An 83164-nucleotide genomic window follows, 5' to 3' on the forward strand; every position below is an offset into this window, starting at 1 on the left:
AAGCTCAAGGGCGACGACACCGCGGAGATCCGTACGGCCACGGAGAAGGTCGCGGCCGTCTCCCAGAAGCTCGGCCAGGCGATGTACGCCGACGCCCAGGCGGCGCAGTCGGCCCAGGCGACGGGCGGCGAGGCCCCGCACGCCGAGGCCAAGGCCGATGACGATGTCGTCGACGCCGAGATCGTCGACGACGAGAAGCCCAAGGGCGGCGCGGAGTGAGCTGCCCGAGCACGGGAGGACGGAGATGGCACGCCTGCGTGTGGACGTCGACGAGCTGGTCGTTCGCCTGAGCTGGTGGGAGAAGGCCGTGGCGCGGCGGGGGACCATACGGATTCCCCTGTCGGCCGTGGCCGGGGTGACGCTCCAGGAGGACTGGTGGCGTGCCCTGCGCGGCGTACGGGAACGCGGTCTGACCATTCCGGAGGTGGTCTGCGTCGGCGTGTGGCGTCATGCCGAGGGGAGTGACTTCCTCTCCGTCCGCCCCCGGCACGGGCCGGTCGTCCTCGTCGGGCTGAGAGCCGCCGCCCCCTTCGTCCAGGTGGCCGTCACCGCCGAGGACGCCGACCGGGTGGTCTCGTTCGTACGGGCGGCGATCGCACAGGACCCCACGGTCCGGCGTCAGGAAGGCACCCACGCCCTCGGCGCCGGCGCCGTCCGGGCGCGCGAGCTGCCCTGAGGCGGCGGCGTCCTCGCGCCGGCGCCTAGCGAGCGGCGGCCTCGGGGAACGGCGGCGCCTCCCGAGCGGGCCTCAGGGAGCGGCGGCCGGCGAGTCCGACCGGCGGGGACATCGGGCCGCGCCGGTCCGGCGGCTCACATGGTCCAGCGGAGCACCGCGCCCAGCCCCCCGGCCGGCCCGGGCACGCTCTCCGGTACGAGGAGGACCTCGCCGCCCGCCGCGGCGGCGGACCGCAACAGCGCGTCGTCGGCGCGCGCCCGCTCGGGTTTGGCGACCCCCATCGCCAGCGCTTCGCCGCGCTGCACCGCCACGTCGTCGGCGCCGGGCCCGATCCACACCTCGCGCCCGGCGTCGGACGCGTCCGGCGTGAGGAGCAGGGTGGCCACCTGGTGGTTGCGGGCCGCGTCCACGACGGCCGGCATGCCCTCCGCGGCCTCTCCCGGACCGGTGTCGACCGTGGAGGCACGGTGCTCCCCCGGTCGGCCCCGGCCCTTGCGGAAACGCTCGAGGGCGCTCTCCAGCCGCTCGCGGGCGAAGTCCTCCCGTACCCGGGTGATCTCCTGCTCGAGGAGGCTCCGCGACGCGCCAGGCGCCCTGCCGCCCGCGACCTCGACGGTGACGGTCCGCATCCGCTCGGGCAGCCGGTGGTGGACGGCCCTGCGCTCACGGGGGTCGCCGGTCAGCACGACCAGGTCGGCGTCGCCGCGCGTCCACTGCCGGGCGATTTCGGTCGCGATGATGTCGGCGGTCTCGTCCCAGGTGTTCTCGAGCTTGTTCCGGTAGTGCCACTCGTACCGGTCGGCGGGAAGGCCACGATGTCCGCGGTCCTGCCACTCCCTGCCCCGGGCGTGGCCCACGGCCTCACGGTGCTGGGCGTCGCGCAGTTCCAGGTCGGCGCCCGTGCGGTCGATGTACGCGACGAGACAGCTCGGTGCGTCGCCACGCAGGCGCGCCAGCGGCGCGACATGGGGAAGCAGCGACCAGGTCGCCTCGACGCCGCCCGGGGTGATCGCGAGCGGGACGTCGAGCACCACCTCGGCGCCCGCGGCGAACAGCGCCCTGCCGGGTGGCGTGCCGGAGACGGGTTCCCGGGAGAGCCGCTCCATGACGGCGCGGGTGGTGTAGCCGTCCGCACCGGCTTCGATGAGCTGCGAGGCGACCGAGCGCTCACGGAGCTCCTGGATCTTCAGCGCGTCCTCGGTGGCGCGCGTGGTGTCGACGTAGACCGAGGCCCAAGGCCCCAGCCTGGTGAAAAGCGGTCTGAGGAAGCCGAGTTCCATGATGTCCCCCATGCCCTCGCGTCCGTTCACCTCGGCGGTGCCCGGCGGCCCCGGCCGCAAACCGGCCCACCCCACCCGGTCAGACCGCTCCACCGGGCGGGACCGCCTCGCCGCGTGAGACCGCCCCACCGGGTGAGGGGGCCGTATCCGGGTAATCGCCGTGCGCAAGGGACGGACGAGGAAGGAAGGAGGTGCCGACGATGGAGAAGCGAGTGGTCACCGTCTTCGGCGCGACCGGGAGGCAGGGTGGCTCCGCCGCCCGGGCGATCCTCGCCGATGACGACTGCGGCTTCGCGGTACGCGCCGTCACCCGGAATCCGGATGGGGACGCGGCCAAGGAGCTGGAGCGGCTGGGGGCGGAGGTGGTGCGCGGCGACATGGACGACGAGGCCGGACTGGGAGCGGCCTTCGAGGGGGCGTACGGAGCGTTCCTGGTGACCAACTTCTGGGAGCACTCGTCGGCGGAGCGCGAGAAGGCCCAGGCCGCGGCGGTCGCGCGGGCCGCCGCGCACGCCGGGGTCCAGCACGCGGTCTGGTCCACGCTGGAGGACACCCGCGAGTGCATCCCCCTCGACGACGACCGGATGCCCACGCTCCAGGGCTCGTACAAGGTGTCGCACTTCGACGCCAAGGCGGAGGCCGACGCGTACTTCGCCGACGCCGGCGTTCCGACGACCTTCCTGCGGACCACGTTCTTCTGGGAGAACCTGCTCGGCGTCTTCCCGCCGCAGCGGGGCGACGACGGTGTCCGGGTCCTGAACTACCCGATGGGTGAGAGCCGGCTCTCCGGAATCGGGGTCGAGGACGTCGGGCGGATGGCGCTGACCGTCCTGAAGCGCGGCACCGACCTCATCGCCGCCACCGTCAGCATCGCGGGCGAGCACCTCAGGGTCGCCGACATGGCCGCGGTCCTCTCCGACGCGCTCGGCGAACCCGTGCGCTACGAACCGCTGACGCCGGACGCGTACCGCGCGCTCGGCTTCCCCGGCGCGGAGGAGGCGGGGAACATGTTCCAGTACTACGCCGACTGCGAGCACACCTTCACCGCCGCCCGGGACCTCACCGCCGTCCGCTCCCTCGACCCGGGTCTCCAGACCTTCGCGACCTGGGTGGCGGCGCACCGGGAGGAGCTGGCCAAGGCCTGAGCCCGCCGAGCGGGCCGAGAGGTACGGACGCGCGGATAATGGGCCCCAGGAATCCGGCCGCGACGCTGGAGGTACCTCGTGACGAGCACGAGCGGTCCGGCCGATGCCGCCGACGCCCCGCACGGCCGATCCGGCCGGCGCGTCGATCTGGCCGCCGACGCGCTGGACGAGGCCCTCGTGGAGACGGCGCGCCAGACCGGGGCGTCCATCGGGGCCGTCTATCTCCTCGCGCCGGACGAGCGGGTGCTGCGGCTGGAGGCCATGTTCGGGGTTCCGGCGGAGTTCGCCGCCCCCTGGGCGCAGGTTCCGCTGCACGCCCCTGCCCCGGTGGCCGAAGCGGTCCGCGAGGACCGTCTGGTCTGGGTGGGCAGCCAGGAGGAGATGGCCCGCTCCTACCCCCGTACGGCGGTGGCGCTGCCGTACCCCCTGGCGCTCGCCGCCGCACCGATCACGGACGCGCGACGCTGGGGGTCGCTGCTGCTGATGTGGCCGGCGACGCGACCGGCGCGCATGAGCGGTCGGGAACGCGGTCACATCACCTCCCACTGCCGGCGTCTGGCCCGGCTCCTGGAGGAGACCGTCGCGTCCGGCGGGCCGCCGAGCCGGGGCGAGGGGCCCCGCGTCGTCCTCCTGGAAGCGAGTCACCGGCCGGCGAGCCCCGCACAGGCGGCCTCCGACTTCGCCGAGCGCCTGCCCGGCGGCTCGTGCGCCCTGGACCTGGAGGGGCGGATCACGTACGTCAGCTCCGGAGGCTGCGAGCTGCTGGGCCGGCATCCCGACGGGCTGCTGGGAACGCTGCCGTGGCAGTCCCTGCCCTGGCTCGACGACCCCTCCTACGAGGACCGCTACCGCGCCGCGGTGATCAGTCGCGAGCCGGTCTCCTTCACCGCCTGCCGTCCACCCGACCGGTGGCTGGACTTCCATCTGTATCCGGACGCCAGTGGCATCAGCGTCCGTATCGTTCCCACCGGGGCCCAGCCGCCGCCCTCACCGGCGCCCCGGCATGTGCCGAGTACCGCGGGCCCGGCGCGCGCGGGGCGGCTCTATCAGCTCATGCACCTGGCCGCCGCCCTCACCGAGGCCGTCGGCGTCGAGGACGTCATCGACCTCATCGCCGACCAGGTGATGCCCGCCTTCGGCGCACAGGGTCTCGTCGTGTCCGTCGCGGACTCCGGCCGGCTCCGGATCATGGGTCACCGCGGCTATGCCGCCGAGGTGATCGAGCGCCTCGACGGCCTGCCCCTCACCACCACGTTCACCCCCGCCGGGCGCACGCTCGCCACCGGAATCCCCTCGTTCTTCGCCGACCCCGAGGAGATGCGGCGGATCTACCCCGAGGCGCCGATGGTCAGCGGCAAGCAGGCGTGGGCGTTCCTGCCTCTGATCATCTCGGGCCGGCCGGTCGGCTGCTGTGTCCTCTCCTACGAACGGCCGCGTGCGTTCTCGGCAGAGGAGCGCGCCGTGATGTCCTCGCTCGCCGGGCTCATCGCGCAGGCGCTGGACCGCGCCCGTCTCTACGACACCAAGCACCAGCTCGCGCATGGTCTCCAGCAGGCGCTGCTGCCGCACACGCTTCCCCCGGTTCCCGGCCTCGACGTCGCCGCGCGGTATCTGCCCGCGACCCGGGGCATGGACATCGGCGGCGATTTCTACGACGTCATCCGGCTCGGCGACACGGCCGCCGCGGCCGTCATCGGTGACGTCCAGGGCCACAACGTCGCAGCCGCGGCCCTGATGGGACAGGTGCGTACCGGCGTGCACGCGCACGCCACGCTCGGTACGCCTCCCGACATCGTTCTTTCCGGTACGAACCGGCTTCTCACCGACCTCGACCCCGGGCTGTTCACCAGTTGCCTGTACGCCCATCTGGATTTCGAGCGGGGCACCCTGTCCGTCGCCAGTGCCGGCCACCCGCCGCCTCTCCTGCGCCGTCCGGAAGGCAGGACGGCTCCGATGGAGGTCACGCCCGGCCCTCTTCTGGGCATCGACCCCGACGCCGTCTATCCCGTCACCGACATCCCGCTCACCCCGGGGCTGCTGCTGGCTTTCTACACCGACGGTCTCGTCGAGACGCCGGGAACCGACATCGACGAGTCCGTGGCCCGTCTCGCCGCGTACCTGGACCGGGCCGACGACCGCGACCTGGGCCTCTTCATCGATGCGCTGCTGCGGCAGGTGCGGCCCGCCCAGGACCGTACGGACGACATCGCGTTCCTGCTGCTGCGCACGCGCGGTGCCGGGTCATGAGGAGTCCGGCGACTCGTCGAGGGTGAACAGAGCTCCTTCCGGGTCCCGCAGGGTGATCCGTCGTCCTCCGCCCCACTCGGCGTCCGTCGCGACGCCCCCGCCGTGCTCGACGGCCACCGCCGTCGCCGCCTCGAGGTCGCGGACCTTGAAGTGGACCAGCCAGCGGGGCCGTAGGTGGGGCTTCGCCGCGCCCTCCTCGACGGGGCCGCTGTTGAGGCGTGCGACGGGCTCGCCCGCGCGGCGCAGCACGACCTGGTCCTCCTCGTAGGACACGTCGCAGGAGTTCGCGTCGGTGTCGCCCCACCCCAGCACCTCGCCGTAGAAGACCGCGGCGTCGAAGGCGTTGCGGGTGTGCAGTTCCAGCCACGCGGGAGCCGCTCCCTCGCCGACACTCCAGTCGGAGAGCACTCCGCCTTCCCAGATCCCGAAGGTCGCGCCCTCCCGGTCGGCCATGAGAGCGGCCCGGCCACGGGGCGGGTAGGAGACCGGCCCCACCCCGATCGTTCCGCCGCGCTCCCGTACGCGTGCGACCACCACGTCGGCGTCGCCGACCGCGAAGTACGCCGTCCACGCCACGGGGACGGCGAGTTCCCCGGCCACGGCCCCGATGCCGGCGACGGGCACGCCGTCGTGCTCGGCGACGGAGAAGGCCCGGCCGAAGCCGGCCTGCCGGAAGGTCCAGCCGAGCACGGCGCCGTAGAAGTGCTCGGCCGCGCGCAGATCCCGCGCCACCAGACTCAGCCAGCACGGCGCGCCCGACACGTCCGCGGCCATCAGCACCATGTCCGCCGCCTCCCTCCGTACGTCACGTGCGTACTCGTGCCGCTGCCCACGCGTTCGGCTCCCATGCCCGCGGCGGTTCAGGGCCCGTGATCGGGCGGGCCCAGCAGGATCCCGGCCGTCCCCGTCGTGTGGAAGAGGCGCTCGACCAGCGGGGACGTCACGTTGACGACCCGCAGGGCGGCGCCTCGCGCGCGGGCTTGCCGCCCGGCCCACAGAAGCACTGCGAGACCCGAGCAGTCACAGAAGTCCACGCCGGCGAAGTCGACGTCGACCCGGCTCGCGCTCTCCGAGAGCGCGGCCCCCAGGGCGTGGCGAAGCTGGGCCGCGGTGTCGATGTCGATCTCTCCCGCCACGACCACGGTGGCGCGCGGGCCGCTTCGGGTGATCGCGGTCTTCAGCACGGGAGGGGCGTCCATGGCCGTGGCCTCCGTTCCGCACGTCGTGCGCAGAGAGTCGTGCAAAGCGGCGGGCGCGGAAGGGCGGGGCCATCCCCGTCCTTCCGCGCCGCATGGGACGCCTCGCTCCGCCTGCGCCGCCTCGCCAGGCGTCACGCCGGTCGTTCACCCTTGATCTCCTTGCGCGTGGAGCCTGCCCCGATGGGGATCCGGCGTGCCTTGGCGCGCTCGCTGATCGGGATCCGCAGGGTCAGGACGCCGGCGTCGTAGTCGGCGTCGATGCGCTCCACATCGAGGGTGTCGGCCAGCATGACCTGCCGGGAGAACACGCCGAGAGGCCGCTCGGAGAGTTCCATCTCGACATCGTCGGTCTTGCGCGACGGCCGCCTCTCGGCGCTCACCGTGAGCATGTTCCGCTCCACGTCGACGTCGATCGCGTCCGCGGAGACGCCGGGGATGTCCAGTGCGATGACGTACTCGTCGCCTTCGCGGTAGGCGTCCATCGGCATCGCGGTCGGCCTCGACCAGGTGCCGGGCGTTTCGAGGAACTGCCGGGTGAGGCGGTCCAGTTCGCGGAACGGGTCGGTGCGCATCAGCATCGCGATACACCTCCAGCCGGATCAGCGTGCCTGTCCGTGCGCTTCACCTGTCTCCTGTGTAGCACGTCATCCAAAGGATGACAATCGGTACGTCATCGGACAGATGACGCGGACGTCGCGGCACCGAGGGGCGTCCGCCGTGAAGAGATCGCGCGGATTTCCTACCGAGGGGTAGGCCGGGCCACTTCCCCTGTTATACGTTCCGTCTAACAGCTTGCTAGACACCGCGTCTAACAAGCGGGGATGGCGCGATCTCTCTCGAGTCAAGGAGCCGCATCATGGCAAGCAGCACCGTCCGGCCGGATCACCAGGACCGGCTCCAGGAGCAGGACGTCGCCCGGCGACTGCTCGCATCGGCCGCGAAGCTGTCGTACGACCCGGCTGTGGAGGTGGACTGGGACACCCCGCTGGACAAGGACTTCCACGGCGCGAGCCCGGAGTGGAGCACCCTCTACGGCACGGCGTACTGGGACGAGATGACCGACGCGCAGCGCAAGGAGCTGACGCGGCAGGAGGCCGCCTCGGTGGCCAGCACCGGCATCTGGTTCGAGATGATCCTGCAGCAGATGGTGCTGCGGGACATGTACGCCAAGGACCCGACCGACCCGCGGTTCCAATGGGCGCTCACCGAGGTCGCCGACGAGTGCCGGCACTCCATCATGTTCGCGCGCGGCGCCGCGAAGCTGGGCGCCCCCGCCTACCGGCCGCACCGGATCGCCGTCGAACTCGGCCGGGCCTTCAAGACGCTCGCCTTCGGCGAAGCGGCGTACGCCGCGATCCTGGTCGCCGAGGAGGTCCTCGACGTGATGCAGCGCGACTGGATGCGCGACGAGCGGGTCGCACCGTTCGTCCGCACGATCAACAACATCCATGTCGTGGAGGAGTCGCGGCACATGAAGTTCGCCCGCGACGAGACGCGCAAGCGGCTGCGGCACGCCGGCCCGCTGCGCCGACAGCTCCACGCCTTCGTGATCGCGGTCGCCTCCTACGTCATCGTCACCAGCATGGTGAACCGGCACGTCTACGCCAACGCCGGGCTCGACGCCCGACGCGCGATCGCCGAGGCCAAGTCGAACGAACACCACAAGTCCCTGATGCGTTCCAGCTGTTCGGGCCTCATGGAGTTCCTCGCCTCCGCCCGTCTCCTCACCAAGCCGGCGCTGGCCTTCTACAAGCGCGCCCACCTGATCTGACCCGAGCCGACCCGCCGAACCGACCCGAGCTGACGAGATGACCTACGCCATCACCCAGACCTGCTGCAGCGATGCCACCTGTGTCGCCGTATGCCCTGTCAACTGCATCCACCCGACCCCGCAGGAGCGGGAGTTCGGCAGTACGGAGATGCTCTACGTCGACCCCCGGTCGTGCATCGACTGCGGCGCGTGCGCGGACGCCTGCCCGGTCGACGCGATCTTCCCGGTGGACAGCCTCTCGGGTCCGGGGAAGGAGTACGCCGCCATCAACGCGGCCTACTTCGCGGACAAGGAGCCCGAGACCGCCGACGACGGGCCGAACTTCCACCCCTGGGGCGCACCGCTCTTCGAGCGGAGCCTGCCGTCCGACTTCGCGCCGATCCGGGTCGCGGTCGTCGGCACCGGCCCGGCCGGCATGTACGCCGCCGAGGACCTGCTGCTGCACACCAACGCCGAGGTCACGCTGGTCGACCGGCTCCCGGTGGCCGGCGGGCTCGTCCGGTACGGCGTCGCCCCGGACCACCCGGCGACCAAGAAGGTGGGGGACGCCTTCGCCCGCTTCCACGCCCATCCCCGCGTACGGATGGTTCTGGGCGTCGAGGTCGGCGTGGACCTCACCACGGATGAGCTCGCCGCGCACCACGACGCGGTCATCTACGCCGTGGGCGCCTCCACCGACCGCCGGCTCGGCATCCCCGGCGAGGACGCGCCCGGCAGCATCTCGGCGACCACATTCGTCTCCTGGTACAACGCCCACCCGGAGGTGGCGCCCGACGCGATCGACCTGTCCGCCGAGCGGGTCGTCGTGGTCGGCAACGGCAATGTCGCCCTCGACGTCGCCCGCATCCTCGTATCGGACCCGGCGGCGCTGGCCGGGACCGACATCGCCGACCACGCGCTCGCGGCCCTGCGGACGTCGAAGGTGCGCGAAGTGGTCCTCCTGGGGCGGCGCGGTCCCGAGCACGCGGCGTACACCGCGTCGGAGCTGCTCGCGCTCACCCACCTGCCGGGGGTGGCTCTGGTCGTGGACGACGGCGATCCGCGCACCGGCGAGACGATCGACGGGGCGGCGGCCGGCGACAAGGCTGCCCTGCTGCGGGGCGTGGCCCGCGCGACGGTGGACTGGTCCCGGACGGCGCCCCCGGGACGGCGGATCGTCCTGCGCTTCCACTCCGCGCCCGTGGAGGTGCTCGGCGAGGAGACGGTCGCCGGGGTCCGGGTGACGGAGGGTGCGGGCCGGCTCGACATCCCGGCGGGCATGCTCCTGCGCGCCGTCGGCTACCGAGGTGTGCCGGTGTCGGGGCTTCCCTTCGACGAGGCGACCGGCACCGTGCCGCACGAGCGCGGCCGGGTGACGGGGCGACCGGGGACGTACGTCGTCGGCTGGATCAAGCGCGGTCCCTCGGGCGGCATCGGAGCCAACCGCACGTGCGCCGCCGAGACGGTCGGTACGCTCCTGGCCGACGCCGTGGCCGGCGCCCTGCCCGCTCCCTCGCGCACACCGAGGGCGTTCCAGCGCCTCGCCCGCCGCCGTGGCCGCCAGGTCGTCGACGCCCGGGGCCTGGCCGCCATCGACCGCGCCGAGCTGGCCCGCGGTCGCGCGGACGGGCGGCCGCGGGTCAAGCTCGGCACGCTGCCGGAACTGGTCGCGGCGGCGAAGGGCAACCGCTGGATCCGGCCGTGAGGCATGTCCGTACGGTACTGCCCCGGCCGCCTGGCCCCGGCGTCGTCGGCCGAGGTCATCGTCCTCCGTCCGTCCGTACGTGATCCTCCGCACAACGGGGGCGGACCCCGCGCGGGCGCGTGTTAGCGTCCGCCCGTGATCTTCCAGGCCGTGACCGGACCCGCGCCGCACCCCGGAGCGAGCGGCGGCTGCCCGTACGGCCGGACCGCCGCCTCGGGGCCGGACGCGCTGCCCGGCCGGCACGGCGTCCTCGATCTCTTCGACGACGGGTTCGTGCGCGACCCCTACCCGTGGATGGACCTCCTCCGCCGGGAGTCCCCGGTGCACCACGATCCCGCCACCGGTCTGTGGCTGGTCAGCCGCCACCGCGACATCCGCACGGTGCTGCTCGATCAGACCGCGTTCCTCCCGGACAACGCGCAGCACGCGGTCACCCCCCTCGGAGTCCCGGCCCTGCGGGTGCTGGCGCGGGCGGGGTTCCGGGTGCGGCCGGCGCTGGCCAACAACAGCACGGCCAGTCACGCCGGTCTGCGGCGCGTGGTCACACGGTTCTTCAACGCCCACCGGGTCACGGCGGCGGTACCCGTGATCGAGCGGATCGCCGACGAACTCCTCGACGGGGTACAGGACCGCGTCGACGCCACGGGAGGCTGTGACCTGTTCACGTCGTTCGCCCAGGTGCTTCCCTGCCGGGTGATGATGGAACTGCTGGGCGTCGACGGCCTCGACGCGGCCACGCTGGCCCGCTGGAGCGACGCTTCGCTGGAGCTGTTCTGGGGACGGCCCACTCCCGAGCGTCAACTCGAACTGGCCACGCTGGTCGGCGAGTTCCACCAGTGGCTCACCTCGACGGTGAGCGACGGAAAGGCCCCCGCGGACAGTCTGATGGGCGCCCTGACGCGTCACGTACTGCCGGACGGGCGACCGCTGGACGTCCAGACCGCCGTGGGCGCCTGCTTCTTCGTCTTCGTCGCCGGCCAGTCGACCACCGGGCAGCTCATCTCCACCGTCCTGCGCCGGGCGTTGGCCGAGCCCGGGCTCTGGCCCCGTCCCGCGCAGGACGAGCCGCTGGCCCGTGCCTGGGTGGAGGAGGTACTGCGGCGGGAGCCGCCGGTCACGTCCTGGCGCCGGGTGACCTCGCGACCGGTGGAGCTGGGCGGTGTCCGGCTCCCGGCCGGCGCGCAGTTGCTGCTGATGCTCATGGGGAGCGGCTCGGACCCGGAGGTCTTCGACGGACCGGCGGTGATGCGCACGGACCGGGCGGACGTCCGCCATCACCTCGCCTTCGGGGCCGGGCGCCACCGCTGTCCCGGGGCTTCCCTGGCCCGTACGGAAGCGGCCGTGGCCCTGCGCGCGGTGGCCCGCCGGCTGCCGACGGCCCGGCTCGCCCCGGCCGCGGCCGACCCTCCGATGCTCGGTCTGCTGTCCTTCCGGGCGCCGCTGCGCATCGACGTGGTGCGCGGCACCGGCTGAGGCGATCCACCCGTGGGCCGAACCCGGACCCGGCTCGCGGGGCTCAGGCTCGTCGTGACTTGTCGCGCCAGAGCGTGAAGAGGTGTTCCGGGTCGCCGCTGTAGGACCAGGGGACCCGGGTGGCCCTGTTGTCGAGGAGGTCGAAGACGGCGCCGGCCTCCCGGTGCATGCCCGCGTGGACGAGGCCGTGGGCGACGTGGTTGAGGTCGGCGACGTCCTGTGCGTACGCGGTCGTGCGGGGGACGATCCACCTCTCCAGGGTCTGGCGCAGGTCCCAGCGCGCCCGTTCGCCGGTCCAGTGGTAGGTGAGACCGATCGTCGTGCGGCCCTCCGTCTCCGTCCGGTGCCGGTACTCCTCCGCTCGGGCCACCTGCGGGAGCGCCACCAGCGGGGAACCCGCGGGGGCGTAGGCCGCCGCGTCCCAGGCGAAGTTGTACGCCGTCGCGTGCGAGCCGTGCCAGCGGGCGGAGAGATGGCGCAGTGCCTGGTGGTGGCCTTCCCGGTGGTACGGGTCCCGCGCCTGGAGCTCCTTCCACCAGTGGGGCATGTTGGGATCTCCGTCCTCGTACAGCCTGCCGAGCGTCACCAGGGAGACGAAGGGGTGCGGATCCTCGGGAGCGAGGTCCGAAGCCTGGAGGCAGAGCCGGGCCACCCGGTCGAGGCTGTCCCTCGCCGGCAGCGTGCCGGTGCGGGCGGCGGCGAACAGGCGCATCACCTCGGTCTCCGCACGCAGGATCGCCGCGTCCGGGTTGCCGGGTTCGGTGGCGTGCCAGACGTCGACGGTGCGCCGGTTGGCCGCCGCGTCGGCGAGCAGGCGGATGCGGTGGGAGCGCCGGTCCCAGTCGTCGCGCGGTTGCCGGGACAGCAGGTCGCGGGCGCCCTCCCAACGGCCCATCACCATGTCCTGGCAGCCCTCGGAGAGGGCCCGGTCACCGTGGGCCGGATCGTAGACCGGTGCTCCGGAACGGCGGCGCAGCCAGGCTGGCATGGCAGGACACTCCTCGGATCGGGCCCGGTTCGGGTGGGGCGGAGGACGGCGGGCGGGGTCGCGTTCAGAAGTCGGTGAGCACGCCGTCCCTGCGTTCGGCGGCGGCGAGCGCCGCCTCGGTCCCCGTATCGCCGTCGTACGCGTCCATCGCGTCGGCCTGCTCGGGGTCGAGCGGCCGGGGCCGGAAGTACGAACTGCCCTGGAACCAGGACAGCGACATCGGCACCACGCCGAGGCCCAGCGCGCCCAGGCCGATGGCGAGGGAGGCGCGGCTCAGCTCCGGAAGCGACACCGCGAAGATCCACATCATGAAGAGCGCCCCGCCGAGCGGCCACAGGCCGAGGAAGAGCAGGTTGCCGACGGATGTGAACAGCACCTTGCGGTACGCGACGACGGCGGAGAGACCGGCGAGGGCGTAGTAGAACGCGATGGGCAGACCGATGCCGCTGACGGCGTCGCGGACGAACTGCGTACCGGAGCCGACCGTGGCGGAGACGACCACGAGGAACAGGGCGACCGCCGCCACGGTGACCGTCGCCACCCAGGGCGTCCGCCATTCCCGGTGGATACGGGAGAACACGGCGGGCACCGTGCGGTCGCGGCCCATGGCGAAGAGCGTGCGGGTGGCCTGCAGGAGCGCCGTCTCCAGGGTGGCGATCATGGACAGCATCACGGCCAGAACGAGCAGGCGGCCGCCCCAGCCCGGCCAGACGGCCTCGCCGAGCAGGGTGAGGAAACCCTCGGGGTTCTCGCGCACGGCGTCCGTGCCGAGGAGGACGGTGGCGGCCAGGGTGAAGACGACGAAGACCGCGAACGACACCAGGACGCCGACGAGTCCGCCCAGGCCGAAGGCGCGGCGGCTGTTGCGGGTCTCCTCGCTGAGGTTGCTGGTCACGTCCCAGCCCCAGTAGCTGACACCGGCGATCAGCGCGCCGCCGACGAAGGTGTGCGTGGCGTCGAAGTGGCTGAATCCGAACCAGGAGAGCGAGGGGTCGGCCGCGTTGCCGTCCTTGGCGAGGGCGGCGACGGCGAAGCCGATCAGCAGGACGAGCTGGGCGCCGGTGAGCACTCTGCGGGTGTACGGGCTGATGCGGGCGCCCAGCGCCACGACGCCCGCCATGAGCAGGAACCAGCCGACGCCGACGACCGTGGCCAGGGTGGTGTCCCCGGCCCACTCCGGGTCGAGGAGGGCGAGGGTGGCGGCGCCCGCGGGCACGGTGGCGGAGACCAGGAAGACGGTGGTGGCGACGACCAGGGCCCAGCCGCCGAGGAATCCGAGGAAGGGGTGGAGGGCGCGGGCCGCCCAGGTGTAGGTCGCGCCGGCGTTGACGTCGAGCCGTCCGAGGTGGCGGAAGGCGAGGGCGATGCCGACCATCGGGAGGGCGCAGTAGAGGAGCACCGCCGGCGCGGCGACGCCGACGGCGAGCACGAGCGCGGGGATCGTCGCCGCGACGGTGTACGCGGGACCGCAGCCGGCGACCGCCATGACGATGGAGTCGAACGTGCCGAGGGCGCCGGCCCGCAGACCGCCGCCCCCCTCGCTACCGGTTCTGCTGCTCACGTGCCGTGCTCCTCCGATGACGTACAGGTGAAGGATCCTGCCGCGCCCCTATGCGGGAGCACAAGGGGAAGCTGCGATTTCCTTTGACCAATCGGTAGCCTGCGGAGCAGGAAGGCAGCTCTACAGGATTCCACCTACGGATTTCGTCGTCTGGAGCCCGCCGGAGCGAGGGGGCCCACCCCGCGGGGTGGGCCCCCTCGCCGGTGACTACCGGTCCGGGTTCACCGCGAGCGCCCCGGTCGGCGCGGGCGCGTATCCGGCGGGCCGGGTGGTGAACGTGCCCCTGCCCTGGGTGCGGCCCCGCAGGCGTGAGGCGTAGCCGAAGAGCTCGGCGAGCGGGACGGTCGCGGTGATCACCGCCGTGCCGGCCCGTGCGGTCGAGCCCAAGACACGGCCACGCCGTGCCGCGAGGTCACCGAGGACTCCGCCCACCGCGCCGTCCGGCACGGTGACGGTGACCTCGACCACCGGTTCGAGCAGCGTCATCGCGCTGGCCCGCAGAGCCTCGCGCAGCGCGAACCGGGCCGCCGTCCGGAACGCCATCTCCGACGAGTCCTTGGGGTGGGTGGCCCCGTCGGTCAGCGTGACCCGCACTCCGGTCACCGGGTGGCCGCCGAGAGGCCCTTCCTCCAGCGCGTCCCGGCAGCCCGCCTCCACCGCGCGGACGTACTCCTGCGGCACCCGCCCACCGGTGACGGTCGAGCGGAACGCGAACGTGTCCGTCCCTTCGCACGCCGCCTCGAGCGGGGCCACGTCGAGGACGACATGGGCGAACTGACCGGCGCCTCCCTCCTGTTTGACATGCCGGTACACCAGTCCCGACACCCCGCGCACGACCGTCTCGCGGCAGGCCACGCGCGGTCTGCCGACGGCGATGTCCAGGCCTTGGGCCCGGCGGATCTTCTCCACCGCCACCTCCAGATGCAGCTCGCCCATCCCCGACAGGACGGTCTGTCCGGTCTCGGGGTCGGTCCGGACCGCCAGTGACGGGTCCTCCTCGGCCAGCCGTGCCAGCGCGGACGCCAGCCGGTCGGTGTCCAGGCTCCTGCGGGCCTCGACCGCCACGGAGACGACCGGCGTCGCCACCGTGGGCGGTTCCAGGAGCAGCGGGGCGTCGGGAGCGGACAGGCTGGCGCCGGGGCGGGCGGACTTCAGGCCGACCACGGCGACGATGTCACCGGCCCGGGCCCGGTCCACGTCCGTGTTCCGGTCCGCCCGCACGCGCAGGATCCGTCCGATCCGCTCGGTACGGCGCGCGGCCACGTCGAGCACGGTGTCTCCCTTCCGAATCGTTCCCGCGTAGACGCGCAGGTAGGTCAGGCGCCCGGTGGCGGTGGAGTTCACCTTGAAGACCAGGCCGGCGAACGGCGCCGCCGGGTCGGCGGCGCGCTCCCGCTCCGCGCCGTCCACGGTCCCGCGCACCGGCGGCACCTCCAGCGGCGAGGGCAGGTACGCCACCACGGCGTCGAGCAGCGGCTCCATCCCGCGGTCGCGGTAGGCCGATCCGCACAGCACCACCACGCCCTCACCGCTGCGGGTGAGGTCGCGCAGCGCCGTGGTCATCGTCCCTACGCCGAGCGTCGTCTCCGCGCAGAACTCCTCCAGGGCGGCCGGGTGGAGCTCCGCGACCGCCTCCTCCAGCGCTCGGCGACGGCGGAGCGCCTCCTCCCGCAGGTCTTCGGGTACGGGCCCTTCGGTGAACGCGCCGCCGTCGGCGGCCCAGACGAGGGCGCGCATCCGGAGCAGATCCACCACGCCGGTGAACCCGTCCTCCCGACCGATCGGCAGCTGTACGACCAGCGGCACGGTGTTCAGCCGGTCGCGGATCGAGGCGACCGCCGTGTCGAGGTCGGCCCCGGCGCGATCGAGCTTGTTGACGAAGGCGATCCGCGGGACCCCGTGCCGGTCGGCCTGCCGCCAGACGGACTCGCTCTGCGGTTCGACGCCCGCCACCGCGTCGAACACCGCGATCGCGCCGTCGAGCACGCGCAGCGAACGCTCCACCTCGTCGGAGAAGTCGACGTGGCCCGGTGTGTCGATCAGGTTGATCCGGTGGTGGTCCCAGACGCAGCTGACCGCCGCGGCGAAGATGGTGATGCCACGGTCGCGCTCCTGCGAGTCGAAGTCGGTGACGGTCGTGCCGTCGTGGACCTCGCCCCGCTTGTGGGTGGCGCCGGTGAGGTAGAGCATCCGCTCGGTGACGGTGGTCTTTCCGGCATCGACATGGGCGAGGATGCCGAGATTCCGGACGTGGTCCAGCGGGGTGGTCGTGAGGGGTCGAAGGTCGGTACGCACGGCCCAGGGCCTTTCGATGGGTGCGAGAACAGGGCGGCGCGATTCCCGGGACGAGGAGATCGGGAGAAGAGAGCGAGCAGGACGGACGACGCCCCGGGGGCGCTTCGGACCGCTCTTCTACGGGATCACTGACGGGTCAGGAGCTCGTCACGGGCTTCCGGTGGCGGCCGCGCGGCCGGCACCGGGTGGACGAGGACATCAGGATCACGTCGTACCGTGAACGGGGAACGACGACATCGGTGCGGCAACGCACGGTCGGGCTCCCCTCACTGGTCGGAACGCGCGCCGGGACGTCGGCAGCGCGCGATGCGAGTGTAGGGAGCCGGGGCCGTGTCAGGACACCGGATTATTCAGGGGTTGTGGCCCTGAGTTCAGTTCTGGGCGGTCGGCAGGAGCATGGCCGCCCACACCGTCTTTCCGCGGGGCGCGGCCGGGGTCCAGGACCAGGTGTCGCTCAGCGCCTCGATCAGATGCATCCCGCGTCCGCCCGTGCCCAGATCGTCGACCGGGCGCGGACGGGGCGGCTCCGGGCTGGGGTCGGTGACGGCGGCGACGAGATGGCGGGGGTGCAGGGAGAGCCCCAGCCACACGGGGTACTCGGCCTCCTCGACGTCGCGGTCCGGGCAGCCGAGCGCGTGGCGCACGGCGTTGGTGACGAGCTCGGTGACGACCAGCTCCAAGTCCCCCGCCAGGGAGGGCAGCACCCAGCCTTCCAGCGTCAGTAGCACGAAGCGTCGCGCACGGGAGACGTTCTGCGGACGGCCGTCGAGTCCGCACGCGGCGAAGCCGAGCGGCAGCGCCTCGGGTCCCTGAAGAGGAGCGGGCGCGGGATCGGGCGCCAAGGCCGACGTGTGAATGATCACCAGTCATGTCTCCCTGTGTGCCCCGGAGTTCGATGCTGCGGCGTTCGGTGTGAAACGAGTATTGTCGAGGGCACACCGAAAGTGCAATTGCATCTGGGATTGCAGTCACGCGATCTCATGGACAGACGTACGAGCGCCGTACGGATCGGGAGGGCCCCATGGCCGCGGAGTCGTTCAACGGGATGAGGGCGAGCGCCCTGGCGTCGGTCACCTGGATCAAGAGCCGGCACAGCAACGCCACCGGCAACTGCGTGGAGATGGCCGCCCTCCCCTGCGGCGGGGTCGCGCTGCGCAACTCGCGCGACCCGGAGGGCCCCGCCCTGGTCTATACGCGCGACGAGTTCGCGGCGTTCGTCGCCGGCGCGAGGGACGGCGACTTCGACTTCGCAATCGGCTGAAAATCGCCGTCATGCCCTGGATCGCTGGTCCGCGATCGGCGCGCCCGTTACTCTCGTAGCCCTCAAGAAGAGTGCGGGAGCGCGTGATGGCCGAAGCCGAACCGAGTTCGCCCCTGTTCGTCCGTTCCATCGGGACGCTGGAGAACAACCCCACCGCACTGAAGTTGATCCTCGGCGGCAAGCTGCGCGAACTGCGCTCGGCGGCCGGTCTCGAACCGGCCGACGTCGACGCCCGGTTGGGGTTCTCCCGCTCGAAGACGAGCCGTATCGAACTGGGACGGCACGGCTGCAAACCGGCTGACGCGATGGCCCTGCTGGCGCTGTACGGCGTGACGGACGGGGCCCGCTCGGAGGAGTTCCTCCGACTGGTACGGCAGTCCCGGCAAGCCGAGTGGTGGCGGTCCTTCAGCGATGTGCTCTCGGACTTCTTCGCGCCGCTGGTCGCCCTCGAAGGAGCGGCGGCGCTGATCCGTTCGTACGAGCCCTTCTACGTCCCGGGGCTGCTCCAGACGCCCGGGTACACGCGCGCGGTCGTCCGGTCGGGGCCCGGCCGTCTGCTCCCGCACGAGATCCAGCGCCGGATCGAACTGCGGCAGGAGCGGCAGCGGCAGCTCGACCGGGAGGGCGGCCCCCGGCTGTGGGCCGTGATCGACGAGTCGGTGCTGCTGCGGACCGTGGGCGGCCCCGAGGTCATGCGCGAACAGCTGGAGCACCTGATCGACCTGATGGGCCGGTCCCGGGTGACGCTCCAGGTCGCTCCGCTCGACGTGACGGCCGCGATCGGCGTCGGCACCGGCGTGACCTATCTGCGGTTCGCGCTGAGGGACCTGAAGGACGCCGTTTACATCGAGCATCTGACGGACAGTACGTTCAGCCAGAAGCCGGCCGATGTCGAGCAGTACCGGGACATGCTGGACCGGCTCAGCGCCTGCGCGCTGACCCCGGCCGCATCCCTGGAACGGGTGCGGGAGCGTCTCGACCGCCTGTGAGGGGCCTCCGGCACGCCGGAGCGGACGGCCCCCGAGGCCGTCCGCCCGCGCACGCTCACAGCCGCCCGACGCCGCCCCATTCGAGCCATTCGTCGCTGGGCTGCACCGGCGCCAGATCATTGTCCGGCCGCCAGGTGGACACCTCCACCAGTCCTGGTTCGAGGATCTCCAGCCCGTCGAAGTAGGCGGCGACCTCATGCTCCTCGCGGACCCGGCCCCAGTGGCCTCCGGTGGCCTCCGCCATGAAGTCCGTCACGAACTTGCGGATCTCCGGCCGATCGCTGACGAGCTGGCACACCACGAGGAAGCTGCCCGGCGCGAGCCGCTCCGCGACCCGGCGGACGAGCCCGGCGGGGTCGTCCTCGTCCGGGATGCAGTGGAGCACCGAGACGAAGAGAGCGGCGACCGGCTGGTCGAAGTCGATCAGCCGCCGGGTCTCCTCGTGACCGAAGATGCCCTCCGTGTCCCGCATGTCGGCCTGGATGACGGCCGTGCGGTCGTTCTCCTCCAGCAGTGCCCGTCCGTGGGCGAGGACGATCGGATCGTTGTCGACGTACACGACCCGCGAGGCCGGGTCGACGGCCTGGGCCACCTGGTGCACGTTGTCCTGCGTGGGCAGGCCGGATCCGTGGTCGATGAACTGCCGGATGCCGTACTCGGAGGCGAGCATCCGCACGACACGGCGGAGGAAGTGCCGGTTGTTCACGGCGAGGACCTTGGTGCTGGGAACCTGCTTCAGCAGTTCCTCGCAGGCGTCGCGATCCGACTGGTAGTTGTCGTCGCCTCCCAGGAAGAAGTCGTACATACGCGCCACACTCGGCACGTTGGTGTCGATGGCGTCCGGGCGCCACGACGTGTCTCGCATCCAGTCCTCACCCGTGTCTTCGCTCGACGGAACACTGGTCGCCCATGCTAGGGACCGGCCCCTCCCCCGGTACAGATCGCCGTGGGGACCGGCGTCCTGAGGCGCGGGTTCCGGCCAGGGACGAAACCCCGCCATCCCGGGGCGAACGGCCGTCACCGCGAGGGAAGATGGCGGGCGAAGAAGGCCCGCACCCGGCGGCGTACCGTCGGCACCGACCGTGCCGGGGTGAGGGCTCCGACCATCGCCTCGCGACCCTCCGCCGTCATCAGTCCGGCCGCCTCCAGCCGCGGCGCCATCGCCGCGTAGTCGGTGAACACCCAGTGCCCCGAGTCGTCGAGCTGTCGCCTGCGGATCCAGCCGCGGGCGTTCGTGAGGGCGGCGGACCAGGAGCGGTCGAAGCGCGCGTCGCGGAAGCCGTCCGTGCCGAGCAGGAGCAGCGGCCGGCGGGTGCCCTCGCGCGCGACCGGCAGCGGTTCCCCGTCGGGAAGGTCGAGGTACCCCTCCAGGTTGACGGCGGCGTGGAGGCGGCGGTCGTCGTGGAGCGCCTGAGCCACCGTCGTACCGCCCGCGGAGTGTCCGTACGCCCCCACCCGGCGGAGGTCGATCGCCCTCGCGAGGCCGTCGGGGAGCGGCCTCCCGGCGGCGTCGGGGCGGCGGCCCGCGGCGAGGACACTCATCCGGTCGAGGACGAAGCGCAGATCGGCGATCCGGGTGTCGATCATCCGCCGGAAGAGCGCCGAGTCGTGCGCGGGGTCGCCGGCGCCCAGCTCGGTCGTGCGCAGCCGGCCGTCGGGGAATTCGACCGCGGTCGTCTCGCCGGGGTGGTCGAGCGAGACCACCACGTGGCCGTGGCCGGCGAGGTCCTGCGCGAGGGTGGTCCCCAGGGTGCGGGGGTCGCCGCCGCCGGGGGTGTGCAGGAGCAGCGGCCACGGTCCGGCCAGGGCGGGCGCTCCCGTATGGGCGTGGCCGAGGGTGGCGGCCCAGTCGACGCCGCTCGCGGGCAGTTCGCGGTGGAGATGGGCGACGTCGACGAAGGGGAACATCCGGGCGGCGGCCGGGGTCATCTGGGGTGCGCGGGGGTGTCCCGCGACCGTGCGGGCGGGGTAGTGGACGCTGACCATGACCTCCCGCACCGCCGGTTCCGCGCTCCACGGATCGGTGCGCCGGCCGTCGACGAGGTGGAGGGCGGTGACGCCCACCGCGTACGGCCCGGTGGGGGCGGGCAGCCGCAGCACGAGATCCGGTGCGGCGGTGCCCGAAACGGCCGCCCGGGCGGTCGCGAGGGGCGGCGTGGGCAGGGCGAGGCCGGCGGCGGCCAGGGCGGCGGCCACGGTGACGGTCCGGCGTCCCACGGGCCTGTCGCTCGTCATGGTGATCTCCTTCGCTGGTGCGTTGTGCGCTGTGCGCTGTGCCCGAAGCGTCGTACGCGCGGGCGGGAGCGGGCGAAGGTTGTGGCCGTGGCCGAAAGGCTTGCGGCGAGGAGGGGCGCGGGGTAAGTCCGGGATCCGCCGCGCCGACGTCGTCCGGTGCCGGGCGAGGGCCCCGTGCCGTCACTCCATCGGCGGGCGGCACGGGTTTCCGTTTCCCCGATGGGGTTACTGGAGCTGCAAGGACCGTTGACCCCGAAGGACGGACACACCGTGACCCGACCGAGGATTCTCGTCGTGGGCGCCGGCTTCGCCGGAGTGGCCTGCGTACGACGGCTCGAGCGGCGGCTGCACAGCGGCGAGGCCCAGATCTCGCTGCTGTCACCCTTCTCGTACCAGCTCTATCTGCCCCTGCTCCCCCAGGTGGCGTCGGGTGTGCTCACCCCCCAGTCCGTCGCGCTGTCGCTGCGCCGCAGCGCGCGGCACCGGACGCGGATCATTCCGGGCGGCGCGATCGGGGTGGACGCCAAGGCCAAGGTCTGCGTGATCCGTACGATCACCGGTGAGATCGTCGCCGAACCGTACGACCACCTCGTCCTGGCACCCGGCAGTGTCACCCGGACGTTCGACATCCCGGGGCTCGCCGAGCACGCGCGCGGGATGAAGACCCTCGCCGAGGCGGTCTTCATCCGCGACCACGTGATCGCCCAGCTGGATCTCGCCGACGCGGGCCAGGACGAGGCCGAACGCGCCGCGCGGCTGCAGTTCGTGGTCGTCGGCGGCGGCTACGCGGGCACGGAGACGGCCGCCTGTCTGCAGCGCCTCACGCATCACGCGATCAAGCGCTACCCGCGCCTGGACCCGAAGCTGATCAAGTGGCATCTGGTGGACATCGCCCCGAAGCTGATGCCCGAGCTGGGCGACAAGCTCGGCGGCGCGGCGCTCGACATCCTCCGGCGGCGCGGGATCGAGGTGTCGCTCGGGGTGTCGGTCGCGTCCGTGGACGCCGAAACGGTCACGCTCACCGACGGGCGGGTGCTGCCCTGCCGCACGCTGATCTGGACGGCTGGTGTCGCCGCCAGTCCGCTGATCGGCACCCTGGACGCGGAGACGCACAAGGGCCGTCTCGTGGTCGGCGCGGACATGACCGTTCCCCGTCTCGACGGCGTGTACGCCCTCGGCGACGCCGCCGCCGTGCCGGATCTGGCCAAGGGCGAGAAGGACGCCGTCTGTCCGCCCACCGCCCAGCACGCGCTGCGGCAGGGGCGGAAGATCGCCGACAACCTGGTCGCCGCCCTGCGGGGCCGGCAGACCTATCCGTACGTCCACAAGGATCTCGGCCTCGTGGTGGACCTGGGCGGCCGGGACGGCGTCTCCAAGCCGCTCGGGGTCGAACTGCACGGCATGCCCGCCCAGGCGGTGGCCCGCGCCTACCACTGGTCGGCGCTGCGCACGAACGTCGCCAAGACCCGGGTGATGACGAACTGGCTCCTCAACGCGGTCGCCGGCGACGACTTCGTCCGTACGGGCTTCCTGGCCTCCAAGTCCGGCACCTTGCAGGACTTCGAGTACACCGACGCCTATCTCACCCCGGAGCAGGTGCGGGAACACTCCGCGTCCCTGCGGGCGGCGCACGGCTGAGGCCGGCTCAGCCCAGCAGGTGCCCCACCACGGAGGTCATCGCGCGGTCCACGGCGCGGCGAGCCGGGTCCGTGTGGTCGATCGTCTCGAAGCCGTGGTGCGCGCCCGGCACGTCGATGACCTCGATGCGGGCGTCGCAATCCGCGGCGGCGGTCAGGAACTCCTCGACCGTCACGGCGATCTCCGCGCGCTCGCGCTCCACCCTGGTCACCACGACGGGCAGCGATCCCGCCGCGGGCAAGGCGGCCGCGGGAAGGAACCGTGACGCGGAGTGCCCCCACTGCGGCAGCGGCGCCAGCACGGGGTAGGTGGCCGCCACGCACCGCAGCCAGGACGGGGGCGCGGCGAGCCAGTCGGCCGACAGCAGCCCGCCTGCGGAGAAGAACCACAGGGCGACGCGTTCGCCGTCGACGCGCGGGTCGGCCCGTACCCGTTCGACCGCCGCGTCGATGTCGCCGGCGGCCCGCGGGTAGTCGTCCAGGTCGTGCAGTCCATGGTCGAGGGTCACGCCCACCACTCCCCTGCCGGCCGCGTAGGTTCCGTAGCCGACGAAGCCCGGCCAGTCCCGTGGCGTGGGCAGCACGCCGAGGGGAACCGGGCCGCCGTGGACGAACACCACGGCCGGCCGGGGCTCGTCGGCATCCGGCAGGTAGAGGTCGAGCTGCCCGACACGTTCGCGCCGCCGCTCGGGCAGGTCGATCAGGAAGGGCCGGAGATGGGCGGGGTCCTCGCGCACCGCCGCGGCCAGGCGGTGGCCTTCGCCTGCGGCGGCCCGGAGCAGGACGTCGGCCAGCTCGTCGGGGACGGAGAGCATCGGCCAGTGCCCCGTGTGGAGTTCGAAGAAGCTCACCGCGGGGTCGGTGAGCCGCCGCAGGCGGGGGTCCCCCAGGCTCACCAGGCCCTCGACCATGGCGATGCTCGATCCGTTGCCGGTGCACAGGATGCCGGTCGTCGGGACCGTGGCGGCCTTGCCCGTCAGACGCAGCGGCCGGGTGAGCGTGCCCGCCGGCTGGGGTGCCGCGAGGCGGGCCAGCCGTGCCGACGCGTCCGCCGTGACGCCGGCGAGACTGCCCAGCCGCTCCCACGCGCCGGGCGGGGGCGGCGGGACGCGCCAGTCTTCCTCGCCATTCTCGTCGGGGGTGTGCCTCTCGGCCGGCTTCTCGCCAGCGGCGTTCGCATGGGTGGCGGGCCGCTCGTCGGGCGCGTCTCCGGCCGCATGCTTCTGGGCGGCGGGCCGCACGTCGCGGGCGTCGCCGGCCGCGTGCTTCTGGGACTCGTTCTCCCCGGCCCGTCGGGGCGGTCTCGTCAGGCGCTCGTGGACCGCCGGGTCGGGCACCAGGGCGAGGGGCGCGTCGCCGTTCTGGGGCAGGCCCGCGTCCAGGTGGACGATCCGGGCGATCCGCTCGGCGCGCCGGTCGGCGGCGCCCAGCACGGGGTGGATGCCGTAGCCGTGTCCGACGAGCACCAGCTCCTCCGCGTCGACCCGGTCGATCAGGCGCACCAGATCCTGGACATGGGTCTCCAGGTCCGTGTCGGGCCCCGCCGGAGGGCCGCCGTCTCCCATGCCGGTCAGCGTCACCGGATGCGCCTCGGCCCCCGCCTCCCGTAGCCGGGCGGCCACCTCCCGCCAGACCCAGCCGCCGGTCCAGATGTCCGACACCAGGACGAATGCCGTCATGCGCGTCTCCTTGTCCTTCTCGTGCTTCGTTCACGTGATCCGCGGCGCGCCGCCGCGGGCAGCGACCGGCCACCCTCCACCGAGACCGTCCGAACGCACCGGTACCGTAGGAACTCCCCCTGAGGGAGGTTCAAGCCGTGTCCGTCGACGGACTGTTGAGCATCGGGGAGCTCGCCGAGAAGGCCGGCGTCACCGTGAAGACCGTCCGCTTCTACTCGGACCGCGGCCTGCTGCCCGAAGCGGCCCGCAGCTCCGGCGGCCATCGGCGCTACGGCCCCGAGGCCCTCGACCGGCTCCGTACGATCCGCGCGCTGCGCTCGCTCGGGCTGCCGGTCCCGGACGTGGGCACGGTGCTGGACCGGGAGGACGCGCTGCGGGACGTCGTCGCGGGGCAGCTCCGGGAGCTCGGCACACGGATGGCGGCCCTGCGCTGGCGGGAGGCCGCGCTCCAACTCCTCCAGGACTGTGCCCCGGAGGAGCGCGCCGACCGGCTGCGGCTCGTCGGCGCCGTCTCCGCGCCACCCGATACGGCTGCGCTGGCGCGCTTCTGGAGGCGCTGGCTGCCGCCGAGGCTCCCGGCCAGAGTGGCCGCCGCGGTGATCGACCGGGCCGTTCCCCAGCCGCCCTCGGACCCGACACCGGCCCAGGTGCTCGCCTTCGCGCGACTGCACGCCTTCGTCTCCGGCGACTGCGCCGGCGGTGACCGCTGCCAGCCGGCGGCGCACCTGCCCGACCGGGACAACCGTCCGGCCGTGCTCTACGACGGACTCGTCGAGGCGTACACGCTGGCTTCCGCGCAGATGCGGGCGCGGCGACCACCGGGTCAGGGCGAGGCGCTGGACTGCTTCGTCTCCGCCTACGCCCGCTCCCGTGGCACGCGCGACAGCCCCGATTTCCGACGTCGGCTGGGGACCGTGCTCGCCGCGGATCCCCGTATCGACCGTTACTGGGAGCTCGTGGCCGAGCTGACCGCTCCGCCCTCCGGCCCGCCGGAGCCCACACCGGGGGCCGCCCATGACTGGCTTCTCACGGCCCTGGCCGGCCAGTTCACACCTCCGGCGGGCTGACCCCGCGGAGGCGTGAGGAGGGCGGCCGCGCCCCGGTTCGGAAGATGCTTCAGAAGCCGCTTCGGAAGGCGGCTCAGAACGTGGTTCAGAAGACGGGTCAGAAGACCGAGAGCCCGGTGATCGTGGTGAAGCGGTCCAGGGCCGCCACTCCCGCGACCGAGTTCCCGCGCTCGTCGAGTCCCGGGCTCCAGACGCAGAGGGTGCACCGGCCGGGGACGACGGCGATGATGCCGCCGCCCACCCCGCTCTTGCCGGGCAGGCCGACGCGGTAGGCGAAGTCGCCGGCCGCGTCGTACGTTCCGCAGGTGAGCATGACGGCGTTGACCTGCTTGGCCTGGCTGCGGGTCAGCAGCCGTGAGCCGTCGGCGCGGATGCCGTGCCGGGCGAGGAACCCGGTGGCGAGGGCGAGGTCGGCGCAGGAGGCCGCGATCGAGCACTGGCGGAAGTACTCACGCAGCAGGGTCGGCACCGGATTGACGATGTTGCCGTAGGACGCCATGAAGTGGCCGAGGGCGGCGTTGCGGTCGCCGCGCTCGGTCTCGGAGGCCGCCACGTCACGGTCGAAGCCGAGGTCCTGGTTGCCGCTCTCGGCGCGGAGGAAGTCGAGCAGACAGCCCGACGCGTCGCCGGTGAGCCGGTGCAGCCGGTCGGTGACGACGAGGGCGCCGGCGTTGATGAAGGGGTTGCGGGGGATGCCGTTCTCGTACTCCAGCTGGACGAGCGAGTTGAAGGGGTTGCCCGACGGCTCGCGTCCCACGTGCTCCCAGAGGGCGTCTCCCTCGCGGGCGAGGGAGAGGGCGAGGGTGAAGACCTTGGTGACGGACTGGGTCGAGAACGGGTGCTGCCAGTCCCCCACGCCGTACACCGTCCCGTCGAGTTCGGCCACGGCCATCCCGAAGCGTCGGGGGTCGGCGGAGGCGAGCGCCGGGATGTAGTCGGCGGGCCGGCCGCGTACGGCGAGGCCCGCCATTTCCTCGGCGATGCGCTCGAGCACGGGCTGGAAGGACTGCAGCATGATCGTCAGCTCTCCGCGGTGGCCGCGGCGGCGGGGCTCTCGTCGAGTTCCCAGGCGTGGCGCTTGAACTCGCGGAGGAAGTCGGGGTGGTCCTCCCAGTGACGCGCGACACCGCGCAGCACGTCCCAGTTGTGTTCCAGCGCCTGGTCGATGATGTCGCGCGTCGTCCGGTCGGCGTCCGCCCGCTGTGCGGCGAGGCCCTTGACCGCGGCCGCGGCCTTCACCGTGTTGAGGAGCGCGCGCAGGGAGCGGGAGGTGTCGTCCATGCCGAAGCCGTGCTCGCTGCCCGTCTCGGCGTCGAACAGCGGCCGGAGGCGCGCCTCGATGAACGCGTGGACGCGCTCGAAGTGCTGGACGTCCATCGGGGTCTTCCTCTCCTGCGGCGAGCGCCTGCCGGGCCGGGCCCGGCCGGGCGTCTCGCGCGGCTTCACATGTCACATGGCTTGACAGGGCGATCGACGCGTCGGTCGACACCGCGATTATCCCGCGTGCCGGACTCGCCCCGGCGGGCGGGTCCGCGGGCGGCGCGTCTCAGAGGATGTTCTGCGAGCTTTGAGCGGTTTTCGTAGTACTTGAAAGCAGGTTGTCCGGTTCCAGGGCTTGCGGTTTGCCACCGCTGCGGTGTGCTGGTGGGCGTGGATGAGCGGCCTCCGTACCCGAGTGACCTGTCGGATATGAAGCCTGGGAGCTGATCCGGCCGGTCATCACCGCCTGGAAGGCGCAGCATCCCTCTGTCAGCGGGCACCAGGGCCAGTACGCGATGCGGGAGATCGTCAACGCCATCCTCTACCAGGCTCGCACCGGCTGCCAGTGGCGCTACCTGCGGCGAGGCCGCGTCGGCGGTCGCCCACCAGCTTTCGACGCCGAGGCATACAAGCAGCGCAACGCCGTCGAACGCTGCATCAACCGACTCAAGCAGTGGCGCGGCCTGGCCATGCGAACCGACAAGCTCGCCATCGCCTACCAAGCCGCACACCACCTCGCTGCCATCCTCATCTGGACAGCCGCTTGACCCCCGAACCGCCTTGCCCGCGAAGATGGCCACATGGACGATCTTGTGAGGTTCCTCGTCGCACGCATCATGGACGACAACCACGCCTATGCCCACGTGGCCGACACCCTGGGCGGCGAGGCTCTTCTCGACAGCCATCTCCCCATGCTCGACCTGACCGAGCAACTGGCGCACGACTACAAGGCCATGAATCCCTCGGACCCCCGCTGGGCCGGCCTGGCATACGCGCTTCGAGTCCTGGCCCAGTCATACGCCGAGCACCCCGCCTACCGCCAGGAATGGCGGCCATAGCTTTTCAAGGAGACACGACCTAGGAGTCAATGGCTCGCAGTCGATGAGGTAAGGGCCAGGCTCGGCCAGAGCCGGGCGGGAAGACGTCGGACAGCATGGCGTGCTCCGTACGGCAGTTGACAGCCCGAACGCAGCACGTCAGAGTCCCGGCGTGAGTGAGACCAACGATCTGACGCCGGCCGAGGTACGCATATGGCGGGCCTTTCCGCGAGGCGAGTCCGTGGACTTCCGCGCCGCCGAGAACGAGGATCCGGCGATCGGCAACACCTGGGGCGCCGAGCGGACCGTACGGGCGAGTGTGCTGCGGGCGCTGCTGCTCAAGGCTCCGCAGGAGGAGGGGGAGATCGCCGCGCTCAAGATCACGGGCGCGCGGATCACTGGCGTACTGGACCTGAAGTACGCCACGATCGACGCCGCCATCCGGCTGAGCCACTGCCAATTCGACGGTGTTCCCGACCTGTACGGTGCCCAGCTGCGCCAGCTCAATCTGAGCAAGTCCGTTCTGCCGGGCCTGACCTCGGCAACCTTGCGGGTCGAGGGGGTGCTGCGGATGACGGACTGCCGTATGCGGGGGCCGGTGCGGCTCGGTGGGGCGCAGATCTCCGGGGCGCTGTTCATGGAGCGGGCGGAGTTCACGGCGCCGGACGACTCTGAGCCGGTGCTGCAGCTCAACCAGGCCGCGATCGGGGACGACTTGTGGGCGCCGGAGATGCGCGCGCACGGCCAGGTACGGCTCACCGGCGCCTCCGTCGCCGGGCGGATCAACGTTCAGGACGCCGAGTTCAGCAAGCCCGGTGGCACCGCGCTGGACGCGCAGAACCTCAACGTGGGAGCCCATGTACGGGCCCGGTGCGTTCGAGCGCAGGGGCGGGTCGAGCTCCGAGGATCGCGCATAACGGGCCGTCTCGACCTGCTCCACGCCCGCCTCTCGCATCCGGGCGACACGGCACTGCGGGCGAGCAGTTGTGTCATCGGTGAACTCTGGCTGCGCAGCGGTGATCGCATCGAGGGCGCCTTGAATCTACGGCGTTCTCAAATAGAGATCCTGACCCTTGAACCGGAGATGCTGCCGGACCAGGTGTATCTCAGCAACCTCACGTACACCGTACTCACCCCGCACGAGCCCGCCGAGCGCCGCCTTCCGATGCTTGAGCGGGACGGCGAGCGGTATGAGCCGTACGGCTACGAGCAGTTGACGGCCGCCTACCGCCACGTCGGTGACGACGACGCGGCCCGGCTCGTCCAACTCGCCAAGCAGCGCCGCCGACGCGCCACGCTCACTTGGTACGGACGGCTGTGGGGGTACGTCCAGGACGCCACTGTGGGCTACGGCTTCCGCCCGTTGCGTGCGGCCGTCTGGCTGCTGTCCCTCATGACCATCGGATCGATAGCGTACGGCCTGGACCACCCACGCCCCATCAAGGCGGACGAGGCCCCTGACTTCAACTCCGTGTTCTACACCCTCGACCTGCTCCTACCGATCATCAACTTCGGTCAGGAGGCATCGTTCGCCCCTGACGGCTGGCACCAATGGCTGTCGTACGCCCTGATCATCACCGGCTGGATCCTGGCGACGACGGTCGTCGCGGGCGTGACCCGTATGGTCAGCCGCCAATGACCCGCTCTAGAACTCCCGAAAACCTCGCAGAACGCCCTCTCACAGCCGCAGCGCGGCGGCTCGTACGTCGCGCCACAGGCCGTGGGTCGCCGCAGGGCCCTCGCCGCGGTCTCCGGGGACGGCCCAGACGTGGACCGGAGTCCCGGACGGGCCGTCGAGCGCCGGCCAGCCCGGGTCGCCGGCGGTGGCGAAGCCGGACCAGGCCCGGACCATGCGCCGCGAGAGGTCGCGGTCGTCCGCGTCGGCGGGGCCGCCGGTGAGGAAGTCGACGCCGACGGCGTCCAGGGTGCCCAGCGCGAAGGGAACGTCCGCCGCGTGCCAGGCCCGTACCCGTGTGCCGTCGGGGCGGGTACGGCGGCGGTCGAACCGGGAGAGGTGGGTACGGCCGCCGGCCCGGGCGTGGGCCTGCGCGAGGCGGACGCTGTGGGTGGCGAAGAGCGCGTCACCGGCGAGCGCGAGGTAGACGTCGAGCACCGGCTCCTCGGGCAGGAGGGTGCGGTACCGCTCGACGAGGTCGCCGGGAAGGCCGTACTCCGCGGCGAAGCGTGCCAGGCCGTCCTCGGTCGTGACCGGCGGCATGCTGCCGACCTGCCGCATCAGCCAGTACTCCTCGGTGGTGTGGCACACCAGGAGGTCGACGTCACGGCCGGCGCCGGCGGAGAGGGCGTCGAGCGGGTCCGCCGTGAGCAGCGTCCCGTCGAGGACCGGGCCGTAGATGACCGTGTCGTAGTGCAGGGGCCCTGAGTCCGGGTCCCCCGCGTACTGGGAGACCACGCGGTCCGAGGCCTCGACAAGGGCCTGCGGGCTCGCGGACAGAAGACCCTCGGCGGTCGGCTCGACACCGGCGGCCTCCGCCACCTTGCGGGCGAGTCCGGCGGCGAAGTCCGGTGGGAAGTAGGCGTCGGGGACGCTGTGCGCGACGGCACGGCGGAAGAGGCCGTCGGCTCGCGCGCCGCTCATCAGGCAGGCGATCGAACCGGCGCCCGCGGACTGTCCGGCCACCGTGACCCGGTCCGGGTCGCCTCCGAAGGCCGTGATGTTGTCCCGTACCCATTCCAGTGCGGCGATCTGGTCGAGCAGGCCACGGTTGTCGGGGAAGCCGGGAACGTGCCCGAACCCCTCGAAGCCCAGACGGTAGTTGCAGGAGACGACGACCAGTCCGGCCCGGGCGAGCGCGGACCCGTCGTAGTCGGGCTGGGCCGAGGAGCCGAAGGTGTAGGCGCCGCCGTGGATCCAGAACAGCACGGGGAGCGGGCCGGACGCTTCGGCCGGTGACCAGATGTTGAGGGTGAGGATGTCCTCGTCGCCGGGTCGCCAGACCGGGGCTCCGGGCAGTTCGGCGGACTGCGGGGCGACGGGCCCGAAGCGGGTGCAGTCCCGTACACCGTCCCAGGGCTCGGCGGGCAGGGGCTCGCGGAACCGCCCGGCCCCGAACGGCGGTGCGGCGTAGGGGATTCCCAGCGTGACGCGCAGCCCGTCCCTGGTCGTCCCCCGCACCGAGCCGAGCTTCGTCGCCACGATGTCACGTGCCGCTGACGCACCCACAGATGGTCCCCCTCCGTTCGCCGTCGGTCCGTCCGCGCGGCAGCACAGGCTCCCACGGCGAGCGGAGCCCGGCAAACCGATAATCACGCTTTCACCTGCGGCGACACGGCCGGGCTCGCGGTACCGAACCGCCCTGCCTCGGCCGGCGCCCCGCCCGGTGCCCTGCCTCGGCCGAGGCAGGCGGCGTGGGGTCCGGTCGAGGCGGATCGCGTCTCGGACGCGGTCGTCGGTGAGGGCGCGTCAGGTCTGGTCGGCGGTGAGGACGGGCCCGCGCTTCCCGGCGCGCGCCTCCGCGACGGCGTACGCGAGTCCCGGCAGCGTCAGCAGCACCGTGCCCCACAGCGGCAGGCGGAAGAGCGGGGCGTCGCCCGCGAGCGCGTCGGTGAGCAGGAGGATCGGCAGGCCGACGACGTGTGCCACGAGCCAGCTCTTGCCCAGGCCGAGGGAGCCACGGCGCAGTTCCAGGACGACGATGACCACCGTGATGCCGAGCCAGAAGGCCAGGCGCCCCGGGGTGATGTCCACCGCCGGCGCCCAGCGGGCGAGGTGCGCGACCAGCAGGAGCAGGCCCGCGACGAAAAGGATCATCGCGCCCATCCGCAGGACGCGGTGGTGCAGCGGCCTGCGCGCCCGGGCCCAGGAGGCGGCGAACGCCTTGACGTCCTCGCCGACGACGTCCTGTGGTGCGCGTCCGGCGGCCTCCGCGTCCTGGAGGTGGGCGGAGAGCTCGGCGAGCATGTCGCGGACGGCGGCGTCGTCGATGCCCCGGTACTCCCAGTTGCTGCGGCAGACCGCGAGTATCCGCTCAGTTGTCATGTTGTCTTTCCCCCGTCGGTTCGTCGGTGTCGGTCAGGACGCGGCCGGCCTGCGCGGCGAACGTGCGCCAGACGGTCCGCCCTCGGTCCAGTTCGGTTCGGCCCGCCCCGGTCAGCCGGTAGTACTTCCGGGGAGCGCCTCCGCTGGACGACGGCGCACGGAACGACTCGACGAGTCCGGCCCGCTCCATCCGGGACAGCAGCGGATAGATGCTGCCCTCGCTGACCAGCTCCAGCCCGCTGTCCGTGAGCGCCTCGACGAACTCGAAGCCGTATCGGGGCCGTTCGGCGATCAGCGCGAGCAGGCATAGGTCGAGCACTCCGCGCAGAAGCTGGCTGCGCCGCTGGTCACCGGCGCCCGGCAGCTCCTTTGTCATGCGGTGCATGATAGTCACTCACTACCTTGCACCGCAAGGCAGCCATCCTCGCAGGAAATAAACCATCAAAAGGGACACTGCGGGATGTTATTCGTTTTCCTTTCGATTCTCCTCACCGGGGGTAATTTCCTGTTAAGGGCGATATCAGCCGTCGGGTGACGTGAATCACGACCGTTCGATGGAACCGCCTTCACCCCGCCCGGCAGCCTTCCCACAAAGGGAGTTCGGCACCTCCGGGCCCCGTACCGAGGGCGGCGTCACACACGGCCGCCGCATTCCGGAATTCCTGAGGACCGGAAGACTTGTTTTCGGCGACATTTCTCGCCTACGGTCACCTGCATTCGGACGGATCGCCGAATCCTGCCACCGTCCGAAAGACCACCTATTCACCCGTCGGCAGGAGCGGGGGACCCACTTTTCTCTCCGGTTCGGAAATCCGGATCGGATCGGGGTGAAGTCGCACGCGTGCGGCCGGGCATCTCCAGCCCGAACCCGACAGCTCACCCCGCAGGCGCCGGAGAGGAACTCATCATGCCTGCACACGGTAAGCACCGGCGCCCCAAGCCACGCCCCCTGACCCGGGGCATCGCCCTGGCGGGCGCGGGCGGCGCCGCACTGGCCCTGCCCCTGGTCGCGACCGCCGCCGCCCACGCCACTCCCGCGAAGGCGGCCGGCGCTCCCACCGGAATCGCGGCGGAGAAGACCGCCGCGAGGACCGTGGAAAAGATCAAAGAAACGCTTCCCGCAGCACCCGGAACCGCCGCCAAGAAGTACACGGTGGCGCCCGGTGACTCCCTTTCAGTGATCGCGGACGAGCAGGGTGTCCGGGGCGGCTGGAAAGTCCTGTACCGGATCAACCGCAGTGCCGTGGGTGACAACCCGTCACTTATTCACCCTGGTCTCGAACTGACGATTCGCAAGCAGTCGGCGGGCGCACCCGAGGCGCAGCCGAAGACAAAGGCGAAGGCACAGCAGAAGGCGAAGGCAGGGCCGAAGGCCGAGGCAGAGCCCAAGAAGGCCGCGCCGTCCACCACCGACCGCGCCAGCCGCTCCCAGGAGCGGAGCGCCGCCCCCGGCCGGCCGTCGACGGCGGCCAAGGCGGCTGCGCCGGCCGCACCCGCCGCGGCCCAGCAGTACACCAACGACCTCGACGGCTGGATCCGGGAGTCTCTGGACGTCATGGCCCGGTACGGCATCCCCGGCACGTACGACGGCATCCACCGCAACATCATGCGCGAGTCCTCGGGCAACCCGCAGGCGATCAACCTCTGGGACTCCAACGCCGCCAAGGGCACTCCTTCGAAGGGCCTGCTCCAGGTGATCGAGCCGACCTTCCTCGCCTACCACGTGCCCGGTACGTCGATGGACCTCTTCGACCCGGTCGCCAACATCACGGCCGCGTGCAACTACGCCGCCGACCGCTACGGCTCCATCGACAACGTCAACGGCCCCTACTGATCTCTCCGGCGCCGCGTCCGAGAGGGGCTCCGGGCCGTCGCCCGGGGCCCCTCTCGTATGTCGTACTCCGGTGGAGCGGGGCCGACGGACGGGTGTCGGCCCTCAGCGTGCGATGTCCGCCCTCGGGCCCATGACGACGACCGGTTCCTTCCGCGGGTCCAGTGCGCGCAGGAGTCGCGGCATGACGTCGCGGGGAAGCGAGACGCACGCCTGGGTGGGCCCGCCGTGGTCGACGTGGATCCATACGCCTCCGCCCCTGCCGAGTCCCAGGGGCCGTTCCTTGTTGAGCGGGGTCGTACCGGGGACGCGGTTGTAGTCGATGGCGATCACGTAGTCGAAGGAGCCTTCCAGCGGCTCCCCGGCGAAGCCGGTGCCGTCGAGAGCGAACTCCTCGTCCTGGTCGTACGGCAGCGGCGTGCCCGGGTCGGGCAGTCGCCCGCCGGCGTCACCGATGCGGAACACCCCGATCGGTGTGCGCAGATCGTCCGCCACATGGTGGGTGGTCCAGCCACGCAGGGCGTTGTGCGCGGACCACGGTCCCGCCACTCGACGCCACTGTTTCCGTTCGTCGCGTTCGTAGAGCACGGCGGTGGCCCGGTTGGTGTCCGCCGTCTCTCCCAGAACGACGAGGGCCTGCCCGGTGCCGTCGGGAACCCGCGCGCGGGTGAGCGGTCCCACTCCTGGGATGCGGTCGGCCGAGGACGGCGTTCGCGGAGGGGCCGGGCGGTCGTGGGGTGCGGCGTCTCGGTGGCCGGGTGGTCCCGCCGCTGCCGTGACGGGTGGCGGGGGCGGTGTGTTCGTGCAGGCGGCGAGGAGCAGCGCTGCGCACAGGGTGCTCATCAGCGCTCGTGCGGCGGCCTTGCGGACGGGCATGGGACAGCATCCTCCGAAGTGGGGGGAAGCAACGCAGCGATCCGTACCCGATCCGGGTCCGACTCTGTCCCCCGGCCCGCACACTCACCCGTCCAGGGCATGCGACCGGCCGATGCCCCGGTGGCGGCGTCCTCGTCCGGCCCGGGACGGCGGGCCGGGGCGGGTGGTCGCCCTCCGGATTCGGGTCAGGCCGCGAGCCGCAGTCGCTGGCGCACCACGATCGCGTTGAGGCGGATCGCGTACGGGGCGACGTCCGCGATCTCCAGGGCGCCGACCCGGGCCTTGCCGAGGCCGACGGTCACGTCGATGCAGAAGGCGATCGCGTACATGTACGCGCCGGTCTCCTCGTCCTGCAGCGCGAAGAACAGGTCCCGGTAGTAACTGGTGCGGTCCTCCGCCTCTTCGTAGTACGAGAGTCCCGGCTCGCCCTCCTGGGCGGCGAGGCCGGTGAACGCGTGGACGAGCTCCTTCTCGATGGTGCCCCAGAAGGCGGCGTCCGCGAACTCTCCGGGGAGCGCCTGGCGTACGGCCTCCTTCAGGGAGAGCACCATGACCATCACGGGGGCGTTCTCCTGGAGTCCCCAGCCGCGGACCATCTTCACGATGGCGCTGTCGGGGATGGCGGCGGCGGCCTCCCTGATGTGGTCGAAGTCGAAGTTGACGGTCGCCGGGGCGATCGCCTGCTGGAACAACCGGTCGATGGCGTGGGCCTGGTCGAGATGGTCCGGGCCCACCTCGATGACGGTCTTGAAGTTGGCGGCCAATGCTCCTCCTGCGGTGTCGCGGTGATCAAGGAGGAGTCAGTATGCCGACGGGCGGTCGGCGGGGCGACGGCGTCCCGCCGTACGGACGGCGCGGCCACGACCGGCACCGTCATGTCTCCCGCCCCCCTAGCCGCCCTGGCCGCCGTCCGAGAAGTGGCCGGCGAACCAGTCGGCGGCGAGGTCGCCGACCTGTTCCAGGGCGCCCGGCTCCTCGAAGAGGTGGCCGGAGCCGGGGACGACCTCGAGCCGGTTCTCGCAGCGCAGTTGCCTGCGCGCCTCCTCGTTCAGGTCGAGGACCAGCGGGTCGGCGCCGCCCACGATCAGCAGGGTGGGGGCGCGGACCTCGGCGAGCCGGGGGCCCGCGAGGTCGGGGCGGCCGCCACGCGAGACCACCGCGGCGACGGAGGCGGACGGGTCGGCGGCGGCCCAGAGGGCGGCGGCCGCGCCGGTGCTGGCGCCGAAGTAGCCGCGTGGGAGCCCTCCCCTTCCCGGCCGGTCCGCGAGCCAGGCCGTGGCCCGCGCGAGACGGTCGGCCAGCAGGGCCGTGTCGAAGACGTTGGCCCGGTCGGTCGCCTCCTCCTCGTCGAGCAGGTCGAAGAGGAGCGTCCCCAGACCGGCGCGGTTCAGGGTGTCGGCCACCGCCCGGTTGCGGGGGCTGTGCCGGCTGCTGCCGCTGCCGTGTGCGAAGAGCACGATCCCGGTGGCTCCTTCGGGGACCACCAGTCGTCCCGTGACCCGCACGGCGCCCATCGGGATGTGTACGTCCGTGTCCTCCGGAGTGACCCTGCCGGGAGGATCGACGGCCGTGCCGTGCGAGACGCGGTTGCGGTCCAGACAGGCGAGGACCTCCTCTTCGGCGGTCTGGGAGAAGTCGCTGTAGAACTGGCCGATCGCGTAGAAGAAGTCGGGGTCGTGCACGGCCACCGTCTCGTCCGCCTCCCCCCGGACCCGGGCGGACCATCCGTAGGGCGCGACGGGGACGGCGAGCACGATCCTGGCGGCGCCCCGGGCCCGGGCCACGCGGCAGGCGGCGACCGCCGTGGCTCCGGTCGCCAGGCCGTCGTCCACCACGAGGACCGTCCGGCCTTCCAGGCGTACCGGCTGCCGGGCCCCGCGATAGCGCTGGGCCCGCTGTTCGAGGACCGTGCGCTCGCGTTCCTCCACGCCCGCGATGTCACGGTCGGACACGCCGGTCTCGCGGAGTACCCGCTCGTTGACGACCCGTACGCCTCCCTCGCCGATGGCACCCATGGCCAGCTCCGGCTGGTACGGCACCCCCAGCTTGCGTACGAGACAGACGTCCAGGGGAGCGCCGAGGGCGTCGGCCACCTGGGCGGCGACGGGCACGCCGCCGCGCGGAAGCCCGAGGACCACGACGTCACGGCCCTTGAGGTGGTCCAGTCGGGCGGCGAGTTGCCTGCCCGCGTCGATGCGGTCGGTGAAGTACATGGTGTGCTCGTCTCCCTGGTCTGGAGAGCGGTGCGCGGGCGTGCGTCGTCAGGCGGCCCCAGCGGTCAGCGTTCCGTCCGGGGCCAGGTCCACCCGCGCGCCGCGGGGGCCGCTGATCCGGCCGAGGACGCCGTGGAGCCACCGCGTGTCCCGGCCGGAGGCGTGTTCCAGCCGCATGCGCCGGGCCTGCATGGGGATCATGCGCACCTCCTGGAGGCCGCCGTTCTCGGCGGTCACGGAGACGATGGGGACAAGCCGCAGGTCGTCGCGGTACCGCTCGTATCCCGCGATGCCCTCGTAGTCGTTGATCAGGTCGCCGCAGCCGTGCAGGACGAGCTTGCCCCGGTACACCTCCAGCGGCCGGGGATGGTGCGAGGAGTGCCCGTGCACGATGTCCGTACCGCCGTCGATCAGGGCGTGCGCGAAGGCGACGTCGGCGGAGGTGAGCGCGTAACCCCAGTTCGAGCCCCAGTGGAGGGAGACGACGACGATGTCGCCGGGGCCCTTCTCGTTCCGTACGTGCTCGCTGAGACGGGCCGCGGCGGCGCCGCTGGGCGCCGCGGTGTAGTGGACGCCGCTCCGCTCAGGGGTGGCGGCCCAGCCGGGCGGGACGCCGCTGGAGGCCATGCCGACGGCGAAGACCAGCACCCGGCCGCCTCCGGGGAGGCGGACGACCGCGGGCCGCCGCGCCTCGTCGGCGTCCCGGCCCGCTCCGGCCGTGCGCAGCCCGGCGTCGGCGAGAGCGTCGAGGGTGTCGTCGAGGCCGCGGGGGCCGTAGTCGAGTACGTGGTTGTTGGCCAGGACGCACACGTCGGGGCGTACGGCGGTGAGGGCGGGCAGGTTGGCTGGGTGCAGCCGGTAGTGGATGGGCTTGCCGGGGGCCGCGTCGCCGTCGGCCGTCACGGCCGTCTCGAGGTTCACGACGCGGACGTCGGGTGGCTCGGCGGCGAGGACGCCGAGGGCGTCGCCCCAGGGGTAGGCGAAGTCCACGGGGCGGGGAATCGGCCCGTTCGCGGCCTCCGCCAGCTCCACATAGGTCCGTGCATCGCGCACGTACTGCTCGTGGAGGACCGGATCGGCGGGGTGGGGAAGGATCTGGTCGACTCCCCGGCCGAGCATCACGTCTCCGCTGAGGAACAGTCTGACCAGGTCAGTGCCCATACCTCCAGGGTAGACGCGATCGTCATCGACCCGAGCGGGGCCGGGGTCGTGTGCCGGGCCGAAGAGCGTGGGCACCTTCCGGCGGGCATGCGGCGAGAACGGCCTCCGTCACCCTCGTCGGCGGACTCGGGTCACGGAGGCCGTGGTGAGGTCAGATCGCCCAGCCCAGGTCGACCGTCCTCTTCGGACCGAGGCCGCCGGACTTGCCGGGGTAGAGATGGGCTGTGCCGTCGCTCCACATGGCCACCAGGTCGGGCAGGCCGTCTCCCATGAGATGGCCCACGCCGGTCATGGTCTGGACGGTGCCCCAGCCGGTCGACAGTTTCACGCGGGCATCGAGGCCGCCCTTCACACCCTTGTAGAGGAACAGATCGCCGGCGTTGTCGACGGCGAGGACGTCGGGAACCTCATCGCCCGTCAGGTCGCCCACGCCCGACACGAGCCGCATGGTGTCCCAGCTCGTGCCGACCACCTTCGAGGGGCCGAGACCCCCGGCCCTACCGGGGTAGAGGCGGGCCTCGCCGTCGTTCATCACCGCGAACAGGTCGGGCAGGCCGTCGTCCTCGGCGGTCGTGGGGTCATCGATGATGTCACCCACGCCGGTCATCTTCTGAACGATGCCCCAGCCGGTCGACAGCTTTCGGCGGGCGTCGAAGCCACCCCTCACACCCTTGTAGAGGTACAAGTCACCGGCGTTGTCGACGGCGAGGACGTCCGGGTAGGAAGGTGTCCCCGCCGGATCTCTCGCGAGATCGCCCACACCCGAAACGAGCCGGATGGAGTTCCAGTCGGTACCGACCGAGGTCCGCGGGCCGAAACCGCCCTGGGTGCCGTGGGCAGGGTCTTCCCTCACCCCGCCGTAGAGTACGAGGTTTCCGTTGCCGGGCCCGCTCCCGACGGCCGCGTCCGGCCGGACAGCGAGCAGGTCCGGTGCGGCGTCGCCGTTGAGATCGCCTTGAAGTCCCACCAGGGGCCGCAGCGGAAGCGGGGCCTTCGGCCAGGGGATGTTGAAGACGGTGCGCTCGCCGGACGTCGTGTTGATCTTCTCGTTGACCGTCCAGAGGTCGTCGGTCCCGGGCCAGTACGAGAGGTTCTGGGCATAGACGCCGACCCGTGTCCACAAACGCACCGGCTCTCCCGGCCAGGCGTGGTAGAGACAGCTGACGATCTCCGATTCCGCGTCGTTTCCGATGAAGCCGGGGCAGGCAGCGGAGATGACGAAGCGCCCCCGGTTCATGGCGATTCCCTGTGCGCCGCTCACCGTCGAGGTGTACAGCTTCGCGGGCCGGGAGACCCCCTCATCGATTCTGCTCGGGTCTTCCCACTGGGGAGACCAGGCGAGAAGGCCGGTTTCCGGGTTCAGATTCCAACGCGTCACCGTCCTCACCGTGTTGAACGACTGCTGCTGCGCCGTAGGTATCTCGCCGACCTCAGTCGTCACGAGTGCCGGCACCGCGCCGCTCGTGTCCAGCGAGATGCCGGCGAAGCAGGGCGGATAGTGCTGACCGGAAGACTTGTCGATGTTCTGCGACCCGCAGGCCCGCGGCTCGGGAAGCCGGTGCTCGAAGCGATCGACCTGGGGCAACGCGTACCTGTATCCGGCGGCCGAGGAGGTCGTCCCCGACATGCCGACACCGGTGCCCGTCCCGGTCATGAGCCAGATCTTTCGCAGGTCGAACACGGCCAGTCCGGCGGCAGTGGAGAGGTATAGGTAGTTCTTGTACCAGGTCAGCGAATCCGCGTGCCCCTTCAGCGCGGTGAAACTGGAACCAGAAGTCGCCGTCACCAGCAGCGCGTGCCAGTACGTCACGTCACCGAGATCGGTCACGTCCGCGAAGGTGACCCTCATCATCCCGTTGTAGCCGACGGGATGATATGTCGTGGTGGACCAACTGGTGGCCACGACGCGGCGTCCCGGCACGATCTCCTGGTTGTCGGCGGCCTCTCCCGAACCCGTGAGCCCCTGCGGAACCCAGGTTCTGTCCATGTCGTCAGCCGTACTCCAGCAGAACCCCTCGGCGCCCGCGGCGTTCGTCGCGTGACAGAGAGGACGGCCCTCCACCCCTGGAGAGGAGCCGCCGAGGACATCCGCGATGTTCTTGACGGCCACGCTCTTCTCCAACGCGCTGTTGTACGCGGCGAAGTGCGACCGGCGGCCGTCCGCCACCGGGCCGGTCTCCGTCGAGACGAGCTCCCACGACTTCCTGTCGGCCAGAGGTATGTCCGTTCTCGGCGCGACCGTCCCCCGTACCAGCGAACCGTTCGGCTCCGTCGTGGCCACCGCGGGCTGCGCCAACAGACCCACGGCCATCGCCGCCGAGAGCAGCACCCCCGCGACGCGGGTTCCCCACCCCTTCACCACATCAACTCCCCACCATGATGAGAACAACTGACGAACGAACAATCGAAGCACTCTAGAAGTTGCCGTAGTTGACCTGCCACGTCGGCAGGCCCATGCGGCGCCACACCGCGACGACGCGGTCGCGGTCGTCCAGGGAGACGCGTACGGCGTAGCGGTGGCGGACATGCGCGTCGAAGAGTTCGGCCTTGACGATGTCGTCGCCGCGGCCGTCACCGGACGCCCGCATCCACAGCTCGTCGTAGGGCACCTCGTGGTGCCGGAGCCAGGCCTCCGTCATCGCGCGGTGGTCCTCGCTGCGTCCTGAGAGGAGGACGATCGTGTCGCGGTGGGCACGCTGGAAGGCCCGCAGGGCGTCCCGTACCGATCCGTTGAGCACGTCGAGGTGGCAGCGGGTGAAGTCGTACGCGCTCCGGTCGCGGCGCAGGGCGAGGGTGCCGTCGATGTCACACATCACCGCGGACGGCAGCGCCGGATCGGGCACGTACGGCTCGACGGAGGGCCGGTCGTTCAGCCAGGCGTCGGTCAGCCGCCAGCCGCCCCTGGTCGCCTTGGCGTGCTTGTCGGCGAGGACGCGGATGATCTCCTCGCCGACCGGACGCGCCCGTTCGCCGTCGCGGCGGACGCATTCCTCGACCGGCACACCGGTGAAGTCGTGGACCACGAAGGTGGCCTGGCCGGCCACCGCCGCCTTCAGACGCCTGGGAACGTGGGGCGTCAGATGCGTGTTGTCGACCACGACGTCGAATCCGCCCTCGACGGCCGCGCGCACGGCGGCGTCCTGGATGCCCAGGACGGTCTGCTCGTGCGCGTGCGAACGGCCCCGCTCGGCGGCGGGCAGGTCGAGCATGGCCCGCAGGTCGTCGAGGTTGACGCGCCGCATCCGGCCCTCGGACCGCGCCTGCAGTTCCCGCGCGGCCGTCGTCTTCCCCGAGGCGGGCAGCCCCGTCATGACATGTACGACTGGCACGGTCTCAGTTCTCCTGGTCGGTCGTGAAGGGATCGGTCGCCTCCGGGCGCACGGCGCGCCAGACGACGAGGTCGGTCGGCCGCCCGTCGAGGCGCAGGAACATCGCCGCCCGGAGGCCCTCATCGCGCAGATCGCGTACGGCACGGGCGAACGCGCCCCGGTCCGCGGCCAGATGGGCGATGCTCCGGTAGGCGTCCTCGATGGCGCGACTCCGCGCCTCCGCCTCGTCCTCCAAGCGCGCGATCACACCGCGCACCCAGGCGTCGAACTCGTCCGGCACCTGCTCGAGCAGGGCGTCCAGCGGCCGGCCGCCCGAGGCCCTGATGCCGCCGAGCTCGGCGACCGAACAACCCAGGCCCTGGGCGAGCCGCTTGGCGGACATCCCGGCGAAGCGCTGGATGCCATGGCTGCGCCAGATGTCCCGTTCGGTGACACCGGTCAGGACCTTGTGGAGCCGTACGTACTCGGACAGCTTGGCCTTCGCCCGTACGCCGGAGGCGAAGCGCAGCACGAACCCTTCGGCGTCCATGCCGGTGGCCGTCCGCCCACCGGGCAGGGTGTTCGACTCCGTCATCTTGATCAGCTCGTCGATCTCCATGGCGGGCCACACCGTGACGACGGAGCCGATGCCCTGCCAGTGGACGGCGGCGTCGGCGAGCGGTATCTCGGTGCCGTCGGCGGCGAAAGCGGCGAGGAGTACGAGGTCCCGGCGGTCGCCGTAGTCGACGACGATACGATTCCGCGGGTAGAGGATCTCCGCGAGGTAGGTCACCCCGGGGACCAGCGCCGCCGTGTCGGTGCGGTCGAGCCGGCGCTGCGCCCAGGTCGCCTGCGCGCTGATGAACGAACCCTTGGAGGCGACCCGCCACCGGCCCGCGTAGTGGAAGACCACCGCGAGGCTGCCGTCGACCTTGTCGTAGACCTCGAACGGCTCGTCGGGCAGCGCGGGCGCGTAGGGCTGTCCGGCCTCGTGCTCGCCGAGGTTGAAGAACTTCGGCAGGGGCAGGGCGACGATCTCCCCGGTGACGTCGTCGGCGACGAGCCCGCGGCAGCGCGTGGTCACCCTGTTCCAGATCCGCTCGTACTGGCACGACCGTGTGTAGGTGTAGATCGACAGAGGCAGCTCGGGGTGCGCCTTGCGCGTGACGTGCCCGGCGTCGAGTGCGGCCGTCAGTTCCTCGGGCGGCAGCAGACGGTGAAGAGTCAGGGTGCCCTGGCTCATGGGTTCCTCCTGGTTCGTGGTGACTCATTGTCATGTACGGGAACCCCGGGCCGACAGCGAATTAGAGGGGGGTGAGCGGCCCCTCGGGGTGCCGGCCCTGGAGCCGCGCGCCGGCTGACCCGCCGCAACCGGATCGCCGCCTCCGGCGTCCCTGTGATCGGCGCACACGCCCCGCGCCGTGGACGGGGGCACCGGAGAGGACGGCACGGCCTTGGCAGAGCGGACCGCGGCTCCGGGGGCGCGGCGGCGCCGTGGGCTGGTCACCGCGGCGGTGATGGCCGTGCTCGGTTGCGTCCTGCTGCTCCACTCCTCGCTCCCCCGCCTGCCGGGTCGTCCCGTCAGCCTGCTGGAGACCTTCCTGCCGTGGCTGGGCCTCGCGGTGCCCGTCGGGCTCGTCCTGGGGGTGGTCCGCCGCTCGGGCGTCGCCGTGGTCGCCTGTCTGGTGGTCGCGGCCGTCTGGGCGGGCGTGTTCCGCGAGGCCCTGCTGCCTCGGGAGCCGGACACGTACGACATGACGCTCGTGCAGCACAACGTCAGCGACGAGAACACGAGCCCCTCGCGGGTCGCGCGGACCGTCCTCGGTGCCGACCCCGATGTCGTCGCCCTCGAGGAGCTGACCCCGGCCGCTCTGCCCGCGTACCGAGCGGCGTTCGCCCGGACGCATCCCCACCACGCGAGCGTCGGCACGGTGGGGCTGTGGTCGAAGCACCCGCTGAAGGACGTCACCCGTGTCGACATCAAGCCCCGGGCGGTGGGCCCGGGCTGGGATCGCGGCCTGCGCGCCGTCGTGCGAGCGCCCGGCGGGGACATCGCGACCTATGTGGCGCACCTGCCGTCGGTGCGGATGCGCCTCACCGAGGGGTACGCGACGGGGTGGCGCGACGAGAGCGCCGCTCTGCTCGGCCGCTCGCTCGCGGCCGAGCGTGGGGGCAAGGTGCTGGTTCTCGGCGACCTCAACGGGACCCTGGACGATCAAGGGCTGCGTCCGGTGACCACGCAGGTGCGGGGAAGCCGCGCGGAGTTCGCGTTCAGCTGGCCGACCGGGCTGCCGCTGGCCCGTATCGACCATGTGCTGGCGCGCGGCGCCAAGGTCGTCGAGACCTGGACGCTGCCGGACACCGGGAGCGATCATCTGCCCGTCGCGGCGCGGGTGCGGTTCTGAGCGGCCGACCGACGAGGCTCGGACGAGGACGAGGACAGGACGCCGACGCGGACGAGGGGACGAGGACGCCGGCCCGGATGCCGACCGGACGAGGGAACGCCGAAGCCGCCGCCGGCCCGGACGAGGGGACGTGGACGAGGACGCGCACGCCCGACCGGGGCTCAGGTCAGGACGACGCAGCCTCGGTGACGCAGCTCCGCCACGAGCGGCAGTTCGGGGTCGATCTCGTTCCACCGCAGGTCCAGCTTCTCCAACGACGGCATCCCCGCGAGCCACTCCGGCAGCCGGTCGAGCCGATTGCTCCGCAGGTCGATGTGGCGCAGCAGCGGCAGACGGGACAGGGAGCCGGGCACCTCGGTCAACGCGTTCTCCCGCAGATCCAGGTGGCGCAGCTCGCACAGGCCGCCGACCGTGTCCGGCAGGTGGCCGAGGTCGTTGCCGCGCAGCCACAGCTCGCGAAGGTCGGCGAGGTCGCCGACGGAGTCGGGCAACGAGGTCAGCCCGCAGTGCTGCGCGCGCAGTTCGACCAGTCCGGCCATGTCGCCGAGGGTGTCGGGGAGAGCGGCCAGCGGATTCTCGCCGACGTTCAGGTAACGCAGGCTCTTCAGCCGGCCCAGACTCGCGGGGAGTCGGGTCAGCCTGTTGTCGTGCAGATAGAGGCAATCGCTCAGCCCCGTCAGGTCGCCCAGTTCCTCGGGGAGTTCGGTGAGGGCGTTGTGACCGAGGTCCAGCGTGCGCAACCGCGTCAGCCGTCCGATCTCACGGGGGAGCGCGGTCAGTTCGTTGTCCGCGAGGATGAGCACGCGCAGCTCGGTGGTGTGCCAGACCGACTCCGGTACATGGCCGAGTCGTCGGCGCCACAGGTTCACGGTGAGGCTCACGTCAGGCTTCCCTTCGCCTCGCGGCGGTGACCGACGGCGGTAGGCCCCGACCTTGTCACAGGGGCGGCGGAGTGCGGCATTCCACAGCGCTTTCTGGTCATGTACGGTTCAGGCGCGCGTGGTTCAGCCGTACGGCCGACGACGTTCTACGCGCGCAGAGTGGCGCCCGCACCCCCCGCACACGCACCCCCGCATACCCCCCGCTCGCCCGAACCGCCTCCCCCTCCGCCCTCATGCCCTCATCCCCTCGCCTCACGGAGGTTCGAAGGATGCCCGGACTCAGAAGGTCCCCGCGCCCACTCGCCACGTTCACCTTCTTCGGTGCCCTGCTCGCCGCGACGGTCACTCCCCTCGCCCCGGCGATCCCGGCCGCGGCCTCGACCGCCGCCCCCGCCGCGGAGACGCCGAAGCGCGTGCTCTTCGACAACTCGAAGGCCGAGACCGCCGGAAACGCCGACTGGATCATCGGCACGGGCCAGCCCGACCCGCTCACCCAGGACGCGACTCCCACGGCCGAGACCGACTGGACCGGAGCCGTCTCCGCCTGGGGCGTGGCGCTGCAGCGGACCGGCAGGTACGCGCTCAAGACGCTCCCGCCGGGCAACAGCATCACGTACGGCACGACCTCGCCGCTCGACCTGCGGAACTTCGACACCTTCGTCCTGCCCGAACCGAACACCCTGCTCAGCACGAGCGAGAAGACCGCGCTGATGAGGTTCGTGCAGGACGGCGGCGGGCTCTTCCTCGTCGCCGACCACACCGGCGCCGACCGCAACAACGACGGCTACGACGCCGTCGAGATCATCAACGACCTGATGGCGAACAACGGGGTCGACAACACCGATCCGTTCGGCTTCACCGTCGACACCGGCACCGTCCAGACCGACAACCCCCGGGCCGTCGCCGACACGACCGACCCGGTGCTCAACGGCTCCTTCGGGAAGGTCACGGGCAGCATCATCCGCAGCGGCACGACGGTCACGCTCAAGCCCGCCGCCAACCCCTCCGTCAAGGGCCTCGTCTACCGCACCGGTTACTCCGGCAACACCGGAGCCTTCTTCGCCACGAGCACCTTCGGCAGCGGCAGGGTGGCCGTCTGGGGCGACAGCTCGCCGATCGACGACGGCACCGGTCAGTCCGGGAACAAGCTGTACGACGGCTGGAACGACACCGCAGGCACGAACGCGCCGCTCGCCCTCAACGCCACCGACTGGCTCTCCGACGCCACCGGCGGCGGGGTCGGCGGGACCTGCACGGCAGGCCAGCTGCTCGCCAACCCCGGGTTCGAGTCGGGCGCGACGGGCTGGTCGGCCACCAGCGGCGTCATCACCGACGACAGCGGCCGGCCCGCCCGTACGGGCACGTACAAGGCATGGCTCAACGGCTACGGCTCCGCCCGCACCGACACGCTCGCCCAGTCGGTCACCATCCCGGCGGGGTGCACCTCGGCCACGTTCGGCTTCCATCTGCGCATCGACACGGCCGAGACCACGACGACCACGGCGTACGACCAGCTCAAGGTGCAGGTGCTGAACAGCGCCGGTACGGTGCTGTCCACGCTCGCGACGTACTCCAATCTGAACGCGTCCGGCGGCTACGTCCAGCGCGACTTCAGCCTGGCCGGATACGCGGGACAGACGGTCACCCTCAAGTTCACCGGAAGCGAAGGCTCCACGCTCCAGACCTCGTTCGTCGTCGACGACACGGCGGTCACCGTGAGCTGACGCACCCGAGCCTCTCCGCACCGTTTTGGATTGTCGGACGATCATCCCTACGATCCGGCAGATGATCACGAGAAAACGGCTGGCGACCGGGGCGTGCGCGCTGCTCGCCGCCCTGGCCGTCGGCCTCCTCCCGGCAGGTGCGGCCGCCGACGAACCGGCGGCCGCGGAATCCCCCAAGGTCGAGCTGGTGCTCGACGTCAGCGGCTCGATGCGGGCACGCGACATCGACGGTCAGTCCCGCATGGCGGCCGCCAAGCAGGCCTTCAACGAAGTGCTCGACGCGGTGCCCGAGGAAGTGCAGCTCGGCATACGCACTCTCGGCGCCGACTATCCGGGAGAGGACCGCAAGAAGGGCTGCGAGGACACCCGGCAGCTCTACCCGGTCGGCCCGCTCGACCGGACCGAGGCCAAGGCGGCGGTCGCCACGCTGGCGCCCACCGGCTGGACGCCGATCGGTCCCGCCCTGCTGGGCGCCGCCGAGGACCTCAAGGGCGGTGAGGCCACCCGGCGGATCGTGCTCATCACGGACGGGGAGGACACCTGCGCCCCGCTCGACCCCTGCGAGGTGGCGCGTGACATCGCCGCCAAGGGCATCCACCTCACCATCGACACCCTGGGCCTGGTGCCGAACGCCAAGATCCGGCAGCAGCTCACCTGCATCGCGGAAGCGACCGGCGGCACCTACACCTCCGTCCGGCACACGGAGGAACTCTCCAAGCGTGTACGGCAGTTGGTCGACCGCGCGGCGGACCCGGTGGTGACCCCGGTCGCCACCGAGGGCGCCGCGCGGTGCGCCGACGCCCCGCAGCTCGAGCCCGGCCTGTACACCGACCGCGAGACCTTCGGCCAGCACCGCTGGTACCGGGTGGACGTGCTTCCCGGACAGGAGCTGCGGGCCTCGGTGAGCGTCTCGGCCGACCGCGCGGTGAACAACGACTACGGCGTCCTGCTGCGCGCGGTGACCGTGCGCGGACGCGAGATCGTCCGAGGCGCCGAGGCCGGCGACGGGCGGACGGACGTGATCTCGACCGGTCTGCGTTATCCCAAGCGCCCGCTCGACGACATCGACGGGGACGCCAAGCCGGCCGCGGAGACCGTCTGTCTCCAGGTCAGCAATTCCTTCTCCGCGCCGCCTTCGGTGAAGACGACGCCCGGCATGCCGATCGAGCTCGCCGTCGACCTGGTCGACGCGCCCGACGAGGCGTCCGACGTGGCCGCCTTCGGCCTCGGCCGCGGCTGGTGGCTGCTCGGCGTGCTGGTACTGGCCGGTTTCGTGGGCGGTCTGCTGTGGGGCTGGCTGTCCCGCTGGCGCGTCGCCGTCTGGAGGACCAACTGATGCGTACCGTAAGCACGCTGACCGCCGTCCTGCTGGCCGGCGCCGGACTGCTCGGCGCGGCCGGTGGCGCCCAGGCCGACTCCCCCTCCCCCAGCGCGAGCGCGTCGGCACCGACGGCCGAGGACGGGCCGACGGAGGCCGGCACCACGTTCCGTACCGCCGCCGCGTTCCGGCAGGGACAGCGGGCCGTCGCCGAGGCCTCCACGGGCGACTACCTCTACTGGGTTTTCCCGGCGGACAGCGGGCAGCGCCCCACGGTGACGGCCGCGGTCACGTTGCCCGAGCCTGCCGCCCGGCACGGTTCCTCCACGTGGCGGATCGACGTCTACGACGGTCTGCGCCGCCGGCAGCCGTGCGTGTACGGGACGCAGTCCAGGGCCGCGGAGAAGGAGGCCGCTTCCGTGGAGCTGTCCTGCACCTTGCGCACGGTCCGCCCCTGGGCCGAGACCTGGGACGACGATCCGCTGCCCGGCAGCTATTACGTACGGCTGACGGTGACCGGTCTTCCGGAGGAGGATCTCGGTCAGCCGTTCACGGCGCGGGTCGGGGCGGTATCCGCGGAGAAGGGCGGCGCCTACGCGGGCGGCGGCTCCCTGGCCGCCCCGCTGGTGCCCGGTGCCACGACGGAGGAGGCGGCCGAAGCGGACGCGTCGGCGCCGTCGGCGGTCGAGGCACGGGCGCCCGAGGGCGGCTGGTCGTCCGGCTGGTGGTCCGACCGCTGGATCTGGACGGCGGTGGGTGGAGCGCTCGGCGCGCTGGCCGGGATCGCCGGTCACTCGCTGACCCGGGGTTCGGGTCGCCCGTCGCGGGTTCCCCCGGCCGTCTGAGCGGTGCGAGCGGCCACAGCCGTCCCCGAAGGGGATCCGTGGCCGCTCGCGGCGCCTCAGGGCAGCAGTGGGCGCCCCGCGCGGGCGGCGTCGAAGTGCTCGGGTGTGAGGGCGTCCTCGCCGTACTCCTCGACGAAGGCGAGCACGCGGCCGAGCGGCGAGTCGGGGGCGGGCGGCTCCTCACCGACCGTGCCGCCCAGCATCATCGCGCCGAACATCGCACCTACGTCCTGAGGGTCGTTCATGTCCATGCGGGCACGATAGACGGCGGGCGGGACGGACGGCGAGCGTGGCGGACGGAGCGTGGGCGGGACGGTCGGCCGGGGGCGCCCGGGGCCGGCGCGGAACGCCGCCGTAGGCTGAAACCCATGTCCGACACCGCCGCCCTTCCCGACGACGCGTCGCTGCGGGTCTACGCGGTCACCGACCCCGAGCGCCTGCACACCTTGGCCATCGAGGCGGCCGGCGCCGCCGGATCGCTGTACGCCCACGACGTCGTGCGGGTCGCCGAGTTCCTGACCGGGCACCGCTCACAGGCCGCCACGGACTGGGCGGTACGACTCGGGGAGCACGCGGCCCGCCTCGGCGACGCGCCGGGGGCCCGGTCGCTGACGCGGCGCATTGCCTGGGAGTTGGTACGGCGACCGAGTTCGGCCGCGCTCCGGCCGCACTTCGAGCGGCCGCCCGAGCGGTCCGACGATCCGGAGACGGAGTTCCACGCCTGCCTCCTCCAGGAGATGGCCCTGCGCTGGGGGCTGCGCGACGAGCCGTACGTGACGTACGGCTCGCGGCTGCGCGAACTGGGGCATCCGCTCTCCTGGCTGCCCCTGGCCTCCTTGTACTTCGAGCACGCGATGCTCGAACGTGGCTGCACGCAGGGGACGTCGCTCGGCTCGTTCACCCCGGAGCAGTTGCGTGACCGCTACCCGGAAATACCGTCGACCCCGGCCGGAGCGGCGGCGGGAGCGGAGGCGCGCGAGACGCCGGACGAGCCGCGCACCGAGGCGGCCCTGGCTCCCTTCGCCGCATTGGGGGCGTCCCAGGCACACTTCTTCACCCTGCCCCGGCCGCTCGACCCCGCCGACTTCAACTCCGCGCTGCTGACGTCACTGAGGATCGGATGCCTGGAGGGCCTGGCCCCGGACACTCTCGCGGCCGGACACACCACCGCCGACGACGTGGCGGGTGATCTGTTCGTCGCCCCGTTCTCGGGCGGTCTGTGGGGCGAGGGGCAGCAGGGCGCGTACAGCAGGCTGCTGGCGTGGCGCGGACTGTACGCCCTGATGGATCTGGATCCCGCCGTCCCCCACCACGAGGCTGTACGTCTGGCGGCCGAACACCGCTGGCTGCGGCTGGCCGTGCGGCGTGGAGCGGGCCGCTGGTTCCACGGGGACCTGTCCGACGTGGCGTTCGCGGTACTCGACCCGAGCCGCCGCCGCGTCGCGGTCGTGGCGGCCACCGACACCGACTGAGGAGTGTCCGCGAAGCATCGCCGTCCGCCCGAAGGGCGGGGCCCGCGGCGTCCGGTGCGTGCGATCGCCCGTCTGCCTCGCCTCACGCCGGAGACTGGTGTCGCCCGGCCCTGCGTGTCCTCTGCGGCCAGGGGCCTCACTCCACTTCCGCCAGCACGCCATCAGCGTCCATGACCCAGCTTCCGCTCTCGACGCCGTACACCTTCTTGCCCTGGAGCCACTTCCAGGACATGTGTTGCAGCACCTGGGCCGGCCGACGTTCCCAGACCGGGTTGTGGTCCCAGCCCTCGACACGGAGCATCAGCTTGTCGGCGCCCGGGATCGCCTTGTAGAGCTTCGGGACGGAGAAGTGCAGCACCGGCCCCATCTCCTGCGGTGTGTTGGCCGTTCTGTCCTGGTCTCCGTAGACGATGCACACCGGTACGGCGTTGCCGAGCTTGGATCCATGCGGCACGGTGCTCGTGTTCCAGCCCCACCAGTAGGAGTTGCGCCACCGCATCACGCCCTCAGGTTCCCCTGCGGTGGTGCCGCCCCACTTCTGGCCGATGCTGTCGCAGTCCATGATGGCCTGCCACACGTGTTCGGCCAGCTCCTTGTCAGTGATGTTGGCTTGGAGTCCTGCCTTGCTGGTCAGGTTCATCGGGAAGCCGAAGACCGCCGGAGGATTGGACTCGGGCTGCGTGGGCAGGGGCGTTCCGGGAGGCGGCGCGAAGGGCGCACCGGTGTTCGTCGACCACCGGCCGTTCGGGGGGAACATGGGCGCGAGAAGGAACAAGCTCGCCACGTTCCCGGGATTCTGCAGCGCGTACGGGCCCATGACGAACGCGGCCGCGGACCAACCGATGAACGCGACCTTCTCGTTGTTGCACCGCCCCCTGATGAACGTGACGACTGTGCCCAGCTCGTCCCATTCGCTCTTGGAGTTGCCCAGTTGGTGCGCGTAGTTCGCTTCCGGGTCGCAGTCCTCCGTACCGGGATTGACCTTCAGCAGGCCCCGCTGGGCCGGGTTGGCGTTGCACGGGTCGTGCATTTCCGGCCGGTGAGAGAGCCCTGATCCCTGGAGGTCCATGATGTAGACGTCGTAGCCCTTGCCCGCCAGGGCCTGCGCCCAGCTGTAGCTGGTGTCCGGGTGCGGGGAGCCGCCCGCCGGAGGGAGCACGAGGTCGAAGCCGGGCAGGGCCGGAGTGCTCCTGCCGTGGAGCATGAGGACCGGCTTTGGGGTGCCGCCGGATCCGGCGCCCTTGTATTCCCGTACGAAGAGTTCGATCTCGTCGCCGAAGTTCGCCGGGATGGTCGAGGTGTGCTTGACCCGGTGGTTGATGGGGTTCATGTGCGGCATGGTCGCCTCCTGGTGGTGTTCGCCCCTGAGGAACGGTTGTTCCCGTGAGCGGTCAGCTCCACCGCCCCGGGCGGTACGGGGAGCCGAGTCGGCGGGAACGATCATGCATCGGGACGGCCGTCGTCGGTCTGGGGGTACTTCCGCTGCGCGCGCTCGGGGTGGGCGGGCCGGACGACGTAGGTGCTGCCGCCCAGCGGCTTGTTCTGGAACTCCTGGAGGACGTGGAACTCCACGGGGCGGTCCGCCGCGCCTTCGGGCAGCCGGACGTTGACGGCCAGCCCGCGCGAGCCGCGATCAGGGTCGATGTGCACGCCTTTCAGCTCGTTCTTGCGGTGCTCGTCGGGTTTCATCACGAATGAGCGCGCGAAATCGAACTTGCGCACCTGTCCGTTGCGGTCGGTGAACGTGGCGGGAAGGATCTGGTCCGCGTTGTCGAGCGGCTCCACTCCATGGCCGGGCTGCGGCCCCTGGGCGTTCCCGAGCTTCTCGAAGGCGATGTACAGCCGCGTCCCCTCGGGCAGGCTCGCCCAGTCGAACCGCACGGTGAATGCCTGGGCCGTCTGCTTGAGGTTGTTGAGCAGGATGATGAACGCTTTGGACGGGGTGACACCGCCGGGAACCGCGTCCTCGACCTGGAGGTTCTTCAGCGCGGCGTGCTTCTTCGAGGTCACCAGCGTCCCCACGTCGAAGATCTGGGCGGCCTGGATGGGGTCCTCGTCGCAGGTGGCGACGGCCAGGACACACGAGTGTGCGGCCGCTGTGGACGGGATGAGGAAGTCCCACTCGGCAACGCCCGGTTCCCCCGCCTCCAGCCTGGTGAACGTCCTGGTCGGGCCGAGGGGCGTGTACGCCGTGGCCGTGGGGTCGCCGACGAAGGGCTTGCCGTTGGACCAGAAGTCCGGGGGCAAGGCCGGCAGGATGGCGGATGCGTCGGCGAGGAAGGCTCGCACGCGGACGTTCGTCGCCGCGCTCACGCCCCGGTTGTGCACCTGGAGGTAGAAGCGGTTCGTGCGTGCCCTTCGCGCCGTGCGGTGGGCGATCTGGGTCAGGGCGACGTAGTCTCCGACCGGGCTGGCGGTCTGGTAGTCGGGCTCCGGGGCGTCCACGAGGATGTCGGGGCTCTGCCACCACCACATCGTGCCCGGTGTGGGGCTGGGGTCGAAGGGGTCTGCGACGCCCGACGGGGACGGCTGGACCCGCCCGGAGTCGAGCACGGTGTCGCGCAGGTACAGGTCGACCATTCCGGTCTGCCCCGCGTCGACGGGCCGCTCCCAGACGCTCCGGCCGTGCGTGGCAGCGCGCAGCAGCCGGCGCTTGGCGTGGAGGGCGAGGTCGAACACCGGCACGTTGGGCAGGCCCTGGTCCCACGGGAGCCAGGTCAGGCCGGCGTCTTCGGTCCGGAACACACCGATGTCACCGCCGCAGAAGAGCCGGTTGCCGTTCGCCGGGTCGATGACGATCGTGTTGATGGGATTGGCCTGTGCCAGGCCGTTGGAACGGGAGGTCCAGACGGTGTCGGTCGCGGCCCGCCGGTAGACGTGGTCGTTGCTGAACTCGCCGGGCTCCTCAGTGTCGAGGAGGCCTGCGATCGCCACCCAGACGGTACCCGCGGGGTCGACGGCGATGTCCGAGATGCACACCAGCGGCAGGGACGGCCCCGTCAGATCGGTGCGCGTCACGTCCGCGGGGTTCCAGGTCGCTCCCGTGCGCCGGTACCGGTAGACCCGCCCGCCCTCCGTTCCGGCGTATACGGTGTCGCTGTCGGCCGGATGGACGGCGATGGCCGTGATCGCCTGGCCGGGCCCGGCCGAGACACTCGACCACGTGTCCGCGCTGTTCGCGCTGCGCCACAGTTGGTCGCCGCCGAAGTAGCAGGTCGTGGGGGTGGTCGGGTCGAGCGCGAACGGAGCGTAGAACTGGACACGGCCGGAGATCCCGCTGTTCTTCAGCATCCACGAAGCACCGGCGTTGTCCGACCGGTAGATGGTCTCGTTGGTGTACTCCTGATACATCCGAGTCGGCTTCGACGGATCGATGGCCGTGAATCCGCCGTCCCCGAAGGCGGACACCGTCCATGCCGGAGTTCCGGCGTACCGCTGGACGCCGTTGTCCTGGGTGCCGCCCAGCATCACGTTCTCCCAGTCGGGGTGCAGGGCGATCGAGTGGAACTGCAGCGTGGCCAGGTCGCGGTTGCGATGGTTCCACGTCATGCCCGTGTCGGTGGAAGTCTGGATGCCGCCGTCGTTGGCGTCCCAGCAGGTCGCCGTGTTGACCGGATCGAAGACGAAGGCGTGGTGGTCGGCGTGGACGTTCGGGACGGGCTCGAAGACGCCGCCGCCCGTGGTGGAGCGCCACAGGTCTCGCTCGGCCACGAACAGGATGTTGGGGTCGGTCGGGTGCACCGCCACGTGGAGGGCGTAGTAGCTCATGGCGGTGAAGGAGAAGCCGACCGTGTGGGTGTGGCCCGTGGCGTCGTTGTCGGTGGTGAGGCTCACCGATCCACCACCGGCCAGACGCGCGAACTGCTGCGCCGTGAACGAGACGGTGTGAGTATGGCCCGGCGTCGTCCCGCCCGTGGTGCTCGTGTACGTATGGGGGGCCGTCGGCGCGGACATGTCGGAGGCGGGCACCGTGAAGGAGTGGATGTGCCCCGCGCTCACGGATGTCCGGGACAGCGCCGGGTGGTTGAGACGCATCGGGACTGCCGACCAGGTGGTCCCTCCGTCCGTCGTCCTGGCCAGGCCCGCAAAGCCGGGGAACGTGGCGAACAGGGCGAGAGCCACATCGGGGTCCCCCGCCTGCTGAGCCATCGCCACGCGATCGAAGGTGCCGGCTGTGGGCAGCGCCGGGCTGCTGATGGCCGTCCAGGTGGACCACGTCCCGTTGGTTCGGGTGCTGGTCATCAGGCCCTGGCCGAAGTAGGCGGCGATGACCTTCACGGTTCCCGTCGGCCCCGGGACCCTGAGCGCCACCATGTCGCTGAACAGGCCGGGGGTCCGCACCGTCCAGTTCACACCGCCGTCGGTGCTCTCGCAGACTCCGATGCTGGACGACAGCAGCAGCCGCTTGCCCGTGGTGTCCGTCGGGTCGAAGACCAGGCGGGTGATCTCGTCCCGGTCGAAGACATTGAACCCCAGCTCGGTCCAGGTGTCGCCGCCGTCGAGGGAACTCAGCAGACCGTTGCCGTAGTACGTGTCGTGGGAGGCCCGCATCTCCCCTGTCCCCGCGACGATGTGCAGGTGGTTGCCGGGGTCGATGGCCAGGGCACTGATCGCCAGGCTGCGCTGGAAGTCCGACTTCGGGGTCCAGGTCAGCCCTCGGTCCGTGCTCTTCCACACGCCGCCGTTCGCCGTGCCGAGGTACATCGTGTTCGTGTCGGTGGGGTCGATGGCGATCGCGAGGGCGCGGCCGCTGTAACCGGTGCCGGTGTACACCAACGGGCCAGGCCCTACGGGCGTCCAGTTGGTCCCGCCCGGCACTGGCGCCGACCGGACCATTTCGAGCCGGTCCTGCTCGGCCGTGACGCGCAGGGCCTCCTCGAGCCGGTCGCGGCGCTCACGGAGGGCTCGGACGTGTGAGATCTGCGTTTCCCGGACGCCGTCCGGGATGCGCCCGAGGTGACCGAAGCGGCGCTCCCAGTGGTACCGCTCGCGCTCGAAGGGGCTGTCACCTTCCTCCCGCGTCTCACCGGCGGCCCCTTGCTCCTCTTCGTGGTCCGTCGGAGGAGCCTCGCCCCCGCGGGCTTCCGTGCGTGCCCTGACCACCACAGCCGTGTGGGCGTCGGGCTGGTGGCCGTTCTGCTCGTACGCGGTTCCGTTCTGCGCGTACGTCGCCGTGATGCGGTGCTCGCCCGGTTCCAGCCGGAGAGTCGAGAGCCGGCAGAGGAAGGTTCCCGTGCCGTCCGGTCGGATCGCCTCGCCGTTGTTCCGGTGGCCCTGCCCGTCCAGCGGCTCGTACGTCTGCGCCGACGGGTACGTCTTCCCCGTCCCGTCCGTCTCGGGTCGGGCCCCGTCCGGACCGGTGAAGGGCACGGTCAGCCCTTGCAGCATGCGATCGGCCATGACCGCCTGCCCGTCGATCGTCAGCAGAACCGGCCAGCTCTGCCATCCTGTCCCGTGGATCTCGAGGGGCATGCCCTGCGTACACTCGCGCGGGCTTGCGATGAGGAGAGGGGTGGAGGCCGTGTCACTCTCGGACCGGCCCGTGCTGCTTCCGTAGCCGTCCATGTATTTCACGATAGGCGCAGGTCAGAAGCCATGCCTGTCCAAGCTTCAATGTTTGAACGGGATTGGATGTCGGCGTTCCAGTGGCGTTCGTTCAGGAAGCGCCCGCCGCGATGTTCGGTCGGGCGTAGGTCTTGATGCGGTCACCCTCGCGGCAAAGGCTGACAACCAGCGGCGGGACGAACTCCGACTTGACTTCAGGGGGTTCACGGCGGCGTATCACGACACCGTGAGCCACCATGCGAGATCATTCGAAGACACTCCCTCGCCGGCCTCCGACCGGTCAGTGGGGCGCCGACCGCGCGCGGCGGGGCCAGCCGTAGCCGTCGATGAACTGGTCGAGGACGGGTGAGGTTCCGGTCGCGAGCAGGACGCAGGCGTCGATCCCGTCGGCGAAGGACGCGTCGGGACCGCCGACGGCTCGCTCCATCCTCTCCTGGGAGCTGATGCCGATCAGCCCGCCGTCGACGATGTGCTGCCACACCGTCGCGTACCGCCTGCCGGGGAGAACCAGTTGGGCCGATCCAGCCGCGGGGCGGGGGCCGAGGAACCGCAGGTGCAGCTTGAGCAGCGGGTCGTGGCCCCCCATGCCGGACCAGCCGGTGGCGACCTCCAGCCGGCCGTACGTGTCCGCGGCTCCGGCCTCGTCGAGGATCGCGAACGCCTCTCGGAGCTGCGGTATGACGCCGAAGGTCCGCTCGTCCTCGTGGACGTAGACGACGAACAGCGGGTCCAGCGTTTCGAGGCCCGGTCCGTCGCCCGCCGACATGATCCCGGCCGCGGCGACGAACACCGTGCCGGCCAGGAAGTCCTGCCGGTGTCTCGCCTCGTCCTCGGGTGTGAACGACGTCCTGCGCAGCTGGGGCTCGTGTGTCGGCCGTGTCGGCTCGTCCTGGTTCACGGCGGGGAGGCTTCCCCTCGCCGCCTCTCGTACACCTCGGTCGCGCCCTCACGCACCCGTGCGCCTCCGTGCGCCGGGCAGGGGCCGGTCAGCCCGTGGACGGGCCCGCGGCGGGGCCGCTCCAGTCGGCGGGTACCCGGGCGAGCCGGACTCGCTGCGGGTGATCGCCGACGGCGACGGTGGCGACCTTGCGGCCGGTGGCGAAGTCGATGGCCGTCACCCGGTCCGCGCCGCTCTCGGAGATGACGCAGGAGCGGCCGTCCCCGCTGACGGTCGCCCAGTAGGGCTTGGACGCCTCGACCAGCGGCCCTTCCTGGAGGGTCGCCCGGTCGACGACCGTGGCGTAGTCGTCCATGGTGCCGGCGACGCAGAGCCGCTCGCCGTCCGGGCTCATCGACATGCCGTGGTGGCGGGAGTCGTTGACCCAGGTGGTGCGGTCCGGGTCGGTCGCGGGGTTCTTGGGGAGTTCCTTGACGCGGGTGATCCGGTCGGCGACGACGTCGTACTCGACGAATCCGTTGAAGAAGGAGACTTGGAAGTAGAGCGTGGACTCGTCCGGGGTGAAGGCCACCGGCCGTACGGCGTCGGAGAGGTCCTTACGGCCGAAGGCGTCGAGCCGGGCACGCATGTCGACGACCCGTACGGGCTCGAAGGTGCGGGCGTCGACGACGGTGATGCGACGGTCCCCCTTGGTCCAGTCGAGCCACGGCTCGTCCAGGGCGGTGGTGACTTCGCCGATGGACATGTTCCAGAGGTACCGGCCGTCGGCGCTGAAGACGTTCTCGTGCGGCTTGTCGCCGGTGGCGAACGAGCCGACCTCCTCGCCGGTGACGATGTCGAGGACGTGCACGGTGTTGGAGGTGGAGGCGGAGACGGCGACGCGGGTGCCGTCGGGCGAGACCGCCATGTGGTCGGAGCGGAACCCCGATACGGGGAAGCGCCAGTTGATCGCTCCCGTACGCAGGTCGAGGGAGACGACGTCGGCGAAGCTGGGGCGGGAGACGACCATGGCGGAACCGTCCGGTGTGGCGTACATGTCGTCGACGAACTGGTCGTGCCCCTCGCCGGGGCCCTGCCGGATGCCGAGGAAGTAGGCCAGCTTGACGGGGTTGAGGCCGATCTCCCACATCCGCTGCTCGCGGTCGGGGATCACATTGACGCGGCCGATCCGCCGGAAGTCGCCGGTGGAGCGGATGACGTCGGCGGTGCCGTCCCAGTTGTTGCCCACGAACATCACCTCCCGCAGGCCGGCGGCGCCCTGGTCGCTCGGAGCCGCGGCCACGGTTCCGCCGTTGCCGGCGGTGATCGCGAGGACGGCGGCGAGGGAGCCGAGCAGGAGGCGGCGCGCGCCGCGACCCGTACGGTGAGCAGACATCCGGGTTCCTTCCAGGAGACGGCCGGGCCGCCGACGACCTTGCGGAAAAAGCGAGTTACTCGAAAGTAAGCAGTTGTCGCTTCCGCCACAAGAGTCGGTGCGGAACAAGTCCGGGTGTCCGTCAGCCGGCCGGCGTGGCGGCGGAGCGGACCCGGACGTTCCAGCGCCCGTCGTTACGCTCCAGCGCCAGCGGCAGACCGAAGCAGGCGCTGACCGCTTCCGGCGTGAGAACGTCCCGGACCTCGCCCTGGGCCGGCGTCCGTCCGCCACTCAAGAGCAGTGCGTGCGTGGTGGCCGCGGGAAGTTCCTCCAGGTGGTGGATGACGTGGACGGTGGCGGGTGCGCGGCGGTTGCCGAAGAGACAGCCCTCGACGCGCTGGGCGCCGGCCAGGACGGCGATTTCGGCACAGGCGACGCCCGTACCCCGGTCGTTGTGGGGGCGCACGGAGAGGATGACGCTGTCGCGCCGTGCGAGGTGCCGGTGCGTGTACTCGATCTGGTCGGCGTAGACGTTGGGCGTGGAGATCTCCACGGTGGCGGGGAGGTTGTGGGTGACGGGCCGGTCGGGGCTCGCGTCCCGGCGTCACCGCCGGGCGTCACGGCATGCGGCGCGCTCCGGCCACGATCGCCTCACGGATACGGTTGTAGGTGCCGCAGCGGCAGATGTTGCGGATCTCGTCCAGGTCGGCCTCGTCGATCTCCCGCCCGGCCTCCCGCGCCCGGCGGACCTTGGCGACCGCGGTCATGATCTGGCCGGGCTGGCAGTAGCCGCACTGGGCGACGTCGAGATCGAGCCATGCCTCCTGCATGGGATGGAGGTCCTGGCCGACGGTGGCCGGCAGGCCCTCGATGGTGGTGATCTCGTCGGTGGGGCCGATGTCCTTGACCGGGACGGAGCAGGGGTTGAACGCCTTGCCGTTGATGTGGCTGGTGCACGCCTGACAGACGCCGAGTCCGCAGCCGTACTTCGGCCCGGTGACACCGAGGACGTCCCTGAGGACCCACAGCAGCCGGACGTCGTCCTCGACCTCCGCCGTGACGGCCTTGCCGTTGAGTATGAAGGTGTGATGCGGCACGGGGGCTCCTGGTCTGCTAGAAGGCGCGGCCGAGGCCGTCGGTCGGCGAGGCGGGGATCGGCGGGGTGGTGGGCAGCGGCTCGAAGCCGAGCGGCTCGGTGTGGTTGACGGGGAAGGTCGTCGGCATGGTGCCGGTGGCCCGGCCGTAGGCGCAGGCGACGGCGGCCATCGCGCCCGCGACGGCCAGCTCCCCCGCGCCGCCCGGCCGGTCCGTGGTCGGCGGCATGACGATGATCTCGAGCTCGGGCGGGGTGTTCCACTGCCGGGTGTAGAAGTAGTTGTCCCAGCTGCCCTCCAGGAAGTGCCCGTCGCGCAGGTGCAGGCCGGAGGTGAGCGTCACGGCGATGCCGTCGATGATGCCGCCCATCATCTGGGCCTCGAGTCCACGGGGGTTGACGGCGAGACCGACGTCCACGGCACAGACGACCTTCGTGACGCGCGGGCCGGTGTACGCGTCGGGGATCTCCCGCCCGGTCGTCGCGGGCTGGCAGTCGATCTCGGCGAGTACGGCGAGGAAGGCGTGGTACTCGGGGTGGACCGCGATCCCCTGGGCGGTGCCCGCGGGCATGGTCCGACCCCAGTCGCCTGCCTGCGCGACCTTGTCGAGCACGGCCCTGGCCCGCTCCTCCTTGAGGTGCCGGCGGCGGAACGCGTAGGCGTCCTGGCCCATCCGCTTCGCCAGTTCGTCGACGACCAGCTCCTGCGCGCAGCGGACGTTGGGCGAGTAGATGTTCCGCATGGAGCCGGTGTTGAAGCCCTTGTCGGTCTCGCTCAGCAGCATGGTGGTGGCGCCGAAGTGGTAGGGGCTCTGCTGGGTGAGCTGGAAGATCGTCTCGGAGAACGTGAGGTCGGCGACGGGGAGCCGGGCCGCCTCGGAGGTGATGATCTCGCCGAGCCCGTGTCCGAAGTCGGTGGCGACGGAGGTGTGGCGCTGCTCGTACGTCAGCACCTCTCCGAGCGTGTACGTGGCGCGCACCCGGGAGGTGGACATCGGATGCGTACGGCCCTGACGGAAGTCGTCGGTCCGGTGCCACATCAGTTTGACGGGCTTGCCCATGGCCCGGGAGGTCTCGGCGGCCTCGCGGGCCGCGTCGTGGAAGAGTCTCCGGCCGAACGACCCGCCCCCCTCGGTGACATGGACCTTCACGGCGGTGGCCGGCAGGCCGAGCTGGAGGGCGATCTGCTCCTGGGCGACGATCGGCGACTTCAGGCTCGCCCAGATCTCGGCCGAGTCCTGCCGTACGTCCGCGACGGCGCAGTTGGTCTCCAGGGCGCTGTTGCTGGCGAAGTGGAACGTGAAGCGGGCGTCGACGGCCTTGGTGAGGAGCGGCAACGGGGGTACGACCAGAGGCAGTTCCGCCGCGCGCAGCTCGCGCAGGACGGTCGCGTCCGACGCCCCTTCGGCGGTGCCGGGCCCCCACGTGACCTTCAGGGCACGGACGGCGTCGACGCACTGCCCGAAGGTGCGGCCGCGGACGGCGACTCCCGTGGAGATCCGTACGACGTCGGTGATGCCGGGCATGGCGCGGACCTCGTCGAGGTTCTCGACCGAGCGGACCGTGCCGTTGATCGTCGGCGGTCTGCACACCATCGTGGGCAGCGCGCCGGGCACCTGTACATCCATCGCGAACGTCTTGCGTCCCGTCACCGCCGCCAGGGCGTCGATCCGGCGCTGCGCGGTCCCGATGACCCGGAAGTCGGAGGTCTCCTTGAGGGTGACCCGGACCCGCTCGCCGGTGAGGGACGCCGCCTTCGCGGCCAGCTCGCCGTACGTGAGGCTCTTCCCGGTCGTCGAGGAGACGATCGCTCCGGCCTTGGCGGTGAGCGAGCCGACGACCTCGCCCAGCTCCAGGGCGGCGGCCCGCAGCAGCCGGTCCCGGGCGACGGCGGCGGCGACCCGGATGGGGGTGAAGGTGGAGATCGTCGTGTTGGAACCGCCGGTGAGCTGGTTGAAGAGGAGCTCCGGCCGTGCGTCGGCGAGCGTGACGCGCACCTTGTCGAGGGGCAGGTCGAGCTCCTCGGCTATCAGCATCGCGGAGGAGGTGGTGACGCCCTGCCCCACCTCGGCCCGGGGCAGGGCGAAGCAGGCCGTGCCGTCGGATTCGATCCGGATGGTGATCAGGTGCGCGGTGGGCAGTGCGGCATGGGTGAGCATGTCGTTGAGGTCGTAGATCTCGGACGGCGAGGGCGGTGTCGGGACGACGGTGGACACCGCCGCGGTTGCGGTCGGGGGCGCGAGCGCCGCTTCGCCGAGTTGCGCGGCGACGGTCAGGGTCGGTGCCGCCAGTACGTAACCGAGGAATCGACGCCGGCCCATGGCGCGGGGCGCGGACTCCTGGTGCGGGGGCTCGGGCGCGTCGTCGCGTGCTGTCATCGGCTGCCCTCTCGAAGAAGCGTGAAGTCCGGAAGCGTGAGGTCGGGAAGCGTGAGGTCGGGAAGCGTGGGGCCAGGAAACGGAAGTCGGGTGATCATCGCGCATGTGCCGTCCCGGCGGCGCCGGAACGGCACATGCTTCACCTCTGCCCCGCCAAGCCCTCACGCCGCGCAGGGCGGAACGGGGGAATAGGCGCAGGCGGCTCATGGTTCTGGCATGCCGTGGCACTTCGCCGCACGGTTCGGAAGGAAGCTCCATGAAGATCGGCATCATCGGCGCGGGGAACATCGGCGGCAACCTCACCCGCCGGCTCACCGCACTCGGTCACGACGTCTCCGTCGCCAACTCCCGCGGCCCGCACACCCTCACCGCGCTCGCCGAGGAGACCGGAGCGACGCCCGTACCCGTCTCCGAGGCGGCGCGCGGCGCCGAGATCGTCGTCGTCACCGTCCCGCTCAAGGCCGTCCCCGACCTCCCCTCCGGCCTCTTCGACGGCGCGGCGGACGGCTTCGCCGTCATCGACACCGGCAACTACTACCCGCGGCAGCGCGACGGCCGCATCGCCGCCATCGAGGACGACGGCCTGACCGAGAGCCGCTGGACCGAACAGCATCTCGGGCACCGCGTCATCAAGGCCTTCAACGGCACCTACGCCGACGACCTCCTCGACAAGCCGCGCCCGGCCGGCGACCCCGAGCGGATCGCGCTTCCGGTGGCGGGCGACGACGAGGCGGCTAAGAAGGCCGTACGCGACCTGATCGACGAACTCGGCTTCGACACCGTCGACGCGGGCGGCATCGACGACTCCTGGCGCCAGCAGCCGGACACCCCGGTCTACGGCCTGCGCGGCGGAATCGAGGCCGTGACGCGGGCCCTCGCCGAGGCCTCGCCCGAACGCCCCGAGGCGTTCCGCGGCTAAGAGGTGATCTCAATTTGCGTTGTGGGGGGCCGGGGCCGCCAGGCTGGGGCCACCGGATGAGTCCGGTGGCCCCAGCCGGATGTGGTCAGCGAGGGCCGTTCAGGCGGCTGCTGATTTGTTCGTGGAGTTCGTGCGGCAGGCGAATGGCCCAGCGGTCGGCGGCCTCAGCGGCCAGGTCGCGGCTCCAACGCCAGCTGTTGCGTGCCGCCGTGCGCACGTCCTGGTCACGGGCGGCAGCCGTGGTGGCGACGTAGCGATGACGGTCGGTGTCGGGCAGGTCCTGTTCGAGCGCGCGGCTGGGGGTGAGCCAGTGTGCTGTGCTGTTGCGCAGCAGGCGGCAGAGCTGCAGTTGCTGGGGCGCGATGACGGTGTGCAGCAGGGCGTGGGCGCGGGCGATCTCTCCGCGGGCCAGTACGTGGGCGAGCATGAGCGTCCAGTTGGTCAGCTCGTCGGTGAGCTGCTGGGCGGTGGTCACCGGCTCGGGCGGCTGGAAGGTGGCCAGTTGCCGGGCCGCCTGGATGAGCCGACCGGTGCGGTCGAGCAGAACGGCGTCGTCGGGGCGGGGTAGGTGCACCATGCCTTGCCAGGTGGGGACTTCGTCGATGCCGGGACCGGCGGGGGTGAGGTGAAACTCGCCGCGCATCAGGTCGTCGAAGACGACGGCGAGGATGCCGTACATGTTGGTGTAGGAGAGCTGGAGCGGTGCGAGCTGTGCCAGGAAGCCGGGGCCGTCGAAGTCGGCGAGGCGGTCGTCCTGGATGTAGAGGTATGCCTCGATGTCGGAATGTGCGTCGGCCTCGCCCACGGTCCACGAGCCGTAGAGCAGTACGCCCTCCAGCCGGGTGTCGGTGTGGGCCAGCTGTCTCAGGCGTGCGATGCGGTCGTCCAGAGCGGAACGGGCAGAGTGAACGGACATGGTGTGGTCGTGTCTCCTGAGGTGAGCGTGCGGGCACGCTGACGGAGCCCGGCACCTGCCGGGCGAATGTCTGTGGACCGTCGCGGCCCGCTCAGGAGAAGTTGCCCATGATCGAGATCATAGGGGACGGCTCAGCCGCCAAGTCGGCGGAAGCAGATCAGGGTGGCCGCGATACCGGCGAAGGCCAGGAAATGCTCGGCCTTACGCTCGTAGCGGCGGTGCAGGCGACGGCACCCAGATAGCCACGCCACCGTTCGCTACACGGTCCACCGGTGGCGGCCCAGCTTCTGGGAGGACTCGATGCCTCTGCGGGCGACGCGCGGGATGATGTTGCGCAAGCGGAGCTATTTCCGCAGGTGGTCGTAGTCGTAGCCCTTGTCTCCATGGAGCTTGGCGGGCCGCCGACGGCGGGGCCCGCGCCGGGAACGGATGGGAGGTATGCCCCGTACCAGGGGTTCAAGTCCCTGGCTGTCGTGCGTGTTCGCGGCGGAGATACCGATCGAGAGGGGCAGACCGGTCCGCTCGGTGATCAAGTGAATCTTTGAACCCTTCTTACCGCGATCTACGGGATTCGGACCCGTCAAGTCCCCCCTTTCGTCGCGCGCATGTTCACCGAGTCGATGGCGCACCGCGACCAGTCCAGCTTGCCTCTGGCGCCGAGTTCGTCCAGGACCAGGCGGTGGAGTTTGCCCCACACACGGGCCCGGCTCCACTCGGTGAAGCGGCGGTGCGCGGTCGGCCCAGACGGGCCGAAGCCCGGCGGCAGCTGCCGCCACGTGCAGCCTGTCGTGGCCACGAACACTATGGCCGCCAGCACCTGCCGGTCCCCATACCGACGTCGGCCCCCACCCTGCTGCCTCACCGGAGCGACCGGCACCACCCGCTGGAACAACTCCCATGAAGCGTCCGGCACCAGACGCTCCACCATCGCCATCACGGCACCCAACCTAACGCTCCCGCCAGTTGAGACGACGTCTAAGGGCAGTCCCACCACTGACGTTGTTCAGTGGCACTCGGGCACGGTGGATCGAGCCTGTTCCTCCTGGTCAGCGGTGCTTCTCGGACGTTCCGCTGATGGAACGCGGCGCCCGTGGTCGGGAAAGCACATTGCGTATGAGGGGCGTTGACGGTTTGGATCGCCAAGGTCAAGACGGCGGGGGTCACTCCCCGGCGTCGAGCAAGGGCGATGCCGGGGAACCCGTCCTGGTGGTGGCCTCCGCGCCCGAGAGCGCCGCCGCCCCGTCCTGCACGGTGAAACGCGCCCCGCACGGCTTCGGGTTCAGAAGCCGGCACAGAAGGAAGCGAATGGCATCCATGCTCGACGGCTGCACCCCCTGGCCCGAGGAGTTCGTCGACCGCTACTGGGCGGCCGGGCACTGGCGTGGCCATACGCTGGGCAACCTGCTGCGCGGCTGGGCCCTGCAGTACGGACCGCGGACCGCGCTCGTGCACGGTGACACCCGCGTCACGTACGCGAACCTGAACCGGCGCGTGGACCGCATGGCCGCCGGGTTCCGGCTGCGCGGCCTCCGGCCCGGGCAACGGGTCGTCGTCCAGCTGCCGAACGTTCCCGAGTTCGTCGTCACCGTGTTCGCGCTGATGCGCGCCGGCGCGGTCCCCGTGTTCTGCCTCCTCTCGCACCGCGCGGCCGAGGTGTCCCACCTCGTGCGGCTCACCCAGGCCGTCGGCTATATCGGTCCCTCCACGTACGAGGGCTTCGACCACACGGCGATGGCCGCGGACATCGCGGCCCGATGGCCCTTCCTGCGGCGGGTGTTCACCCTTGAGGCGCCGGGCGCCTCGTCCCCGGCCGGCGGCCTGACGACCGACCCGTCGGGCTGCCACTACTCCCCGCTGGGGTCCATCGACGCCCCGCCCGGGCCCGCGCTCGCGCAAAGGGCCGACCAGGTGGCGTTCTTCCTGCTCTCCGGCGACACCACCGCGGCGCCCCAGCTCGTACCGCGTACCCACAACGACTACGCCTACCAGGCGCGGGCCGCCGCCGAGTTGGTGGCGCTCACCGAGAACGACGTGTATCTCGCCGCGCTGCCCGCCGGTTCCACCTTCACCTTCGGCTGCCCCGGCATCGTCGGCACTCTCTCCGTCGGCGGCACCGTGGTCCTGGCCGAGGACCCGGGACCGGCCGAATGCCTCGCGGTCATCGAACGCGAGCGGGTCACCGTCACGTCACTGGCCCCAGCCGTCGCCGAGCTCTGGCTCGACGTACTTCCCACGGTCCAGGCCGACGTGAGCAGTCTGCGTCTCGTACAGATCGGCGGCGCGCCCTTGCACCGGGCGACCGCCGAACGGATCGGCCCCGAGCTGGGCTGTCGCCTGCAGCAGGTCTTCGCCATGCCTGAGGGGCTGCTCACTCTCACCCGGCCCGCCGACCCGGACGAGGCCGTGCTCACCACGCGGGGCCGCCCGCTCTCGCCCGACGATGAGATCCGCATCGTCGACGTCGACGGCAAGGACGTGCCCGACGGGGAGCCCGGCGAACTCCTCGCCCGCGGTCCGTACACCCTGCGGGGCTACTACCGGGCGTCCGACCACAACTGCCACTCCTTCACCACCGACGGCTACTTCCGCACGGGCGACCTCGCACGGCGCACCCCGGACGGCAACCTGGTGGTGACCGGCCGGCTCAAGGACGTCCCGGATCCGGGCTGACCTCGCCCAGGGGGTCAACCACCGTGTCCGCGCGGCTTCCTGACGCCGGTGCAGCCGTGCGGTCCCTCCCCGCGGTCCGCGCCTCCGCCCCGTACACCCCGCGGAATCGGTCCGACCTGGGGTGCGGCACGATGAGCGCATGAACGGACAACGGGGAAGCACAGAAGAACAATCCATCGCGGATCTCGCCCGGCGACTCGTCGCGGCGGACACCGGCGGCTGGACGCCGGACGGGGTGCGGGCCTTGGCGGCCGAGCTCGGCTGGGCCTGGAGCGGCACGGCGGACCATGCCGTCCTGATCACCGGCCGGTCCTCGGGCGACGCCCGCCTGCGCCCGGTCGGCACGTACGAGGAGCGTTACGTCGAGGGCGAGTCGTACGTCGAGCTCGCGGTCCCGGTGGCGACCGCCGCACCGGACGCCGCGGCACAGGCCGCCGCCTTCCGCGCCGCCAGGGAGGAATTGACCACGGCGCTGGGCAAGCCGTCCGTCATGGGTTCGCACGGCGACATGGGCCCCTTCTACGACAGCGGGCCGCTCTGGGGCGCCCCCTTCACACGCTGGCGCGGCCGGCCGGACACCCTGGAACTGCGCGCCGGGACATCGGGGCCGGAGCTGGTCCTGCAGCCCACCGACCCGGCGGAGAACTGGTTCTGGCGTCAGGGCATCGGCGAGGAGCACTCGATCAGCGGCTTCTTCGGCAGCAATCGTGACCGGTCCAACGCCGGCCTCGGCTTTCCCGGCGGCTGGACGGCACAGAGCTGGGAGACGGTCACCCGGTCGCTGGACAACTTCCTGGGGGCGCTGCCCGCAGAGGCCACCGCCCTCGGCATAAGCATCGGGATGCCGTTCTACGGGCGCACCGGCCATGGCTCGCCCATCCTCTTCGACGTGACGTGCGGCGACCGGCTTTCGATCGGCTGCTTCGCCCCGGACGGCGTCGATCCGGCCGCACTCGGCTGGGGCACGGTCGCCCAGCACCCGAGTACGGCGTCGATCTGGAGCGACGACGATCCGGTGTGGCGCGTGGACGCGGGCGGCCCCGGCGAACCGAAGGGCCGCGCACTCGCGGAGATGCTCGTGGCGACGGCCAGGGCGGCGGGAGTGAGCGATCCGACCGATCTGATCGTCGGCGGCGAGGCCGAGTACGTGGACGGTTACCACGTCCGGTACTACGGGCTGGGCCTACCGACCGGCTGACCCGTTCCGCAGAGAACACCCCCGCATGCCTTCCGCCCGGCCACCAGGCCCATGGCGGGCGGAAGGCTTCACGGCGGCTGCTACGCGCGGCCGGCGCGTACGACACGCGCCGCGCCCGCCACCCGCCCGGGCCGGACCGACCGGACCGACCGCACGGTCCGGACGCCGGCGCCCGCCGTGCGCAGTGCCCGGCCGCCGCAGGTGCGCAGCTGGGAACGGGAGAGCCGGGCACGCTGGCCGCCGCTGGTGATCAGGGCGTTGACCGGCGCCATCGGATCGGCTCCCACCGTCTTCGCGAGCAGGACGCCGACGACCAGGGGGAAGAGCGCCACGGCCAGCGCCGAGCCGGTGGTCGTGACGTGCTGCATACGGCGGTTGCGCCGGGGGTCCGAGGTCATGATCCTTATTCGACCAGCGCGCGCCGTGGCCGGGTATCGGACGCCGTACTCACTTCACGTATCCGCACCTACTCAGTCCAGCGCCGTCGAAGATCCTCGGAGGTTCGCGAACAGGGCTCGCGCGGAAGGGACTTCGACCGACGGCGCGCCTGGCGGCGGCCCGATGGCACGGTCGACGACTGGTCGCGCTCCAGACGGACCGCGGGGGGCGGACGGTCGGCACGGACCCGGACGCCGCCGTCTCCTCCGTACGGGAGGGTGGCGGCGCCGTCCGCGCGGCCGACGTCGGAGGCGAACTCCGTACGGTGGTACCCACTCCGCGGCGTGCGACGGACCGGCGCGTCCCCTGGTGAGGCCGGGTACGGTGCGGTTGCGTGGGCGGTCGACCGCACCGCCGGACGAAGGAGCACCGAAGTCATGGCCGACTACCGCATCGAGACCGTCCGCAACGGCTACCGCGACTGGACCGCCCGCAACGACCGTGGCGCCGAGGTCCGGATCGGTGCGGCGGACGACGACTCCACCCAGCCGTCGTTCACACCGGTCGAGCTGCTCCTCGCGGCGATGGGCGGCTGCGGCGGTCTGGTGATCGACCGTACGGCGCGAGCGGTGGACCATGACGACCTCCGGATCGTGGTGGAGTCGGTCTCGGGCCCGGAGGACGACGGGCGGGTGGGCCGGATCAGGGTCAGCTACGAGTTCGAGCTTCCGCAGAGCAATCCGCGAGCCGCCGAGGTCTTCGCACGGGGCGTTCGGCTGACGCACGAGAAGCACTGCACGGTGAGCAGGACCGTGGAACACGGAGCCACCGTGGAGGCGGTCCTGCCGGACGGCACGGTCGGCTTCCGGGCCGGCTGACGACCCACTGCCGATGCGTCCCGGTTTGGGATCGCGGCTCGTGGTGACACGCAGGGAGTGACGCGGACGCCGACGACTGGGAGGAGACGACCGTGACCCTCGAAGGCAAGCACGTGCTCGTCATGACGACGAACTACGGCACGGAGCAGGACGAGCTGAAGAAGCCCGTGGCGGCCCTGCGCGAGGCGGGGGCGCGGGTCACCGTGGCGGCTCAGAGGCCGGAGACCGTGCAGACCCTGGTGGCCGACCGGAAGCCCGGTGACAGCGTGCGACCGGACACGACGTACGGCGAGATGTCGGCCGACCGGTTCGACGCGGTGGTCGTGCCCGGCGGCACCATCAACGCCGACCATCTCCGGATGGACGAAGCGGCGTGCGAGCTGGTGACGTCGTTCGCCGAGGCCGGCAAGACGGTGGCGGCGATCTGCCACGGTCCTTGGCTGCTCGTCGAGAGCGGCCTGGTCAAGGGTCGGGAGCTGACCTCGTACGCGTCCTTGCGGACGGATGTGACCAACGCGGGCGGGACGTGGGTGGACCGGCAGGTGGTCGTCGACTCGTCCGAGGGCTTCAAGCTGATCACCTCGCGCAAGCCGGGCGATCTGGAGCCCTTCTCCCAGGCGATCATCGAAGCACTCGGCGGAACGGAGTCCTGATGAGGTCCGATCCCCGGAGTTCCGGGCCCCGGTGACGGCCGGCCGTCACCGGGGCCCGTCCGGTCGGCTCGGCGTCCCCGGCCCAAAGGCGTGAACGGGTCAGGACAGCCAGATCTCGCGGACCTGCCTCAGCGGGTCGTGCTCGACGCGCGGCTCGGCGTCCCAGACCATCGTGGCGCGGCCCTCGGCCGTGTAGCGCGGCCACTCCTCCCCAGGATCCTGGTCACGCACGAAGGAGACCCAGGCCCGGTGCATCGCGTCGGCGAGCGCCCGCGGCGGTGCGTCGCCCGCAGCCGCCCTGACGCCTTCGGCGTCGAGCAGGTCGAACCCGAACGGCAGGTCGAGACAGTGGAAGGCCATGCCGTTGACGGGTGACCGCCAGCCGAACTCGTAAAGCCACGTGGGTCGTTGACGTTCCGCGCGGGCGTCGGCGACGGCGAGGGACGGCGCGCGGAAGGTGGTGTCGGTGAGCGCCTGCCCGAACAGTCGGGCAGGATCGCCCTTGGCGTACGCGGCGGTGAAGGACGCCACCCCGTCCGCGTCGAGGCCCAGGGCGCCGAGCAGCTCCGGCACGGGCGGCCCGTCGGGTCCCGGAGCCGGGATGGCGTTGAACTCGTGCGCGGTGAACCCCAGCATCAGCGGCACGTCCACGCCGGCATCGCCCGAGGTGAGCGCGTCGAGGACCGGCTCCGGGATCACCTCGCCGTCCGCGAAGGGGCCCAGGGACAGCAGCGGCGGCAGCCCGGCACGGTCGGGGCCCGGCTCCCCCAGGCGGCTCTGGAGGTCGAGGAATTCGTCGTCGCCCAGGCCGCGCAGCGCGGCGGCGGAGGCGGGAACTCCGGTACGGGCTGTGAAGAGGCGCGAGGCCGCACGGGCGACCTCGGGGCCGTCGGGCCGCATCACCGCACCGGAGACGGAGAGCGCGCCGCGGAAGAGCCCCCGGGCTGCGGGCACGGCCAGCAGTGTCTGTACGGCGCCGCCGCCCGCCGACTGCCCGGCGACGGTGACCTCGGCCGGGTCGCCGCCGAAGCGGGCGATGTTGTCCCTGACCCACTCCAGGGCGGCGATCCAGTCGAGGACTCCGCGGTTGTCCGGCGCGTCGTCGAGGTGCAGGAAGCCCTCGATCCCGAGCCGGTAGCCGAGGGAGACCAGGACGACGCCGTCCCGGTTGAAGGAGGACCCGTCGTACCAGGGGCTGGCCGCCGAACCGGCGACGTACCCACCGCCGTGGATCCAGACGAGGACCGGCAGGCGCGACGCGGGGGTGGTGGCGGGGGTGAAGACGTTCAGGTTGAGCACGCCGGCGCCCGGGACGGACGGTTCGGGGATGGTGGTGACCTCGGCGAAGGGGCGGCGCTGGGCGGTCGGCCCGTAGGCGGTGGCGTCGAGGGGCTCCATCCAGGGCTCGGGCGGTACGGGCGCCGCGAACCGGAGGTCGCCGATGGGCGGCTGGGCGTAAGGGATTCCGAGAAAGCGCACGCTGCCGTCGGCGCGGCGGTCTCCACGCACCGGGCCGTGCGTCGTGTCGACGACAGGGGCGGCGTCGCCCGGCCGCGACGGGCGGGCCGGCTGTGCCCCTGGAGGGCGCGGAGAGAGCGGGGCGGACATGAGCGTGCCTTCCTGACGGGCGGCGGGCTTCGGGGCGGCGGCAGTGAGTTTCGGGCGGCGGGCTTAGGGCGAGGGGCGCCCCCAGCGTCCGGCCCTCGCCAGGGGTCGTCAATGCTCGGAAGTGAATGGTGACACGTGTCACTCGCCGGGTGAATCAACGAAGCCGTGTGTCACACCCCCGCGCCCTCGGGTAGACCGCCTTGCGAGCGAGTCGACGGGAGGGGCGGGGCAGTGAGGATCGGCTCCGAGGCGGCGGTCGGAATCTTCATCCTGGCCGCGGGCGCGGCCTTGATGGTGGCGGGTGCCGCCTGGAAGGGGCGCGCCGTCAGGCCGTTGTCCCCCAAGCGGGCGCGAGCGGTGGCCGAGCGGGCCTCCGCCCGGGCCCTGCTGCGCGCGGCCGACGCGGCGATCGCCTCCGCGCGCGAGGCGGTCACCCCGGGCGAGCCGGCCATCGTCACGGTCGAGGACGTCGTGCGGGTGGCCCGGGACCACTACGGGCAAGTGGACGTCGAACGGCCACGGGCCGCCGCGGCCCTGCGACGCCAGTACGAGCGCGGCGCGTGCGCCGCCGACTGCATGACCGACGCCTACGGCTGACGTACGGTCCTCCGGCCGGTCGGCGATGGTGCTACGACGGGTCGGCGACGCCTTCGGGTACCGGCGTCGCCTGGTGGTAGTACATACGCCATCCGGTGCCGTCCTCTGCGCGGCGCCACAGCGAACTGCGACGGGCGCGGCGCCCGTCGATGACCGTCTCGTAGGTCAGATGGACGAGACCCGGCGCCAGGACGACTCCGGTCATGGCCGAGGGCTCGTAGCGCGGGCCAAGCTCCGTCGCACCGGCCATCTCGGGCAGCGCGGCGAGCATGGCCTCGTACGTCCAGCGGCGGCCGGAGGCGCCGACCTCGACGAACTCCGGGTCGAGGAGTTCGGCGGCGAGCGACCGGGAGCTGCGGACCGCCGGGTCTATGAGCCGCAGCTCAGCCGCGACGGCCTGGGAGACCTCGGCGGCGTCACCGGTCTCGGCGGCACCCCCGGCGGCGTCCGTGACATCGGTCGGCGCGGCGACCCGAGCGTTCTCGGCAGCATCGGCGGCGTCACCGGCCTCGGGGGCCCCGGCGGCATCGGTGACGTCGGTCGGCTCGGCGGCCCGAGCGTTCTCGGCAGTATGACGCGTCTCGGCGGCGGCCCCGGTGACGTCGGTGCCGTCAGTCGGGTCCGCGAACCGAGCGTTCTCAGCGGCAGCCCCGGCGGCATCGGTGACCTCGCTCGGCCCGGCGCCCCGGGCGCTCTCTTCGCGGGCCCCGTCCTCGTACCCGCCGCTCACAGCGCGATCCAGTAGCGCCGCTTGAGGCCGAGTTCCGTCTCGCGGACGTCCTCCAGAACGCCGCCGTTGCGCTCGATCGTGCGCGCCGAGGCGATGTTGTCGTCGTCGCACGTCACGAGGACACGGTCGAGCCCCAGGGCGCGAGCCTCGGGGAGGACCGCGCCCAGGGCCCAGGTGGCGAGTCCCCGGCGGCGGGCGGAGGGGCGGATGCTGTAGCCGATGTGGCCGCCGGCCCGCAGCAGGAAGTCGTTGAGTTCATGCCGCAGGTCGATGGCGCCCATGTACGCCCCGTCCTCGACGATCCACCAATGAGTGGCGTGGACCCAGCCCTCGGCGAGCGGCCGCGTGGGATCGGACTGTTCGCGCAGCCGCCCCACCCACGCGGCGAAGACCTCGGGAATCGCGAAGGCGCTGTCCAGCGCCAGCCGCATACCGGAACCATCCTGGTGGGCACCGGGACTCCACTCGGCATGAGCTTCGAGCCAGGAGGAGTGCAGACGTGCCGTGGGGGCGATCAGTTCGGGCATGCGGGCGACGATAACAGCCCAACGCCCCTGTGATCAGCGGATATCCGGTCCGGCGGCGCTCTGTCACGACGGCGGCTCACGATCCCGCCTCGGAGGTCAGGTGCTCTGGGCCGCCGCGTATTCGCCGAAGCCGACCCAGTCCAGGACCACGCACGGCTCGTCGCCGAGTGTCCATGCGTCATGCCCGGGGGTGACCGTGAAGAAGTCTCCAGGGCCCACCTCGTCGGACGCGCCGTCGTCCATGACGATCTTCATCTGGCCGCTGACCACATAGCCGACGTGGGACGCCTGGCAACTGTCGGTGCCCGCGATCGGCTTGACGTGCTTCGACCACTGCCAGCCCGGCTCGAAGACAGCCCGGCCCACCGGGCCGCTTTCGGTGGTGAGCAGGTCCAGCCTGCCCTTCCCTTCCTCGAAGGGGCGGGTCTCATCCGCGGAGTCGAAGCTCCGACGCAGAATTCCGGTCATGATCATCCGCCTCCCGGCGGTGGAGCGTGAGAACCCCGAGTCCTCTTCCAGGCTACGCCGGGACGGCCCGGCGGGCCGATCGCCGCATATCGGTCCACGCCCCCAGGCGATCTCGTCAGCGGCTATTCACCGGACGGTTACCTCCTTTGGCGGTTGCCCGCACATCCGCGGACCGTTTTCTGTGCGGATCCTTTACCGGACAGATCTACACATAAAGGCCAGATAAGAGCACAATGAAACCGCGGCACGATGCCGCAAGCATGGTCAGACGTGTATGACGCCAGAAGGAGGCGAGTCGTATGTCTGACGTCTCTCACCGTCCCGGTGATATCAGGGGCCACCCTGACGCACCAGAAATGCGGGACCGCTACTCTCGGATGCTCCAGACCCGAGGTGTCACGGCAGTCGAAGAACTGGTGATGCTCGCGGGTGTCTGGGCAGCGATCTCCGCATACACGGTTCACTTCGCAGCCGCCAGGCCAGAACTCGCCCTCAGCAACCTGGTCGTCGGTATCGCCCTCGCGGTCGTCGGCCTGTGCATGTCGATGGCTCCGGAGCGGACGGGGGATCTCAACCTCGCCGTCCTGCTGATGGGCGCCTGGCTGATCATCTCTCCCTGGGTGGTCGTCAGGGACCCCGGCACCGGTGCGATCCTGAGCAACGTCATCACCGGCGCGTGCGTCTGCCTCTTCGCGCTCATCGCGGGTGGTCTGCTGATGAGCAAGAGAAAGACGTGACGCAGCCCTGATCCTCTCCCGAGCGGCGCCGCATCCGAGTGGATGCGACGCCGCTCCTTGTGCATTCACGCACACGCGGCGCAAACCCAGACACAACGTCGCCCAACGCCCCCCGCCAGATAACGAATTGACCCACGCCGTTTCGGCCACATAAGTTCTGCGTAAGCTTGCTCCACAGGGACAGGCTCCCGCATCACATCCCAGTCCTTGGGGGGACAAAGTGAACTGGTACCTCGACGTTCTCAAGAAGTACGCGGTATTCAGCGGCCGTGCGCGCCGTAAGGAATTCTGGATGTTCACGCTCTTCAGCGTGCTCATCAGCATCGTGCTCTCGATCATCGACAGCGCGCTGGGCATCCAGCTGCTCAGCCTGATCTACTCGCTGGCCGTGCTGATCCCGACGCTCGCGGTCTCCGTCCGCCGGCTGCACGACACCGGCCGCTCCGGCTGGTGGATCCTCATCGGTCTCGTCCCGCTCGTCGGCTTCATCATCCTCATCGTGTTCTACGCGAGCGAGGGCAACCAGACCGAGAACGCCCACGGCCCGAACCCGAAGCTCGCGCCCGCGTACTGACGGTAGCCCGCGTACTCAGGTAGCGCTCCGAAGCCCCCGGAAGGTTCCTTCCGGGGGCTTCGCGCGTCGTCCGGGGGCTTCGCGCACTCCGGCCACGCCCTGACCAGTGACGATTCGTAGCATTCACCGGCCCGCCTTGTGCACACCGGAGCGCGACCCGCCTCCCCCGCCGCCCCTAGCCTCGCCGCATCAGTACGAAAGTACGAACGAGGGGCGGCACCGATGAACTGGCTCATCCACGACTACCGCGAGAGCGATCTCGCCGCGGTCGTCCATCTGATCGACACCACGGCCGAACTCGGACAGGAGTCGGTCTTCTCCCTCGCCGAGTGCATCGGCGCCCTGACCTCCCGTCAGCCGGCCGTCGTCGCCGTCCACCAGGGCGCGCCCATCGGTGCGGCGCTGGCCTGCGTCGCCGGTGAGCGGGCCTGGGTGATGCGGATCGCCATCTCCTCGGCGTGGCGCGGCCGCGGACTCGCCAGCGCGCTGCTGGTCGAGCTGGAGCGGCGGCTCGTCGCGGCGCGGGTCGGGCGGATCGCGTACGTACTCCCGGAGGAGGACCTGCTCGGCGAGGGGCTCCTCAACGCCGGCTACACGCGCCAGCCGGCCGTCGCCTACTTCGAGAAGGTCGAGCCGCTGCACGGGCCCGCCGCCAACCTGCTCGACGACCTCGGCGGACGGCTGCTGCCCGGCGACCTGTGGGCCAAGGTGGCCGGCATGGAGCGCGAGAAGGACCTGATCGAACGGCGTGTCGTGCTTCCCCTCGCCGAGCCGGAGCGTGCGGCGCGGCACGGCGTGCGTCCGCCGCGCGCGGTGGGCCTGTTCGGCCCTCCGGGCACGGGCAAGACCACCTTCGCGCGCGGCATCGCCTCCCGGCTCGGCTGGCCGTTCGTGGAGATCCTGCCCTCCCGTCTCGCCGACGAGGGCAATCTGGCGGCGGCGCTGCGCTCCGCGTTCGCCCGGATCGCGGAGCTGGAGCGGGTCCTGGTCTTCATCGACGAGGTCGAGGAGATCGCGCCGGTCCGCTCCGAGCCCGCGCAGCCCGGCGGCATGCACGGCGTGACCAACGAACTCCTCAAGCTGATACCGGGCTTCCGGGAGCGCGACGAGCGGCTTCTGGTCTGCGCGACCAACTCGATCCGCTCCCTCGACCCGGCCTTCCTCCGTCCCGGCCGGTTCGACTACCTCATCCCCATCGGTACGCCCGACGAGGCGGCACGCGCCGCGATCTGGGCGCGGTACGCCAACGGCCGGGCCGATGTGGACATCGACGAACTGGTCACGGCGAGCGAGCTGTTCACCCCGGCCGACATCGAGCACGCGGCCCGGATCGCCGCCCAGAACTCCTTCGAGCGCGACCTCGTCGCGGTGGGGACCCGGGGTGGCGTCGAGGAACGAGTGCCGGGCGCGAGCACCGCGGACTATCTGGAGGCGATCGCCCAGTGCCGTCCGACGGTGACGCCGGAGATGATCACTCAGTTCGAGTCGGACATCACCACCCACGCCCGCTTCTGACGGCCGCCGGGATCCGCGCCGTCCCCCCTGCGTGATCGGCGGCGGGTCCCGCTCCGCTGTCCCTATCCTGTCCGCCGAGCGGTTTTCCGCCGCTCGGCGACGAAAAGGGGGCTGGTCCATGGAGCGGTACGAGGGGCTCGAGATCATGACCGTGATGACGGTCGAGGAGCTGGAGTCCTGGCTGGAGACACACCACGCCGAGGCCCCCGGCGTCTGGCTGAGGATCGCCAAGAAGGGAGCGGGGGGCGAGTCGCTGTCCCTTCCCGATGCGCTCGACTGCATGCTCTGCTTCGGCTGGATCGACGGGCAGCGCAAGGGCGGGGACGGCGTGTACTACTTCCAGAAGTACACGCCACGCCGGCCGCGCAGCCTCTGGTCGCAGGTGAACGTCCGCAAGGTCGAGGCGCTCCTGGCAGCCGGGCGGATGCGGGAGCCGGGGCTCGCGGAGGTACGGGCGGCTCAGGCCGACGGCCGGTGGGGGTCGGCGTACCCCTCCCAGAGGGAGGCGACCGTGCCGGACGATCTCGCGGCCGCTCTGGCGGCGGACGACCGGGCGCGGGAGTTCTACGAGAGCCTGGGGAAGACCGACCGGTATCTGGTGATCCTGCGGCTGTGGCAGGCCCGCACACCGGAGGTACGGGCCCAGCGGCTTGAGCGGATGACGGCGCGCCTGGCGGCGGGCGAGAAGGTGCGCTGAGGCGGGCGGCGGACGGGTCACGCCCGCTTGCGGTAGAGCACCTGGTGGGCGTCGAACTCCTCGAAGGAGGCGGCGTGGGTCATGCCGATGCCCTCCAGGAGCCGTCGGGAGCGGTCGTTCGCCTCCTGGGTCACCGCGACCACGCTCGGCGTGCCCTCCAGGGCCCGCTCGACGGCGGCCGCGACGGCCTCGCGGGCGTAGCCGTGGCCCCAGTGCTCGGGGAGGAACTGGTACGAGACCTCCGTCTCCCCGTCGCGCGCCCCCGGCTCCAGCGTCACCAGGCCGAGCAGCGCCCGGTCCGACGCCCGCACCACCGCGTGGACGCCGGGGGCCCCGACGATCCGCCGCTGGCGAATCCGTACGACCTGGTCGGCGACCGGGCCACCCAGGTGGTGACGGACCGTCGGGTCCGTCCACAGCCGTGTGACGGCCGGGACGTCGCCGGTGCGCACGGGCCGCAGCAGCAGCCGCTGGGTGGTGAGCGTCCAGGTGGCTCGGTGGCCCGCGGCCGGGGCGGATGAGGTGGCCATGTCCCGATCATGGCACCCCCGCCGGATCGTGCGCGCTCCGCGGTCGGGGGGCGAGATGACGGAGCGTCGGGACATGCGCGGGGGCTCGTGCGGTGAGGGGGCCCGGCTCGGCCCTCGGCGCGCCGCCGCTGCGGGGGCGGGGTGGCCCCTGTTCAGCGCATCCGGCGTTGGAGCGCGGCCAGCGCGCCGGCCTGGCGGCCCGGCACCTGGCGGCGCAGGGCGATGAGGGCGGGGCCCAGTTCGCGGGCGCGGGCGGGGTCCTGGATCTGTTCCCACTGGTGGTGGGCCCGGTCGACGGCGCCTTCGACGTCGGGGTCGCCGGGGCCCTGACGCAGGCCGAGGCGGGCCTGCGCGGCGGCGATCCACAACTCGCAGCTGCGGGCGGGCTCTCCGGCGAGCCGCGCGAGGTCGGCGCGCACCTCCATCCAGTGCACGGCCTCCTGCGAGCGGGCACCGTACCTCCGCAACGCCTCCCGCTCCCAGGCGGCCGCCACCGCGATGGCCTCCCCGTGCCGTCCGGCCTGCGCCGCGGCGAGGATCTCGCGGTGGGGGTCGTGAGCGGGAACGACGGCCGGCGCCCCGCCTTGACCACCGGTGCCGCGAGGCGAGCCGGACGACGGTGACTCCGCCGGGGCCGGCTCGGTGTGGTGGGCGGTCGCGTCGGATGCCGTCGCGGGGGCGAGGGAAGGGTTCCCGGCGGGCCCGATCGCCGCACCCCCCTGCCCCGAAGGCCCCCAGGTGCCGGGCGGCACAGGCGGTGCCGCCGGCCCCGTCGCCGCCACCCGTCCCGAAGCACCGGCCTGCGTGGCCGGCCCCGTGCGGCCCGACCGACCGGCCTCCGTGGGCGCCGGGGCCGCCGGAGCCGTCGGCGGCGCCGCCGCCACGGACGGCACGGACGGCACGGACGGCGCCGAAGCCCCTGCGGGCGACGTGGCCGGAGTCACCGGGCCGGGAGGGCCGACCGGCGGCGGCCACGCGCCCGGGGCCACGGCCGTGGCCTCCGGACCCGAAGGACCGGTCCCCGTGGGCAACGCGCTCGCCGGAACGGTCTGTTCCGGCACCGTGGGCGCGGGACGGATCGGCGCCCCCGGAAGCGACGCGATCGGCGCCGGAAGGGGCCCCGCCGGCACGGGAAGCGCCCCCGTCGCCACCGGCGACCCGGGAAGCGCCCCGGTCGCCACCGCAATGCCCCCCGGCGCCACCGAAAGGGACCCGGTCGGGGCCCCGCCCCCCGGCCCCGTGGGCCCACCGCCAGGCGCCACCGATGTGGTGGCCGTCGTACCCCACACCCCGTCCCCGGCGGGGGCGACGGCATGCGGCGGCGTCGCGGTCGGGGCGAGCAGCAGCGCCTCGGTTCCTTCCGTGCGCGCGGCCGCCTCCTCGTGGAGCTGGGCCAGGGGCGGGCGGGCGCCGGTGCGCCAGATCGTGGCGAAGGTACGGAGGTACTCCGGGGTCGCCGGCTCGCCACGGCGAGGGGCCGGGGCGACGCGCCCGTAGAGGAGCGGGCCGGGGCCCAGGGACAGGAGCCCGGGCGTGGCGGTCAGGCGTTGCCAGAGCTCCGCCTCCACGACCAGGTCCGCCACCACCGTCGTCGTACCCGGTCCGCGCACCGCGAGTTCGGCCGCCAGCCAGTGCCACGGCAGCCCCGTGTAGCGCAGCGTCGTCGACGTGGTGCGGGCGAGCGCCAGATGCGGCAGGTGCTGACGGCGGTCCAGGTGGACCTGACCCGCGAGGTAGACCGCCATCGGCCCCGGCATCGCCGCGGCCGCCCGCAACCGGGTCAGAACGGTCTGCGGGTCCAGCGGGTCGGCCAGTTCGACGACCGTCGCCGCCGGCGTGCCGGTCAGCGCGCTCGGTGGCACCGCCGCCAGCGCCGGAAGCACCGACGCCGCGTCGATCGCCCTGCCCCGCCCGGTCGGCGCAGCCGCCAGCAGCACCGCCGTACCCACCCTGTCCACCTCGTCGCTCACCACAGCAGCACCGTAACCCGAGAGCCGGTGGCCGATAATCGGCGGGCCGTTGGCATATGTCAGAAGCACCACCGGATCGAGTGTTGCCGAATCGCTTACGGCCTGCGTCAGCCTGTGCAACAGTCGTATCCGGGCCTTGTTTTCCACACCTGGCCGCGCCGCGCCTGTATCGGAGTACGACATGCCGTCCCATCTGTTCGCGGACCGTCCCGCCCAGCCGCCGGAGCCCGGCATGGTGGACGCGTTGATCTCGCAGACACGCCGTCTGCGCGGCGACGTGGACGCCGTGCGCCGGGACGCCGTACTGGACGAGGACGACCCCCGGAACCGCTGGCAGCGCGCCCTGTGCGATCTCGCGGTGCACCAACTCGACGACCTCGGCGCCCACTTGAGCCAGCTCAAAGTGGGGCTCCCCGACGAGCTGCCCGCCACGCCCGGCTCCGCCCCGGAGAGCGACACCGGCACCGGCTTCCCGTCCGACCCGGGCGCCGCGTACGGCGATCCCGCCCCCGCGCCCTCCGGCTCCCTGCTGAGCCGCGTCGGCAGCGCCGAGTGGAATCTGCTCACCGACGAGGTCAGCTGGTCCGAGGAGTTGTTCCAGATCTTCGGCCGCGCCCCGGAGAACGGCCCCATGTCGCTCGACGAGCTTCCCTCGATGGTCTTCGCCGAGGACCAGCCCCTCCTTCAGGCGATGGTGACGGACTGTCTGATCGACGGAAAGCCGATCGACGGCGAGTTCAGGGTCGTCCGCACCGACGGCCGGGTCCGTACGCTGCACATGATGGGCGAGCCGGTCCTCGACACCGACGGCTGCACCGCCTCCATGTGGGCCGTATTACGGGACGTCAGTGAGCTGCGCCGCAGTGAGCGGGCGGTCCGTGAGTCCCGTGACTCGCTCCAGCGCCGCCGGCACATGGAGCGCACCGAGCACCGCGTCGCCGTCCAGCTCCAGGAAGCCGTCCTCCCGCCCTGGCGCGGTTCGCTCAGCTTCGCCCACGGTGGCCCGGGTGCGCCGCTCGACGTGGCGGGTCACTATCTGCCCGCCTCGACGACGGGCCTGATCGGCGGCGACTGGTACGACGCGCTCGCGCTCCCGGACGGGGACGCGCTACTGACCGTGGGCGACCTGACCGGACACGGTGTCTCCGCCACCTCCTCGATGGCCATGCTCCTCGGCGCCCTGCGCGGCATGGCCGTGGCCGGGATCCGGCCGGGTGCGCTGATGAGCCATCTCAACCAGCTGCTGGAGACCGCCGTTCAGCCGGCGCTGGGCAGCGCGATGTGCTGCCGTTACGAACCGGCGAGCCAGACGCTCTCCTGGGCGCAGGCGGGACACCCCGCCCCGCTGCTCTTCCGCGACGGGACGGGGCGGGCCCTGGCCCGGCCCGACGGTGTGCTCCTGGGAGCGACGACCGGGGCCGCGTACGAGGAGGCCGAAGTCCGGCTGCTCCCCGGTGACCTGCTGGTCCTGCACACGGACGGGCTGACCCGCGGGACGGGCGGCGCGCAGGACGACTCGGGCACGCGGCGCCTGCTCGCGCTCGCGCCACGACTGGCCGGGGCGCGGGACGCGCAGGACTGCGTGCGTTCGGTGGTCGAGGAGTTCGGCGAGGCCCCCCGTGAGGACGACGCCTGTGTGATGGTGGTCCGGGTCGGTCGGTAGCGACGCGCGAGGGCGCCTTGGAGGGCATACCGGCGAGGCCGGTGTGCCCATTTTCTCGTCCGCACGAGGATGGTTTCTCGTACGCACGGGGATGGCTGCGCTGGTGTGTGTCGTACGGTGCGGGTGCCGTAGGCCGTCCCAGGTGCCGCTGCGGTGGGCCGGGCGGCTCAGACGTCGCCGATCCCCGGACGCTTCGCCGCGGGCTTGGGCAGTGCGAGCGCGATCTCCTCGCGCAGGTCCTCGATGCGGGTGTACCCCGCGTACTGCCCGGTCAGCCGGTACATCTCGCGCAGCCGGTCCCAGGTGCGGTGCGAGGAGGTCTCCCCCATCGACACCAGCGCGAGCCGGGCGTACCGGTCGGCCTGTTCCGGGTCGTCGGCGATGAAGCAGGCCGAGGCCAGCGAGATGTAGTCGAAGAGCTTGGAGCGGTTGTGGCCGCTGCGGCGGAGTTCGAGCGCCAGCTTGGCGTGGCGCTGCGCCGGTACCGCGGCCGCCGGATCGTGCTCGGCGAGGGTGCGGTAGGCGAGGGCCTGCATACCGTGCATGTCCGCCTCGTCGAAGTTCTGCATCCAGCTCGGCGGCTTTTCGTTGTTCCGGTCGGAGACGAAGAGTTCCTCGGCCTCGCCGAGGGTACGCCGCATGGCCTGCCCCTTGCCCATCGACGCCTGTGCCCACGCCTCGATGGTGTGCAGCATCGCCTGGGTGCGTGGCAGGACCTCCTCGCCCGAGCCGGACTTGGCGAGCTTCATCAGGTCGAGGGCGTCGTCGGGCCGGCCCAGGTGGACCATCTGCCGGGCGGCGCGGGAGAGCGCCTCGCCCGCGCGAGGCCGGTCGCCGCCCTCGCGGGCCGCGTGGGCGGCGATGACGAAGTACTTCTGGGCGGTGGGTTCGAGGCCCACGTCGTGGGACATCCAGCCGGCGAGGACCGCCAGGTTGGCGGCGACGCCCCACAGGCGCCGCTGGAGGTGGTCGGGGTGGCGGTAGGCGAGCATGCCGCCCACCTCGTTGAGCTGGCCCACGACCGCCTTGCGCTGGAGGCCGCCGCCGCGGGAGGCGTCCCAGGCGCGGAACACCTCCACCGAGCGCTCCAGTGCATCGATCTCCTCCGACCCGATGGGGGCGGCCTCGTAGCGGTCGAACCCGGCGGGGTCGGCGTGGAGGGGATCGGTGCCACGCGGAACGGCGGCGTTGCGTGCGGGGTCGGTGTGGAGCCAGTCGTGCATGGCGTTGCTGAGTGCGGAGCCGGCGGCGAGCGCGGCGCCCGCGCCCACCAGGCCGCGTCGGTTGAGCATGAGGTCCATTCCCGTGAATTCGGTGAGGACCGCCGCCGTACGCTCGGGCGCCCATGGCAGCCCGTCAGGGTTGTCGTTGTTCCTGACGTTCTGCCGTTTCCCGGCGCGCCCGTGTCGTACGAACCCGAGGTCCTCGATGGTCACGACACGGCCGAGTCGCTCGGTGAACAGTGCTGCCAGCACCCGCGGAACGGGATCGCGCGGGGTCTCCCCCATGTCGATCCACCGCCTCACCCGCGAGGTGTCGGTCGCCAGCTGGAGGTGGCCCATGGCCGCCGCCTGCCGGTTCACGAGTCTCGCGAGTTCGCCCTTGGACCAGCCGGTCAGGCCGAAGAGGTCCGCCAGGCGGGTGTTGGTTTGTCCGGTCACGTCTAAGCCCCCAGGTTCTCGGCTGAGTTGACAGTAACCCCCTGTCATAGGGCTGGCGACTATTCGCCAGGGTTCGCCAGGGTGCGCCCGATGTTCCGCCACCCGCGCCCGGGTGTCAGGTAGGAACGCGCCACCTCGCCCCGGCAACCGGCCCTCATTCCCCAGGGTGCGGCCCGGAGGTCGGGCGGGGCGACGCACGCAACTCGTCGGCACACGAAGGGATCTGTCTCCTCCATGTACACAGCATCGTCCTCCGTGTCCGCCCCGCCCCGGCCGCAGCACCGTTCCGTGCCGGCCGGCAGCGGACCGTATCTCGCCCCCGCGGCCCAGCCGGTCCGGGCCCGGCGCTGGGGGGCCGGCGTGACCCAGCCGCCGAGCGGGAGAATCGATCTGTCCGGCCCGCAGGGCGCCCAGGTGCGGATGGCCATCGCGTCCGTCCACCGGATCTGCCCGGAGTTCAACCCGGTGCAGGTGCTGCGGCGCAGTGGCCGTTCGGTCCTCATCGTCGGGACGACGGGACGGACGACGGCGGTCGCGAAGTGTTTACTGGACCATTCCCCCGCGTGGGTCGAGCGGTTCCAGCACGAAATAGCTTCCTACCGCGCCTTCGTCCGGCACCGCCCGCCGGTGCGCGCTCCGCGGCTCATCGCCGCTGACCCGGAGAACTGCGCGCTGGTGATCGAGCGGATGCCGGGGCGGGCGGCGGCGCTGGCGCGCCACCCCGTGGAGGCTCCGCCCCGGGCGGACGTCCGTGCGGCGCTCGCCGCGATCGCCCGGCTGAACGCCTGGCGTCCGCCGGCCGGGACCTTCGACGCGCCGCTCGACTACGGGTCGAGGATCGCGCGGTACCACGAGCTGGGCCTGTTCACGGACCGTGACCGGGACGATCTGCAGAAGCTGCTGCACGGTCTGGCGCACGCGGGCGGCCGCCAGGGCATGGGACAGTTCTGTCACGGCGACGCCCTGCTCTCCAACATCCTCCTCTCCCCCACGGGCCCGGTCCTGGTCGACTGGGAGCACGCGGGCTGGTATCTGCCCGGGTACGACCTGGCGACGATGTGGGCGGTGCTGGGTGACGCGCCGCTGGCCCGGCGTCAGATCAGCCAACTCGCCCAGCAGGCGGGGCCGGCGTCGCGGGACGCCTTCCTGGTGAACCTGATGATCGTGCTGACGCGGGAGATCCGGACGTACGAGACGGCGGTGCAGCGCACCATCAAGGAGGCCCCGCCCGCCGGTTCGGTCCCCGTTCCCTCCGGTGCGGTCTCGCCCGGTGAGGAGCAGCGGCTGCTGTTGCGGCGGCTGCACGACGACTGCGCCATGGCACGGCGGGCCGTGCGCGCCGCGGTCGGCACGCGTTGACGACGCGCGCAGGCCGGCCGGATCCACGGGGGGTCGCTCCGCGGGGCCCGGGGCGGCCCCCCCGGCGGCGCGGGGGGGGTGGTGTTGACGCGCCCCGCGGGGGGCCGCCG

General features: G+C 71.7%; 70 protein-coding genes, 5 pseudogenes and 1 riboswitch. Of the genes and pseudogenes, 33 read left to right on the top strand and 42 right to left on the bottom strand.

Features of this window, described 5'->3' with window-relative positions:
• Positions 1 to 219: pseudogene (dnaK, locus tag ABZY12_RS23890) on the top strand (molecular chaperone DnaK); the annotation flags it as partial.
• A gap of 25 nt (positions 220 to 244) precedes the next feature.
• Complete coding sequence (locus tag ABZY12_RS23895; protein ID WP_356893550.1) at positions 245 to 676, top strand: hypothetical protein; 432 nt, start codon at positions 245 to 247, stop codon at positions 674 to 676.
• Positions 677 to 810: 134 nt separating this feature from the next.
• On the opposite strand, the gene ABZY12_RS23900 is transcribed toward ABZY12_RS23895, so the two are convergent.
• Positions 811 to 1968, bottom strand: a complete 1158-nt coding sequence (locus tag ABZY12_RS23900) for a hypothetical protein (protein ID WP_356893552.1) — start codon at positions 1966 to 1968, stop codon at positions 811 to 813.
• A gap of 188 nt (positions 1969 to 2156) precedes the next feature.
• On the opposite strand from ABZY12_RS23900, the gene ABZY12_RS23905 reads away from it, so the two are divergent.
• The gene (locus ABZY12_RS23905) at positions 2157 to 3101 is read left to right on the top strand and encodes an NmrA/HSCARG family protein (protein ID WP_356893554.1); all 945 of its coding nucleotides are present in this window, start codon (positions 2157 to 2159) and stop codon (positions 3099 to 3101) included.
• Positions 3102 to 3362: 261 nt separating this feature from the next.
• Positions 3363 to 5348 (top strand): SpoIIE family protein phosphatase, encoded by a 1986-nt coding sequence (locus ABZY12_RS23910; protein ID WP_356893687.1) that lies wholly within the window; start codon positions 3363 to 3365, stop codon positions 5346 to 5348.
• Here ABZY12_RS23910 and ABZY12_RS23915 read toward each other — a convergent pair.
• From ABZY12_RS23915 to ABZY12_RS23925, 3 genes are all read right to left on the bottom strand, one after another.
• Positions 5343 to 6131, bottom strand: a complete 789-nt coding sequence (locus ABZY12_RS23915) for a VOC family protein (protein ID WP_356893556.1) — start codon at positions 6129 to 6131, stop codon at positions 5343 to 5345. The two genes, ABZY12_RS23910 and ABZY12_RS23915, sit on opposite strands and share 6 nt — an antisense overlap.
• Positions 6132 to 6208: 77 nt before the next feature.
• Positions 6209 to 6547 carry an STAS domain-containing protein gene (locus tag ABZY12_RS23920; protein ID WP_356893558.1) on the bottom strand — a complete coding sequence of 113 codons (339 nt, stop codon included), beginning with the start codon at positions 6545 to 6547 and terminating at the stop codon, positions 6209 to 6211.
• A 131-nt stretch (positions 6548 to 6678) separates the two neighbouring features.
• Entirely contained in the window at positions 6679 to 7125 is a 447-nt protein-coding gene (locus tag ABZY12_RS23925) for an Hsp20/alpha crystallin family protein (protein ID WP_356893560.1), read from the bottom strand.
• Between the two features lie 278 nt (positions 7126 to 7403).
• Between ABZY12_RS23925 and ABZY12_RS23930 the strand changes: the two genes are divergently transcribed.
• The 3 genes from ABZY12_RS23930 (at position 7404) to ABZY12_RS23940 (ending at position 11475) form a co-directional block, all read left to right on the top strand.
• On the top strand, positions 7404 to 8318 hold the full coding sequence (locus tag ABZY12_RS23930) for a diiron oxygenase (protein ID WP_356893562.1): 915 nt from the start codon (positions 7404 to 7406) through the stop codon (positions 8316 to 8318).
• A gap of 37 nt (positions 8319 to 8355) precedes the next feature.
• Positions 8356 to 10002, top strand: coding sequence for an FAD-dependent oxidoreductase (locus ABZY12_RS23935; protein WP_356893564.1), 1647 nt, complete (start codon positions 8356 to 8358; stop codon positions 10000 to 10002).
• Positions 10003 to 10137: 135 nt separating this feature from the next.
• The gene (locus tag ABZY12_RS23940; protein ID WP_356893566.1) at positions 10138 to 11475 is read left to right on the top strand and encodes a cytochrome P450; all 1338 of its coding nucleotides are present in this window, start codon (positions 10138 to 10140) and stop codon (positions 11473 to 11475) included.
• Positions 11476 to 11518: 43 nt separating this feature from the next.
• On the opposite strand, the gene ABZY12_RS23945 is transcribed toward ABZY12_RS23940, so the two are convergent.
• The 4 genes from ABZY12_RS23945 to ABZY12_RS23960 all read right to left on the bottom strand — a co-directional run bounded on the left by ABZY12_RS23945 (position 11519) and on the right by ABZY12_RS23960 (position 17182).
• Positions 11519 to 12463 carry a hypothetical protein gene (locus ABZY12_RS23945; protein ID WP_356893568.1) on the bottom strand — a complete coding sequence of 315 codons (945 nt, stop codon included), beginning with the start codon at positions 12461 to 12463 and terminating at the stop codon, positions 11519 to 11521.
• Positions 12464 to 12527: 64 nt separating this feature from the next.
• Entirely contained in the window at positions 12528 to 14024 is a 1497-nt protein-coding gene (locus tag ABZY12_RS23950) for an APC family permease (protein WP_356893570.1), read from the bottom strand.
• Positions 14025 to 14231: 207 nt separating this feature from the next.
• Positions 14232 to 16319, bottom strand: coding sequence for an elongation factor G (gene fusA, locus ABZY12_RS23955; protein ID WP_356893572.1), 2088 nt, complete (start codon positions 16317 to 16319; stop codon positions 14232 to 14234).
• A 371-nt stretch (positions 16320 to 16690) separates the two neighbouring features.
• The gene (locus ABZY12_RS23960) at positions 16691 to 17182 is read right to left on the bottom strand and encodes an ATP-binding protein (RefSeq protein ID WP_356893574.1); all 492 of its coding nucleotides are present in this window, start codon (positions 17180 to 17182) and stop codon (positions 16691 to 16693) included.
• 158 nt (positions 17183 to 17340) lie between these two features.
• Between ABZY12_RS23960 and ABZY12_RS23965 the strand changes: the two genes are divergently transcribed.
• Both ABZY12_RS23965 and ABZY12_RS23970 read left to right on the top strand, forming a co-directional pair.
• On the top strand, positions 17341 to 17580 hold the full coding sequence (locus ABZY12_RS23965; RefSeq protein ID WP_356893576.1) for a DUF397 domain-containing protein: 240 nt from the start codon (positions 17341 to 17343) through the stop codon (positions 17578 to 17580).
• 86 nt (positions 17581 to 17666) lie between these two features.
• Positions 17667 to 18569 carry a helix-turn-helix transcriptional regulator gene (locus ABZY12_RS23970; RefSeq protein ID WP_356893578.1) on the top strand — a complete coding sequence of 301 codons (903 nt, stop codon included), beginning with the start codon at positions 17667 to 17669 and terminating at the stop codon, positions 18567 to 18569.
• Between the two features lie 55 nt (positions 18570 to 18624).
• On the opposite strand, the gene ABZY12_RS23975 is transcribed toward ABZY12_RS23970, so the two are convergent.
• Both ABZY12_RS23975 and ABZY12_RS23980 read right to left on the bottom strand, forming a co-directional pair.
• Positions 18625 to 19434, bottom strand: a complete 810-nt coding sequence (locus ABZY12_RS23975; protein WP_356893580.1) for an SAM-dependent methyltransferase — start codon at positions 19432 to 19434, stop codon at positions 18625 to 18627.
• Between the two features lie 152 nt (positions 19435 to 19586).
• Positions 19587 to 20804 carry an alpha/beta hydrolase gene (locus ABZY12_RS23980; RefSeq protein WP_356893582.1) on the bottom strand — a complete coding sequence of 406 codons (1218 nt, stop codon included), beginning with the start codon at positions 20802 to 20804 and terminating at the stop codon, positions 19587 to 19589.
• 270 nt (positions 20805 to 21074) lie between these two features.
• Between ABZY12_RS23980 and ABZY12_RS23985 the strand changes: the two genes are divergently transcribed.
• Entirely contained in the window at positions 21075 to 22442 is a 1368-nt protein-coding gene (locus ABZY12_RS23985; RefSeq protein WP_356893584.1) for an NAD(P)/FAD-dependent oxidoreductase, read from the top strand.
• 7 nt (positions 22443 to 22449) lie between these two features.
• Here ABZY12_RS23985 and ABZY12_RS23990 read toward each other — a convergent pair whose 3' ends face one another.
• Entirely contained in the window at positions 22450 to 24120 is a 1671-nt protein-coding gene (locus ABZY12_RS23990) for an alpha/beta fold hydrolase (RefSeq protein WP_356893586.1), read from the bottom strand.
• A gap of 137 nt (positions 24121 to 24257) precedes the next feature.
• Here ABZY12_RS23990 and ABZY12_RS23995 point away from each other — a divergent pair, with 137 nt between their 5' ends.
• Positions 24258 to 25187 carry a MerR family transcriptional regulator gene (locus ABZY12_RS23995; RefSeq protein WP_356893588.1) on the top strand — a complete coding sequence of 310 codons (930 nt, stop codon included), beginning with the start codon at positions 24258 to 24260 and terminating at the stop codon, positions 25185 to 25187.
• 97 nt (positions 25188 to 25284) lie between these two features.
• Here ABZY12_RS23995 and ABZY12_RS24000 read toward each other — a convergent pair whose 3' ends face one another.
• Both ABZY12_RS24000 and ABZY12_RS24005 read right to left on the bottom strand, forming a co-directional pair.
• Positions 25285 to 26202, bottom strand: coding sequence for a glutaminase (locus ABZY12_RS24000; protein WP_356893590.1), 918 nt, complete (start codon positions 26200 to 26202; stop codon positions 25285 to 25287).
• Positions 26203 to 26207: 5 nt separating this feature from the next.
• Positions 26208 to 26564 carry a hypothetical protein gene (locus ABZY12_RS24005; protein WP_356893592.1) on the bottom strand — a complete coding sequence of 119 codons (357 nt, stop codon included), beginning with the start codon at positions 26562 to 26564 and terminating at the stop codon, positions 26208 to 26210.
• Between the two features lie 273 nt (positions 26565 to 26837).
• Between ABZY12_RS24005 and ABZY12_RS24010 the strand changes: the two are divergent.
• From ABZY12_RS24010 to ABZY12_RS24025, 4 genes and pseudogenes are all read left to right on the top strand, one after another.
• Positions 26838 to 27025, top strand: a pseudogene (locus ABZY12_RS24010) (transposase); the annotation flags it as partial.
• A gap of 3 nt (positions 27026 to 27028) precedes the next feature.
• A pseudogene (locus ABZY12_RS24015) lies at positions 27029 to 27214 on the top strand (transposase); the annotation flags it as partial.
• Between the two features lie 33 nt (positions 27215 to 27247).
• Entirely contained in the window at positions 27248 to 27505 is a 258-nt protein-coding gene (locus ABZY12_RS24020; RefSeq protein WP_356893594.1) for a DUF6221 family protein, read from the top strand.
• Positions 27506 to 27656: 151 nt separating this feature from the next.
• A complete protein-coding gene (locus ABZY12_RS24025; RefSeq protein WP_356893596.1) occupies positions 27657 to 29123 on the top strand; it encodes a membrane-associated oxidoreductase in 1467 nt (488 codons plus the stop codon).
• A gap of 39 nt (positions 29124 to 29162) precedes the next feature.
• Here ABZY12_RS24025 and ABZY12_RS24030 read toward each other — a convergent pair whose 3' ends face one another.
• From ABZY12_RS24030 to ABZY12_RS24040, 3 genes are all read right to left on the bottom strand, one after another.
• Entirely contained in the window at positions 29163 to 30668 is a 1506-nt protein-coding gene (locus ABZY12_RS24030; protein ID WP_356893598.1) for a carboxylesterase family protein, read from the bottom strand.
• A 240-nt stretch (positions 30669 to 30908) separates the two neighbouring features.
• Complete coding sequence (locus tag ABZY12_RS24035) at positions 30909 to 31484, bottom strand: hypothetical protein (protein WP_356893600.1); 576 nt, start codon at positions 31482 to 31484, stop codon at positions 30909 to 30911.
• A complete protein-coding gene (locus ABZY12_RS24040) occupies positions 31474 to 31860 on the bottom strand; it encodes a PadR family transcriptional regulator (RefSeq protein ID WP_356893602.1) in 387 nt (128 codons plus the stop codon). The genes ABZY12_RS24035 and ABZY12_RS24040 overlap by 11 nt, the downstream gene beginning before the upstream one ends.
• A gap of 341 nt (positions 31861 to 32201) precedes the next feature.
• A riboswitch (cyclic di-AMP (ydaO/yuaA leader) is annotated at positions 32202 to 32387 on the top strand.
• A 4-nt stretch (positions 32388 to 32391) separates the two neighbouring features.
• Between ABZY12_RS24040 and ABZY12_RS24045 the strand changes: the two genes are divergently transcribed.
• Positions 32392 to 33318 carry a LysM peptidoglycan-binding domain-containing protein gene (locus ABZY12_RS24045; RefSeq protein ID WP_356893604.1) on the top strand — a complete coding sequence of 309 codons (927 nt, stop codon included), beginning with the start codon at positions 32392 to 32394 and terminating at the stop codon, positions 33316 to 33318.
• 102 nt (positions 33319 to 33420) lie between these two features.
• Here ABZY12_RS24045 and ABZY12_RS24050 read toward each other — a convergent pair whose 3' ends face one another.
• From ABZY12_RS24050 to ABZY12_RS24080, 7 genes are all read right to left on the bottom strand, one after another.
• Positions 33421 to 34191, bottom strand: coding sequence for a hypothetical protein (locus tag ABZY12_RS24050; protein ID WP_356893606.1), 771 nt, complete (start codon positions 34189 to 34191; stop codon positions 33421 to 33423).
• Between the two features lie 185 nt (positions 34192 to 34376).
• A complete protein-coding gene (locus ABZY12_RS24055; protein WP_356893608.1) occupies positions 34377 to 34955 on the bottom strand; it encodes a Type-2Aa cytolytic delta-endotoxin in 579 nt (192 codons plus the stop codon).
• Positions 34956 to 35081: 126 nt separating this feature from the next.
• Positions 35082 to 36404, bottom strand: a complete 1323-nt coding sequence (locus ABZY12_RS24060) for a phosphoribosyltransferase family protein (RefSeq protein ID WP_356893610.1) — start codon at positions 36402 to 36404, stop codon at positions 35082 to 35084.
• Between the two features lie 48 nt (positions 36405 to 36452).
• Complete coding sequence (locus ABZY12_RS24065; protein ID WP_356893612.1) at positions 36453 to 37565, bottom strand: CapA family protein; 1113 nt, start codon at positions 37563 to 37565, stop codon at positions 36453 to 36455.
• Positions 37566 to 37716: 151 nt separating this feature from the next.
• Positions 37717 to 39969, bottom strand: a complete 2253-nt coding sequence (locus ABZY12_RS24070) for a hypothetical protein (RefSeq protein WP_356893614.1) — start codon at positions 39967 to 39969, stop codon at positions 37717 to 37719.
• A gap of 10 nt (positions 39970 to 39979) precedes the next feature.
• A complete protein-coding gene (locus ABZY12_RS24075; RefSeq protein WP_356893616.1) occupies positions 39980 to 40894 on the bottom strand; it encodes an AAA family ATPase in 915 nt (304 codons plus the stop codon).
• 4 nt (positions 40895 to 40898) lie between these two features.
• Positions 40899 to 42116, bottom strand: a complete 1218-nt coding sequence (locus ABZY12_RS24080) for an RNA ligase (protein ID WP_356893618.1) — start codon at positions 42114 to 42116, stop codon at positions 40899 to 40901.
• A 211-nt stretch (positions 42117 to 42327) separates the two neighbouring features.
• On the opposite strand from ABZY12_RS24080, the gene ABZY12_RS24085 reads away from it, so the two are divergent.
• Complete coding sequence (locus ABZY12_RS24085) at positions 42328 to 43278, top strand: endonuclease/exonuclease/phosphatase family protein (protein WP_356893620.1); 951 nt, start codon at positions 42328 to 42330, stop codon at positions 43276 to 43278.
• 161 nt (positions 43279 to 43439) lie between these two features.
• Here the strand turns inward: ABZY12_RS24085 and ABZY12_RS24090 are convergent, their stop codons facing one another.
• Positions 43440 to 44159, bottom strand: a complete 720-nt coding sequence (locus ABZY12_RS24090; RefSeq protein ID WP_356893622.1) for a leucine-rich repeat domain-containing protein — start codon at positions 44157 to 44159, stop codon at positions 43440 to 43442.
• A 269-nt stretch (positions 44160 to 44428) separates the two neighbouring features.
• Between ABZY12_RS24090 and ABZY12_RS24095 the strand changes: the two genes are divergently transcribed.
• The 3 genes from ABZY12_RS24095 to ABZY12_RS24105 all read left to right on the top strand — a co-directional run bounded on the left by ABZY12_RS24095 (position 44429) and on the right by ABZY12_RS24105 (position 48046).
• Positions 44429 to 45883, top strand: a complete 1455-nt coding sequence (locus tag ABZY12_RS24095; protein WP_356893624.1) for a hydrolase — start codon at positions 44429 to 44431, stop codon at positions 45881 to 45883.
• Positions 45884 to 45944: 61 nt separating this feature from the next.
• Positions 45945 to 47219 carry a VWA domain-containing protein gene (locus tag ABZY12_RS24100; protein WP_356893626.1) on the top strand — a complete coding sequence of 425 codons (1275 nt, stop codon included), beginning with the start codon at positions 45945 to 45947 and terminating at the stop codon, positions 47217 to 47219.
• The gene (locus ABZY12_RS24105) at positions 47219 to 48046 is read left to right on the top strand and encodes a hypothetical protein (protein ID WP_356893628.1); all 828 of its coding nucleotides are present in this window, start codon (positions 47219 to 47221) and stop codon (positions 48044 to 48046) included. Before ABZY12_RS24100 ends, ABZY12_RS24105 begins: the two co-directional genes overlap by 1 nt.
• Before the next feature lie 56 nt (positions 48047 to 48102).
• Here the strand turns inward: ABZY12_RS24105 and ABZY12_RS24110 are convergent, their stop codons facing one another.
• A complete protein-coding gene (locus ABZY12_RS24110; protein WP_356893630.1) occupies positions 48103 to 48297 on the bottom strand; it encodes a hypothetical protein in 195 nt (64 codons plus the stop codon).
• A gap of 117 nt (positions 48298 to 48414) precedes the next feature.
• Between ABZY12_RS24110 and ABZY12_RS24115 the strand changes: the two genes are divergently transcribed.
• Positions 48415 to 49518, top strand: a complete 1104-nt coding sequence (locus ABZY12_RS24115) for a DUF6183 family protein (protein ID WP_356893632.1) — start codon at positions 48415 to 48417, stop codon at positions 49516 to 49518.
• 136 nt (positions 49519 to 49654) lie between these two features.
• On the opposite strand, the gene ABZY12_RS24120 is transcribed toward ABZY12_RS24115, so the two are convergent.
• From ABZY12_RS24120 to ABZY12_RS24150, 7 genes and pseudogenes are all read right to left on the bottom strand, one after another.
• The gene (locus ABZY12_RS24120; RefSeq protein WP_356893634.1) at positions 49655 to 50848 is read right to left on the bottom strand and encodes an alpha/beta fold hydrolase; all 1194 of its coding nucleotides are present in this window, start codon (positions 50846 to 50848) and stop codon (positions 49655 to 49657) included.
• 110 nt (positions 50849 to 50958) lie between these two features.
• Positions 50959 to 54990: a glycosyl hydrolase gene (locus tag ABZY12_RS24125; RefSeq protein WP_356893636.1), complete on the bottom strand. Its 4032-nt coding sequence runs from the start codon at positions 54988 to 54990 to the stop codon at positions 50959 to 50961.
• Positions 54991 to 55363: 373 nt separating this feature from the next.
• Positions 55364 to 55981: a hypothetical protein gene (locus tag ABZY12_RS24130; RefSeq protein WP_356893638.1), complete on the bottom strand. Its 618-nt coding sequence runs from the start codon at positions 55979 to 55981 to the stop codon at positions 55364 to 55366.
• An 88-nt stretch (positions 55982 to 56069) separates the two neighbouring features.
• Positions 56070 to 57356 (bottom strand): YncE family protein, encoded by a 1287-nt coding sequence (locus tag ABZY12_RS24135; RefSeq protein ID WP_356893640.1) that lies wholly within the window; start codon positions 57354 to 57356, stop codon positions 56070 to 56072.
• Between the two features lie 121 nt (positions 57357 to 57477).
• Positions 57478 to 57933: pseudogene (locus tag ABZY12_RS24140) on the bottom strand (hypothetical protein); the annotation flags it as partial.
• Positions 57934 to 57952: 19 nt separating this feature from the next.
• Positions 57953 to 58432: a (2Fe-2S)-binding protein gene (locus tag ABZY12_RS24145; protein ID WP_356893642.1), complete on the bottom strand. Its 480-nt coding sequence runs from the start codon at positions 58430 to 58432 to the stop codon at positions 57953 to 57955.
• Positions 58433 to 58448: 16 nt separating this feature from the next.
• Positions 58449 to 60806, bottom strand: coding sequence for a molybdopterin cofactor-binding domain-containing protein (locus ABZY12_RS24150; RefSeq protein ID WP_356893644.1), 2358 nt, complete (start codon positions 60804 to 60806; stop codon positions 58449 to 58451).
• 205 nt (positions 60807 to 61011) lie between these two features.
• Between ABZY12_RS24150 and ABZY12_RS24155 the strand changes: the two genes are divergently transcribed.
• Positions 61012 to 61725 (top strand): NAD(P)-binding domain-containing protein, encoded by a 714-nt coding sequence (locus ABZY12_RS24155; protein ID WP_356893646.1) that lies wholly within the window; start codon positions 61012 to 61014, stop codon positions 61723 to 61725.
• 85 nt (positions 61726 to 61810) lie between these two features.
• Here the strand turns inward: ABZY12_RS24155 and ABZY12_RS24160 are convergent, their stop codons facing one another.
• Both ABZY12_RS24160 and ABZY12_RS24165 read right to left on the bottom strand, forming a co-directional pair.
• Positions 61811 to 62641, bottom strand: a complete 831-nt coding sequence (locus ABZY12_RS24160; protein ID WP_356893648.1) for a nucleotidyltransferase domain-containing protein — start codon at positions 62639 to 62641, stop codon at positions 61811 to 61813.
• Positions 62642 to 62772: 131 nt separating this feature from the next.
• Positions 62773 to 63575: pseudogene (locus ABZY12_RS24165) on the bottom strand (IS5 family transposase).
• 371 nt (positions 63576 to 63946) lie between these two features.
• Here ABZY12_RS24165 and ABZY12_RS24170 point away from each other — a divergent pair.
• Positions 63947 to 65311 carry an AMP-binding protein gene (locus tag ABZY12_RS24170; RefSeq protein WP_356893650.1) on the top strand — a complete coding sequence of 455 codons (1365 nt, stop codon included), beginning with the start codon at positions 63947 to 63949 and terminating at the stop codon, positions 65309 to 65311.
• A gap of 139 nt (positions 65312 to 65450) precedes the next feature.
• On the top strand, positions 65451 to 66509 hold the full coding sequence (locus tag ABZY12_RS24175; protein ID WP_356893652.1) for a hypothetical protein: 1059 nt from the start codon (positions 65451 to 65453) through the stop codon (positions 66507 to 66509).
• An 80-nt stretch (positions 66510 to 66589) separates the two neighbouring features.
• On the opposite strand, the gene ABZY12_RS24180 is transcribed toward ABZY12_RS24175, so the two are convergent.
• Positions 66590 to 66907 (bottom strand): hypothetical protein, encoded by a 318-nt coding sequence (locus ABZY12_RS24180; RefSeq protein WP_356893654.1) that lies wholly within the window; start codon positions 66905 to 66907, stop codon positions 66590 to 66592.
• A 417-nt stretch (positions 66908 to 67324) separates the two neighbouring features.
• On the opposite strand from ABZY12_RS24180, the gene ABZY12_RS24185 reads away from it, so the two are divergent.
• Positions 67325 to 67765 (top strand): OsmC family protein, encoded by a 441-nt coding sequence (locus ABZY12_RS24185; protein ID WP_356893656.1) that lies wholly within the window; start codon positions 67325 to 67327, stop codon positions 67763 to 67765.
• Between the two features lie 92 nt (positions 67766 to 67857).
• Positions 67858 to 68418 (top strand): type 1 glutamine amidotransferase domain-containing protein, encoded by a 561-nt coding sequence (locus ABZY12_RS24190; RefSeq protein WP_356893658.1) that lies wholly within the window; start codon positions 67858 to 67860, stop codon positions 68416 to 68418.
• A gap of 99 nt (positions 68419 to 68517) precedes the next feature.
• On the opposite strand, the gene ABZY12_RS24195 is transcribed toward ABZY12_RS24190, so the two are convergent.
• On the bottom strand, positions 68518 to 70026 hold the full coding sequence (locus tag ABZY12_RS24195; RefSeq protein ID WP_356893660.1) for a carboxylesterase family protein: 1509 nt from the start codon (positions 70024 to 70026) through the stop codon (positions 68518 to 68520).
• Positions 70027 to 70257: 231 nt separating this feature from the next.
• Between ABZY12_RS24195 and ABZY12_RS24200 the strand changes: the two genes are divergently transcribed.
• Positions 70258 to 70623 carry a hypothetical protein gene (locus tag ABZY12_RS24200; protein ID WP_356893662.1) on the top strand — a complete coding sequence of 122 codons (366 nt, stop codon included), beginning with the start codon at positions 70258 to 70260 and terminating at the stop codon, positions 70621 to 70623.
• Between the two features lie 31 nt (positions 70624 to 70654).
• Here the strand turns inward: ABZY12_RS24200 and ABZY12_RS24205 are convergent, their stop codons facing one another.
• The 3 genes from ABZY12_RS24205 to ABZY12_RS24215 all read right to left on the bottom strand — a co-directional run bounded on the left by ABZY12_RS24205 (position 70655) and on the right by ABZY12_RS24215 (position 72348).
• Complete coding sequence (locus ABZY12_RS24205; RefSeq protein WP_356893689.1) at positions 70655 to 71005, bottom strand: nuclear transport factor 2 family protein; 351 nt, start codon at positions 71003 to 71005, stop codon at positions 70655 to 70657.
• Between the two features lie 344 nt (positions 71006 to 71349).
• Positions 71350 to 71880 (bottom strand): GNAT family N-acetyltransferase, encoded by a 531-nt coding sequence (locus ABZY12_RS24210; RefSeq protein WP_356893664.1) that lies wholly within the window; start codon positions 71878 to 71880, stop codon positions 71350 to 71352.
• 96 nt (positions 71881 to 71976) lie between these two features.
• On the bottom strand, positions 71977 to 72348 hold the full coding sequence (locus ABZY12_RS24215; RefSeq protein ID WP_356893666.1) for a cupin domain-containing protein: 372 nt from the start codon (positions 72346 to 72348) through the stop codon (positions 71977 to 71979).
• Between the two features lie 377 nt (positions 72349 to 72725).
• Between ABZY12_RS24215 and ABZY12_RS24220 the strand changes: the two genes are divergently transcribed.
• The 4 genes from ABZY12_RS24220 (at position 72726) to ABZY12_RS24235 (ending at position 75871) form a co-directional block, all read left to right on the top strand.
• Positions 72726 to 73085: an SPW repeat protein gene (locus ABZY12_RS24220; protein WP_356893668.1), complete on the top strand. Its 360-nt coding sequence runs from the start codon at positions 72726 to 72728 to the stop codon at positions 73083 to 73085.
• Between the two features lie 220 nt (positions 73086 to 73305).
• The gene (locus ABZY12_RS24225) at positions 73306 to 73659 is read left to right on the top strand and encodes a DUF805 domain-containing protein (RefSeq protein WP_356893670.1); all 354 of its coding nucleotides are present in this window, start codon (positions 73306 to 73308) and stop codon (positions 73657 to 73659) included.
• A 222-nt stretch (positions 73660 to 73881) separates the two neighbouring features.
• Positions 73882 to 75174 carry a bifunctional GNAT family N-acetyltransferase/ATP-binding protein gene (locus ABZY12_RS24230; RefSeq protein ID WP_356893672.1) on the top strand — a complete coding sequence of 431 codons (1293 nt, stop codon included), beginning with the start codon at positions 73882 to 73884 and terminating at the stop codon, positions 75172 to 75174.
• A gap of 118 nt (positions 75175 to 75292) precedes the next feature.
• Positions 75293 to 75871 carry a YdeI/OmpD-associated family protein gene (locus tag ABZY12_RS24235; RefSeq protein WP_356893674.1) on the top strand — a complete coding sequence of 193 codons (579 nt, stop codon included), beginning with the start codon at positions 75293 to 75295 and terminating at the stop codon, positions 75869 to 75871.
• A gap of 17 nt (positions 75872 to 75888) precedes the next feature.
• Here ABZY12_RS24235 and ABZY12_RS24240 read toward each other — a convergent pair whose 3' ends face one another.
• Together ABZY12_RS24240 and ABZY12_RS24245 are read right to left on the bottom strand one after the other, a co-directional pair.
• Entirely contained in the window at positions 75889 to 76401 is a 513-nt protein-coding gene (locus ABZY12_RS24240) for a GNAT family N-acetyltransferase (RefSeq protein WP_356893676.1), read from the bottom strand.
• A gap of 152 nt (positions 76402 to 76553) precedes the next feature.
• A complete protein-coding gene (locus ABZY12_RS24245) occupies positions 76554 to 78374 on the bottom strand; it encodes a hypothetical protein (RefSeq protein WP_356893679.1) in 1821 nt (606 codons plus the stop codon).
• A 178-nt stretch (positions 78375 to 78552) separates the two neighbouring features.
• Between ABZY12_RS24245 and ABZY12_RS24250 the strand changes: the two genes are divergently transcribed.
• A complete protein-coding gene (locus tag ABZY12_RS24250) occupies positions 78553 to 80034 on the top strand; it encodes a SpoIIE family protein phosphatase (RefSeq protein ID WP_356893681.1) in 1482 nt (493 codons plus the stop codon).
• A 167-nt stretch (positions 80035 to 80201) separates the two neighbouring features.
• Here the strand turns inward: ABZY12_RS24250 and ABZY12_RS24255 are convergent, their stop codons facing one another.
• The gene (locus tag ABZY12_RS24255; protein WP_356893683.1) at positions 80202 to 81695 is read right to left on the bottom strand and encodes a hypothetical protein; all 1494 of its coding nucleotides are present in this window, start codon (positions 81693 to 81695) and stop codon (positions 80202 to 80204) included.
• A 234-nt stretch (positions 81696 to 81929) separates the two neighbouring features.
• Here ABZY12_RS24255 and ABZY12_RS24260 point away from each other — a divergent pair, with 234 nt between their 5' ends.
• On the top strand, positions 81930 to 83054 hold the full coding sequence (locus tag ABZY12_RS24260) for an aminoglycoside phosphotransferase family protein (protein ID WP_356893685.1): 1125 nt from the start codon (positions 81930 to 81932) through the stop codon (positions 83052 to 83054).
• The last annotated feature ends 110 nt before the right edge of the window (positions 83055 to 83164 follow it).

Source organism: Streptomyces sp. NPDC006551 (assembly GCF_040611675.1).
Taxonomy (GTDB): domain Bacteria; phylum Actinomycetota; class Actinomycetes; order Streptomycetales; family Streptomycetaceae; genus Streptomyces.

Coding starts and splice junctions, on each gene's coding strand:
- ABZY12_RS23895 (WP_356893550.1), top strand. CDS start 245: ATGGCACGCCTGCGTGTGGACGTCGACGAGCTGGTCGTTCGCCTGAGC.
- ABZY12_RS23900 (WP_356893552.1), bottom strand. CDS start 1,968: ATGGGGGACATCATGGAACTCGGCTTCCTCAGACCGCTTTTCACCAGG.
- ABZY12_RS23905 (WP_356893554.1), top strand. CDS start 2,157: ATGGAGAAGCGAGTGGTCACCGTCTTCGGCGCGACCGGGAGGCAGGGT.
- ABZY12_RS23910 (WP_356893687.1), top strand. CDS start 3,363: ATGTTCGGGGTTCCGGCGGAGTTCGCCGCCCCCTGGGCGCAGGTTCCG.
- ABZY12_RS23915 (WP_356893556.1), bottom strand. CDS start 6,131: ATGGTGCTGATGGCCGCGGACGTGTCGGGCGCGCCGTGCTGGCTGAGT.
- ABZY12_RS23920 (WP_356893558.1), bottom strand. CDS start 6,547: ATGGACGCCCCTCCCGTGCTGAAGACCGCGATCACCCGAAGCGGCCCG.
- ABZY12_RS23925 (WP_356893560.1), bottom strand. CDS start 7,125: ATGCTGATGCGCACCGACCCGTTCCGCGAACTGGACCGCCTCACCCGG.
- ABZY12_RS23930 (WP_356893562.1), top strand. CDS start 7,404: ATGGCAAGCAGCACCGTCCGGCCGGATCACCAGGACCGGCTCCAGGAG.
- ABZY12_RS23935 (WP_356893564.1), top strand. CDS start 8,356: ATGACCTACGCCATCACCCAGACCTGCTGCAGCGATGCCACCTGTGTC.
- ABZY12_RS23945 (WP_356893568.1), bottom strand. CDS start 12,463: ATGCCAGCCTGGCTGCGCCGCCGTTCCGGAGCACCGGTCTACGATCCG.
- ABZY12_RS23965 (WP_356893576.1), top strand. CDS start 17,341: ATGGCCGCGGAGTCGTTCAACGGGATGAGGGCGAGCGCCCTGGCGTCG.
- ABZY12_RS23970 (WP_356893578.1), top strand. CDS start 17,667: ATGGCCGAAGCCGAACCGAGTTCGCCCCTGTTCGTCCGTTCCATCGGG.
- ABZY12_RS23975 (WP_356893580.1), bottom strand. CDS start 19,434: ATGCGAGACACGTCGTGGCGCCCGGACGCCATCGACACCAACGTGCCG.
- ABZY12_RS23980 (WP_356893582.1), bottom strand. CDS start 20,804: ATGACGAGCGACAGGCCCGTGGGACGCCGGACCGTCACCGTGGCCGCC.
- ABZY12_RS23990 (WP_356893586.1), bottom strand. CDS start 24,120: ATGACGGCATTCGTCCTGGTGTCGGACATCTGGACCGGCGGCTGGGTC.
- ABZY12_RS24000 (WP_356893590.1), bottom strand. CDS start 26,202: ATGCTGCAGTCCTTCCAGCCCGTGCTCGAGCGCATCGCCGAGGAAATG.
- ABZY12_RS24005 (WP_356893592.1), bottom strand. CDS start 26,564: ATGGACGTCCAGCACTTCGAGCGCGTCCACGCGTTCATCGAGGCGCGC.
- ABZY12_RS24020 (WP_356893594.1), top strand. CDS start 27,248: ATGGACGATCTTGTGAGGTTCCTCGTCGCACGCATCATGGACGACAAC.
- ABZY12_RS24035 (WP_356893600.1), bottom strand. CDS start 31,484: ATGACAACTGAGCGGATACTCGCGGTCTGCCGCAGCAACTGGGAGTAC.
- ABZY12_RS24040 (WP_356893602.1), bottom strand. CDS start 31,860: ATGACAAAGGAGCTGCCGGGCGCCGGTGACCAGCGGCGCAGCCAGCTT.
- ABZY12_RS24045 (WP_356893604.1), top strand. CDS start 32,392: ATGCCTGCACACGGTAAGCACCGGCGCCCCAAGCCACGCCCCCTGACC.
- ABZY12_RS24050 (WP_356893606.1), bottom strand. CDS start 34,191: ATGCCCGTCCGCAAGGCCGCCGCACGAGCGCTGATGAGCACCCTGTGC.
- ABZY12_RS24060 (WP_356893610.1), bottom strand. CDS start 36,404: ATGTACTTCACCGACCGCATCGACGCGGGCAGGCAACTCGCCGCCCGA.
- ABZY12_RS24065 (WP_356893612.1), bottom strand. CDS start 37,565: ATGGGCACTGACCTGGTCAGACTGTTCCTCAGCGGAGACGTGATGCTC.
- ABZY12_RS24080 (WP_356893618.1), bottom strand. CDS start 42,116: ATGAGCCAGGGCACCCTGACTCTTCACCGTCTGCTGCCGCCCGAGGAA.
- ABZY12_RS24095 (WP_356893624.1), top strand. CDS start 44,429: ATGCCCGGACTCAGAAGGTCCCCGCGCCCACTCGCCACGTTCACCTTC.
- ABZY12_RS24100 (WP_356893626.1), top strand. CDS start 45,945: ATGATCACGAGAAAACGGCTGGCGACCGGGGCGTGCGCGCTGCTCGCC.
- ABZY12_RS24105 (WP_356893628.1), top strand. CDS start 47,219: ATGCGTACCGTAAGCACGCTGACCGCCGTCCTGCTGGCCGGCGCCGGA.
- ABZY12_RS24110 (WP_356893630.1), bottom strand. CDS start 48,297: ATGGACATGAACGACCCTCAGGACGTAGGTGCGATGTTCGGCGCGATG.
- ABZY12_RS24115 (WP_356893632.1), top strand. CDS start 48,415: ATGTCCGACACCGCCGCCCTTCCCGACGACGCGTCGCTGCGGGTCTAC.
- ABZY12_RS24120 (WP_356893634.1), bottom strand. CDS start 50,848: ATGAACCCCATCAACCACCGGGTCAAGCACACCTCGACCATCCCGGCG.
- ABZY12_RS24125 (WP_356893636.1), bottom strand. CDS start 54,990: ATGCCCCTCGAGATCCACGGGACAGGATGGCAGAGCTGGCCGGTTCTG.
- ABZY12_RS24135 (WP_356893640.1), bottom strand. CDS start 57,356: ATGTCTGCTCACCGTACGGGTCGCGGCGCGCGCCGCCTCCTGCTCGGC.
- ABZY12_RS24150 (WP_356893644.1), bottom strand. CDS start 60,806: ATGACAGCACGCGACGACGCGCCCGAGCCCCCGCACCAGGAGTCCGCG.
- ABZY12_RS24155 (WP_356893646.1), top strand. CDS start 61,012: ATGGTTCTGGCATGCCGTGGCACTTCGCCGCACGGTTCGGAAGGAAGC.
- ABZY12_RS24160 (WP_356893648.1), bottom strand. CDS start 62,641: ATGTCCGTTCACTCTGCCCGTTCCGCTCTGGACGACCGCATCGCACGC.
- ABZY12_RS24170 (WP_356893650.1), top strand. CDS start 63,947: ATGGCATCCATGCTCGACGGCTGCACCCCCTGGCCCGAGGAGTTCGTC.
- ABZY12_RS24175 (WP_356893652.1), top strand. CDS start 65,451: ATGAACGGACAACGGGGAAGCACAGAAGAACAATCCATCGCGGATCTC.
- ABZY12_RS24180 (WP_356893654.1), bottom strand. CDS start 66,907: ATGACCTCGGACCCCCGGCGCAACCGCCGTATGCAGCACGTCACGACC.
- ABZY12_RS24185 (WP_356893656.1), top strand. CDS start 67,325: ATGGCCGACTACCGCATCGAGACCGTCCGCAACGGCTACCGCGACTGG.
- ABZY12_RS24195 (WP_356893660.1), bottom strand. CDS start 70,026: ATGTCCGCCCCGCTCTCTCCGCGCCCTCCAGGGGCACAGCCGGCCCGC.
- ABZY12_RS24210 (WP_356893664.1), bottom strand. CDS start 71,880: ATGCCCGAACTGATCGCCCCCACGGCACGTCTGCACTCCTCCTGGCTC.
- ABZY12_RS24215 (WP_356893666.1), bottom strand. CDS start 72,348: ATGACCGGAATTCTGCGTCGGAGCTTCGACTCCGCGGATGAGACCCGC.
- ABZY12_RS24220 (WP_356893668.1), top strand. CDS start 72,726: ATGCTCCAGACCCGAGGTGTCACGGCAGTCGAAGAACTGGTGATGCTC.
- ABZY12_RS24230 (WP_356893672.1), top strand. CDS start 73,882: ATGAACTGGCTCATCCACGACTACCGCGAGAGCGATCTCGCCGCGGTC.
- ABZY12_RS24235 (WP_356893674.1), top strand. CDS start 75,293: ATGGAGCGGTACGAGGGGCTCGAGATCATGACCGTGATGACGGTCGAG.
- ABZY12_RS24240 (WP_356893676.1), bottom strand. CDS start 76,401: ATGGCCACCTCATCCGCCCCGGCCGCGGGCCACCGAGCCACCTGGACG.
- ABZY12_RS24250 (WP_356893681.1), top strand. CDS start 78,553: ATGCCGTCCCATCTGTTCGCGGACCGTCCCGCCCAGCCGCCGGAGCCC.
- ABZY12_RS24260 (WP_356893685.1), top strand. CDS start 81,930: ATGTACACAGCATCGTCCTCCGTGTCCGCCCCGCCCCGGCCGCAGCAC.